The organism is Micromonospora sediminimaris, from assembly GCF_016863575.1.
In the GTDB taxonomy this organism is placed as follows: Bacteria; Actinomycetota; Actinomycetes; order Mycobacteriales; family Micromonosporaceae; genus Micromonospora; species Micromonospora sediminimaris.
Window position 1 is genome coordinate 57672 of the sequence record NZ_BOPD01000017.1, and the last position, 97683, is coordinate 155354.

Annotated in this window: 87 protein-coding genes, 1 tRNA gene and 3 pseudogenes (1 of these 91 cut by a window edge); 29 read left to right on the plus strand and 62 right to left on the minus strand. The window is 71.4% G+C overall.

Annotated features, from left to right (window positions below; all coding sequences use genetic code 11):
• The 3 genes in view from Vse01_RS14935 to Vse01_RS14945 are tightly spaced (each overlapping or abutting the next) and all read left to right on the plus strand, a layout consistent with a single transcriptional unit that may run on beyond the window.
• Positions 1 to 37, plus strand: the final stretch of a protein-coding gene (locus Vse01_RS14935) for a hypothetical protein (protein ID WP_093401667.1). Its footprint begins 218 nt before the window's first position; the window shows 37 of its 255 coding nt (coding positions 219–255); the start codon falls outside the window, past its left edge; its stop codon occupies positions 35 to 37.
• Entirely contained in the window at positions 34 to 279 is a 246-nt protein-coding gene (locus Vse01_RS14940; protein ID WP_093401668.1) for a DivIVA domain-containing protein, read from the plus strand. The genes Vse01_RS14935 and Vse01_RS14940 overlap by 4 nt, the downstream gene beginning before the upstream one ends.
• Positions 276 to 536, plus strand: a complete 261-nt coding sequence (locus Vse01_RS14945) for a hypothetical protein (protein WP_093401669.1) — start codon at positions 276 to 278, stop codon at positions 534 to 536. The genes Vse01_RS14940 and Vse01_RS14945 overlap by 4 nt, the downstream gene beginning before the upstream one ends.
• On the opposite strand, the gene Vse01_RS14950 is transcribed toward Vse01_RS14945, so the two are convergent.
• From Vse01_RS14950 to Vse01_RS14960, 3 genes are all read right to left on the minus strand, one after another.
• Positions 527 to 769 carry a type II toxin-antitoxin system RelE family toxin gene (locus tag Vse01_RS14950; RefSeq protein WP_093401670.1) on the minus strand — a complete coding sequence of 81 codons (243 nt, stop codon included), beginning with the start codon at positions 767 to 769 and terminating at the stop codon, positions 527 to 529. The two genes, Vse01_RS14945 and Vse01_RS14950, sit on opposite strands and share 10 nt — an antisense overlap.
• Positions 766 to 1065, minus strand: a complete 300-nt coding sequence (locus Vse01_RS14955) for a type II toxin-antitoxin system Phd/YefM family antitoxin (protein WP_102661059.1) — start codon at positions 1063 to 1065, stop codon at positions 766 to 768. The genes Vse01_RS14950 and Vse01_RS14955 overlap by 4 nt, the downstream gene beginning before the upstream one ends.
• A 132-nt stretch (positions 1066 to 1197) precedes the next feature.
• Complete coding sequence (locus tag Vse01_RS14960) at positions 1198 to 2958, minus strand: hypothetical protein (protein ID WP_139233071.1); 1761 nt, start codon at positions 2956 to 2958, stop codon at positions 1198 to 1200.
• 136 nt (positions 2959 to 3094) lie between these two features.
• On the opposite strand from Vse01_RS14960, the pseudogene Vse01_RS29365 reads away from it, so the two are divergent.
• Positions 3095 to 3344 (plus strand): annotated as a pseudogene (locus Vse01_RS29365) (transposase family protein); the annotation flags it as partial.
• Between the two features lie 221 nt (positions 3345 to 3565).
• Here the strand turns inward: Vse01_RS29365 and Vse01_RS14965 are convergent.
• Together Vse01_RS14965 and Vse01_RS14970 are read right to left on the minus strand one after the other, a co-directional pair.
• Entirely contained in the window at positions 3566 to 3967 is a 402-nt protein-coding gene (locus Vse01_RS14965) for an Imm10 family immunity protein (protein ID WP_170863282.1), read from the minus strand.
• Positions 3964 to 11754, minus strand: coding sequence for a ricin-type beta-trefoil lectin domain protein (locus tag Vse01_RS14970; protein WP_093401673.1), 7791 nt, complete (start codon positions 11752 to 11754; stop codon positions 3964 to 3966). The genes Vse01_RS14965 and Vse01_RS14970 overlap by 4 nt, the downstream gene beginning before the upstream one ends.
• A 448-nt stretch (positions 11755 to 12202) precedes the next feature.
• Here Vse01_RS14970 and Vse01_RS14975 point away from each other — a divergent pair, with 448 nt between their 5' ends.
• From Vse01_RS14975 to Vse01_RS14985, 3 genes are all read left to right on the plus strand, one after another.
• Complete coding sequence (locus tag Vse01_RS14975) at positions 12203 to 15391, plus strand: DNRLRE domain-containing protein (RefSeq protein WP_093401674.1); 3189 nt, start codon at positions 12203 to 12205, stop codon at positions 15389 to 15391.
• Positions 15392 to 15568: 177 nt separating this feature from the next.
• Entirely contained in the window at positions 15569 to 16408 is an 840-nt protein-coding gene (locus Vse01_RS14980) for a YhjD/YihY/BrkB family envelope integrity protein (protein WP_093401675.1), read from the plus strand.
• Between the two features lie 141 nt (positions 16409 to 16549).
• The gene (locus Vse01_RS14985; protein WP_093401676.1) at positions 16550 to 18148 is read left to right on the plus strand and encodes a phytoene desaturase family protein; all 1599 of its coding nucleotides are present in this window, start codon (positions 16550 to 16552) and stop codon (positions 18146 to 18148) included.
• Positions 18149 to 18193: 45 nt separating this feature from the next.
• On the opposite strand, the gene Vse01_RS14990 is transcribed toward Vse01_RS14985, so the two are convergent.
• Entirely contained in the window at positions 18194 to 19777 is a 1584-nt protein-coding gene (locus Vse01_RS14990; RefSeq protein ID WP_093401677.1) for a Rieske 2Fe-2S domain-containing protein, read from the minus strand.
• A gap of 190 nt (positions 19778 to 19967) precedes the next feature.
• Between Vse01_RS14990 and Vse01_RS14995 the strand changes: the two genes are divergently transcribed.
• Positions 19968 to 20189 (plus strand): DUF2631 domain-containing protein, encoded by a 222-nt coding sequence (locus tag Vse01_RS14995; RefSeq protein ID WP_093401678.1) that lies wholly within the window; start codon positions 19968 to 19970, stop codon positions 20187 to 20189.
• Positions 20190 to 20337: 148 nt separating this feature from the next.
• On the opposite strand, the gene Vse01_RS15000 is transcribed toward Vse01_RS14995, so the two are convergent.
• From Vse01_RS15000 to Vse01_RS15035, 8 genes and pseudogenes are all read right to left on the minus strand, one after another.
• Positions 20338 to 21447: a DivIVA domain-containing protein gene (locus tag Vse01_RS15000; protein WP_093401679.1), complete on the minus strand. Its 1110-nt coding sequence runs from the start codon at positions 21445 to 21447 to the stop codon at positions 20338 to 20340.
• A 31-nt stretch (positions 21448 to 21478) separates the two neighbouring features.
• The gene (gene rlmN / locus Vse01_RS15005) at positions 21479 to 22630 is read right to left on the minus strand and encodes a dual-specificity RNA methyltransferase RlmN (protein ID WP_093401680.1); all 1152 of its coding nucleotides are present in this window, start codon (positions 22628 to 22630) and stop codon (positions 21479 to 21481) included.
• Positions 22631 to 22734: 104 nt separating this feature from the next.
• On the minus strand, positions 22735 to 24021 hold the full coding sequence (locus Vse01_RS15010) for a phosphatidate cytidylyltransferase (RefSeq protein WP_170863283.1): 1287 nt from the start codon (positions 24019 to 24021) through the stop codon (positions 22735 to 22737).
• A gap of 280 nt (positions 24022 to 24301) precedes the next feature.
• Positions 24302 to 24859 (minus strand): ribosome recycling factor, encoded by a 558-nt coding sequence (gene frr, locus Vse01_RS15015; RefSeq protein ID WP_093402027.1) that lies wholly within the window; start codon positions 24857 to 24859, stop codon positions 24302 to 24304.
• Between the two features lie 80 nt (positions 24860 to 24939).
• Positions 24940 to 25707 carry a UMP kinase gene (gene pyrH, locus Vse01_RS15020; RefSeq protein WP_093401681.1) on the minus strand — a complete coding sequence of 256 codons (768 nt, stop codon included), beginning with the start codon at positions 25705 to 25707 and terminating at the stop codon, positions 24940 to 24942.
• 155 nt (positions 25708 to 25862) lie between these two features.
• Positions 25863 to 26690: a translation elongation factor Ts gene (gene tsf / locus Vse01_RS15025; RefSeq protein WP_093401682.1), complete on the minus strand. Its 828-nt coding sequence runs from the start codon at positions 26688 to 26690 to the stop codon at positions 25863 to 25865.
• Positions 26691 to 26823: 133 nt separating this feature from the next.
• Positions 26824 to 27711 carry a 30S ribosomal protein S2 gene (rpsB, locus tag Vse01_RS15030; protein WP_093401683.1) on the minus strand — a complete coding sequence of 296 codons (888 nt, stop codon included), beginning with the start codon at positions 27709 to 27711 and terminating at the stop codon, positions 26824 to 26826.
• Positions 27712 to 27938: 227 nt separating this feature from the next.
• A pseudogene (locus tag Vse01_RS15035) lies at positions 27939 to 28908 on the minus strand (hypothetical protein).
• Positions 28909 to 29050: 142 nt separating this feature from the next.
• On the opposite strand from Vse01_RS15035, the gene Vse01_RS15040 reads away from it, so the two are divergent.
• The 5 genes from Vse01_RS15040 (at position 29051) to Vse01_RS15060 (ending at position 34639) form a co-directional block, all read left to right on the plus strand.
• Positions 29051 to 29413 carry a YraN family protein gene (locus Vse01_RS15040; protein WP_093401684.1) on the plus strand — a complete coding sequence of 121 codons (363 nt, stop codon included), beginning with the start codon at positions 29051 to 29053 and terminating at the stop codon, positions 29411 to 29413.
• A 76-nt stretch (positions 29414 to 29489) separates the two neighbouring features.
• Positions 29490 to 31007, plus strand: coding sequence for a YifB family Mg chelatase-like AAA ATPase (locus Vse01_RS15045; protein WP_093401685.1), 1518 nt, complete (start codon positions 29490 to 29492; stop codon positions 31005 to 31007).
• The gene (locus tag Vse01_RS15050; RefSeq protein ID WP_093401686.1) at positions 31004 to 32242 is read left to right on the plus strand and encodes a DNA-processing protein DprA; all 1239 of its coding nucleotides are present in this window, start codon (positions 31004 to 31006) and stop codon (positions 32240 to 32242) included. Before Vse01_RS15045 ends, Vse01_RS15050 begins: the two co-directional genes overlap by 4 nt.
• Positions 32243 to 32353: 111 nt before the next feature.
• Entirely contained in the window at positions 32354 to 33385 is a 1032-nt protein-coding gene (locus Vse01_RS15055) for a tyrosine recombinase XerC (RefSeq protein WP_093402028.1), read from the plus strand.
• A 72-nt stretch (positions 33386 to 33457) separates the two neighbouring features.
• Positions 33458 to 34639 carry an aminotransferase class V-fold PLP-dependent enzyme gene (locus tag Vse01_RS15060; protein WP_093401687.1) on the plus strand — a complete coding sequence of 394 codons (1182 nt, stop codon included), beginning with the start codon at positions 33458 to 33460 and terminating at the stop codon, positions 34637 to 34639.
• Here the strand turns inward: Vse01_RS15060 and Vse01_RS15065 are convergent.
• The 21 genes and pseudogenes from Vse01_RS15065 to ftsY all read right to left on the minus strand — a co-directional run bounded on the left by Vse01_RS15065 (position 34527) and on the right by ftsY (position 53919).
• Positions 34527 to 35225: a peptidoglycan DD-metalloendopeptidase family protein gene (locus Vse01_RS15065; RefSeq protein WP_093401688.1), complete on the minus strand. Its 699-nt coding sequence runs from the start codon at positions 35223 to 35225 to the stop codon at positions 34527 to 34529. The genes Vse01_RS15060 and Vse01_RS15065 overlap by 113 nt on opposite strands.
• A 214-nt stretch (positions 35226 to 35439) precedes the next feature.
• Positions 35440 to 35763: a DUF2469 domain-containing protein gene (locus tag Vse01_RS15070; protein WP_007075222.1), complete on the minus strand. Its 324-nt coding sequence runs from the start codon at positions 35761 to 35763 to the stop codon at positions 35440 to 35442.
• A complete protein-coding gene (locus Vse01_RS15075; protein ID WP_093401689.1) occupies positions 35760 to 36572 on the minus strand; it encodes a ribonuclease HII in 813 nt (270 codons plus the stop codon). The genes Vse01_RS15070 and Vse01_RS15075 overlap by 4 nt, the downstream gene beginning before the upstream one ends.
• Complete coding sequence (locus Vse01_RS15080) at positions 36566 to 37054, minus strand: NUDIX hydrolase (protein WP_093402029.1); 489 nt, start codon at positions 37052 to 37054, stop codon at positions 36566 to 36568. The genes Vse01_RS15075 and Vse01_RS15080 overlap by 7 nt, the downstream gene beginning before the upstream one ends.
• A gap of 90 nt (positions 37055 to 37144) precedes the next feature.
• A complete protein-coding gene (lepB, locus tag Vse01_RS15085) occupies positions 37145 to 37780 on the minus strand; it encodes a signal peptidase I (RefSeq protein WP_093401690.1) in 636 nt (211 codons plus the stop codon).
• A 9-nt stretch (positions 37781 to 37789) separates the two neighbouring features.
• Positions 37790 to 38658: pseudogene (gene lepB / locus Vse01_RS15090) on the minus strand (signal peptidase I).
• Between the two features lie 185 nt (positions 38659 to 38843).
• Complete coding sequence (gene rplS, locus Vse01_RS15095; protein ID WP_093401691.1) at positions 38844 to 39200, minus strand: 50S ribosomal protein L19; 357 nt, start codon at positions 39198 to 39200, stop codon at positions 38844 to 38846.
• Between the two features lie 145 nt (positions 39201 to 39345).
• The gene (gene trmD, locus Vse01_RS15100) at positions 39346 to 40119 is read right to left on the minus strand and encodes a tRNA (guanosine(37)-N1)-methyltransferase TrmD (protein WP_093401692.1); all 774 of its coding nucleotides are present in this window, start codon (positions 40117 to 40119) and stop codon (positions 39346 to 39348) included.
• 15 nt (positions 40120 to 40134) lie between these two features.
• Positions 40135 to 40689, minus strand: a complete 555-nt coding sequence (gene rimM, locus Vse01_RS15105; RefSeq protein ID WP_170863307.1) for a ribosome maturation factor RimM — start codon at positions 40687 to 40689, stop codon at positions 40135 to 40137.
• Positions 40690 to 40691: 2 nt separating this feature from the next.
• Positions 40692 to 40925: an RNA-binding protein gene (locus Vse01_RS15110; RefSeq protein WP_013732101.1), complete on the minus strand. Its 234-nt coding sequence runs from the start codon at positions 40923 to 40925 to the stop codon at positions 40692 to 40694.
• Position 40926: 1 nt separating this feature from the next.
• Positions 40927 to 41388 (minus strand): 30S ribosomal protein S16, encoded by a 462-nt coding sequence (rpsP, locus tag Vse01_RS15115; protein ID WP_093401694.1) that lies wholly within the window; start codon positions 41386 to 41388, stop codon positions 40927 to 40929.
• Between the two features lie 249 nt (positions 41389 to 41637).
• Positions 41638 to 42285 (minus strand): ribonuclease FAU-1 family protein, encoded by a 648-nt coding sequence (locus Vse01_RS15120; protein ID WP_093401695.1) that lies wholly within the window; start codon positions 42283 to 42285, stop codon positions 41638 to 41640.
• A 143-nt stretch (positions 42286 to 42428) separates the two neighbouring features.
• On the minus strand, positions 42429 to 43835 hold the full coding sequence (gene proS / locus Vse01_RS15125) for a proline--tRNA ligase (protein WP_093401696.1): 1407 nt from the start codon (positions 43833 to 43835) through the stop codon (positions 42429 to 42431).
• A gap of 165 nt (positions 43836 to 44000) precedes the next feature.
• Complete coding sequence (locus Vse01_RS15130) at positions 44001 to 45080, minus strand: amidohydrolase family protein (protein WP_093401697.1); 1080 nt, start codon at positions 45078 to 45080, stop codon at positions 44001 to 44003.
• Between the two features lie 18 nt (positions 45081 to 45098).
• Positions 45099 to 45686: a Uma2 family endonuclease gene (locus tag Vse01_RS15135; protein ID WP_093401698.1), complete on the minus strand. Its 588-nt coding sequence runs from the start codon at positions 45684 to 45686 to the stop codon at positions 45099 to 45101.
• Positions 45687 to 45752: 66 nt separating this feature from the next.
• The gene (gene ffh / locus Vse01_RS15140; RefSeq protein ID WP_093401699.1) at positions 45753 to 47312 is read right to left on the minus strand and encodes a signal recognition particle protein; all 1560 of its coding nucleotides are present in this window, start codon (positions 47310 to 47312) and stop codon (positions 45753 to 45755) included.
• A 217-nt stretch (positions 47313 to 47529) separates the two neighbouring features.
• Positions 47530 to 49911 carry a [protein-PII] uridylyltransferase gene (locus Vse01_RS15145; RefSeq protein WP_093401700.1) on the minus strand — a complete coding sequence of 794 codons (2382 nt, stop codon included), beginning with the start codon at positions 49909 to 49911 and terminating at the stop codon, positions 47530 to 47532.
• Positions 49912 to 49922: 11 nt separating this feature from the next.
• Complete coding sequence (locus tag Vse01_RS15150) at positions 49923 to 50261, minus strand: P-II family nitrogen regulator (protein WP_166458079.1); 339 nt, start codon at positions 50259 to 50261, stop codon at positions 49923 to 49925.
• A 25-nt stretch (positions 50262 to 50286) separates the two neighbouring features.
• Positions 50287 to 51552 carry an ammonium transporter gene (locus Vse01_RS15155; RefSeq protein ID WP_232511052.1) on the minus strand — a complete coding sequence of 422 codons (1266 nt, stop codon included), beginning with the start codon at positions 51550 to 51552 and terminating at the stop codon, positions 50287 to 50289.
• Between the two features lie 312 nt (positions 51553 to 51864).
• Positions 51865 to 52728, minus strand: coding sequence for an aminoglycoside phosphotransferase family protein (locus Vse01_RS15160; protein ID WP_170863284.1), 864 nt, complete (start codon positions 52726 to 52728; stop codon positions 51865 to 51867).
• Positions 52729 to 52734: 6 nt separating this feature from the next.
• Positions 52735 to 53919, minus strand: coding sequence for a signal recognition particle-docking protein FtsY (gene ftsY / locus Vse01_RS15165; protein ID WP_093401704.1), 1185 nt, complete (start codon positions 53917 to 53919; stop codon positions 52735 to 52737).
• Positions 53920 to 54105: 186 nt separating this feature from the next.
• On the opposite strand from ftsY, the gene Vse01_RS15170 reads away from it, so the two are divergent.
• Together Vse01_RS15170 and Vse01_RS15175 are read left to right on the plus strand one after the other, a co-directional pair.
• Complete coding sequence (locus Vse01_RS15170) at positions 54106 to 55815, plus strand: alkaline phosphatase D family protein (RefSeq protein ID WP_093401705.1); 1710 nt, start codon at positions 54106 to 54108, stop codon at positions 55813 to 55815.
• A 52-nt stretch (positions 55816 to 55867) separates the two neighbouring features.
• Entirely contained in the window at positions 55868 to 56389 is a 522-nt protein-coding gene (locus Vse01_RS15175) for a DinB family protein (RefSeq protein WP_093401706.1), read from the plus strand.
• 106 nt (positions 56390 to 56495) lie between these two features.
• Here the strand turns inward: Vse01_RS15175 and Vse01_RS15180 are convergent, their stop codons facing one another.
• From Vse01_RS15180 to Vse01_RS15190, 3 genes are all read right to left on the minus strand, one after another.
• Positions 56496 to 57116 carry an HAD family hydrolase gene (locus tag Vse01_RS15180; protein ID WP_093401707.1) on the minus strand — a complete coding sequence of 207 codons (621 nt, stop codon included), beginning with the start codon at positions 57114 to 57116 and terminating at the stop codon, positions 56496 to 56498.
• Complete coding sequence (gene smc, locus Vse01_RS15185) at positions 57116 to 60730, minus strand: chromosome segregation protein SMC (RefSeq protein WP_093401708.1); 3615 nt, start codon at positions 60728 to 60730, stop codon at positions 57116 to 57118. The genes Vse01_RS15180 and smc overlap by 1 nt, the downstream gene beginning before the upstream one ends.
• Positions 60731 to 61031: 301 nt before the next feature.
• On the minus strand, positions 61032 to 61226 hold the full coding sequence (locus Vse01_RS15190; protein WP_093401709.1) for a hypothetical protein: 195 nt from the start codon (positions 61224 to 61226) through the stop codon (positions 61032 to 61034).
• A 371-nt stretch (positions 61227 to 61597) separates the two neighbouring features.
• Here Vse01_RS15190 and Vse01_RS15195 point away from each other — a divergent pair, with 371 nt between their 5' ends.
• Entirely contained in the window at positions 61598 to 62962 is a 1365-nt protein-coding gene (locus Vse01_RS15195; protein ID WP_093401710.1) for a CAP domain-containing protein, read from the plus strand.
• A 108-nt stretch (positions 62963 to 63070) separates the two neighbouring features.
• Positions 63071 to 63913, plus strand: a complete 843-nt coding sequence (locus Vse01_RS15200; protein ID WP_093401711.1) for an endo alpha-1,4 polygalactosaminidase — start codon at positions 63071 to 63073, stop codon at positions 63911 to 63913.
• Between the two features lie 34 nt (positions 63914 to 63947).
• Here the strand turns inward: Vse01_RS15200 and mutM are convergent, their stop codons facing one another.
• The 8 genes from mutM to rsmD all read right to left on the minus strand — a co-directional run bounded on the left by mutM (position 63948) and on the right by rsmD (position 69423).
• Positions 63948 to 64805, minus strand: coding sequence for a bifunctional DNA-formamidopyrimidine glycosylase/DNA-(apurinic or apyrimidinic site) lyase (gene mutM, locus Vse01_RS15205; protein WP_093401712.1), 858 nt, complete (start codon positions 64803 to 64805; stop codon positions 63948 to 63950).
• A complete protein-coding gene (gene rnc, locus Vse01_RS15210; protein ID WP_232511031.1) occupies positions 64798 to 65658 on the minus strand; it encodes a ribonuclease III in 861 nt (286 codons plus the stop codon). The genes mutM and rnc overlap by 8 nt, the downstream gene beginning before the upstream one ends.
• The gene (locus Vse01_RS15215) at positions 65655 to 66617 is read right to left on the minus strand and encodes a phosphate acyltransferase PlsX (protein ID WP_232511053.1); all 963 of its coding nucleotides are present in this window, start codon (positions 66615 to 66617) and stop codon (positions 65655 to 65657) included. Before Vse01_RS15215 ends, rnc begins: the two co-directional genes overlap by 4 nt.
• Positions 66618 to 66737: 120 nt before the next feature.
• The gene (gene rpmF, locus Vse01_RS15220; protein WP_091435485.1) at positions 66738 to 66911 is read right to left on the minus strand and encodes a 50S ribosomal protein L32; all 174 of its coding nucleotides are present in this window, start codon (positions 66909 to 66911) and stop codon (positions 66738 to 66740) included.
• Between the two features lie 5 nt (positions 66912 to 66916).
• Positions 66917 to 67480 (minus strand): YceD family protein, encoded by a 564-nt coding sequence (locus Vse01_RS15225; RefSeq protein ID WP_093401714.1) that lies wholly within the window; start codon positions 67478 to 67480, stop codon positions 66917 to 66919.
• A 170-nt stretch (positions 67481 to 67650) separates the two neighbouring features.
• A complete protein-coding gene (locus tag Vse01_RS15230) occupies positions 67651 to 68148 on the minus strand; it encodes an SPFH domain-containing protein (protein ID WP_093401715.1) in 498 nt (165 codons plus the stop codon).
• A 229-nt stretch (positions 68149 to 68377) separates the two neighbouring features.
• On the minus strand, positions 68378 to 68863 hold the full coding sequence (coaD, locus tag Vse01_RS15235) for a pantetheine-phosphate adenylyltransferase (RefSeq protein ID WP_093401716.1): 486 nt from the start codon (positions 68861 to 68863) through the stop codon (positions 68378 to 68380).
• Entirely contained in the window at positions 68860 to 69423 is a 564-nt protein-coding gene (gene rsmD / locus Vse01_RS15240) for a 16S rRNA (guanine(966)-N(2))-methyltransferase RsmD (protein ID WP_093401717.1), read from the minus strand. The genes coaD and rsmD overlap by 4 nt, the downstream gene beginning before the upstream one ends.
• Positions 69424 to 69762: 339 nt before the next feature.
• Here rsmD and Vse01_RS15245 point away from each other — a divergent pair, with 339 nt between their 5' ends.
• Complete coding sequence (locus Vse01_RS15245) at positions 69763 to 71268, plus strand: cell wall anchor protein (protein WP_093401718.1); 1506 nt, start codon at positions 69763 to 69765, stop codon at positions 71266 to 71268.
• A 117-nt stretch (positions 71269 to 71385) separates the two neighbouring features.
• Here the strand turns inward: Vse01_RS15245 and recG are convergent, their stop codons facing one another.
• Entirely contained in the window at positions 71386 to 73590 is a 2205-nt protein-coding gene (gene recG, locus Vse01_RS15250; protein WP_093401719.1) for an ATP-dependent DNA helicase RecG, read from the minus strand.
• Complete coding sequence (fakA, locus tag Vse01_RS15255) at positions 73587 to 75188, minus strand: DAK2 domain-containing protein (protein WP_093401720.1); 1602 nt, start codon at positions 75186 to 75188, stop codon at positions 73587 to 73589. Before fakA ends, recG begins: the two co-directional genes overlap by 4 nt.
• A 217-nt stretch (positions 75189 to 75405) precedes the next feature.
• Here fakA and rpmB point away from each other — a divergent pair, with 217 nt between their 5' ends.
• Positions 75406 to 75597 carry a 50S ribosomal protein L28 gene (gene rpmB, locus Vse01_RS15260; RefSeq protein ID WP_093401721.1) on the plus strand — a complete coding sequence of 64 codons (192 nt, stop codon included), beginning with the start codon at positions 75406 to 75408 and terminating at the stop codon, positions 75595 to 75597.
• A gap of 107 nt (positions 75598 to 75704) precedes the next feature.
• Here the strand turns inward: rpmB and Vse01_RS15265 are convergent, their stop codons facing one another.
• Positions 75705 to 76166, minus strand: coding sequence for a GNAT family N-acetyltransferase (locus tag Vse01_RS15265; protein WP_093401722.1), 462 nt, complete (start codon positions 76164 to 76166; stop codon positions 75705 to 75707).
• A gap of 49 nt (positions 76167 to 76215) precedes the next feature.
• Positions 76216 to 77154: a thiamine-phosphate kinase gene (locus tag Vse01_RS15270; RefSeq protein WP_093401723.1), complete on the minus strand. Its 939-nt coding sequence runs from the start codon at positions 77152 to 77154 to the stop codon at positions 76216 to 76218.
• 144 nt (positions 77155 to 77298) lie between these two features.
• Here Vse01_RS15270 and Vse01_RS15275 point away from each other — a divergent pair, with 144 nt between their 5' ends.
• Both Vse01_RS15275 and Vse01_RS15280 read left to right on the plus strand, forming a co-directional pair.
• The gene (locus Vse01_RS15275) at positions 77299 to 77532 is read left to right on the plus strand and encodes an Lrp/AsnC ligand binding domain-containing protein (RefSeq protein ID WP_093401724.1); all 234 of its coding nucleotides are present in this window, start codon (positions 77299 to 77301) and stop codon (positions 77530 to 77532) included.
• Positions 77533 to 78153 carry a DUF3515 family protein gene (locus tag Vse01_RS15280; protein ID WP_093401725.1) on the plus strand — a complete coding sequence of 207 codons (621 nt, stop codon included), beginning with the start codon at positions 77533 to 77535 and terminating at the stop codon, positions 78151 to 78153.
• A 28-nt stretch (positions 78154 to 78181) separates the two neighbouring features.
• Here the strand turns inward: Vse01_RS15280 and Vse01_RS15285 are convergent, their stop codons facing one another.
• Positions 78182 to 79288: a D-alanine--D-alanine ligase family protein gene (locus Vse01_RS15285; RefSeq protein WP_093401726.1), complete on the minus strand. Its 1107-nt coding sequence runs from the start codon at positions 79286 to 79288 to the stop codon at positions 78182 to 78184.
• Between the two features lie 149 nt (positions 79289 to 79437).
• On the minus strand, positions 79438 to 79674 hold the full coding sequence (locus Vse01_RS15290) for a hypothetical protein (RefSeq protein WP_093401727.1): 237 nt from the start codon (positions 79672 to 79674) through the stop codon (positions 79438 to 79440).
• Positions 79675 to 79949: 275 nt separating this feature from the next.
• On the opposite strand from Vse01_RS15290, the gene Vse01_RS15295 reads away from it, so the two are divergent.
• Positions 79950 to 80795, plus strand: a complete 846-nt coding sequence (locus Vse01_RS15295) for a helix-turn-helix domain-containing protein (protein ID WP_093401728.1) — start codon at positions 79950 to 79952, stop codon at positions 80793 to 80795.
• A gap of 4 nt (positions 80796 to 80799) precedes the next feature.
• Positions 80800 to 81000, plus strand: a complete 201-nt coding sequence (locus tag Vse01_RS15300) for a DUF397 domain-containing protein (protein ID WP_093401729.1) — start codon at positions 80800 to 80802, stop codon at positions 80998 to 81000.
• Positions 81001 to 81074: 74 nt separating this feature from the next.
• Here Vse01_RS15300 and Vse01_RS15305 read toward each other — a convergent pair whose 3' ends face one another.
• The 5 genes from Vse01_RS15305 to Vse01_RS15325 form a co-directional block, all read right to left on the minus strand.
• Entirely contained in the window at positions 81075 to 82121 is a 1047-nt protein-coding gene (locus Vse01_RS15305) for an ROK family protein (RefSeq protein WP_232511032.1), read from the minus strand.
• Between the two features lie 37 nt (positions 82122 to 82158).
• Positions 82159 to 82980 (minus strand): putative protein N(5)-glutamine methyltransferase, encoded by an 822-nt coding sequence (locus tag Vse01_RS15310; protein WP_093401730.1) that lies wholly within the window; start codon positions 82978 to 82980, stop codon positions 82159 to 82161.
• Positions 82980 to 84125, minus strand: a complete 1146-nt coding sequence (locus Vse01_RS15315; protein WP_093402031.1) for a cystathionine gamma-lyase — start codon at positions 84123 to 84125, stop codon at positions 82980 to 82982. The genes Vse01_RS15310 and Vse01_RS15315 overlap by 1 nt, the downstream gene beginning before the upstream one ends.
• An 8-nt stretch (positions 84126 to 84133) precedes the next feature.
• Positions 84134 to 85132: an NAD(P)H-dependent glycerol-3-phosphate dehydrogenase gene (locus Vse01_RS15320; protein ID WP_093401731.1), complete on the minus strand. Its 999-nt coding sequence runs from the start codon at positions 85130 to 85132 to the stop codon at positions 84134 to 84136.
• A 76-nt stretch (positions 85133 to 85208) separates the two neighbouring features.
• Entirely contained in the window at positions 85209 to 85946 is a 738-nt protein-coding gene (locus Vse01_RS15325; RefSeq protein WP_093401732.1) for a lysophospholipid acyltransferase family protein, read from the minus strand.
• A gap of 129 nt (positions 85947 to 86075) precedes the next feature.
• Here Vse01_RS15325 and cofC point away from each other — a divergent pair, with 129 nt between their 5' ends.
• From cofC to Vse01_RS15350, 5 genes are read left to right on the plus strand one after another with little or no spacing between them, the layout of a single operon-like run.
• Positions 86076 to 86717 carry a 2-phospho-L-lactate guanylyltransferase gene (cofC, locus tag Vse01_RS15330; RefSeq protein WP_093401733.1) on the plus strand — a complete coding sequence of 214 codons (642 nt, stop codon included), beginning with the start codon at positions 86076 to 86078 and terminating at the stop codon, positions 86715 to 86717.
• Between the two features lie 49 nt (positions 86718 to 86766).
• Positions 86767 to 86964, plus strand: coding sequence for a cold-shock protein (locus Vse01_RS15335; RefSeq protein WP_093401734.1), 198 nt, complete (start codon positions 86767 to 86769; stop codon positions 86962 to 86964).
• Between the two features lie 53 nt (positions 86965 to 87017).
• Positions 87018 to 89312: an RNA degradosome polyphosphate kinase gene (locus Vse01_RS15340; protein WP_093401735.1), complete on the plus strand. Its 2295-nt coding sequence runs from the start codon at positions 87018 to 87020 to the stop codon at positions 89310 to 89312.
• A gap of 23 nt (positions 89313 to 89335) precedes the next feature.
• The gene (locus tag Vse01_RS15345) at positions 89336 to 90868 is read left to right on the plus strand and encodes a CYTH and CHAD domain-containing protein (RefSeq protein WP_093401736.1); all 1533 of its coding nucleotides are present in this window, start codon (positions 89336 to 89338) and stop codon (positions 90866 to 90868) included.
• Positions 90856 to 91734, plus strand: a complete 879-nt coding sequence (locus Vse01_RS15350; RefSeq protein WP_093401737.1) for an NUDIX hydrolase — start codon at positions 90856 to 90858, stop codon at positions 91732 to 91734. The genes Vse01_RS15345 and Vse01_RS15350 overlap by 13 nt, the downstream gene beginning before the upstream one ends.
• 13 nt (positions 91735 to 91747) lie before the next feature.
• Here Vse01_RS15350 and Vse01_RS15355 read toward each other — a convergent pair whose 3' ends face one another.
• The 4 genes from Vse01_RS15355 to leuC form a co-directional block, all read right to left on the minus strand.
• The gene (locus Vse01_RS15355; RefSeq protein ID WP_093401738.1) at positions 91748 to 93718 is read right to left on the minus strand and encodes an endonuclease/exonuclease/phosphatase family protein; all 1971 of its coding nucleotides are present in this window, start codon (positions 93716 to 93718) and stop codon (positions 91748 to 91750) included.
• Positions 93719 to 93869: 151 nt separating this feature from the next.
• Positions 93870 to 94475: an HU family DNA-binding protein gene (locus Vse01_RS15360; protein ID WP_093401739.1), complete on the minus strand. Its 606-nt coding sequence runs from the start codon at positions 94473 to 94475 to the stop codon at positions 93870 to 93872.
• A 173-nt stretch (positions 94476 to 94648) separates the two neighbouring features.
• Complete coding sequence (gene leuD / locus Vse01_RS15365) at positions 94649 to 95236, minus strand: 3-isopropylmalate dehydratase small subunit (protein WP_093401740.1); 588 nt, start codon at positions 95234 to 95236, stop codon at positions 94649 to 94651.
• A gap of 12 nt (positions 95237 to 95248) precedes the next feature.
• Positions 95249 to 96694 carry a 3-isopropylmalate dehydratase large subunit gene (gene leuC, locus Vse01_RS15370; protein WP_093401741.1) on the minus strand — a complete coding sequence of 482 codons (1446 nt, stop codon included), beginning with the start codon at positions 96692 to 96694 and terminating at the stop codon, positions 95249 to 95251.
• Positions 96695 to 96743: 49 nt separating this feature from the next.
• Between leuC and Vse01_RS15375 the strand changes: the two genes are divergently transcribed.
• On the plus strand, positions 96744 to 97430 hold the full coding sequence (locus tag Vse01_RS15375; RefSeq protein ID WP_013284529.1) for an IclR family transcriptional regulator: 687 nt from the start codon (positions 96744 to 96746) through the stop codon (positions 97428 to 97430).
• Between the two features lie 126 nt (positions 97431 to 97556).
• On the opposite strand, the gene Vse01_RS15380 is transcribed toward Vse01_RS15375, so the two are convergent.
• A tRNA-Glu gene (locus Vse01_RS15380) sits at positions 97557 to 97632 on the minus strand.
• Between the last annotated feature and the right edge of the window lie 51 nt (positions 97633 to 97683).

Genomic DNA, 97683 nt, shown 5'->3' on the forward strand with positions numbered 1-97683 from the left:
GACGATGCTCGCCGAGCAGGAAGCCGCCCGCGCATGATCTACGTGTCCGGGGAGCGCCCACTCCCCCAGCACGCCCGCGCCGCCACCTTCGACACCCGCTGGCGCGGCCTCGATCCGGACCAGGTGTACGCCTACCTCAACCGGCTCGCCGACGAACTGGAACGCCTGCACCGCGCGCTGACCACCTCCAACACCGAAGCCGAACGCATCCGTCAGGCGCTGCGCCAATGGCAGTCCCGCCAGGCCGCCCACCGCCACCACAGTCGCGGCTCCCGATGAGTCCGCCCCGGTGGGTCATCCACCTACCCACCACCCTGACCAGGCTCGACGAGGCGACCGCGCTCGCCGTGGCCCTCCGAGACTCCCTCGGCCACCTGACGGTCATCGACTTCGGCGAAACCACCCTCAGCGAAGAAGACCACCAAAGCCTGCGTACCCGAGTCTGGTGCGACACCCCACTCGACGGCCCCGGGCGCTGCCCCCGCCCCAACGGCCACCCGGGCACCTGCGCGCCAGCTCCGACGGCCTACGAGTAAACGTCCTTGCGATGCCCGACATCGTGGATGGTCAGTTCGTCGTCGTCGAGCCGGTAGAGGACCCGGTAGTCACCGACGCGCAGACGACGCCCAGATCCGTCGCGCATCTCGGTCGAGTTCTGCGGCGCAGGATCGGCGACCAAGCCGAGGATCGCACTCAGGACGGTCAAGAAAACGTTGCGAGGTTGCTTGTGCAGCCAGACCAGCACGTCCCGGTCGATCTGGATCTTCACGCCGCCGCACCGCCGGCCCGGTCAGCCAGCAGCGCCTCCACCTCTCGAGGATCGACCCCTAGCGACTCCAGAGCCGCCGACAGCGGCACGAACTGACCCTCGGCACGGGAACGGGCGATCACCGCCGAGTCCCGGCGGTCCCGGAACGCCTCGATCTCCTCCCACTCGTCGATGCCGATCAGGACAGCCACGGGCCGCTCGTACTTGGTGATGATCACCGGCTCACCGGTGCGCTCGATCCCCTCCAGCACCCGACCCACGCCATCGCGAAACTCCCGCAGCGTAATCCTCGCCATGTACCGCACTGTACCACGCGGTACCATTCCGACGACCCCCACATGCCCCGCCGCCACCTTCGACACCCGCTGGCGACGCTGCCCCGCCCCCGGCGACCACCCGGGCACTTGCGGCCGTTGCGCACCACCCGATCAGGCGGTGCGCGGCGCGTCATTGGTCTCCGGCCACGGTGGGTCGGGTGGTGTCCACGGCGGTGTGCCTGCCGATGAGGAGCCTCGCCTCGGCACCCGGCGTACGGCGTAGCGGATGGCCCACGGGATGCCGACAACCATCACGACCACCGCGACGATCGGCACGACGGCCACCGCCGCACGTTGCGGAGGCCAACCGGTAAGCAGACGCAGCAGCAACGGCAGTGGCACCATCGCCCCAGCGAGGATGCCCGCGACGCAGATCCGGCCGGTCAGGGCCGGCAACGGCTCCGTGACGTTGGCGACGAGCACGGCGATGCCCGCCGGCACCGCCGTCATCCCCACGATCAGCGCCACCACGAGGACCGATCCCACTGCGTCGTCCGAGGTCACGCCACGCAATGCGTAGGGGACGTACAGGGCGAGCGCCAGGAGACCGAGTGCGCCACCAACGGCGGCAAGTGGAATCACGAACCAGCCGTGCCGCCACGCCAGCAACGTGGCGCAGCCGGCAAGCGCCACCAGGCTTCCCACCGCAACCGACAGCGGTACGGCGACCCGCAAGCCGACGGTGACGGTCGCCTCGGCGACACCCGGGACCGGTGTCGCAGGTTGCTCGTACCGGAAGCCGTCACCGGCAACTGTGCCGAACCCGATGCGCTCCCAGTGGCCGGCAGCGTCCCGTCGGGCAAAGCCGTCCCGACCGTTTGCCACCAGCACGACCACCCCACCGTCAGACTGATCGCGCACCAGCAACGCGCGGGACGACAGGTACTCGTCGGCATCACGCAAACCAGGTATTACCGTCGCCAGTCGCTGCCGGGCATCCTCGTCAATCTGCCAGGCGACGCGCCAGCTGGCCCCACCGTCCCGGCTCTCCTGCACCGCCAGGCGGCGCGGCACGATCCGGAAACAGTGCCCCGGATCCCGCGCCGAACAGTCCTCTCCCGACGCGACCGGCGGCGGCTGCTTCGAGAACAGCTCGTAGCCGCCCTCCGGCAGCTCCGAGAACGTCGGTCCGTCCTCCGCGCCGATCCACCACGTGTAGGGCTTCCGGGCATCGTGATAGGCGTTTCCGATGCCGACCACAGCGACGCCCTGCCACTCGTACAAGGCGACAGCGTCGTCGTACTGGGGAGCGGAGGTGGCCGCGACGCCCAGCCCGGCGATCGGCAACACCACCAGCACCGACACCATCCGCAGCCAGCGCGCCAGGGTCGGGCGGGCCGCCGCCGAACGCCACGTCCACCAGGCCAGGCCCAGCGCCGGCAACGCCAGCAGGTCCGTGCCGTCGGCCAGGATCACCGACGGTCCGTTCACCATGCTCCACACCGCGGACGCCGTGGCCGCCCCCTCCGGAGTGGCCTTCACCGCCGTGAATCCCACCCCAACGATGAAAAACGAGACGGCCGCCAGCAGGTCGGCAGGCGCGACGCCCGGCCCAGGACCAGGACCAGGACCAGGACCAGGACCAGGCCGAGCAACCCTGCCCGTACGCCGCAACACTGGCAGTCGACCGCACCCGGCCAGCAGCAGCACCAGTACGACGGCCAGCAGCGGTGGTGCCATCACCAGCCCAGCGGCGTCGCTGAGCTTTCCCGTCAGCCAGCCGGGATAGGCCGCCTTGAGCACGTGGTCGTTGAGGATCAGCAGCGCGGTGGCCGCCACCGTCACCGGATGAACCAGCCAGGTCAGGAAGCTGTCGATCAACCCGCCGCCCGAGCGACCCACACCTGGTCTGTGCTGCTGCGGCGTGTCCATGCTTCCCCCGTGATGCTGCGAGAACCTGCGCCCTTCACGGTCGACCCTGCGGATAACACTCCAGCCGCGCCCAAGCCTCAAACCCGCATCCATGTCAATCGTTCTAACTTGATCTTTAACCTTTGGCGGCTGGTGGGCCGACGGCGCCTGCCGCGGCAACCCCGACGTGATCATCCCCTACCGCAAACCCGCCGACGGCAGTGAACTACCCACTGGAAGAAAGACCTGAACAGACAACATCGCACACCGTCCGAGCGCAGGTCGAACACGCCCTGGCCAGCATGAAGAACTTCAAGATTTTCCGCGATTAACGCCGGGCCGCCCGCACATTGACCGACACCACATCCGGCATCGCCCACCTTCACAACATCATCCTCACCGGATGACACCCAGCACCCGTTACCCGGCAACGCCTCCACCGGTTACGAGACGTCCTTTAGCCCTGGCGGATTTGACCCTGGTAGTCGCACCGGAGAATCTAAAGGCAAGGATAATCCGGTGGCACATCAGGGACCAGTTTCACCTCTATAGGGTCCACCTTCCGAACACGCAATGCGACACCCGTCTAAGATGGCACCGCTGACAAGTCGCAGCTACGCATCAGAATTCAGAACCCGGTGAACGACGGCACTGAACTACTCCTCCCCCAGCTCAGCACTCGCCTGAGAGCATGCTTTATCGCCGCAAGCTGGTCCGCACCGACCGCCAGAACGATCTCAACCCGCTCACTCGTTCTCAAAAGGTCGGCATCGTCCGGCGCGAACGTGAGGATTAGCACATTTTCGTCGAACTCTGCCGCCCGCACTGGACCGTAGACAGTAGCGCCATTTTGGGTCGCCACACAGTAAGAGTCGAGCCCCATGTCGACCTCATCCTGGTCAACTTCATGCAGAGCGCACTGAAAGGAGAATCCAATGCCGGAAGGATCACCACCTTCCGCCATCCAGACATCTAGGAAGTCATCCTCCTCGTTCTCCTCGACACCTGCATCCCGGGCGGTAAATCTCACGACTTGCCCCTCCTGAACCAGACTCCTGACCCCTTAGGCCCGTCCCACATATAAGCAACGGAGGCACCTACCTCGTTCACGATCCTGTTCATAGCTCCACGGCATCGGTTGCAAGGAGGCAGTTGCCCCTCGATGACGATTAAATCACCTGGGGCTGCGCGCTTGAGACCAGCATAAGGGTCGTTGGGGATGCTGACTCGGCCGGCAGAGGCTCCGGACATCCGCGCCACCCGGTTCTCCGTATGCGTTGCCGCTTGTGTGTTGTAACCCCCGCCCAGCGCCGACTCTTCCGGAGTCGCCCTCCCGCTCCACACCGAGTATTCATCGAGAATCTCGCCGTCCGAGCCGTGCCGGGTCACGTCTGCGGTGTGACCCGGGGCGTTGTCACCACAGTTGTGGACAAGGACCGGCTGGTTACCGGCGGCTACATGGTACGTGTGGGTGTTAGCGACGGTGAGGTTGTGGACCGTGGCGCGGGGGACGCTCCAGCGCTCGATGGCGGTGATCTGAACGTACGTGCCGGCGCTGGTTTGTAGCCACTGCCCCGGCTGGAGGTCGGTGGCGTCGATCCACTCACCCAGCTCTGGTACCCAGAACGGGTGGCCGTCGGTGGCGGTGACCTCGGCGGTTTCACTGCCCTGGTCGTCTTCGGGATCAATGGTGACCTTCACCAGATGCTTGATACCGTCGCCGGTGATCGTGGCGGTGACGGTATCCACCTCGGTACGACCGGTCTCCGGATCGGTGACTACCACCTTATCGCCAGGCTCGACATCCTCAATTGCCTTGGTTGAGCCGTCGGCCATCAGAACCCGCGTACCCGGGATGAAGCTGTTGCGAATGGGGCAGGATTCACCGTTCGACGAACTGGCATCACTGCCGCTGGAGCCGCCGTTGCTGCGGTTGGAGGCACCCGACGAGCCGCCCGGCTTCGAGTCGCCCTTGCCGCTGCCTCCGCCGCCGCCCTTGCCGCCGGCGCCGCCGGAGGCTGCCGACGAGCCCTTCGGGTTGGACTTGGCCTGAGCTTCCTTCTGCGGGCCGTTACCCGTCTTCTTCGCCGACTGGGTCGCCTTGTTGCTTGTCGAGTTGACCTTGTCGGCGGCCTTCTTCTTTGCTGCCTGGGCGGCCTTCTTGGCCCGTTCGATGGCGAGCTTCTTCGCCTGCAACGCGGCGGCCTCGGCAGCTCGTGCCGCCGCCAGCACCGCCTCGGCGGCCCGTTTCGCCGCCTGCCATGCCTGGATCGCGTTGATCGTACGGTTGACCGCCCGGATCACCGCTGGGATCTTGGCGACCTTGGTCCAGGGGATCGCGTTGAGGATGAGGCTGCCGCACGCCCACATGTCACCGCCGAAGCAGTTCAGGGCGTCGTTGATGCCGATGAACTCCTTGAGGATGTACCACGCCGAATCCAGGATGACCGAAATCAGCGAGCGGCCCATGTTGGCCTGCGCCTGAGCGATCATCGCCGACGACAGACCTGCACCGGCCAGCGCCGCCGCCGTCTCCGACGCGGTCAACGCCACCGACAGGCCCGACGGGTCGGAGTGGGTGACCGGGTTGTTGTGGGCGTACGTGAAGCCGTTGTTCTGCACCGGGTCGGTCAGGTCCAGCACCGGGTCCGCGGAGAGGAACCGACCCACCTCCGGGTCGTACAGCCGGGCACCCAACGGCACGAAGCCGGAGGTGTCGTCGCGGACCGCACCGAGGAAGCCCCGGTTGGTCTGCAGATTGGCCGGCGTGTCGGCGATCCGCTGGTTGCCGAACGGATCCTGCTTACGGATCCGGATCTGCATCCCGTCGGCGAGGGCCACCTCGGCGGACGGGCTGCCCTGATGGTCGCTGGCGACGGCCACCAGGTTGGATCCGGTGCTGGTGCCGTAGGCGTACCGCGTCACCATCCCGCCTGGCGTGGCGTAGCTCCGCTGGGTGTTGAGCAGCATCCCGCCGCTCTGCACGGAAACCTGGGCCTCGCCGAGGTCGAGGGTGGCCTGCTGACCCTGGATCTTCAGCAGGCGGGTGCCGCCCGGCCCGTAGATGTGCCGCGTCTCGTCCTGTGCCTCCCACAGCTGCTCGGGAGCACCACCGGCGCAGGCCGCGAGCACGATCGGCGTTGAGTCGGCGATGGCTGCGTCCTGCACCGCCAGGCACAGGCCGGAGGCGGGATGCTTCAACTGCCCCGTCGAAAGCCGCTCCAGCTGCTGCGCCGCCGTGCCGTCACACCGTTGCAGGCGCAGCGCCGACCCGGCGGTGGTGCCGGCCGGCTGGGCGCACCAGGAGTCGAATATCGACAGGGTGCCCAGGTTGGCGTTGGTCTGCTCCGGTGCCGGGACGAAGGCCCACTTCTGCGCGATTGTCGCGTTGCACGTGTACAGCTGGATGGGTCGGTTCGGCTCGGCCAGGCTGGAACTCAGGTCTATGCACTTGCTCGCCAGACCCATGTACGAAGTGCGGCCCTTGGTGCCGGAGCCGGTGATCCGCTCGACCTGGCCGTCGTACGTCCAGGACAGCTCCTGCTGGTCCCCGTTGCGGGTGGAGGTGACCGACTTCGTCTCGCCGGTCAGCTCGTACAGCCGCTTCGCCTCGGAGACGATGGCCGCGCCCTGCGGCGTGGTGTAGGTCTTGGTGACGGCGTCGAGGGTGCGCGGCTGGTCACCCTCCTCGGTGCCGTAGCCGTACCCGTAGGTGGTCTCGATCGGGCCGGTGGAGGTGCGGCCGGTCAGGTCCCGCTCGACCAGCTTGGTGCGGTTGCCGAGCAGGTCGTACTCGTACTCCTGCCAGTAGCCGGTGCCGTCGACACCCGCCGCCGCGTTCGGGGCCGTCGCGGTGCCCGGACCGGCGCTGCACGACGCCTGGTCCTGCGATGTCCAGGCGTTGCGGAGCTGGCCGAGCGGGTCGTAGGTGAAGCACTGCCGCTCGGCGATGGTGGTGGCGTGTTCCCGGATCGAGGTGACGTTGCCGGCGTCGTCGTAGCCGTAGGAACGGTTCGAGACGAGATGGTTGCCGGTGACCTCGCGGAACACCTGCTGCCGGGTGAGGGCGCCGCTGGCGTCGTCGTACGAGGCCATGGTCCACACCCGGTACGGGTGCGCGCCCAGGGTGGAGCGCAGCACCTGCCCGTACGGCGAGTAGACCGTCTCGGAGCCGTACCAGTCCTTGCCGGACACCGACAGCGGCAGGCCGTCCCTGGTGTACCGGACCAGCAGCTTCTCGCTGGGCAGCGAGCCGACCGCCGGCAGCGTCGCCGACTCGGTCAGACCGGTGTCGGTGTACGTGTAGTCGTAGCGGTACTCCTGGTTCAGACCCCAGGTGCTGGCGATCGACTCCGGCAGCGTCAGCGTGGTCGAGGTCGGCTGGTAGTCCTCGGTGTAGCCGCCGACCGACTGGGTGTACGGCAGGCCGTCGGTGTACCGGGTCGACGTCGCCGGCAGACCCTTGCCGCCGGCCACCGTGTCATAGGTGTACTCGGCCAGCAGTTCACCGCCGCTGCCACCGAGCCGCTGCTGGGTGGGGCGGGACAGTTCGTCGTACCCGTTCCACACCGTGATGCCACGGGCGTTGGTGGTGGTCAGCGGCCGGTCCCGGTGGTCGTACGTCATGGTGGTGGCGCCGGTGTCCGGGTCGGTGGTCCGGGTCAGCCGGCCGCGCTGGTCGTACGTCCAGGTCCACGGGACCGGGTTCGCCGAGTGGGTGGCCTCGGCGAGCTGCCCGCGCGCGTCGTACTCGTAGCGCATCGAGGTGAAGTCGGTGCGGGCGGCGTCGCGGAAGGTGTCGACCCGCGTGGTGCGGCCGAGGCCGTCGGTGTGGAGGCGGTACGAGGCCGCGCCCGCCGGGTTGATGACTGTGGAGTGGTCGAGGCCGTAGCTGTACCGGGTGGCGCGGCTCGGGTACTCCGTGCCGTTGAGCAGTGGCAGTTCCTCGACCACCCGGCCGAGGCCGTCGTAGGTGTAGCGGGTGGCGTTGGGCACCACCGTGTCCGACTCGGGCGTGAAGAGCCGGCCGATCGGCGAGCCCTCGGCGAAGTAGGCGTTGTTGGTCTGCCAGACCTCGCCGGCCGAGTTGTAGAGCGTGTCGGTGATCAGCCGTCCGCCACCGGTCGCCTCCACCTGGGACTGCCGTTCCCGGCCGAGTCCGTCGTAGATGGTGACCGAGGTCTGGATCCGGTCCTCGTGGCCCCGGGCGAAGGTGGTGACGTACGGCGGCTTGCGGATGCTCTCGCCGGGGTTCTCCGGGTCGGGCACGATCGCCGGGAGGGCGTACTCGGCACGGAAGTCGGGCACCAGGGCCGGTGACGGGGTACGCCCCGCGCCCCACGCCTTGACGAGGCGGCCGAGGGCGTCGTACTCGGCGTGGCTGACCTGGTTGTTCGGGTCGGTGGTCTTCAGGGTGACCGCGCGGCCCGGATCCAGTTCCCGGGTCTGCTTGTGCCCGAGGGAGTTCTCCTCGCTCACCGCGTACGCCTGGCCGCTGGCCGGGGTGTAGGTGATCCGGGAGACCTTGTTGTCCGGGTCGGTTCGGGTCAGCACCCGGCCGATGGCGTCGAAGGTGGTGGTGCCGTCGTTCTGGAAGCCGGAGCCGTCCGCCTTCAGCGACCAGGTCTGGGTGGCCAGGCCCCGGGTGTTGCTCGGCAGGGCGGCACCGTAGGCGGCGCCGTCGTAGCCGACCCGGCCGGCGGAGGAGAGCGTCGTCAGGTCGTCGAAGTCGGCGGCGGCACAGGTCGTCGGGCTGCTGCGGATCTGCCTGGTGAGGCCGATGAGGTTCTTGTCGGTGCGGTGCGTGTACTCGACGAACGTGCAGGATTCGTCACCGGACTTGCCGGTGTCACCGAGTGACTCGATCCGCTCCGGCAGGCCGTGGGTGCTCTCGTAGGTGGTCTTGGTTTCCACCGTGCGCAGCGTTCGGGTGTCGTCGCCGGTGCCGGAGGACCGGGACACCGCCTTCTGCCGCGTGTCGGTGACCCGCCACGCCTTCAACGGGTCGAGCCCGTCGTCGCGGTCGCGGGAGGCGAGTTCGGTCGCCGTGGGGTAGGTGACGCTGCGGGTGAGCCAGTTGGCGTCCGGGTCGCTGGCCTTGGCGTACGTCAACTCCTCGGCGACCCGGCCGGCGAACGGCTCCCGGTCCTTGGCGATCTCCTCGCCGGTGCCCACGTTGTCCTTGACGGACACGCTGTCGCCCATGCCCCGGAAGTAGCGGGTGACCGACTTGGTCTGCTCGCTGCCCAGCTCCGCGATAGGCGGCCCGGTGAGGACGGTGACCTGCTCGAAGCCGGCGAACTGGGAGTAGGTGCGGCGGGACTTCTTGCTGAACTCCGGCTCGGCGAGCCGCCAGCCGGCGTTGTCGTACGCGTACGTGGTGAGGGTGGAGGAGGCGGCGCCGTCGATGGCGGGCAGTTCCTCGACGGACTCCACCACGTACTTGTGGAACCAGTCGATGACGTCGTCCTTGGCCGGATCCGGGTGCCAGAAGTTCGGGAAGCAGAGCCGGGTGTTGGACTTCAGCTCGGCGGTGTCGTCCTTGCCGGGCAGGCCGGAGCCGGTGGCGCAGGAGCCGGTGGGTTGCTTGTAGGTGACGACGGTCTCGCCGCCATACTCGTTGATCACACGCGCGATGCGCAGCCGGGAGAAGCTGGGGCGGTTGTCGTTGCGCACCCGGTTGGGCATGTCCTCCGGGTTGTGGGCGAACCGCACCGGGTTGAGCGCGACCTTGTCGCCGTCGACGCCGTACCCGGTCCGCTGGATCGACTCCAGCCAGAGCGCGGTGTTGGGGCCGGTCAGCAGGGTCGGGAAGGACTGGGTGAGCTGGTACTCGTCGACCTTCTGCAAACTGGTGGAGCCGCTGCGCCGCTGCGCAAAAGTGGTGATCTTGTCGAGGCGCTTGCGGGTGAAGAACGACGGTGAGGCGTTCCAGCACTTCCGGCCCGAGATGCAGTTCAGGTCGGCCGGGGTGTCGTACCAGATGCGGTAGTCGTGCGGGATCTGGCTGTTGAAGTTCGACTCGGAGCAGGTCTGGGAGCCCTCGGCGAAGCAGCGCTCCGCCACATCGAAGCTGACCCGGGCCAGCGGCGCGGCGCCGTAGACGTTGTTGCTGCGCTGCCCGTAGTCGATGCGGGTCAGGTAGCCGCCACGGTCGTACTTCACCGGGGACTTGAAGTTGAAGTTCCGCGCGTAGCGGTTCTCCTCCTTGGCCCACCACAGGCTCATCACGTTGCCGTGGATGTCCTCAACGTAGTCCAGCGACCACCGCCACGCCTGTGTGCAGGCCGAGTCGGCCCAGTCGCCGGCCTGGTAGCAGTCCTCACCGGAGTGGTTGCCGTAGACCGGTGCGGTAAGCACCGAGTTGGTGACCGGCTGACCCGCGGTCCAGCCGGGCAGCCGGTGCCGGCCGAAGTGGTAGCGGGTGCCGTCCCTGGTGGTGACCACCCAGTACTCACCGTCGGCGTCGCCGTTGTCCAGGCCGGTGTCCTTGAGCAGCTGCACCTTTGACCCGTCGCCGTTGGCGGTGGTCCAGGTCCCGGTGCTGTCGTCCCGAACCAGCTCGGTGGTCATCCCGCCGAGGGAGAGGGTGGCGTTCTTCGACCCCCAGCAGAGGTCAGCGGTCCGGTGTTCGCTGTTGTTCGAGCCGGGCTTCTTGGAGTCCTGCCGACAGTTGACGTAGGTGCGGGTGATCGCGCCGGCCGCGTAGTCCCAGCCGTCGCCGATCCAGGAGGCCTGGTTGTTGGTGGCCGAGGTACGCCCGTCCACCGACTGCGACGAGTACGACAGCGCCACCTTCGGCATCAGGCCGCCGGCCGTCTCGGGCACCTGCACCTGGTACGAGTAGGTGAACGCGCCCGAGGAGGAACCCGCCGCCCAGGATCCGGAGAACAGCAGCGGGGTTGCGGTGAAGTCGCCGGCAGCCGACGCGCCGGTGTCGAGCACGCCGACGACGTTGGCGTCCGCCGCGCTGGACTGGGCCCCGAACGCGGATCGGCCGGCGACCGCGCCGTCGGTCCCGACCAGCGACCCGACCGGCACGCTGCCGGTGACGATCCGGCGGTCGCCGGCCCCCTCGTCGACGCCCGCGATCGCGGCGCTGCGGGCCGACGCCCCGGCGACCGGGAGGATCTCCACCTCACTGGAGACGACCTGGCCGGTGACACCGGCCGGTTCGGTGGACTGGACGCCCGCGCCACCGTCGGCGCAGTCGCCGCCGTCCGGGTCGTCGAAGACGCAGTCCGGCAGCAGGACGACGCCGAACCGGTCGGCGGCCTGTGGGCCGTAGAAGTCGGCGAAGGGCGTGTAGTCGACGCTGAGGGCGACCTCGGCCGTGGGGTCCGCGGTGGCCGGCGGGGTGATCTTCATGATCAGGCCGGCGACCCCGACGTCGTGCGAGGCCTCGGGGGCGGCCAGATCCACCGCCCAGGTGCCGGCGAGGGCGGCAGGGTCACCGCCTTCCGGTACGCCGAGGGCGACCGGCAGGTCGTCGACCGGCAACGCCTCACCTGCGGCGACCCCGGTCAGGTCCACCGTGCCGCTGTCCTCGTCCCAGGCGTCCACCGCGGACGGCTCGTACGGGTCGAGTGGCTCCGGCTCGTCGGTGAGCAGGTCGGTCACGGCCTGCTCGTTGGGCGCGATCTGCTCCACCTCCGGGATCTCCGGAAGTTCGATCGCGCCACGGCTCATGCCCGGGCCGGGAACGGCGAAAGCCGGGGCGGGCAGGGCCGTGACCGTCATGGTCATGGACAGCGCCAGGATGAACGCCGTACGGGCGGGACGCCCCCGCCGCCGGGCCAGCAAACCGGTACCAGGCATGCGCGTCGACTCCCACCCAGGCGTGAAGACGAAAAGGAGGTTCGCGGGAAGAACCGCGAGGGACACGTGCCGGATCGGCACGTGCGTGAGCACTCTCCGTCAGGGCAGGTCAGAGCTCAAGGTTGCATAGAGTGATCTTCGATGTATGGATGTGATCCACGCCACACCACTATTGCCGCGTAAGACCGCAGGCCAGGGAGATCTTGGCCAAGAAGCTAATTCGACTATGTCCGACAAGCGACGTCGGCAAACCCACTCACACAAGATCGAATTCTGGCGTACCGGTCAATGATCAGAAAGTGAACATCACGAATCGGTAACGTTGACGGGATAGACGAGATGCCCTGGTGACGTGCGATCGTGTGCCCGCGTTTCTGCCCCTCGGCCCGGCTGACGGGGCGGGTTTCGCGTTCCTTCCTGTCCGCCCGGCCCACGGGAGTAGACCGCCGTGACAGCGCCTCGCCTGCTCAGCCCGTTCATGCGTACGCGCACCCGGCTGATCTGCACCATGGGTCTCCTGCTGGTCGCCGTCATCGCGGCATCCCTGCCGTGGTGGCCGGGAATCGACCGAGGCGACAGTCGGCCGGAGGTCGTCACCGAGGCCGCCCCGGCGTCGAAGCCGCCGCGCGACGAGGCGACCGCGATGGCCGAGGCGCTCCGCACGGGTACCGAGGTGCTCGTCGAGACCGCCACCACGGCCACGTCGCTCACCTGGGCGTTGCCGGCCGGGCAGTGGCGCACCACCACCCACGCCGTCCCCCAGCGGGCCAAGGACGCCACCGGGCAGTGGGCGCCGATCGACCTCACCTTGACCCACGATGCCGACGCACCGGACGGCCTCGGCGTCCGCCCGGTCAACCCGCCCACCCCGGTGCGGTTCTTCGGCGGTGCGACGCGACCCGACGCCACGCCGTCCACGAGCCCTCCCGCCCAGTCGATGCGCCTGGTCGCCCGCACCGAAGTGGACACACCCCTCGCCCAGGTCGAAATCGGCGGTCACACCGTCACCTACCTGTGGCCCGGTGAGCTGCCGGAGCCGGTGCTCGACGGCCCGCGCCTGCTCTATCCCGAGGTCCGGCCCGGCGTCGATCTGCTGGTGGTCGCCCGCGACGAGGGCGGATTCGGGCAGCTGCTGATCGTCAAGAACCGGGACAGCGCCACCATCGAGGCGGTCCGGTCCCTCACCTACGGCCTGCGATCCCCGACGGCGACCTTCCGCCACGACCAGGAGACCGGCGGCGTGCAGATTCTCGACGCCGCGAGCCAGGTCGAGATCGGCTCGATGCCCACCCCGTTCGCCTGGGACTCCGCCGGCCAGGACCCGGCGTCGCCCCAGCCGGCCCTACGCACCGCCGTCGCCACCACCGCCGACGTGCTGAACCTCTCCGGGCTGAACGGGGTCGAGGCGGGCGCCCGGCACGCTCCGATGCCCACCAGCCTCGACGGCGACGGCAGCGGTGACGTACGACTGCGCCTGGACGTCGCCGCCACCGGCCTGCTCACCGACGCGGACGCGATGTTTCCACTCTTCCTCGACCCGACGTTGCGCAGCGGCACGCTGGCCTGGGCGACGGTCTACAAGCAGCACCCGAGCACCAACACCTGGAACGGCACCAACTTCAACTCCGGCAGCACCGACGCCCGGGTCGGCTACGAGGAGCGGACTCCGCTGACCGCCCGCTCCTTCTGGCGGATGGGCTTCAAGAGCAGCATGAAGGGTGCGACGGTCAGCTCGGCCACGTTCAAGGTGTTCAACAACCACTCCTGGAACTGCACCGCGCGCCAGATGGAGGTGTGGCGCACCGGCTCGATCTCCTCCGCCACCACCTGGAAGAAGCAGCCGAGCTGGGTCGAGGTGCAGCAGAAGAAGTCGTTCGCCTTCGGCTACGGAAGCAGCTGCGCCGACGACTACGTCAGCTTCGACGTGAAGAAGATCGCCCAGAACGGCGCCGACGGCGGTTGGTCGAACGTGACCCTCGGCATGCAGGCGACGAGCGAAGGCGACACGCTGACCTGGCGCAGGTTCAAGGTCAGCAGCACCGAGCTGACGGTTGTCTACAACACTCCGCCGAAGGAACCGACGGGCGGCAAGAGCACGCCCGGCGGCACCTGCGTACCCGGCCCCGGCGGCGGTGTCACGGTCGCCAGGACCAATCTGACGCTGTACGCCAAGGCCACCGACCCGGACAACAACCTGAAGGCGCTCCGCTTCCGCTTCTGGAAGACCGGCTCGACCGTCCCGTCGGGCACCCTGGTCACCGCTCGCAGCGATGGCAGCGCGGAGCTCCTGGTGCCGTCCAGCAGCCTGGAGGACAAGACCACCTACTCCTGGGACGTACGCGCCGAGGACGAGTCAAATGCCTCGTCGAGCTACTTCCCGCCCGGCACCGAACCCTGCCGACTGACCATCGACGCCTCGGCGCCCCCTGCCCCCACCGTGACGAGTGAGGTGTTCCCGGAGGCCACCCCCGACGGCGCAACCTGGGCAAGCGTGTCGTTCGGCGGAACCGGTTCGATCACCTTCAGTGCCACGGGCGCGACCCGGTTCACCTACGCCTTCGAGGCCATCAACACCCAGTCCGTGGATGCCGTCAACGGCACCGCCACGGTGCCGGACCTCGCACCACGGCACGCCGGTCCCACGACCCTGCACGTGTACGCCTACGACGCGGTCGGTAACCGCAGCGCCAGGACGGACTACGCCATCTACGTGCCGCCGCGCGCCGCCGGTGACGGCCCCGGCGACACCGGCGGCGACGGCATACCCGACCTGATCCTCGTTGACAACGAGGGCAAGCTGCGCACGTACGCGGGCGACCGCGAGCCCGAAGGGACCGGACCCAACAACGGCGAGTTGTACGGCTGGTTGTACTCCTCGTACGACAGCGCCGGCACGCTGAACCCGCCCGGCCACTGGTGGAACCCGACCACCGGCCAGGCCGCTCTGATCACCAAGCACTCCGATGCGTACCCGGGTGACGGCATCACCGACCTGTTCGCCCGTACCCCCGACGGCGGTTTCTGGCTCTATCCCGGTGACGGGTACGGCAGCTTCAACGTGGACCACCGGCTCCGCGTCATGCTCCCGGCCAACGCGCCGAACCCGTCGACCTGGACCCAGATCAAGGCGGTCGGCGACATCACCGGCGACAAACGGCCCGACCTGGCGCTACGCTCCGGCCCGGAGTTCTGGGTGCTGTCCGGGTACACCGGGGCCGCGTTCCAGGAAGCGACCCTGATGAACCACGACGCCTGGGCACGCCGCGACGTCGTCAACATCATCGACATCGACATCGACGGAACGCCCGACCTGCTCTGGCGCAACCTGGACAACGGCAACATGTACGTCCGGCACGGTCTGCCCGGTGGGGTGTCCGGCAGCGTCAGCCTCGACTCGCTGAAGCTGGCCAACAACTCCCGCGACGGTGACGTTCGTTACGGCAATTCGTGGACCGAGGCGGCCATCGGCGTCGTCATCAGCATTCCCGACGTCAACCGCGACGGGGTGCCCGACATGTGGGTCCGGTACGAGTCGAACGGCAACATGCACATCTACCACCCGTCGAAGACCGACACAGGGCAATCGAAGAAGGTCGTCCTCTCCGCCGACTGGCGACTGTACCGGGCATTCGGCTGACCGAACCGAACGGCGACGGGCCTGAGCAGCCGCATCCCTGCCAGGCCCGTCGCCGGGCGCCTTCTCACTACCTCACGACCCGGTCCACCGAACAGACCCGACCGCTGATCCGTCGGCCGGGTGCGACCCGCGCAACGGGGACGGTTGCCAGCGGGGATGACGGGGAAATGAAGCGCGATGGGCGGTGCGTGGGAGCGGACGAAGCGGATCACCAGGGGTGCGTTCCGCCCGGTCCGTGGCCGGGATCTGTCGCTGCACGCCGCCGCGATCACGTTCTACGGTGCGATCGCCGTGGTGCCGGTGGCCCTGCTGGCGATCTGGCTCACCTCGCTGCTGGCGGGGGCGTCCCAGGTTCGGCGGCTCACCGGGTACGCCGTGGAGGCCCTGCCGGACGCGATCGGTGCGCCGCACGCGGTGGCCGCGTTGGTCGAGGCGGGGGTCGGCCTGACGCCGTGGCTGGCGCTGGCCGCGCTGCTGCCGGCGTCGCTGTACGGCGAAGGGCTGCGCCGGGCGTTCGTCTCGGTCGCCGCGCCCCGCTCCGACGAACACCTGGTCGGCTGGCGGGGCCGGCTGTTGCTGCTGCCGCTGCTGGCGCCGGCCCCGGCGCTGCTGCTGTCGATCCTGCTGGCCCTGCCGACCACCACCGGGCTGGTCCGGCGCGGCGGTTGGGCCGGCGCGCTCGGGGTGGTGCTGTCGTTCCTGGCCGTGTGGCTGGTGCTCACGCCGGTGCTGATGTGGGTGTTCCGGGTGGTCGGCCCAGCCTCGCCGGACTGGCTCTCCACGCTGGGGATGGGCTCGTTCACCGCGGCGAACCTGTCCGGCTTCCTGCACGGTTTCGTGCTCTTCGCCTCGTTGCCACTGGACCTGGGCGTGCCCTTCGGCGGGCTGGACGAGGTGGGTTCCGCAGTGGCGATCCTGCTCTGGCTCTACCTGTTCCACGTGATCGTGCTGGCCGGCTACTCCGCCACCCTGGCCCTCTCCGCCTGGCGCACCCGCCGCCAACCCGCTCAATCATGACCCGCCCCACCCCCACCCCCGCCCCTGACCCCACGATCTTGCACTTTTGGTCGGCGATATGTCGCTTTGACACCTCTTGCCCGGGCAGAAAGTGCAAGATCGCGGGGGTGGGTGTGGGGTGGCAAGGGTTAGGGTGCGGGGATGAGGGGTGGTGAGGTGCCGGGGCGGGCTGACGTGGTGATCGTCGGGTCTGGGCACAACGGGTTGGTGTCGGCGATCCTGCTGGCCCGGACCGGGTTGGACGTGCTGGTGCTGGAGGCCGCCGAGGTGATCGGCGGGGCGACCCGCACCGAGAATCCGTTCCCCAAGGTGCCGGGGCTGCGTCACTCCACCGGGTCGTACCTGCTCGGGCTGATGCCGCCGGAGCTGCTGGCCGCGCTCGACGTCCGCATCCCGGTGCTGCGCCGCGACCCGCACTACTTCCTGCCCACCCCCGGCGGAGTCGGCTCGCCCTACCTGCTCTTCGGCACCGACACGGAGGCCACCCGGGCACAGCTCGCCGAATTCTTCTCCCCCGCCGACGCCGCCGCCGACGAGGCGTTGCAGGGCGAGCTGGCCGCGTTACGCGAGGACCTCGCCCCGGCCTGGCTGGCCGAGCCACTCAGCGTCGAGGAGACCGCCGAACGCCACGTCCGTCCCGCGCTGCGCCAGGTCTTCATCGACCTGGTACGCGGCTCCGTCGCCGACTACCTGGCCCGCTTCGACTTCCGCTCCGAGCTGCTGGTCAGCATGTACGCGGTCACCGACGGCCTGTCCGGGCTCAACGCCGGCCCCGACGACCCCGGCACCGGGCACAACTTCCTGGTGCACAACATGTGCCGGCTGCCCGGTTCGGGCGGCACCTGGATGATCGCCGAAGGCGGCATGGGCACCGTCTCGCGGATCTTCGCCGACGCGGCCCGGGCTTCCGGCGCCCGGATCGTCACCGGCGCCCCGGTCGCCGCGATCACCCTCGACGGAGGTGCCGCCCGGGGCGTGGTGCTCGCCGACGGCCGCCAGGTCGACGCCGAGGTGGTGCTCGGCGCCTGCGACCCGTACCGGCTGATGGAGCTGCTGCCCGACGGCGCGCTGCCGACCACGCTCAGCGGACGGATGGCGGCGGTCCAGCGCACCGGCAGCACCCTCAAGCTGAACCTGGCGCTGCGTGACCTGCCCCGCTTCTCCTGCCTGCCCGAGGACGCGCCGAGCCCGTTCGGCTCCACCATCCACCTGCTGCCCGGCTCGGCGACACTGGCCGGCGGCACCGGCGAGTCACCGATGGCGGCGCTGCGCGCCATGTGGGCGGACGTGCGGGCCGGCCGACTGCCGCAGGAGCCGACCATCGAGTGGTACCTGCACACCACCGTCGACCCGTCGCTGGCCGACCCGGCCGGGCACCACTCGTCGGCACTGTTCGTGCAGTCGGTGCCGTACGAGTTGGCCGGCACCACCTGGGACGCGGAGCTGCCCGGCTACGTCGACCGGCTGGTCGGGATCTGCGAGCGGTACGCCCCCGGCACCGGCGACCTGATCGCCGACGCGGTGCCGCTGCCGCCACCCGGCATCGAGGCGCACTTCGGCATCACCGGCGGGCACATCCACCACGTCGACAACACCGTCTCGTTCGCCGACCGGATGCCCTACGCCACCGGCGTGGACGGGGTGTACGCGGGCAGCGCCGGCTGTCACCCCGCCGGCAGCGTCATCGGTGCCGCCGGCCACAACGCCGCCCAGCGCATCCTCGCCGACCTCGGCCGGTAGGCGACGCGTCGGCGTCCCCGGGCGGGGACGCCGAGGCGGACGGGCTCAGCTCGCCGGTGGGGCGGCCTCCGCGACCGCGACCTCCTCGCCGACCCGGTGGGCGCGGACCTTATGACCGACGCTGGTCAGGCAGCGCCCGCTGGGCAGGTCGAACCGCCAACCGTGCAGCTGACAGGTGAGCTGGTCGCCGTCGACGATGCCGAACCGGCTCAGGTCCGCCTTCAGGTGGGGGCAACGGCGCTGCACCACCCAGTCGCCGATGGTGATGTCCTCGGCGTCCACCGCCCGCTCGTGCTCGTCGTACCAGCCCTCGGCGTACTGGAGTCGCTCGGTGGAGAGGCACTTGAAGAAGGCGTACACGAACTCGTTGTACTGCCCGATCCGGGCGGCGGAGAAGCGGCAGGACAGGAAGAGCGAGTTGACCCAGTCCACCTCGCCGATGTGCAGCAGGTGCTCCACAAGCGCCCGCTCGGTACGGAACCGGTAACGCACCTTCTCGTCGGCGTACGGCCGCACCTGCTTGCCGGGGAAGTCGACCACGATCGACTCGATGCTCTCGCCGTCGTAGCCGACCAGGTCGAAGCGGACCGGACCGCCGACCCCCTTGGCCAGGTAGATCGACTCGTCGAGCAGCGGTTCGATGCGCCGCTTCAGCTCCTTGAGCACGTCCACCTCGGGGTGCCGCCAGGACGCCTTCTCCGCCTCGATGATGGGCCGCTTACGCTCCCGCATCTCCTCCAGGTGGGCGACCTTGTTGGCGAAGAACTCCTCCACCGGCATCGGGTGGGTGGTCGTGGCCCCGGTGGTGGTGACCTCGGTGACGCTGCCCGGCAGCAGCACGATGCCGTTGGTGCCGCCGACCTTGGCGTACTCGGACAGGAAGACCGACTGGTCGGGGAAGATGTTCCCCTCGTCGCCGAAGATGTCGTTGAACTGCCACAGCTCGTCGTCGAGGAAACACGGCGGGCCGGCGATCGGGAAGACGTGATCGGCCTTGAGGTCGTCGATGTAACGCCAGGTACGGTCGAACTGCCGATCGCGCTTCTGCTTGCCGAAGGCGGTCTTCGCCGCGTTCGGCAGCTCGTAGACCATCGGATACCAGATCGCGCCGGAGAACTGGAGCAGGTGCGCGTGCACGTGGCCCAGCTCGGCGAAGGTGCTCAGGTCGGTCGGGCGGGCGTCGTTCTGGTTGAGCAGCCGGACGCCGTCGTACTCCACCCAGAGCGAGGAGTCACCGATCGGACCGTCGGTCGGGCTGGTCAGCGCCTGGATCATGACCTTGAGGCCGCCGTCCAGCTCGACGACCTCCTCGTTGCGGGTCTTCAGGAAGTTCGTGAAGCCCAGCTCGCGGAACTCGTCCTCCATCTCGGAGGTGGGGAACTCGGGCAGCAGCACGGTCGCCTTCTTCGACACGTACCGCTTGAGGTGCGCCGCGTCGAAGTGGTCCCGGTGCAGGTGGGAGACGTACAGATAGTCGACGTCACCGAGGGTCTCCCAGTCGAGCTGCGAGTTGTCGGGGAACGGGAACCAGGAGGCGAAGTAGGCCGGATTGACCCACGGGTCGCACAGGATGCTGCCCGCGGGCGTGTCGATCCGCATGCTGGCGTGCCCCGTACCGGTCACTCGCACCGCAGTTCCCCCTCAAAAAGACAATCAAGGTGTACGCCCCAGAACGCTACCGGAGGCAGTCTGGTCCCCGCCCCGCGACGCCGGTAGTGCCATTCCATCCACCGGAGCGGGGCCCATCGGCCCTGGCCGGAAACCGTCGCGGGGGACGTGCCAGACTAGCCGGAGATCCGTTCGCGAGGAAGGACCGACAGTGGCAGGCAGCGAGCCGGTAACGTCGCCAGACCAGCACAAGCCCGGGCACCGTAAGGCCGGGCGGATCGGCGCGGTGCTCACCGCGTTCGCGCTGCTGGCCATGCTCTGCGGCAACCACGAGGGCAGGGTCGAGAACCTCTGGCTGATCGGCCTGGCCGCGCTGCTGCTGCTCATCGTGATCGGTGACGTGGTGCTGCGCCGCAACGGCCTGCGCTCCTGACGATCTGTTCAGCCGCAACGGCCCGCGCTGCTGAGCGACCGGGCCCGGCGCGACGACTTGGCGGCCGACCGCCGCACCCATCTGGGCGAGCAAGCGCGAGGGCCCGCTCTCCGGTTTCCGGAGGCGGGCCCTCGCGCATCGCTGTCGGTCAGCGGCCGAAGAGGATGTCCTGCACGTTCTTCAGCGCGGCGTCGACCTCGGCCTCGAAGTAGCCGCCCTGCACCAGCCCGAAGCGGAGCGTGTCCAGGTCCTTCGGGTTCACCGGCATCTGGTTGCGCCCGGCCATCCCGCCGAGCAGCGACTCGAAGAACCGGTCCACCTGGTCCGGGTCGTACCCGCTGCCGAAGCGACGGACCTGGAAGCTACGTCGAATCTGGTCCACCCGGTAGAGGTCACTGCCGGGTGGGCCGGCCATCGGAGGCCCACCCATTGCGGGACCGGCCATCGCGGGCGGGCCGCCCATCGCCGGAGGGCCACCCATCGGAGGCCCGCCGAGCGCCTGCTGCGGCAGGCCGGGCGGTCCCGCCGGGCCACGCCGGGGGTCCCGGTCCGGCAGCCTGATCTCGGCGGTCATGTCCGTACGGCCGTGCCGACCCGCCTCGAACCCGTCGAAGCGCTGGTCGTCCGGCGGACCGTAGCCGCCGGGACCGTCCGGCGGACCGTAGCCACCCGGCGCGTCCGGCGGACCGTAACCGCCGGGGCCGGCAGGCAGTCCACGCGGCGGGGGCCCACCGTGACCCATGCCGCCGGGAGGCCCCATCGGCGCGCCCGGCCCCATCGGCGCGGCAGCGCCGCGCGGGCCGTCGTAACCACCCCGGGGAGCGTTGTCGTACCCACCGGCGAAAGCGCCCGTCGGCTCGTCGTAGCGGCCATAGGGCGGGCCGGCCTGCGCCGGCATCGTCCGGGGCGGCATCGGCGGCTGCGGCACCGGGGACATGCCGCGGTCCTCGCGCATGCCGGGGCCCATCCGCTCCATCGGGCCCATCCGGCCATCGCCGCGACCGGACACGCCGCCGCGCTCCTCCAGCTCCGCCAACTGCCGTTCGACCCGGTCGAGGTGCAGGTCGACCTGCCACTCGTCATAGCCGTTGAAGCGAACCCGGAAGACGACGTCGTGGACCTCCTGCGAGGCCACCGGCGCTCCGACCGGCTGCCCGGCGAGTGTCGCCTCGACCCGGTCCAGGAAGGCGTCCACCTCGTCAACCTTGTATCCCCGGCGGAGCGCCTTACGCCGGAAACGCTGACCCTGACTCGCCACTATGTCTCCTGGTCTCGTTCGCCACGCCCGGTCACGCCGTCATCTCCCCGGCCGGGTCGGTGCCACTGTCCTCCGCGGCGGCCAGCTGCCCACACGCTCCGTCGATCTCGCGACCCCTGGTGTCCCGCACCGTGGTGGACACCCCGGCGTCGCGCAACCGCCGGACGAACTCCCGCTCGACCGGCTTCGGGCTGGCGTCCCAGCGGCTGCCCGGAGTCGGGTTGAGCGGGATCAGGTTCACGTGGGCCAACTTGCCGGCCAGCAGCCGGCCGAGCAGGTCAGCTCGCCACGGCTGGTCGTTCACGTCCTTGATCATCGCGTACTCGATCGACACACGACGGCCCGTGCGGGCCGCGTAGGCCCAGGCGGCGTCCAGCACCTCGCACACCTTCCAGCGCTGGTTGACCGGCACGAGTTCGTCGCGCAGCTCATCATCGGGGGCATGCAGCGACAACGCAAGAGTCACGGAGAGGTCTTCGCTGGCCAGTCGGTGGATGGCCGGCACCAGCCCAACCGTGGAAACGGTGATGTGCCGCTGTGACAGGCCGAGCCCCTCGGGCGGCGGCGCGACCAGGCGGCGGATCGCGGCGATCACCCGGTTGTAGTTCGCCAGCGGCTCCCCCATGCCCATGAAGACCACGTGCGACAGCCTCGGCGGTGACCCCGCGACCTTGCCGGAGGCGGCCACGCCCGCCAGGTAGACCGCCTGGTCGACGATCTCGGCGGTGGAGAGGTTGCGGGTCAGGCCGGCCTGACCGGTCGCGCAGAACGGGCACGCCATGCCGCACCCGGCCTGGCTGGAGATGCAGACGGTGACCCGGTCCGGGTAGCCCATCAGCACGCTCTCCACCAGCGAGCCGTCGTGCAACCGCCACAACGCCTTGCGGGTCGCGCCGTCGTCGCAGGCCAGCTCGCGGACCGGGGTGAGCAGCCGGGGCAGCAGCTGGTCGGCGAGGCGGTCGCGGGACGACGCCGGCAGATCGGTCATCTGCGCGGGGTCGCGGACCAGCCGGCCGAAATAGTGGGTGGAGACCTGCCGGGCCCGGAACGCCGACTCGCCCAGCTTCGTGACCAGGTCCTTCCGGCCGTCGAGGTCGAGGTCGGCGAGGTGTTGCGGTGGCATCGCCGCCCGACGCGCGCCAGGCGCGTCCGGGTCGACCGGCATCAGGGGAAGACTCGTCATAGCACGTCCAGTCTGGCACGCCCGGCTCGGAACGCACTCCTGCGGAGGTGCCGGATCCGCTCCCGCCTCGTCCGTGCCCCGGTCCCGCCGGCGTGGGCCATGCCTCAGTTCACCGCCGGAACGAAGACCACGAGCAGCAGGTACGCCGTCGGCACCGCGAACAGCACGGAGTCGAGCCGGTCCATCAGGCCGCCGTGACCGGGCAGCAGGTTGCTCATGTCCTTCACGCCGAGATCCCGTTTGATCATCGACTCGGCGAGGTCACCGAGGACCGCGGCGCCGGAGACCGCCATCCCGAACACGGCACCCCACCAGGGCGCCACGTCGAACAGCAGCCAGAGCAGTACGGCGCTGCCCAACGCCGCCGCGCCGACCGAGCCGGCAAAGCCCTCCCAGGACTTCTTCGGGCTGATCGTCGGGGCCATCGGCCGCTTGCCGAAGTTGGCGCCGGCCGCGTACCCACCGGTGTCGGAGAGCACCACCGCGACCAACGTCACCAGCACCCGCAGGGCACCGTCACCGGGAGACGACGCGAGCAGGGCGGCAAAACCGCCGAGGAACGGTACGTACACCGAGATCAGGGTCGCGGCGGTCATGTCCCGCCGGAGGTTGGCCGTACCGTCGCCGAGCCGCCAGACCAGGGTGCCCGCCACGGTGACCAGGAGGCCGAGCAGGAGCGCGTCCAGCCCGGCGAACCAGGCCAGGGTGACGGTGAGCACCCCACCGGCGACCAGCGGCACCAGCGGTACCTCGGCGCCGCCACGACGCACCGCGCGGGACATCTCCCAGATGCCGACGCCGAACGCTGCGGCGAGCACCAGCAGGAACGCCGGGGTGTAGAGGAACAGGGGCAGCAGGACCGCCGCGCCCAGGCCCACGCCGACCGAGATGGCCGCCGGCAGGTTCCGCCCGGCTCGGCTCGCGCCCGGCTGGGTGGCCGGTCGGCCGGCACCGGCCCGACGGCGGCCCCGGTGGCGCCGACCCGGGGCGTCCGGCCCGTCGGGCTCTGCTGTCCCGGGGCCTGCGTCCTCGGACGGCACTGCCGCGAGTTGGGTGGTGGGCGCGTCGTCATGGTCCCGCACCGGCGTCAGCTGGGTGGTGGGCGCCTCGTCATGGTCCCGACCGGCACCCACCCGCACCGGCGCGATCTGCGCGGTGGGCGCGTCGCCGTGGTCGAGGTCGTGGACTCCGTTGCGCCCGTGCGGTGGCTGGTCCCAGCTGGTGGGTCCGCGCCCGTTGCGGCCTTCCTGGGCCGGCCGGTCGCCGACGTACCGGCCGCGGCCCCACGGACCGGGTTCCACGTCCGGGTCCGGCCAGGGCAGCGCGGTGGGTCGGTCCGGGCGATCCCAGTCACGGGCGTCGGCGCCGCCGTAGGGGTCGAGGTGGGACATCACGCACCAGGGGGAAGCGGTACGAGATCCACCACTTGACGCACAGCCACTACCATCCCCTACCCGCGCGAGGCGCTCCGTCTGATGTGCCGGCCTGTCGGCTGGCCGATCCCCACCGTTCACCGTCGGGTCACCGGGAATCGTGCCGAGCCTACTGCACCCGTCCGCCCGGCAGGACGTACCGGTATCCGCTCCCACCTCCTTGATCATGAAGTTGTCACCACGCCACGCCGGTGGCGGGGACAACAACTTCATGATCAAGGAGGTGGTGACCTCGGCGTCAGACTTCCAGGAGTTCGGACTCCTTGTGCTTGACCAACTCGTCGACGTGCGACACGTAGCGCTGGGTCAGGTCGTCCAGTTCCTTCTCCGCGCGACGGCCCTCGTCCTCGCCGACCTCGCCGTCCTTGACGAGCCGGTCCAGCTCTTCCTTGCCCTTGCGGCGGATGTTGCGGATGGCGACCTTCGCCTCCTCACCCTTGTGCCGGGCCACCTTGATCATGTCGCGACGGCGTTCCTCGGTCATCTGCGGGAGCAGGATGCGCAGCTGGTTGCCCTCGTTGTTCGGGTTGACCCCGAGGTCCGAGTCGCGGATCGCCTTCTCCATCGCGTTGATCTGCGAGTTGTCGTACGGCTTGATGATGGCCATGCGCGGCTCGGGCACGGCCACCGACGCCATCTGCGTCAGCGGGGTCGGGCTGCCGTAGTAGTCGATGATGACCTTGGAGAACATGGCTGGAGTCGCGCGACCGGTGCGGATGGCGCCGAACTCCTCCTTGGCGTGCTCGACCGCACGCTCCATCTTCTCCTCGGCCTCGAGGAGGGTGTCGTCGATCACCGGTCTCCTCGCCTCCTTCTTGTGCTCGTCGTGGGCTTGTCGGGTCACCGGGACCGCCGAAATCGCCGTCGGCGGTCGGCTCAGGTGGTGATCAGCGTGCCGATCTTGTCGCCACCCACGGCCCGGACGATCGTGTCGTCGCCCTGCGCGCCGAAGACCAGCATCGGCAGGCCGTTCTCCATGCAGAGGCTGAAGGCGGCCGCGTCGGCGACCCGGAGGTTGCGACGCAGCACCTCGGAGAAGGTGATCGAGTCGAACTTGCTGGCGGTCGGATCGATCCGGGGATCGGCCGTGTAGACGCCGTCCACGCCGTTCTTGCTCATCAGCACGACGTCCGCGTGGATCTCCAGCGCGCGCTGGGCGGCCACCGTGTCGGTGGAGAAGTACGGCATGCCCGCGCCGGCGCCGAAGATGACCACGCGGCCCTTCTCCAGGTGCCGGATCGCCCGCAGCGGGATGTACGGCTCGGCCACCTGGGCCATCGTGATGGCGCTCTGCACCCGGGTCTCGATGCCCTCCTTCTCCAGGAAGTCCTGGAGGGCCAGGCAGTTCATCACCGTGCCGAGCATGCCCATGTAGTCCGCCCGGGCGCGGTCCATGCCCCGCTTCTGCAACTCCGCGCCACGGAAGAAATTGCCGCCGCCGACCACCACGGAGACCTGCACACCGCGGCGTACCACGGTGGCGATCTGCCGGGCGATGGCCTGCACCACGTCCGGGTCGACGCCGATGGCGCCACCACCGAACACCTCGCCGGACAGCTTCAACACCACCCGCCGGGCCCGGCCGGGCGGTGGTGCCGTCGGATCGTCCGCCGCCAACGTCCGGTCACTCACAACCTGCGTCATCCGCCCGTCCTTCCCCCACTGGCGCGCTCGGGTGCGCGTACCTGCCGCTGCCGACCTTATGGGACGAGGAGGCCGCGGTGTGTGTCGCGTACACCGGCGGCCTCCTCGTCTCGTCGTTGCTCCCAGCCCACGGGCGCGGTGCGCCCCGAGCCGGCTCAGGCCTGGCCGACCTCGAACCGCACGAAGCCGGTGACCTCGATGCCGGCCTCGGCCAGCACCTGCTTCACCGTCTTCTTGTTGTCGGTCACCGAGGACTGCTCCAGCAGGACGAAGTCCTTGAAGAAGGAGTTGACCCGGCCCTCGACGATCTTCGGCAGCGCGGCCTCGGGCTTGTTCTCCTCGCGGGCGGTCTGCTCGGCGATACGCCGCTCGGACTCGACGACCTCGGCCGGCACCTCGTCACGGGTGAGGTACTGCGGCCGCATCGCGGCGATCTGCATCGCCGCGCCACGCGCGTCGGCGTCGCCCGCCTCGTCGGCCTTGCCGGTGTACTGCACCAGCACGCCCACCGCCGGCGGCAGGTCCTGCGCCTTACGGTGCAGGTAGACCGCGACCGTGCCGTCGAGCTTGGCGAAACGGTTGAGCACCAGCTTCTCGCCGATCTTGGCGGACTGCTCCTGCACCAGGTCGGCGACGGTACGGCCGTCGATCTCGGTGGCGAGCAGCTGCTCGGCGTTGCTGACACCGGCGCGCTCGCCGTGCTCGACCAGCTGCTGCGCCAGCGCGATGAAGCTGTCGTTCTTGGCGACGAAGTCGGTCTCGCAGTTGAGTTCGAGCAGCGCCTTGCCGGAGTGCGCGACCAGACCGTTCGCGGCGGTCCGGCCGGCCCGCTTGCCGACGTCCTTGGCGCCCTTGACGCGCAGGATCTCGACGGCCTTGTCGAAGTCGCCCTCGGCCTCGGTCAGGGCCTTCTTGCTGTCCATCATGCCGGCGCCGGTCAGGTCGCGGAGCTTCTTGACGTCCGCGGCGGTGATCTGGGACATGGCTCTCTCTTCGGTGTTGAGACTGCGTGGAATGGTCTGAGGTGACGATTACCCGGTTCCGAGAGGTTCGTGCCCGGTCTACCCGCCGCCGGTCACCGTCGGTGGAACGGACGGTGACCGGACGGCGGTACGGTCACTGGCCGGAGACGGCGGCCGGCTGCTCGGCCGCGGGCTGCTCGGCGGCGGGCTGCTCGGCGGCCGGCTGCTCAGCGGCCGGCTGCTGCTCGTCGGCCTTCTTCGGCTCCTCGAGCAGCTCGCGCTCCCACTCGGCGAGCGGCTCGTCGGTGGCGACACCCGCCTCCGGCTTCTCGTCGCCGCCCCGGCGACGACCGGAGCGGGCGATCAGGCCATCGGCCACGGCGGCGGCGACGACCTTGGTCAGCAGCTCGGCCGAGCGGATCGCGTCGTCGTTACCCGGAATCGGGAAGTCGACCTCGTCCGGGTCGCAGTTGGTGTCGAGCACGGCGATCACCGGGATGCCCAGCTTGCGGGCCTCGTCGACGGCGATGTGCTCCTTCTTGGTGTCGACCACCCAGACCGCGGCCGGGAGCTTCTGCATGTCCCGCAGACCGCCCAGGGTGCGGGTCAGCTTGATCTTCTCGCGGGAGAGCTGCAGGGTCTCCTTCTTGGTGTAGCCGGCGGCGGTGCCGCTGAGGTCGCCGAGGGCCTCCAGCTCCTTCATCCGCTGCAGCCGCTTGTACACCGTCTGGAAGTTGGTCAGCATCCCGCCGAGCCAGCGGTGGTTGACGTACGGCTGGCCGACGCGGGTCGCCTGCTCGGCGATCGCCTCCTGCGCCTGCTTCTTCGTGCCGACGAAGAGGATGCTGCCGCCCTCGGCCACCGTGTTGCGCACGAAGTCGTACGCCTTCTCGATGTAGTCGAGGGTCTGGCGCAGGTCGATGATGTAGATGCCGTTACGCTCGGTGAAGATGAAGCGCTTCATCTTCGGGTTCCAGCGCCGGGTCTGGTGCCCGAAGTGAACACCACTTTCCAGCAGCTGACGCATGGTCACGACGGCCATGATTCGTACTCCTAGCGGTCCCTGGTTGTCTCGCCCGGCCGGCGGCCGGGCGTCCTGGTGCCCGGTCGTCGACCATGGTGGGCCCGACCGGGTCGGGACCAGGGAGGCCGCCGCCGCACGACGATTCGTGAGGAGGGCACGCGAGGTCGACCGCACGAGGCGGTCGCCGGTTGACCAGTGTACGCGCCCTCCCGACCGTGCCACGCCCGGGTGCGGCGAGACTCCGCTCAACCGGCGGCGATCGCGGCAACCAGGAAGAGCGCCAGCCCGACCGTCAGGTACGCGGTCGGCGGTCGCAACCATCCGCGCGCACCGTCACTCAGCGACAACCCGGTCGTCCGTAGCCCGTAGAGACCGGCCGCGAAGATCGGCAACCCGCAGACCAGGAAGGTGCCCGCCAACACGTCCCCGGCAGCAACCGGGTCGGCGGTCGCGCCGTGCAGCAGTACCCGCAGCGCAGGCAGCTCGAAGATCACGACCAGCACGGCGAAGAGCACCGCGAGCACCGGACGCCGCGTCCGGTATACGCCGTCCCCGGCCGGCACCCCTGGCTGGACGCCGCCCGTCGGGTGGCCGGGGGCCGGGTGGCCCGTCATCGGGTGACCGGGGGCCGGGTGACCGGCCGTCTGGTGACCGGTCACGGCGTCGGCGGAGCCGGGCGGGGCCTCACCCACCGGCGGTTCCGTCCGGGGTGCCACCGACGGCACCGGCCCGGTCGGCTGCTCCAACGGGTTGGTCACCTCGGACCCGCGTTTGGCCTCGACGATCGGGTATCCGGCCAGCGCGGCGCGGGTCGGATCGGTCGACACCGGCGCCCCGCCGCTGGTGGGGCCCACCTCGCGGGCCGCGCGCCAGCCGGAGCGATCGACCGGCAACTCGCCGGAGACGTCCGGTTCGGCCGGTTCCGCCCGGCGGGAACGCGACGCCCGGTAGCGCTCGGTCTCCGCCGCGACATCCCCGAGCGGATCTGTCAGGGCACCGCGTCGCGGAGAGCCGTACCGGTCGTCATCGTCGCCGCGTTGCTCGGGCACCGCACGCGGCTCGTCGCCGGGGTAGTACCCCTCTCCCACCGGACGCCACTGCGGGTCGGCGTAGCCACCCTCACGATCGCCCGGATACCAGCGCGACTCCTGGTCGTCGAAACTGCGTCGTCCGTCCACGCCCGGCACCGTATGCGACCGGCGGTTCGCGCGCCATCCGACCCCGCACCTGACCAGCGACAAAGGCCGCTATAGCACATCTAGGACATGATCGTCCGTTCGTCCACAACACCCTCGGCTGTCCACAGGCCAGCAGGGCGGGGGCGCCGCGAGATCCCGTACGGGAGCAGGGTGCGCTCATGACCAAGCGGAACCAGGCGATCGGCGAGTACGGGGAACGCTGCGCCGTACGTCACCTGATCGAAGCGGGACTGCGCCCGGTTGCCCGCAACTGGCGCTGCCGCGCCGGAGAGATCGACATCATCGCCTGGGATGGGCCGGTGCTCGCCTTCTGCGAGGTGAAGACCCGGCGCACCGCGACCTTCGGCAGCCCTGCCGAGGCGGTGGTGCCCCGCAAGGCCCGCCGGCTACGGGGGCTCGCCGCCGCCTGGCTCGCCGCCACCGGCACCACCGCAGACGAGGTCCGTTTCGACGTCATCTCGGTGCTGCTGCCCCGCATCGGCCGGGCACACGTCGAGCACGTCAAGGACGCCTTCCAATGAGGGAGCGCAGCGAGCGAATCATCCGGCTCAGCGCGTTGGAGCCTCATCGGGACGCCGAGCGAAGCGAGGTGGTCCGATGAGCTACGCCCGGGTGCTCTGCGTCGGTCTGGTCGGGGTGACCGGGCAGTTGGTGGAGGTGGAGGTGGATCTCGCCGCCGGCCTGCCGGGGGTGGTGATCTCCGGGCTACCCGACACCGCCCTGCACGAGGCGCGCGACCGGGTTCGGGCCGCTGTGGTCAACTCCGGCCAGCGGTGGCCGAACCGCCGGATCACTCTCAACCTGCTGCCGGCCACCCTGCCCAAATTCGGTTCGGCCTTCGACCTGGCGATCGCGGTGGCGCTGCTCGGGGGCTCCGGCGAGCTTCCCCTGTTGCCGCTGGACGGTGTGGCGGTCCTCGGCGAGTTGGGCTTGGACGGCACCGTACGGCCGGTCCGGGGCGTACTGCCGATGGTCGCCGCGGCGGCGAAGGCCGGCGTACAACGGGTGATCGTCCCGGCCGGCAACACCGCCGAGGCGGCGGTCGTCCCCGGGCTGCTGGTACGCGGCGTGGACACCCTGCACCGGCTGGTCGCCTTCGTCCGCGACGGCACGCCGCTGATCGAGCCGCCGGTCGACGCTCCGCCGCCGTCCGCACCCGGTCCCGACCTGGCCGAGGTCGCCGGGCAGGGTCTGGGCCGCCGCGCTCTGGAGGTCGCCGCCGCAGGTGGCCACCACCTGGCACTGATCGGGCCTCCGGGAGCGGGCAAGACGATGCTCGCCGAGCGGCTGCCGTCGATCCTGCCGGAACTGGACGACGAGGCTGCGCTGGAGGTCACCGCTGTGCATTCGATCGCCGGTCTGTTGCCGGCAGGTGGCAGGTTGATCCGGCGCCCACCGTTCCAGGCACCTCATCACACCGCGACCGTCCCCTCGATCGTCGGGGGCGGGTCAGGGCTCGCCCGGCCCGGTGCGATCTCGCTCGCCCACCGCGGGGTGCTGCTCATGGACGAGGCGCCCGAGTTCAGCAAGGCGGCGCTGGAGGCGCTACGTCAGCCGTTGGAGCACGGCCGGGTGCTGCTGGCCCGCAGCCGGGGCAGCGCCGAGTACCCGGCCCGCGCCCAACTGGTCATCGCGGCCAACCCCTGCCCGTGTGCGAACCCGGCCGGCGACGACCGATGCGAATGTCCCCCGCTGGCCCGCCGTCGTTACCTCGGCCGGCTCTCCGGTCCGCTGCTCGACCGGATCGATCTCCAGGTGCGGCTACCACCGATGCGCGCCGCCGAGCTGATGGAGACGACCAGTCACGAGTCATCAGCGGTGGTCGCCCGGCGGGTGGCTGCGGCACGGGCGGCGGCGGCCGAGCGCTGGGCACCGCTGGGTCGACGGCTCAACGCCGAGATACCCGGTCCGGAGCTGCGTCGAGCGCCGTGGCGACTGCCCGGTCGGGTCACCGTCGAGCTGCGGTCCCGGCTCGACTCCGGGTCGCTCTCCGCCCGCGGCTTCGACCGGGTCGTCCGACTCGCCTGGACGATCGCCGACCTGGACGGGCGGGCACGGCCGGACGCGGGGGACGTCGGTGAGGCCATCGCACTCAGGACGGGAGAGGGCATATGAGCACCCAGGAGGAGTTGGCCCTGGCGCGGGTGGCGTTGACCTGGCTGGCCGAGCCGGGTACGCGGTCGGTGCACGGGCTGGTCGACGAGTTCGGGCCGGTGGGCGCGCTGGATCTGCTGCTGGACGGCGGAGCACCGCAGCAGGCGCTACGCGAGTCCGTGGCGGCGCGCAGCCGTGCAGGTGATGCCAGGGTGGTCGCCGCCGAGGCGTTGCACCGCGCCGACCGGCTCGGTGTCCGGGTCGTCATCCCCGGCGACGACGAGTGGCCCGGGACGGTGGAGCAGCTGCGCACGCTTTGCCTGACCGACGCCCGTCGCCGGGTGGACGTCGAGACCGCGCCGCCGCTCTGCTTCTGGGTACGCGGCTCGTGGCCGCTGGCCGAGGCACTGGACCGGTCCGTGGCGGTGGTGGGTTCCCGAGCCGCCACGGCGTACGGCACCCACATCGCCACGGATCTGGGCTACGGCCTGGCCGACCGGGACTGGACCGTCGTTTCCGGCGGCGCGTTCGGCATCGACGCCGCCGCGCACCGTGGGGCGCTGCACGCCGGCGGTCTCACCGTCGCGGTGCTCGCCTGCGGTGTGGACCGCGCCTATCCGATGGGCAACGCGGCGCTGTTCGACCGGATCGCCGACACCGGCCTGCTGGTCAGCGAGTGGCCGCCGGGTGCGGAGCCGCTGCGCCCCCGCTTCCTCATCCGCAACCGGGTGATCGCGGCGGGCACCCGGGGCACCGTGCTGGTCGAGGCGGCGGCCCGCAGTGGCGCGACGCAGACCACCCGGCGGGCCATCGCCCTGGGTCGGCGGGCGATGGTGGTGCCGGGCCCGGTCACCTCGGCGATGTCGGTGGGCGCTCACGAGTTGCTTCGGGAGCACCCGGAGGCACGGCTGGTGACCGGCCTCGCCCACGTGCTGGAGGAGGTGGGTCGGATCGGCGAGCTGGCCCCGGTGCCGCGTGGGCCCGAACGCCCCACCGATCTGCTCGACGACGACGCCCGGTCGATCGTGGAGGCGATGCCACGACGCGGCCGTATCGGTGTGGACGCTCTCGCCGCGCGGGCTGGCCTTGCGGTCCGCACGGTGTTGCGCAAACTGCCGCTGTTGGAGGAGTTGGCCCTGGTGGTGCGCCGGGAAGACGGCTACGCCATGGTCACGCCCAGCCGGCGGTCCACCCGGCCCGGACCGGCCGCGTCACCGGGCGGTCCGATGGGCGGTGACGCCCCACTTCCTGCATGATCACGTCCGGTCGAACGCGCCGTCTGTTCGCCGTCCGAGCGTCCCGATCGTAGGGTGGTTCCCGTGGGCAGCATCGGCGGGCAGGGGCGGGCCGCCAGCAGCACCCGGGCGATGCACGACGCGCTGCCGGCGCCGCTGCGGGACGCGGTGGACGAGTTCGCTGGGCATCTGGCGTCGGTTCGCAACCGCTCGGCACACACCGTGCGGGCGTACGTCGCCGATCTGGTGTCGCTGTTGGATCATGCTGGACGGATGGGCTGCACCGAGGTGGCCGAGCTGAGCCTCGACGCGGTACGCAGCTGGCTGGCCCGGCAACGCACGACCGGCGCCGCCCGTACCTCGCTGGCTCGCAGGGCCGCTGCGGCCCGGACCTTCAGCGCCTGGGCTCACCGGGCCGGGCTGCTGGCCACCGACGTCGCCGCCACGCTGGCCAGTCCTCGACCGCGCCAGGCGCTACCCACGGTGCTTCGTCCCGAGCAGGCGGCCCTGCTCGTCGAGAAACCCGCCCGCGAGCCGGCCACACCGCCACCCGGCGGGCCGACATCCGACGGCCCGACACCCGGTGGGCCCGCTCCGGGCACCGGTCCGGCGACCGCCGAAGGCTCACCCGTGACAGGTGCGTCCGACACCACCGGGGCGGCGGTACGACTGCGCGACCGGATGCTGCTCGAACTGCTCTACGGCACCGGGGTACGGGTCAGCGAGGTGTGCGGGATCGACACGGCCGACGTCGACCAGCATCGGCGGGTCGTCCGGGTAGACGGTAAGGGCGGCCGGGAGCGGACGGTGCCGTACGGGCTGCCGGCGCAACGGGCCCTCGACGACTGGCTCCGGTACGGGCGGCCGGCGCTGGCGGTCCCCGATTCCGGTGATGCGCTGTTGCTCGGTGCCCGCGGTGGCCGACTGCATCCGACCACGGCCCGCCGGATCGTCGCCGGCTACGCCGAGGCGGCGGGCCTGCCCCGGACCAGCCCGCACGCGCTGCGCCACTCCGCCGCCACCCACCTGCTCGAAGGCGGGGCGGACCTCCGGGCGGTACAGGAACTGCTGGGACATTCCTCGCTGGCCAGTACCCAGATCTACACCCATGTCTCGGTGGAACGACTCCGGGCCGCCTACCGTCAGGCCCACCCGCGCGCGTGACACCCGCCGCGCACGAAGGACCGCCCGAGCGCGGCGGCCCACGTGAGGGCACCAGGCGACTATGATCATCGGGTGAGCGTCCCGCCGCCACCCGAGCCGATCACGGGCGCCCGTCTGCTCTTCTCGCTCGACCCGGCGGTCAGTCATCTCAACCACGGCTCGTTCGGGGCTGTCCCGATCGTGGCGCAGCGGGCCCAGCAACGGCTGCGTGACGAGATGGAGGCCGACCCGCTGCGCTTCTTCACGCAGGGCCTGGTCGACCGGATCGCGCACACTCGCCGGCATCTGGCCGGGTTCCTCGGCGCCGACCCCGACGGCACCGCCCTGACCACGAACGCCACCACCGGTGCCGCCGTGGTGCTTCAGTCCCTCGGCCTGCGGCCTGGTGACGAGGTGCTCACCACCGACCACGGCTACGGTGCCGTCGACCACTCCATCCGCCGGGAATGCCGCCGCACCGGGGCGACGCACCGGGTCCTGCGGGTGCCGCTGACCGCCACCGACGAAGAGGTGGTGCAGATCGTGCGGGACGGGTTGCGTCCGGGCCGCACCCGCCTGCTTGTGGTCGACCAGCTCACCTCGGCCACGGCCCGGCTGTTCCCGGTCGCCGCGATCGTCGGGGTCGCCGGGGAGCAGGGCGTGCCGGTGCTTGTCGACGCCGCGCACGCTCCGGGCATGCTGCCGGCATCGGTGAGCAGCATCGGCGCCGACTTCTGGGCGGGCAACCTGCACAAGTGGGGGTACGCCCCACGCGGCACCGCCGTACTCGTGGTGGCAGCCCGTTGGCGGGACCGGATCGAACCGCTGGTGGTCTCCTGGGAGCAGGACTCGGGGTTCCCGGCCCGCCTGGAGTGGCAGGCCACCTCGGACTACACGTCCTGGTTGAGCGCACCGGCGGGTCTCTACACGCTGCGCAGTCTCGGCGTCGACCGGGTACGCGCGCACAACGCCGGACTGGCCGCGTACGGGCAACGGGTGGTGGGGGATGCGCTCGGCGTGCCACCGGCCGACCTGCCCGACCCCGGCGGACCGACGGTGGCCATGCGGCTCATTCCGTTGCAGGCGGGCCTCGCCACGACCCTGGACGCTGCCCGGGCGTTGCAGACCCGGATCGCCGAGCGGCTCGCCACCCAGGTCGCGGTCACGACCTGGAACGGACGCGGCTGGCTGCGGCTGTGCGGCCAGGTCTACAACGCCCCCGAGGAGTACGAGCGACTGGCGGTCGGGTTGCCCGGTCTGCTCGCCCAGCGGTGAGCGGACGCACCCGGGCGACGACGGGGTCACCGACGGGCAGCAGTCGGACTCGACCGAGGCCGAGCAGAGCCAGCGGGTCGAGGTAGTCGTCTCCCTGGCGCAGTCCCCAGTGCAGGCACGCGGCGGCGGGACAACCGGCGTGGCCGGGCAGCAGCGTGCCCAAAGGCGCCCCGGTCGGCACGACCGTGCCCACCGGAACGGCGGGTTGGACCGGTTCGTAGGTGGTCCGTAGACCGTCGGCGTGGCCGACGGTGACCACCGGCCGGTTGACGACCATGCCGGCGAACAGGACCGTGCCGGCACCGGCCGCCCGGATCGTGGCGGCGGCCGGGGCGAGCAGGTCAACTCCCCGATGACCTGCCAGCCACGGCCGCGGCGGCGGGTCGAACCGGCGAACCGGCCGTGGTACGCCGTCGACCGGCCACCGGAACGGCCTGGTGTCGGCGATGCCCGGTGCGGCATCCGCCCGGGGCACGGCAGGCGAGAACGATCTCTCGCTCGGCACGGCCACGCCGCCCGCCGATCCGGACGGTGTCAGCAGCAGAAGCGTCGTGAGGCCACCAAGTATCGGCATCCGTGGTCGCATACCGTCGAGCCTGGCGGGGTCCTTCGACCTTCGCCGCCCCGGACGGTCCACTTGTGGATGACCAGACGACCTGTGGACAGTCCACGCACGAGCTGATGATCTGCTATGAGCGGCTGTCGGACACTGACCACCGGTAGGTGCACAGTGGACGGGGGACGGGACGATCGCGGCGGGTGGGGGTCCGCCGTCACCGCCCCTCAGGTGGTACGCGGGCTCAGCCGCCGAAGCCGGAGTCGGCGGGCAGGGAGATGTCCGGCTTCTCCAACTCCTCGACGTTCACGTCCTTGAACGTCATCACCCGAACATTCTTCACGAATCGCGCAGGGCGGTACATGTCCCAGACCCAGGCGTCGTGCATCTCGACCTCGAAGTAGACCTCGCCGTCGGAGTTGCGGACGTGCAGGTCCACCTGGTTGGCCAGGTAGAACCGGCGCTCCGTCTCCACCACGTAGGAGAACTGACGGACGATGTCGCGGTACTCCCGGTAGAGCTGGAGCTCCATCTCGGTCTCGTACTTCTCGAGATCTTCCGCGCTCATCGCACTCCGCCTTCCATGACCACATCTTCCCCCACCGGCGCCGGACGCCGAGGCTGCTCGCCCAACGCCACGCCGACGGTACCCCCTGCCGTGCCCGAGTGCTCCATCGGCTCTTCCCGGCTTGCGCCCAACGGTCGCCGGGAGCGGGGTGGCCGGTCGCCGAGCCCGGAGACGGCGGCCACGTTCACGTACGAGAAACGGTGCTCCGGGCACGGCCCGCGCTCGCGCAGCGCGGCGGTGTGCTCGGCGGTGATGTACCCCTTGTGCTCGGCGAACCCGTAGCCGGGATGCTCGGCGTCCAGATCGACCATGATCCTGTCCCGGGTGACCTTCGCCAGCACGCTCGCCGCCGCCACACACGCGGCCACCCGGTCGCCCTTCCACACCGCGAGCCCGGGCACGCCCAGGCCGTCGACGCCGAACCCGTCGGTCAGCACGTACTCCGGCCGGACCGCGAGCGAGGCCAACGACCGGCGCATCGCGGCCAGATTGCACACGTGCAGCCCCCGGGCGTCGACCTCGTCGGCCGGGATGACCACCACCGCGTACGCCAGGGCGCGCTCGACGACCTCGTCATGGATCCGTTCCCGGCTGGCCGGGGTCAGCAGCTTGGAATCGGCCAGCCCGTCGATCTCGCCCCGCCGACCCTCCGGCAACACCACGGCGGCGGCGACCAGCGGCCCCGCGCAGGCGCCGCGGCCGGCCTCGTCGGCACCGGCGACGTACCGGAAGCCGCGCCGTTGCAGGGCCCGCTCCAACGCGTAGAGCCCGGCCTCCCGGCGTACCACGGTGCGTGGTGGAGTCAGCATGCTTGTCCCTCGATGCCAGCCGTCGTGCCGGCCAGCGCGCGGCCGAGCACCTCTGCAAGGTCAAGTGGGTAGCAGCGCTCCGCGGTGCAACGCAACTCCTCCGCCGACCACCACCGGTGGCCGACGACGCTGCCCCGCTCCACCTCGCTGAACCCCGCCGTGTCGACCTCGTGCGCCGTCACCCGCACCAGGAAGAACTGCTGCTCCTGCCGGTACCAGACGCCACCGAAGGAGAACTCGGTGACGTCGGCGTGCACCGGCTGGCCGACGTCGGTCACGGTCAGCCGCAGCCCGGTCTCCTCGGCCAACTCGCGGACCGCGCCCTCGGCGTACGTCTCCCCCGGATCCAGTCCCCCACCGGGGGTGAACCACCACCGGCCGTGTTCCGGGCGGGCGGGATCGAAACCTCGGAACAGCAGCAACCGACCGTCCGCGTCGACAAGCAGGACGCGAGCGGCACACCTCGGGGTGTAGACGGTCACCGCACCAGACTGCCAGACTCCTGCGACGCCGCCCACGCCCCGGCGCAACCGGCGCTGCCCGTCGTCGACGGCGCAGCGGACCGGCCCTGGTCAGGACTCCGGAATGGCGTCGAACTCGTCCGGCACGGTCAGGATCCGGGCCCGGTCGAACGGCCAGAAGATGGTGAACGCCCGTCCCACCACGTCGTCCTCGGAAATGGTCGCCGACTGGATGTTCTGCCCCGACTGCTGGTAGTGCTCCAGCGAGTCCCCGGAGGCGGACCGGTGGTCACCCATGACCCAGAGCCGACCCTCGGGCACCTGCACGTCGAACTCCTGGTCCGCCGGCTTGTCCCGCTGACCGTCGACCGAGAAGATGTACGGCTCGTCCAGCGGTGTGCCGTTGATCAGTAGGCGGTCCTGGTCGTCGCAACAGACCACCCGGTCGCCGCCGACGCCGATCACCCGCTTGATGAAGTCCTCTCCCGCCGGATTGCCACTCCATTCCAGCGGCGCCTTGAAGACGATCACCTCGCCGCGATGCGGCGAACGGGTGTGGTAGACGAGCTTGTTGACCAGCACCCGATCGTCGATTTGGAGAGTGTTCTCCATGGACGGCGACGGGATGAAGAAGGTCTGCAGTACGAAGGCGCGTACCAGTACCGCGACCAGGATCGCCACCCCGAGGAGGATGGGCAGTTCCTTCCAGAAGGAGTGGCGCGGCTTGTCGGTCTGCTCGTCAATCACGGAAGGAGCCTACGTTGCCCGATCGAGCGCCACCGTCCGGAACGCGCGAGAACGGATAGTGTGGCCGCAATCGGGAGGAGCAGGACGACACCTCCGTCGGGGTCGGGGCGTACCGGGGCCGCCCCACCCGCCGTGGGGGGTGGAGCGACGGTGGCGAAGGTTTCGGGGATCGGCAGCGAATTCCACCGGTCGGACGGCCAGACCACCGCGAACGCCCGTCCGACCACGTTGTCGATCGGTACGGTGCCCTGGCACCGGGCGTCCAGCGAGACCTGCCGGTGGTCGCCGAGGACGAACATCTGACCGGGCGGGACGACGATCTCCTCGAACCGCCGGGAGCGGCACTCCTGTGGATTCGGCGGGACATCCAGTGGCGAGTCCCGCAGCACGTACGCCGACTCGTCCAGCGGAGTGCCGTTGACCAGCACCCGCCCCTGGTCGTCACAGCAGCTCACCCGGTCCCCGGGCAGCGCGATCACGCGCTTGATGAAGTCCTTCTCGCCCGGACGGCCGACGCCGATCAGATCACCGATGGTGCGGCCGAGCTTGTCGGCGAAGGTGGTGGGCGGCTGCGCGTCCACCTGCGGAACCCACTGGTCGGTGCCCCGGAAGACCACCACCTCGCCCCGCTGCGGGTTCCGGACGTTGTAGACGACCTTGTTGACCACCACCCGGTCACCGACGAGCAGGGTGTCTTCCATCGACCCGGAGGGGATGAAGAACGCCTGGAGGAGGAAGGTACGGATCAGCACCGCCAGGCAGAAGGCGACGATGAGCAGCAGCGGCAACTCCTGCCAGAGCGGCATCTGCCGTTTACTGCGTCGGGTGCGCCGACGCCACGGATCGGCCGCACCGCTGTCGTCAAGCGCCTGTACCACGCTCACTCCCCGGTCCGCAGAAACAACTACCGCCCGGGAACCTCGTCGAGGCTCCCCGGGCGGTAGTGGAGGTCACCCGCCACACAGGAGGCGGGTCACCGCCGCGCTGCGCCCGTACGACCAGGGTAGTGCGACCTGGGCGGTACAGCATATGCGCAGCTCGGGCGGCGTGGCGTAGCGCGACGTCAGCTCGGCTGCTTCTCGCGCAGCTCCTTGATCTTGGCCTTCTTGCCCCGCAGCTCACGCAGGTAGTAGAGCTTGGCCCGGCGGACGTCACCGCGAACCACGACCTCGATCCGGTCGATCGCCGGGCTGTTGATCGGGTACGTCCGCTCGACGCCGACGCCGAAGCTGAGCTTGCGGACGGTGAAGGTCTCGCGCAGCCCAGCGCCCTGGCGACGGATGACGACGCCCTGGAAGATCTGGACCCGGGACCGGGCTCCCTCAACCACCCGGGCGTGCACCTTGACGGTGTCACCGGCACGGAAGTCGGGCAGGTCGGTGCGCTTCGACTGGGCGTCAAGGGCGTCCAGGATGTTCATCGCTGCGTCCTCGTGAGGCTCACGGCGCACCGTCACTCGGCGCGCGGATGGGTGATACTGATCCCCGGGTGGTGGTCGGTGCGGACCGACCCCGGTCGGAGATCCTCGCAGCCGCCCACGGGCGCAGACGACTGCGGCAACCCCCCTACTTTGCCACATCCGGTCCGGGCACCTGAAATCCGGCCCGGTCCAACGCCGCCACGTCCCGTTTGTCCAGGCTCTGCGGATCCAGCCCGGTGAGCATGTCCGGCCGGCGGCGGCCGGTGCGGGCCAGCGCCTCATCGCGACGCCAACGGGCGATCCGGCCGTGGTCGCCGGAGCGGAGCACCTCCGGCACCGGCAGTCCGCGCCAGGTCGCCGGCTTCGTGTACATCGGCGCCTCCAGCAGCCCGTGCGCGTGGGATTCCTCGGCCAGCGAACCGGCGTTGCCGAGCACCCCCGGCAGCAGCCGGGCCACCGCCTCCAGGATCACCAGCACCGCCACCTCGCCGCCGAAGAGCACGTAGTCACCGAGGCTCACCTCGGTGACCGGCATCCGCGTCGCCGCGTGGTCGAGGACCCGCTGGTCGATGCCCTCGTACCGGCCGCAGGCGAACAGCAGGTGCGGCTCGTCGGCCAGCTCGTGGGCCATCGCATGGGTGAAGGGCACGCCGGCCGGCGACGGCACCAACAGCCGCGGCGGGGTCAGCTCCGCTGGCGCCAGGGCGTCCAACGCCTCGCCCCACGGCTCCGGCCGCATCACCATGCCGGGTCCGCCGCCGTACGGGGTGTCGTCGACGGTGCGATGCACGTCGTGGGTCCAACCCCGCAGATCGTGTACGGCCAGCCGCAGGGTGCCGTTGGCCCGCGCCTTACCGATCAGCGACAGGTCCAGCGGGGCGAAGTACTCCGGGAAGATCGACACGATGTCGACGCGCATCAGGGGCTCCGCCAGCTAGAGATCGAGCAGGCCGCCGGGTGGGTCCACCACGACTCGGCCACCGGCGAGATCGACCTCGGGGACGATCGCCTTGACGAAGGGGATCAACGCCGTGTGCCCCTCGGGGCGCCGCAGCACCAGCAGATCGGAGGCGGGGGCGTGGTCGATCCGGGCAACCTCACCCAGTCGCTCGCCGGTCGGCGTGACCACCGCCAGCCCGACCAACTGATGATCGTGGAACTCCTCCGGATCCTCGGGCGGGGCGACCTCAGCGCTGTCCACCGCGAGCAGGGTGCCCCGCAGCGCCTCGGCGACGTCGCGGTCCAGCACCCCTTCGAAGGCGACAAGCAGCCGCTCCTGGTGCCGACGCGCGGACTCGACTGTCAACGTGTCGGGCGTCCGGAACAGCACACCGGGAGCGTCCGGTGCGGGTTGGGCGGCTTTCACCCCCGGCACGGTGCTCAACACCATGCCGGGGGCGAAGCGCGTCTCGGGCTCGTCGGTACGCACCTCCACGGTGACCTCACCGCGGATCCCGTGCGGCTTACCGATCCTGCCGACGATGAGCAGCATCAGTACGAGTCGACGATGTCGACGCGTACGCCGCGCCCACCGATGGAGCCGATCACCTGGCGCAGCGCCTTGGCGGTCCGGCCGGACCGCCCGATCACGGTGCCCAGGTCCTCGGGATGCACCCGGACCTCCAGCCGCTTCCCTCGACGGGAATCGACCATCCGGACGCGGACGTCGTCGGGGTGGTCGACGATGCCCTTGACCAGGTGCTCCAGCGCCGGCCGCAGCGCCATGTCAGGCCTGCTCGCCGGAGTCCGCGGCGGGCTGCTCCTCGGCCTTCGGGGCCTCCTCGGCCTTCGGCGCCTCGGCGGCCTTGGCGGCCTTCTTCGCGGGCTTGGCGGGGGTGTCGGCCACGCCTGCGGCAGCCTTCGCCTCGGCCTCGTAGGCCGCCTTGCGGTCGGCCCGCTCGGCAGCGACCTTCAGCGGCGGCGGGGCGGGCAGGCCCTTGAACTTCTGCCAGTCACCGGTCAGCTCCAGCAGCCGCTGCACCGCCTCGCTGGGCTGGGCGCCGACGGAGAGCCAGTACTGGACCCGCTCCGACTTGACCTCGATGACCGAAGGGTCTTCCTTCGGCTGGTAGATGCCGACGAACTCGATCGCCCGGCCGTCGCGCTTGGTGCGTGAGTCGGCGATGACGATGCGGTACTGCGGGTTGCGGATCTTGCCCATCCGCAGGAGCCGGATCTTTACGGCCACGGTTGTTTCGCTCCTGTTGCGATCTCACCGACCCGGTACGGGTGGTGTGCACGGGTGAGCGCCAACCGGCACAGTGGGGTTGGGCCGGAGACTGCTCGGGTGGACTGACGACGTGCCCGGGTTAGAGGGCGCCGGACACGCGCCGGATACCAGCCAGCCATTCTGCCAGATCCCCACCGGAACGCTCACACCGCACCTGCCAGGGTCACCCGAGGCGGGGCTCACGTGACGAAGAACACATGAATCTGGTCAGCGCGCCGGCGGGCGATTCCAGCCTTCGGGCAGGCGATCGGGGGCCGTCCAGTGCGCCGGCGGGGTGAAGTCGCACCAGGTGCCGTCGAACGGGAAGACGCCCGCCTCGGCCAGCGCGATCACCCGTTTACCCTCGGCCCGCACCGCCGCCTCGTCGGTCACCCAGTAGTGCTCCGGGAAGGCCAGCCGCTCGACGAACTCGTCCTCGTCCTTCCACTCCCAGCTGCGGTCGGGACGGACCCACACGTCGAGGTCCTGGTCGACGATGTCCACGCCGGCCAGCCCGCCGTCGTCCCAGCGGACGCCCGATTCCTCCAGGTTGACGTACCAGCCGGCGAAGCGGCCCCGCACGTCGCGGAACCACCAGACGGAATGGGCCGCACCGGTCGGCAGGAACTTCAACAAGGGTGGACCGTTCCAGCGGCCCTGCGCCAGCCGGTAGGTCGGGGTCAACCACTCCCGGAAGGGCACCGCCCGCATGCCCAGCCCGGCCTCGTTGACCTCGCCGGCCACCGGCGTGCCCTCGGCCACCCAGAGCAGCAGCCCCCGCTCGTCGTCGCTGACCACCCGCGCCGGCCGGACCCAGCCGATCCGCCCCCGCCGCACGTTGCGGTGCACGACCAACCGCCCCGGCTCCAACCTCACGCCCCCGACCCTACCCTCGCCCTCCCGCCCCCTCCCCACCCGAACCGTTGATCATGAATTTGGCGGCAGCTCGCCAACCTCATGATCAACCGAAGCGGGCCGGAGGCGGGGCGACGGCGGGGCCGCGGGGGCCGGGGGTGGGGTCAGTAGGCGCGGGCGAGGATGGTGATGAGGTCGGGCTCGTCCTCGGTGTCGGGGACGGTGCCGTCGGCACGGACCAAACAGCGGACGGTGACGCCCTGGGCGTTGGCCTTCGCCTCGCCGTCGACGCCGACCGCCGACCACGGGACGCGGGCCCAACCGGTGGTTGCCGCCTCCAGCGCCTCGTCCAGCGTCGCCACGTCGACCGTGCGCGACTCACGGAAGGCGAGCGCCTGGTCGTGCAGCGCCCGCTGGTCGGCGTCGAGGGCGGCGAGCACCGCACCGACCACGTCCGCCACCGGCGTGGGTGCCTTCGAGCCGTCGGTACGGCGGACCACCACAGCGTTGCCGGCGGCCAGGTCGCGGGGACCGACCTCGACGCGTACCGGATAGCCGCGCAGCTCGGCGTCGACGGCCCGGCGGCCGAACGGGGTGTCGGTGCGGTCGTCGAGCGCGACCCGGACATCGGCGTCCCGCAGCGCGTCGCGCAGCTTGGCCGCCGCCTCGGTGACTCCGTCACCGTCCTTGACCACCATGACGTACGCCTGGGTCGGCGCCAGCCGCGGCGGCACCCGCAGCCCGTTGTCGTCGCCGTGGCACATGATCAGGCCGCCGAGCATCCGGGTCGAGGTGCCCCAGGAGGTCGTCCAGGCGTGTTCCCGGCCACCTTCGGCCGAGGAGTAGCTGATGTCGAAGGCCTTGGCGAAGTTCTGACCCAGCTCGTGACTGGTGCCGAGTTGGAGCGCCTTGCCGTCGCCCATCATGCCTTCGCAAGTGTAGGTGGCGGTTGCCCCGGCGAAACGCTCGCGGGCGGTCTTGAGCCCGACCACCACGGGGATGCCGAGCACGCTCACCATCAGGTCCTCGTACGCCTCATGCAGGATCTTGCGGGCGTAGGCGCGCGCGTCCTCCCGGGTGGCGTGCGCGGTGTGCCCCTCCTGCCAGAGGAACTCGCTGGTCCGCAGGAACACCCGGGGACGCAGCTCCCAACGGACCACGTTGGCCCACTGGTTGAGCAGCAGCGGCAGGTCACGGTAGGAGTCGATCCACTTGGCCATGAACTCGCCGATGACCGTCTCGCTGGTGGGTCGCACCACGACCGGTTCGGCGAGCTGCTTGCCACCACCGTGGGTGACCACAGCCAGCTCCGGTGAGAAGCCCTCGACGTGCTCGGCCTCGCGCTTGAGGTAGCTCTCCGGGATGAACAGCGGGAAGTAGGCGTTCTCCGCGCCGGCCGCCTTGATCCGGTCGTCCATCTCGGCCTGCATCCGCTCCCAGATGGCATAGCCGGCCGGTCGGATCACCATGGTCCCTCGCACCGGCCCGTTGTCGGCCAGCTTCGCCTTGGCGATCAGATCCTGGTACCAGCGAGGAAAGTCCTCAGCCCGGGGAGTAAGCACGCGCGCCATGACCGCACATCCTATGCGCCCGCCCCCCGCCACCCACGCCCAACCCACCCCACCGCCGAGCCCACACCTTCGCGTTGATCAAGAAGTTTGCGTCGGATTCGGCGCTGCGGTAGACGCAAACTTCTTGATCAACGCGGGGTGTGGGCCGGGGGCCCGGGGGCGGGGTCAGGGGAGGGGGTGGCCGCGGAGGATGAGGCGGGTGGGGGTGTGGAGGGTGGTGAGGTCCTGCCGGGGGTCTTCGGGGTAGATGGCGAGGTCGGCCAGGCCGCCTTCGACGAGGCCGGGAAGTCCGAGCCAGGCGCGGGCCCCCCAGGAGGCGGCGGCGAGAACGTCCAGGGTGGATATTCCGGCCTGCTCGTGCAGCAGGAGCATCTCCTCGACGGCGAGGCCGTGGTCGATGCCGCCACCGGCGTCGGTGCCGACATAGATCGGCACACCCGCCTCGTACGCGGACCGCACCACCTGCGGGAAGCGGTCGCGCAGGGCGAGCATGTGCTCGGCGTACCCGGGGAACTTCGCCCGGGCCTGGTCGGCGATGTGGCCGAAGGTACGAATGTTGATCATCGTGGGGATCAGCGCGGTGCCCTGCCGGGCCATCAGGTCGATCAGGTCGAGGCTGAGCCCGGTGCCGTGCTCGACCGAGTCCACCCCGGCCCGCACCATGATCTCCACCGCGGACTCGCTGAAGGTGTGCACGGCGGCGCGTACCCCGGCGGCGTGCGCGGCGGCCACGGCGGCGGTCATCGTGTCGGCGTCCCAGGCCGGTGCCAGGTCACCGACGCCCCGGTCGATCCAGTCGCCGACCAGCTTCACCCAGCCGTTGCCGGCGGCGGCCTGCTCCGCCACGGTCGCGGCCACCTCGGCGGCGCCGACCTCCACGCCGATGTCGCGCAGGTATCGCTTGGGCGGCGCCACGTGCCGGCCGGCCCGGATCAGCCGGGGCAGGTCGGGTTCGTCGTCCAGTTCCGGGTACGGGAAGGGCGATCCCGCGTCCCGGAGGGCGAGGGCGCCGGCGTCCCGGTCGATCCGCGCCAGCGCACGCGCCTGGTCCAGCGAGGTGATCGGTGCGCCGCCCCGGGCGATGCCGATGTGGCAGTGCGCGTCCACCAGGCCGGGCAGGATGAAGCCGCGGTCGGCGACCGTCTCCGCGCCGGGCACCGGGTCGAAGGTGACCCGGTCGCCGACCAGCCACAGATCCCGGACCTCGTCGTCGGGCAGGAGCACACCGCGCACATGCAGAGCCATGCGCACAGTCCTACCCGATCACTGCCCGTCGCGCGCCAGAAGCCCGGCTCGCCGCACGGTGAGCGCGGGCAGGTCGACCGACACCTTCCACGGTCGCTCGGTCACGAAGAGGTCCTCGGTGTGCGTGGTGACCTCGTAGTCTCCGGATGCGCTGAGGGCGTACTCGGTCAAGGTCATCTTCTCGTGCAGCGGGTCGACCACCCAGTACGACCGGACCCCCGCGTGGGCGTAGACCTTGGCCTTGTCGTACAGGTCACGGAAGGTCGAGGTGGGCGAGATGACCTCGACGGCGAGCAGCGCGTCCTCGACCGGGACGGGCGATCGGTTGGCGTGCTCGCGGCGGATGGCGACCACGTCGGGTCGGGGTTCGTTGCGCCTGTCGATCCGCATCGACAGGTCGATGCTGACCAGGTAGTCGGGTGGGCAGTTGTCCTCGAGCGCGAGTAGTAGCCGGACACAGAGGTCCTGATGCAGGGCGGTCGGCGACGGCACGATCAACCTTCCGTTGACCAGTTCGTACGGAAGGTCCTCCGGCAGCTCGCCGAGGTCGTCGACCGTCCACTCCGAGCGCTCGGGTGGGATGGGCAGCATGGGGGCCACGGTCATGACTCCTCCTTCCAGGGGCGGCATCACCCTAAGCGCCGACGACGCCACCCACCGTCACCGACACGCTCAGCGCGGCGGCTTGCCGTCCTTGCCGAACTTGTTGAAGTCGATCTTCGGCAGCTTGAAGCCGGGCGGCAGGCCCTGACCGGCGGCCAGGTCGTCGGGGCTCATTCCCGGTGGCAACTGCGGCATCCCGCCCGGGAAGCCACCCTGCACGCCCCGGGTGCCGGCACCACTGCGCGGCCGGTTGCCGCCCTTGGTGCCCTTGCGCTTGTTCTTCGGCGACTTGGTCGCCTTGCGCCGCCCGGCTCCGGGCAGGCCCATCATGCCGCCCATCTGCTTCATCATCTTCTGCGCGTCGGTGAAGCGGTTGAGCAGCTGGTTGACGTCCATCACGGTCACGCCGGAGCCGTTGGCGATCCGGGCCCGGCGGGAGCCGTTGATGATCTTCGGGTTGGTGCGCTCGGCCGGGGTCATCGACCGGATGATCGCGGTGATCCGATCGAAGTGCTTGTCGTCCAGCTCGGCGAGCTGGTCCTTGACCTGCCCCATGCCCGGCATCATGGCCAGCACGTTGGCGATCGGCCCCATCCGGCGTACCGCGATGAGCTGGTCGAGGAAGTCCTCCAGGGTGAACTGCTCGCCGCCCATCAGCTTGGCGGTCATCTTCTCCTTCTGATCGGTGTCGAAGGCCGCCTCGGCCTGCTCGATCAGAGTGAGAACGTCGCCCATGCCGAGAATCCGGCTGGCCATCCGGTCGGGGTGGAAGACATCGAAGTCCTCCAGTTTCTCGCCGGTGGAAGCGAAGAGGATCGGCTGCCCGGTCACCTCACGGACCGACAGCGCGGCACCACCACGGGCGTCGCCGTCGAGCTTGGAGAGGACCACGCCGGTGATGCCGACGCCGTCCCGGAACGCCTCGGCCGTCCGCACCGCGTCCTGACCGACCATCGCGTCGATGACGAAGACGACCTCGTCGGGGTTGACCGCGTCGCGGATGTCGGCGGCCTGCTGCATCATCTCCGCGTCGATGCCGAGCCGGCCGGCGGTGTCGACGATGACGACGTCCCGGGCGGCCCGGCGGGCGTGCTGGATGGAGGCCTTGGCCACCTGCACCGGGTCGCCGACGCCGTTGCCGGGCTCCGGGGCGTACACCTCGACACCGGCGCGGCCACCGAGCACCTGGAGCTGCCCGACGGCGTTGGGACGTTGCAGGTCGGCGGCGACCAGCAGCGGCTGATGCCCCTGGGCCTTGAGCCAGCGGGCCAGCTTGCCGGCGAGCGTGGTCTTACCGGAGCCCTGAAGACCGGCGAGCATGATCACGGTGGGCGGCTGCTTGGCGAACTGGAGCCGTCGCCCCTCGCCGCCCAGCACGGCGATCAGTTCCTCGTTGACGATCTTGATGATCTGCTGGGCCGGGTTGAGCGCCTGCGAGACCTCGGCGCTGCGCGCCCGCTCCTTGACGTTCGCGATGAAGCCCTTGACCACCGGCAGCGCGACGTCCGCCTCCAGCAGCGCGAGGCGGATCTCGCGCGCGGTGGCGTCGATGTCGGCGTCGGTGAGACGTCCCTTGCCGCGGAGCTTGGTGAAGATCCCGGAGAGGCGGTCACTCAAGGTGTCAAACACGCGAACATCCCGTTTGTCAGTGTTCCGATGAGCACGAGCGAGGCCGGGTGAGCTGTCCGACCACCGCTAGGGTAGCCCGCCACCCACACCCCCGCTCCCGCCCGCCCAGCCCCCGCGAGCGCCCGGGCGCCACGATCTGTGGCAGTTGCGGTATCCGACACGCCGGTCAGTTGACACCTTTACTGCCACAGATCCGGCGCGGGAGCCAGGCAGGCCGCTACACGGCGGCGAGGACGGCGGCCTCCAGGCGGGCCCGTTCCTCCTGGGAGGGCCAGCCACCGACCAGGTAGAAGGCGTCGACCACGTCGCCGCCGAGGGTGGCGATCCGGGCCGCCCGGACCTGAGCGCCGGCCGCGTCGAGCGCGCTTGTCACCCGGTAGAGCAGGCCAGCGGCGTCGGCGGCACGCAGTTCCAGCAGTACCGCGTCGGTGGCGGCGTCCCGGTGCCAGACCACCCGCGGTTGGGCCCCGGCCCCCCGTGCGGCCAGGGCCCGACCGCGTAGCCGCTGGGTCACCGACACGTCACCGCGCACCGCGCGGCGCAGGTCGGCGCTCAGCGCCACCGGATCCGGGGCCAGTCCGTAGCGTGGCTGCACCCGGCACTGCACCAGGGCCCGTCCGTCCACCGTCGAGGCGTCGGCGGCGAGCACTTCCAGCCGGTGCAGGGCCAGGCAACCGGCCACCGTCGCGAGCAGGCCCCGACGATCGGCCGCGGCCACCGCCACCCGGTCCCCGGTCAGGTGTACGACCGGCAGTGGCCCGGCCACCAGCGCCGGGTCCGGTGCCGGCGGGGCGGGTACGTCGCCCGTGTCGAGGGTGGTGCGGACCCGGGCGACCAGCTCGGCGATCAACCGGCCCTTCCAGTCCGACCAGGCGGCCGGGCCGGTGGCGGCGGCGTCGGCGCGCACCAGCGCGTACAGCAGGTCGAGGGTGGTGACATCGCCTACCGACTCGGCCACCCGGGCGATGGTGACCGGGTCGGACAGGTCCCGCCGGGTGGCCACCTCGGGCAGCACCAGGTGCAGCCGGACCAGCGTGCCGATCAGCGTCGCCTCGGTGGCCGGTAGGCCGATCCGGGTTGCGATCCCCTCGGCGATCGGCGCGCCCACCACGCTGTGGTCACCGGGGAGCCCCTTGCCGACGTCGTGCAGGAGCGCGCCGAGCAGGAGCAGGTCGGGGCGATCCACGTCGCGGGTGTGCCGACTGGCCTCGGCGGCCGTCTGCACCAGGTGCCGGTCCAGGGTGAACCGGTGCACCGGGTTGTGCTGGGGCAGGCTGCGCAGCCGGGTCCACTCCGGCAACCATCCGTCGATCAGCCCGTACCGGTCGCAGGTCTCCCAGGCCGGGATCATGCCGGCGCCCGCACCGAGCAGCGTGGTCAGGGCGGCGCGGGCCTCGGCCGGCCAGGGCGTCGGCAGCGGCGGGCAGTACGCGGCCAGCCACTCACAGGTGGCCCGGGCGATCGGCAGCCCGGTGGTCGCCGCGGCGGCGGCCACCCGCAGCGACAGGCTGGCGTCGGGGCGGGCGCCGATGGCGGTGCGGGCCAGCACCAGTTCGCCGTCGTGCTCGACCACGTCCCGGGCGACCGGGCGGCGCAGCGGCCTGCCGTCGGCGCCCCGACGGCGACCGGAACGCAACCGGTCGGCGGCGCGGAAGGCGTCGTCCAGGGCGTGGCTGATGGTCCGGGCGTCACCGGCGACCCGACGCAGCAGGGTGTCACCGTCGCCATCCTCGGGACGCGGCGCGGGGCCGGACCGCTGGTCCGGTGACGCGCCGGCCGGCTGCGGCGGCACCCCGCCCGGCGGAACGCCCTCGGCTACGCCGGACGGTGTCCGACGCAAGCCGAGCAGGGCGGCCACCCCGTCGCGCTCCTGGGCGAGCAGCCGGTCGACGCGCCGGCCGACCTGCTGGTGCAACGCGTCCCGGGTGTCCAGCAGCCGCAGGTGTGCGGCGTGCACGGCGGGTCGTAGCGCGTCGGTGATCCCGGCGGTGGCGATGGCCCGCAGGATGCCGACGTCACGCAACCCTCCGGCCGCCTCCTTCAGGTCGCCCTCCAGCAGGTGGGCCAGTTCGCCGTGGGCCTGCCAGCGGGCGGCGGTGCTCTCCCGCAGGGGCGCGAGTTGGCGGACCGCGGTGCGCCGCCAGTGGTCGGTGGCGCTGCGCACCAGCGTGTCGGCGAGGTCCGGATCACCGGCGACGAGCCGGGCGTCGAGCAGCCCGAGGGCCACCTTGACGTCGTCCTGGGCGACCGACAGCGCCTCGGCGACGGTCCGGACCGAGTGGTCCAGCCGCAGCCCGGCGTCCCAGATCGGATACCAGAGGGCGGCGGCCAGTTCGTCGATGCCGGGCACTCCGGCGTGCACCAGCACCAGGTCGAGGTCGCCGTAGGGAGCGCACTGCCGCCGGCCAAGGCCGCCGACCGCGAGCAGCGCGACGCCCGGCCGGTCCGGCAGCAGCCGGGCCAGCCAGGCGTCGTACGCGTCGGCCCGGGCCCGACGCGCCGTCGCGCCGACCCCGGCCGGTACGCCGACGACCTCGTTGACCAGGAGGTCAGCGCTACCGGGGGGTTCCGAGGCTGTCCTACTGGTCAACGAGGTCATCGATCATCGCCCTACAGTGCGTCCAGGCCGCGCTCGCCGGTGCGGACCCGGACGACCTCCTCGACGGCGGTCACCCAGACCTTGCCGTCACCGATCTTGCCCGTCCGGGCGGCCGACACGACGGCGTCGACGATCTTCTCGACGTCGATCTCGTCGGTGAGCACCTCCACCCGGATCTTGGGCAGGAACTCGACGGTGTACTCGGCGCCCCGGTAGACCTCGGTGTGGCCCTTCTGCCGCCCGTAGCCCTGGACCTCGCTCACCGTCAGACCGGCCACGCCCAGCGTGTGCAGGGCCTCCTTGACGGCGTCCAACTGGTGCGGCTTGATGACCGCGGTCACCAGCTTCATGTCCAACCCCTCCATTCCCGAAACGTTAGCCGGCGACCTTTTCGCTTACCGGTTCGGTGGGCTCGGTCTTCGACGACGCCGCCGAGGTGCCGATGCCCGCGGCGGCGAACGCGCCACCGCCACCACCCGTGGAGCTGAACTCGTACGCGCTCTCCGCGTGCTCGGCGTTGTCGATGCCCTCGACCTCGGCGTCGGCGCTGGCGCGGAAGCCGATGGTCTTGTCGATCACGAAGCCGATGAGGTACGCGACCACGAACGAGTACGCCAGCACGGCCACCGAACCGAGGGCCTGCTTGCCCAGCAGCGTGATCCCACCGCCGTAGAGCAGACCGTCGTTGCCCTCACCGGCCAGCACCTCCATCGCCAGGAAGCCGATGAGCAGCGAACCGATGATGCCGCCGACCATGTGCACGGCGACCACGTCGAGCGAGTCGTCGTACTTGAGGCGGTACTTGAGGCCGACGGCCAGCGCGCAGACGACACCGGCGATGACGCCGAGCGCGATGGCGCCGAGCGGCTCCAGGAAGGCGCAGGCCGGGGTGATGGCGACCAGGCCGGCGATGGCGCCGGACGCCGCACCGAGGGTGGTCGGCTTGCCGTCGCGGAGCTTCTCCACCAGCAGCCAGCCCATCACCGCGGCGGCGGTGGCGACCTGAGTGTTGATGAAGGCGACCGCGGCGGTGCCGTTGGCGGCCAGCGCCGACCCGGCGTTGAAGCCGAACCAGCCGAACCACAGCAGGCCGGCACCGAGCAGCACCATCGGCAGGTTGTGCGGCTTGAAACTGTCCTTCGGCCAGCCCACCCGGCGACCGAGCACCAGCGCCAGGGCGAGCGCCGCGGCACCGGCGTTGATGTGCACCGCGGTGCCGCCGGCGAAGTCGAGCACACCCAGCTCGAAGATCCAGCCACCGCCCCACACCCAGTGCGCCACCGGGAAGTAGACCAGGGTGGCCCACAGGCCGGCGAAGAGCAGCCACGGGCCGAACCGGGCCCGGTCGGCGATCGCGCCGCTGATCAGCGCGACGGTGATCACGGCGAACATCAACTGGAAACCGGCGAACAGCAGGTCGGGGATGCCACCCTCGGTCCCGCTCTCCAGCATGCCGCGCAGACCGGCGGCGGAAAGATCACCAGTGATCCCGCCGACGTCCTCACCGAACGCGATGCTGTAGCCGTAGAACACCCACAGCAGGCTGACCAGGCCGATCGCCCCGAAGCTCATCATCATCATGTTGAGCACGGACTTGGACCGGGTCATGCCCCCGTAGAACAGCGCCAGGCCGGGCGTCATGAGCAACACCAGCGCGGCTGAAGTCAAAATCCAGGCGGTGGCACCAGAATCTAGCTCCGGCACGCTGCCTCCTCTCGGGTTGTTTTCTCCCTCCCTCCCGGCACCGCGCAGCATCGCCCGTACGCCGGTTGCGCGGAAGCCTGGTAGTCCGCTGTTTCACCAAGGGTCCCCGGCTGGTTTCCGAACCGTGACGGCTTGTTTCGGACGTGTGAAGAAAGACGCACACCTCAGCGCTTCGACGGGGGTGGATCGGCCATTTGGTGCCGGTCTATCCCCCCGACGGCCCAGAGACCGCCGGGAGACCCGCAGATCTCAGCGCAGGGCGTGCTCGAGGGCGTGTCGCTCGTAGTCGAGCAACCGCAGATCCCGCATCGGCCGGCGTAGGTGGCCCTTGTGCACGATCCGGACGAAGGCCGGCTCCCCCGCGGCGGCCATCCGACGGATGCCCTCGACGTGGTCGACGATCCGCTTGCGGATGGTCCGGATCAGCCGGTGCCGGTCGCGCGGAATCAGCCCGTACGCGTCGGCGAAGAGCCGCAACCGACGCGGCCGGTCCGGGCGCTTCCAGCCGAGGGTGATGGAGTCCCGGTCGGAGAAGATCGGCACCCAGGTCCACGCGGCGTACGCCACGTCGTAGATCCGGGCACCGGGCGAGGCGAGATCGAAGTCGATCAGCCCGAGGGTGCCGTCCGGCCGCCAGATCACGTTGTGCGGTGCCGCGTCGTGGTGGCAGATGACCTCGGTGTCCGGCGGCGGTGGGCCGAACGAGCGCCACACCGCCTGCGGCGGCGGCACGAAACCGTACTGGGCGTCGTGGAACATCCGCAGCATGGTGGCGACGGTGACCAGCGCCTCGTCGGTGACCCAGTGCGGGGCCAGCGGGTACTCCCCGCACTCCCCCTCCAGGTACGACAGCACCTCCCGGTTGCGCTCGTCCATGCCGAGGGCACGAGGGGCACCGGTGAATCCGACGTACTCCAGGTGACGCAGCAGGGCGTGCACCGACGGGGTCCACGGCCCGGCGTTGCGCCGCACCGTGTCACCGACCCGCACCACGGTGCTCACGTTCCCGCCGTGCAGCGGGATCTCCTGCGAGGTCACGTACGGTCTCCCGAGGCGCTGCGACGGGTGGCTCGGGTCGCGCCAGCCCGCGTACGCGCGATCGTCTCTGGTCACCCGAGGTTACGCGGTCTGACCGGAGGACTCGGTACCCAGCAACGCGTCGACGAACTGCGCCGGATCGAAGGGTGCCAGGTCGTCCGGGCCCTCGCCGAGGCCGACCAGCTTCACCGGGATGCCGAGCTTGCGCTGCACGGCGATGACGATGCCGCCCTTGGCGGTGCCGTCGAGCTTGGTCAGCACCACCCCGGTGACGTTCACCACCTCGGTGAAGACCCGCGCCTGCTCCAGCCCGTTCTGACCGGTGGTGGCGTCGAGCACCAGCAGTGTCTCGTCGATCGGGCCGTGCTTCTCCACCACCCGCTTGACCTTGCCCAGCTCGTCCATCAGGCCGATCTTGTTCTGCAACCGGCCGGCGGTGTCGACGAGGACCGTGTCCACGCCCGTCTCGATGCCGCGCTTGACGGCGTCGAAGGCGACGCTGGCCGGGTCGGCGCCCTCGGGGCCACGGACGGTCTCGGCCCCGACCCGCCCGGCCCAGGTCTGCAACTGGTCGGCGGCAGCGGCCCGGAAGGTGTCGGCGGCGCCGAGCAGCACGCTGCGACCGTCGGCGATGAGCACCCGGGCGATCTTGCCGCAGGTGGTGGTCTTGCCCGCGCCGTTGACCCCGACCACGAGCAGCACCGCCGGCACGCCCTCCTTCGGAGCGGTGTGCAGCGACCGGTCCAGCCCCGGGTCGAGCGCGTTGACCAGCTCGGCGGCGAGCAGGGACCGCAGCTCGGCCACCGACCGGGTACCCAGCACCCGGGTACGCTCCCGCAGCCGGTCGACGATCTCCCGGGTGGCGTCGACGCCCACGTCGGCGGTGATCAGGCTGTCCTCGATCTCCTCCCAGACGTCCTCGTCGAGCCGGTCCCGGCTGAGCAGGCCGAGCAGGCCCTTGCCGAACACGTTCTGCGATCGCGACAGCCGGGAGCGCAGCCGCACCAGCCGGCCGGCGGTCGGCTCGGGCACCTCGACGGTCGGTGCCGGTGCCTCGACCGGCGGCTCGACCAGGACACCTGTGGACAGATCGGCCTCCGGTGCCTGCACCGGCGGGCCGGCGAGGTCCTCCTCCGCCCGGGTGTCGACCTCCGTACGCGGCAACGGCGGCTGCGGCCGTCGACGCAGCCGCGGCACGACCAGCCCGATGCCGCCGAGTATCAGCAGACCGAGCAGGGCGAGAGCGATGAGGAGGTAATCCGTCATGCCGGAATCCTGTCAGATGCCGGCGATCACGTCTCAGCCACCGCTCCCGCCGGGCGCGGCGGTTCCCGGCCGCCCGACCGCTCGCGGTGTCCGCCCAGGAAGCGGCGGTAGTCTCGGCCACAGTTGGCAGTGGTGCGCCGCCGGCCGGGTAGTAAAGGATGAAGTTCTCTCGTCTGGAGGTCCCGTATGCCCGCCGAGCTGCTCATCGGCCCCCTGCTGCGCCGGGTCGTCGGCACTCGGGCCACGGTCTGGGTGGAGACCACGACACCGACTGTGGTCACCGTCCGCACGGCGCGCGGCGCCACCGGCACCGCCCCCACCTTCAGCGCGTACGACCACCATTACGCCCTGGTGGTGGTCGACGGGCTCACCCCGGACAGCACGACGGCGTACGAGGTGCTGATCGACGACGAGGTGGTCTGGCCGCAGCCGGAGAGTCGTTTCCCGCCCAGCGTCATCCGTACCCGGGCCACCGACGACCGGGACCAGCCGGTCCGGCTGCTCTTCGGCTCCTGTCGGGAGACCACCCAGCACGCGACCACCCGCAAGTTGCCACCGGACGCGCTCGACGCGTACGCCCGGCGGGTGATGGCCGACCCGGACCCGGCGGCCCTGCCCGACCTGCTGCTGCTGCTCGGCGACCAGGTCTACGCCGACGAGACCTCGCCGACCGTGAAGCGCCTGCTGCGCCGCCGCCGGCGACGTCCGGAGGGTGCCCCGAAGGACCAGGTGGTCAGCTTCGACGAGTACACCAAGCTCTACCTGGAGTCGTGGCGCGACCCGGAGATCCGCTGGCTCCTCTCCACCCTGCCGACCGTGATGATCTTCGACGACCACGAGATCATCGACGACTGGAACACCTCGGCCTCCTGGCGCGCCGAGATGCGCGAACAGCCGTGGTGGGCCGAGCGGATCACCAGCGGGCTGGCCTCCTACTGGGTGTACCAGCACCTGGGCAACCTCTCCCCGGACGAGATCGCCGCGGACCCGGTCTTCGCCAAGGTGAGCGCGGCGGAGGACGCCACCGGGGTGCTGCGCGAGTTCGGCGCGCGGGTGGACACCGAGGCCGACCTGGCCCACGACACCGAGCGCTGGCGGGCGGTGCAGTACCAGTGGAGCTACGCGCTCGACCTGGGACGCACCCGGCTGGTGATGCTCGACAACCGGTGCAGCCGGGTGCTGCAACCCGGTCGGCGGGCGATGCTGCCGCCCGGGGAGTGGTCGTGGTTCCTCGACCGCGCCCACGGTGGCTACGACCACCTCGTGGTCGGCTCCTCGCTGCCCTGGCTGCTGCCGCCCGGCATCCACCACGTCGAGACGTGGAACGAGAAGCTGGCGGACTCGCCCCGGCCATGGGTCGCCGGCCTGGGCGAACGGCTGCGCCGCGCGCTGGATCTGGAGCACTGGGCAGCGTTCCGTCGCTCGTTCGACGCGCTGGCGGAGCTGTTCGCCCGCATCGGCGCCGGCGCACCCGGTACACCCGACGACCGCAAGGGCGCCGGGCCGGCGTACCCGCCACCGGCGTCGATAAGCGTGCTCTCCGGCGATGTGCACCACTCGTACGTGGCCAGAGTCAGGTTCGCCGACCCTGGTGTACGCACACCGGTGCATCAGCTCACCTGCTCGCCGATCCACAACCAGGTGCCGGCCGGGATGCGCCCGCTGATGCGGCTCGGGTGGGCGCGGGGCCCGGCCGGGGCGGCCCGTGCCCTGGCCCGCACGGCCGGGGTTCGCCGCGCGCTGGTCAAGTGGCGCAAGCTGGCGGGGCCCTACTTCGGCAACGCGGTGGCGACACTCACCCACGCCGGACGCGGGGCCGAGGTGGTCATCGAGGGCACCACCGGTGACGGTCACCTGCGGGAGGTCGCCCGGCACCGGCTCGCCGACGGTCGCTGAAGGAGCCGAAAAGCTGTCGTCGGTTGTCAGACATTCGGGCCACAATCCCCGGATGACATGGACAGCACCGGCGGTCGACCGGACCCCTGAGCCCTACGTCGGCGACGAGCGCACCATGCTGGAGGGCTGGCTGGATTATCACCGGCAGACCCTGCTGCTCAAGTGCGCGGGCCTCACCGCCGAGCAGCTGCGCACCGCCAGCGTCGAGCCGTCCGGCCTCACCCTGCTCGGGCTGGTCCGGCATCTGGCCGAGGTGGAGGCGTGGCGGTTCCGGGAGAACTTCGCCGGTGAGCCGGTGGACTACCCCTACTACACGCCCGACGATCCGGACGCCGATCACGACGTCAGCGCCGCCGACGCCGAGGCGGACTTCGCCACCTTCCACCGGGAGGTGGCGCTGGCCCGCGCCGCCGTCGTCGGTCGGTCGCTCGACGAGACGTTCACCGAGGTGGGCCCGAAACGACGCACGTTCAACCTGCGCTGGGTCTACGTCCACATGATCGAGGAGTACGCCCGACACAACGGGCACGCCGACCTGATCCGGGAACGCATCGACGGCGTCGTCGGCGAGTGAGGGAGAGCCTGGCTGGTCGGCACCGGTTGCGGCACGTCGCGGTCACCCGTCGGCGGGACACCGCGACTTGCCGCGACCCGGGGTGCGGAAGGTGGTCGGCGCCGGCTCAGCCGGCCAGGACGGCGCGCAGGTAGCGCAGGTCGGCCGGCCCGTTCCAGCGGTACGCCGACAGCCCGGCGGCCCGGGCCCCGCTGATCGCCCGGTCCTCGTCGTCGACGAAGAGCACCCGGGCCGGCGGCGTGTCCAGCGCCGCACAGGCGGCCTGGAAGTACTCGGGTGCCGGTTTGTGCACCCCGATGGCCGAGGAGTTGACCACCACGTCCAACTCGTCGGTGAGCCCCAACGCAGCCAGGTCGGCGTCGAGCAGGTCGGTGGCGTTGGTGCCGAGCCCGACCCGGATGCCGGCGGCCCTCGCCTCGCGGACGAACGTGAGCACCTCCGGGTCGACCTCACCGCGATAGCGCTGCCACTGCGCCACCGCCGCACGCGCCCGCTCGGCGTCACCCACGGACGGCGTGAGCGCGTCGGCCACGCTTGTCATCCAGTCGGCGTGGCTGACCTGGCCGGTGAGCACCGGTTGCAGCCGCCCCCACTGCATGGCGATCTCGCCGAGCACACCGGCGGAGAGGCCGTACTCCCGCTCCACGCCGGCGGCGACCGCCGGATCCCAGCGCCGCAGCACACCGTCGAAATCCACCAGGAGCGCCGTCGCGCGTTCCCGAGCCACTACCCGTTCTCCTCGCCGCGGCCCTGCCGCTCGTCATCCCCGTCGGCCCGGTTGAGCCGTTGACTGATCACCTGGGTCACCCCGCCGCGCATGGTCACACCGTAGAGCGCGTCAGCGATCTCCATCGTCCGCTTCTGGTGCGTGATGACGATCAGCTGGCTCTTCTCCCGCAGTTGCGCCAGCAGGGTGATCAGCCGGCCCAGGTTCACGTCGTCGAGGGCCGCCTCCACCTCGTCCATGATGTAGAACGGGCTCGGCCGGGCGCGGAAGATCGCCACCAGCATCGCCACGGCGGTCAGCGACCGCTCACCGCCGGAGAGCAGCGACAGCCGTTTGATCTTCTTGCCCGGCGGGCGGGCCTCGACCTCGACACCAGTGGTCAGCAGGTCGTCCGGGTCGGTGAGGATCAGCCGGCCCTCACCACCGGGGAACAGCACGGTGAAGACCTGCTCGAACTCTCGGGCGGTGTCGGCGAAGGCGCTGGCGAAGACCTCCAGAATCCGCTCGTCGACATCCTTGACCACGGTGAGCAGGTCCCGCCGGGTCGCCTTGAGATCCTCCAACTGCTCGGAGAGGAATTTGTACCGCTCCTCCAGCGCCGCGAACTCCTCCAGGGCGAGCGGGTTGACCTTGCCCAGCAGGGCGAGTTCCCGTTCGGCCTTGGCGGCCCGCTTCTCCTGCACCGGGCGTTCGTAGCGGACCGGCTCGGGCACCGGCAGACCGTCCCGTTCGGCGGCGGCCACCTCCGCCTCGGTGGGCGGCACCAGCTGACTCGGGCCGTACTCGGCGACCAGGGTTTCGACGGTCAGGCCGAAGTCCTCGGCAGCCTTGGCCTCCAATTGCTCGATGCGCAACCGCTGCTCGGCGCGGGCGACCTCGTCCCGGTGCACCTGACTGGTGAGCCGTTCCAGTTCCGCACCGAACCGTTTCGCGGCGGCCCGCACCTCCTGCAGCTCCGCCTCGCGGGTGGCCCGTTCCCGCGCCACCGCGTCGCGGTGCTCCTCGGCCTGCGCGATGCTGCTGGTCAGCTGGGTCAACGCCGTCCGCGCGCCACCGGCCACCGCACGGGCGATGGCGGCGCCCCGGGTCCGCGCCGCGCGCCGGGCCGCCGCCCGTTCCCGGGCCGCCCGCTCGGCACCCGCCTGCCGACGCAGCGAGTCGGCCCGCCCGGCGATCGAGGCGACCCGCTCCTCGGCGGTACGCACCGCGAGCCGGACCTCCATCTCGTTCTGCCGGGCCTGCGGCACCATGGCGGCGAACTGGTCGCGTTCCTCGGTGGAGGGTTCCGCGTCGATCGGGGTGGCCTCGGCCAACCGCAGCCGCTCCTCCAGCTCGGCCAGGGTGGTCAGGTCCCGTTCCCGGGCCGCCTCGGCACGGGACCGGGACTCGCCGAGGCGGTCGGTCTCCGCCTTTGCCGACCGAGCGGCGGCACCCAACTCGGCGAGCCGGCGTGCCGCGGCGTTGCGGTGGCTCTCCGCCTCCCGCTTGGCCGCTGCGGCGTGCTGCACCGCCTCCTTGACCTTGGCCACCTCGGCACGCGCCTCGACCAGCTGCTCCCGCAGGTCGGCGCTGGTCCGCTCGGCGGCCAACCGATTGGCCCGGGCTTCCTCGACGGCCGCCTGCACCTCGATGTAACTCGGTGCCTTGGCCGACCCGCCGGCCGCCGCGTACGCGCCCACCACGTCACCCTCCCGGGTGACCGCTCGCAGCTCAGGATGTGCGCTGACCACCTCGGCGGCGGCGGACAGGTCCGCCACCAGCACCACGTCCCGCAGCGCCCGGTACACCGCAGGCCGGATCTGCGCGTCGCAGTCGACCAGGTCGGGTGCCCACTGGGCACCGTCGGGCAGTTTCGGACGCAATGCGTCGGCCGAGCCGGTCATTCCCGGCCCGGCGGGGCTGCCGACGAGCAGTCCGGCCCGCCCGGCGTCCGAGATCTTCAGCAGCCGCATCGCCTCGACGGCCTCGTCCACGCCGGTCACCGCGACCGCGTCGGCCAGCCCGCCGAGCGCCGCGGCGAGCGCCGCCTCGTGGCCCGGAGCCACCGTGAGCAGGCCGGCGAGGCCGCCCAGCAGGCCGGGTACCTGGTCGGCACGGGCCAGCAGGGCCCCAGCGCCGTCCTTGCGACGCAGGCCCAGAGCGAGCGCCTCCTCCCGGGCCTTCCAGGTGGCGGCGTCCTTCTCCGCCGCCCGTTCCGCGTCCGACAGGGACCGGACCGTGGCCTGTGCCTGTTCCTGGGCGGCGACGGCCTCGGCGTGCCGGGCGTCCAGGTCGGCGTTGTCCCGGTCCGCCTCGGTGGACTGCTCGGCGACCGCGTCCAGCTCCGCCTGGGCCCGCTCGGCGCGCGCCATCGCGTCGGTGTGCGCGGCGGCGAGCCGCTCGATCTCCTCCCCGGCGCTTGTGGTCCGCGCCCGGGCGGAGTTCACCTGCCCGGTCAGCCGGGCCAGGCCCTCCCGCCGGTCGGCGATCGCCTTCGCGGCGGCGACCAGTTCCCGCTCGGCGGCGGCGAGCTGCCGCTCCAGCTCCTGGCGGTGCTCGACCGCCTCGGCGAGCCGGACCTGGTCGTCGGTGAGCGCCGCGCGCAGTTCCTCCTCCTGTTCGCGGACCCGTTCGGCCTCGGCCTCCAGTTGTTCCGGGTCGCGGCCCGGGCGCTCGTCGTCCGGCGTGGCGGTCAGGTGCCGCAGCCGTTCGACGGCGAGCTGCTCGATCGAGCGGAACCGCTCCTGCAACGCCGAGAGCTTGTACCAGGTGTCCTGGGCGGCGGCCAGCAGCGGGGCATCGGAGGCCAGCGCCTCCTCCAACTCGCCGAGGCGGGACTGCACCTCGGCGTGCTCCGCCTCGACCTGCTCGCGGCGCTGCCGAAGCGCGGTCTCGTCCGCGATCTCCTTGTCCAGGGTGGTCCGCAGGGTGGCGAGGTCGTCGGCGAGCAGCCGCAGTCGGGCGTCGCGCAGGTTGGCCTGGATCACCGCGGCCCGGCGGGCCACCTCGGCCTGCCGTCCGAGGGGTTTGAGCTGTCGGCGCAGCTCGACGGTGAGGTCGGTGAGCCGGTTGAGGTTGGTCTGCATCGCGTCGAGCTTGCGCAGCGCCTTTTCCTTGCGCTTGCGGTGCTTGAGGACGCCGGCCGCCTCCTCGATGAACGCCCGCCGGTCTTCCGGCTTGGCGTGCAGCATCCCGTCGAGCCGCCCCTGCCCGACGATGATGTGCATCTCCCGGCCGATGCCGGAGTCCGACAGCAGTTCCTGAATGTCGAGCAGTCGACACGAGTCGCCGTTGATCTCGTATTCGCTCTCGCCGGAGCGGAACATCCGGCGGGTGATGGAGACCTCGGTGTACTCGATCGGCAGCGCACCGTCGGTGTTGTCGATGGTGAGGGTCACCTCGGCTCGGCCCAGCGGGGCGCGCCCGGCGGTGCCGGCGAAGATGACGTCTTCCATCTTTCCGCCGCGCAACGCCTTGGCGCCCTGCTCGCCGAGCACCCAGGCGATGGCGTCGACGACGTTTGACTTGCCGGAGCCGTTCGGGCCCACCACGCAGGTGATCCCCGGCTCCAGCTTGAGCGTCGTCGCGGAGGCGAAAGACTTGAAGCCCTTCACCGTCAGGCTCTTGAGATGCACCTTCTCGACTCTCGTCCGGTGGCCGCCGTACCGTCGCCCGGCTGCGCGGACCCTGGTAAACCCGCAGACTAACCCGGGACCGGGTGGCGCACCCGACGCGACCCACCTGCCGGCCGCCGGACACCGACCGGACCACACGTCGCACCGAACGGCCGATGCGATCGGCTACGCACAAAGCTGCGCGCCGGCACATCGTGTCGGCGCGCTCGGTGCGGTGGTGCTATTCAGTTGTGGCGACCGGTTGGGTCCAGTCGCTCGTGCGGCGACCGGTGGGTCCAGTCGCTCGTGCGGACCAGGTAGGTCAGGTCAGCGCGGGCTCGGCCAGACGAAGCAGATCGTCTGCCTCCGCCGCAGCCGCCGCGAGCCGATCGTTCTCGGCACGCAGTCGCGTGACCTCGAACTCCAGTGACTGAACCCTGGCACGCAGTCGGGTGACCTCGTCGAGCAGGCGCCGGTCGGGCGCCGCACCTACGTGGCCGTAGAGGGCCTTCGCCATTTTTACTCCTTGATGTGCGCTGCCGGAGAGGCCGGCCAACGCGCGCCCCTGTGAACGCGACTACCATTCCCACAATTTCTGGGCATGGCCGGGCGCGACTGGCGACATCACCATATTGAGCCGACAGCCCCTGCTTCGTCAAGTTCACGCAGGCCGTAGATCATCTCGGCGTCGGCCACACCCGTCTCGGGGGACTGCCACGAGGCGCGGACACGCTCTGTCCGGACGCCCCGACTCTACGCTCCGGAATCGCTGAATACCTCACCCGGACGTACAGGCTCCTCTTAACTCTTCCTTAGCCAGATTGCTGCTGCTCAGACACAACACGTAGCGTCACCCCGGCCCGTAACTGACCCGTGGAGGCGACAGGCGTGCACGGCTGGAATGATCCGATCGACCCGGAGCACACCCCGCGGCGAGCCGAACCACCGACCGACGACCCGGCCTGGTTGACCGACCGGCCGGCGCCACGGTCGTCCTACCTGTTCGGCGACGATCCGGAGGACCCGTCCGACGGGTGGTACCGCGACCAGCCGACCGAGCAGTGGCGGTCCGACGCCACGCAGTCCTACCAGGCGACGGAGACGTACCAGCCGGCGGAGCAGCCGTACCCGGCGACGGGGCAGCACTGGTACGACACCTCGGGCTCGTTCCACCACGACACCTCGGGCTCGTTCCACCCGGAGACCGGCTCGTTCCACCAGGGGCCCGGGCGGCACCACCGCGACGACGACCGCACCGCCGTCCATGCCGCCGATTGGCCCACGCACCACGCGTCGCCGCAGGACAGCTCGTACGCCTACGATGATCGGCTCGATCGGTACACCGATCAGGCAGTCGGGTACTCCGACCGGAGCAGTGCGTACGCCGAGCCGGTCGTCGTTCCCCACTACGGGCCGCAGACCGGGCACCGGGAGGTGGCCGGGGTCGACGAGCCGGCGCTCGAACCGACCGCCCCGGCCCGTCGGTCCCGCCGGCTGCCGCGCCCCCTGGTGATGGGCGGCGCCGCCGCAGCCGCCACCCTCGTGGTGAGCATCGGCGTCGCGGCCCTCGCGCTGCCCGGTGACGACACCCCCACCAACTCCACGGCCGGCGAGGCACCGGTCGCCAGCGCGCCCGCCGTGCCGGAAGAGGATCAGGAACTGGCGCTGGACCTGCCCGAGAGCCAGAGCCCGAGCGCCACTCCCAGCCCCAGCGTCTCCCCCAGCGCCGCGACGGCGTCGCCGTCACCGAGTCGGACGACCCGGCCCAAGCCCGCGCCCTCGCGCAGCACGGCCCCCTCCCGGCTCAGCGCCGAACGCCAGGGCAGCCCGAGCCGGGCGGCCTCCGCCGCTCCGTCCTCCTCCGGCGACGTCGCCTCGGAGGCGGCCGAGGTGGTCGCGCTTGTCAACGCCGAGCGGGCGAAGGCCGGCTGCGGCGCCCTGAGCATCGACGACAAGCTGATGACCGCGGCCCAGCGGCACAGCCAGGACCAGGCCGACCACAAGAACATGTCGCACACCGGCAGTGACGGTAGCGATCCCGGCGACCGGATCGATCGGGTCGACTACGCCTGGCGCACGTACGGCGAAAACGTCGCCTGGAACCAGCGGACTCCGGCGGCCGTCATGGACGCCTGGATGAACAGCGACGGACACCGTGCCAACATCCTCAACTGCGCCTTCACCGAGATCGGCGTCGGTGTGGCGAGCAGCAACGGCCCGTACTGGACGCAGGTGTTCGCCGCACCACGCTGAGCGCGAGTCCTTGTCGGGTCTGCGCTCGTTTGACCGGGTGGGTACGCCGAGACCCGGCGTACCGGCTCGGGCGGCCCGACGCCGCCCCCGCGACCTGCGGAGCTGGCGATGCGGTACGGCCTGGGCGGGCGACCGGCGCGGTGGATGCACCGCCGGGCGCTGCCGGCCGGTCTGACGTTCACGCTGCTGGTCACGGCTGCCGCCTGCCGGCCTGACCTCACCCCGCCCGGGGCGCCGACAAGTTGGCCGACCAGTTCGGCGCGGCACTGGCAGTGGCAGTGGCAGTTGGACGGCGTGCTCGATCCGGACGTCGAGGCGGACGTCTTCGTCCTCGACCCGGTCGGCACCACCGCCGCACAGACCGCCGAGCTGCGCTCCCGGGACCGTCGGCTGGTCTGCCAGGTGCACATCGGGTCGGTGCGTCCGACCGACCCCGACGCCAGCCGCTACCCGGCACGGGTACGCGGCGCGACGATCGCGCGCAGCGGGCGCGTCTGGTTGGACGTACGCCGGTGGGACGTCCTGCGGCCGGTGCTGGCCGACCGGTTCCGGCTCTGCCGTGGGAAGGGTTTCGGCGCGGTGGTGTTCGCCGACGCCGACGGCTACGACCACCGGTCCGGCTTCGCGCTGGAATTCGACGACCAGTTGACGTTCAACCGCCGGGTCGCCACGCTGGCCCGTTCGCTCGGCCTCTCCCCCGGCCTGCTCGGCGACCTGGCGCAGGTCGCCGCGCTCGCACCGGACTTCGACTTCGCCGTCAACGAGGAGTGCGTACGGCTTGGCCGGTGCGACAAGCTGTTGCCCTTCGTCGACGCCGGCAAGCCGGTGTTCCACGTCGAGTACACCGGCGACACCACCGACTTCTGCGTGACGAGCGTCGGCTACGGCTTCGCCTCGATCCGCAAGAACCGCACCCTGGACGCCTGGCGCCTGCCCTGCCCGTCACCCTGACGCGATCGCGGAGCATCCGGCCGGGGTGGTGGTGTCAGGGGCGGGGCTTGATTCGGGGGCGCGGCTGGCAGCGAGGGCAGCTGTAGGACGACCGGTTCATGAACGCCTCGCGGCGAATCGGTGCGCCACAGCGACGGCAGGGCTGCCCCTCCCGTCCGTACGCGTTCAACGACCTGTCGAAGTAGCCGCTCTCGCCGTTGACGTTGACGTAGAGGGCGTCGAAGCTGGTGCCACCCGCGGTGATCGCCTCGCCGAGGACGTCCCGTACGTGCGCGAGCAGCCGCTGGGCGGCCGGGCCGGTAAGCGCGTCGGTGGACCGGGTGCCGTGCAGCCCGGCCCGCCACAGCGCCTCGTCGGCGTAGATGTTGCCCACGCCGGAGATCAGGCTCTGGTCGAGCAGCGCCCGCTTCACCTCGGTACGCCGCCGACGCAGCGCGGCCACGAACTCCGCGTCGGAGAACTCCGGGTCCAGCGGGTCGCGGGCGATGTGGGCGATTTCCGCCGGCAGTGTGCCACCGCCCTCGCTGACCGAGAGCCCGCCGAACGTGCGCTGGTCGACGAAGCGCAGCTCGGGCCCGCCGTCGTCGAAGCGGAACCGGACCCGCAGATGCGTCTCGTCCGGCGCGTCCGTCGGTTGCAGCAGCAGTTGCCCGGACATCCCGAGGTGTCCGACGACGGCGTCCCCGCTGTCCAGCGGCAGCCAGAGATACTTTCCGCGTCGTCGGACGTCGAGCACCTTCCGGCCGGCCAGTACGTCCGCGAAGTGCGCTCCGCCGGGCGCATGGCGACGAACCGCCCGGGGGTGGCGCACCTCCACGGCGTGGATCCGGCGGCCGATGACCCAGCGGGACAGGCCCTGCCGGACGGTCTCCACCTCCGGCAGCTCAGGCATGGTGCGCCTGGGCTCCGACCTCGCCCACCACGTTCCGCTGGCCGTCCATCGCCACGTTCACCTGCTCGTTTGCCGACCCGTCGGCGGTCGTACCGGTCCGGCCATCGGCGGTCGCCCCATCCTGGCCGTCGGCGGTCGCCTCCGCCTGCTCGGTGAGGGTCCGCCACGCCGACTCCGCAGCCCGCTGCTCGGCCTCCTTCTTGCTCCGCCCGTCAGCACCGCCGTACCGGTTGCCGGCGACCACCACCCAGGCGGTGAAGGTTTTCAGGTGGTCGGGCCCGGTGCCCTCGATCCGGTATTCCGGAACGCCGAGGCCGAGCGCGGCGGTCAGTTCCTGAAGGCTGGTCTTCCAGTCGAGCGCGGCGCCCCGGCCGGCGGACTCGGCCATCAGCGGGTCGAACAGCCGGTGGATGACGATGGCGGCGGTGTCCAGGCCGTACTGGAGGTAGATCGCGCCGAGCAGCGCTTCGAGGGTGTCGGCGAGGATGCTGGCCTTGTCCCGACCCCCGGTGGTCTCCTCGCCCTTGCCGAGCAGCAGGTAGGGGCCGAGCCCGTCCGGGCCCAGGCCGCGTGCCACGTCGGCTAGCGCACGCATGTTGACCACGCTGGCCCGCAGCTTCGCCAGCTGGCCCTCGGGCAGGTCGGGGTGGTTCTGGAAGAGCGCGGTGGTGATCACCACACCCAGCACCGAGTCGCCGAGGAACTCCAGCCGCTCGTTGGTGGGCAGCCCGCCGTTCTCGTACGCGTACGAACGGTGGGTGAGCGCGCGTTCCAGCAACTCCGGATCCAGTGAGACGCCGAAGGCGGCCTCCAGGTGGCCGATTGCCGGCCGCCGACGCTTGTCGTTGCTCATGATGTGCGTACCTCGGTGTCGGTCGTGCGATCGGTGCGGTTCTCGGCGAGCAGCGCGGCGACCCGCTCGGTGGCGTCACGCCGCCAGAGACGGGCGGCCAGGGCGATGCCGGAGGCGATGTCATCGGCGCGGGCGGCGCCATGGCAGACGACGACGGTGCCGGCCACGCCGAGCAGCGCGGCCGCCCGGGGCGCGCCGCCACCGGGCGGGGTCCCGCCGGCCATCGCGTACGCGCCTTCGACGGCTTTGAGCAGCACGTTACCGGTGAAACCGTCGGTGACCACCACATCGGCCCGCGTGCCGAGGCAGACGTCGTACCCCTCGACGAGCCCGACGTAGCGGGCCTCGCCGGGCAGTGCCGCCGCGCTGAGCACGGGGTCGGTGAGCCGCCGGGCACGGTCACCCTTGCCGGCTTCGGTGCCCACGGAGAGCAGCCCCACCCGGGGCGCGGCGACGCCGTGGGCGACTGCGGCGTAGGCGGCACCGAGCGCGGCGTGCCGGGCGAGAGTCGCCGGGTTCGGTTCCAGTGAGCCGCCGACGTCGAGCAGGACGACGGTGCCGGAGACGGCGGGCAGCGCGGCAGCGAGGGCCGGGCGCCGCACATCGGGCCAGCGTCCGAGGCCGAGGGCGGCGGCGGTGACGGTTGCGCCGGTGGAGCCGGCGGAGACCACCGCGTCGGCGTACCCGGCACGAACCGCCGCCACGGCCGCTCGGACGGTGGTCTCGGCGCGTGCCGCGCTGGGGTCGTCGGCCATCTCGACGACGGAGTGTGTCGGGCGGACCGTGATCCGGTCCCGTTGTGCCGGGTCCAGGGCGTCGATCAGCGCGCCGGCGGCCCTGGTCGGCCCGACGAGAAGCAGGTGCAGGTCCGGGTCGTCGCACACCGCCCGCAGAGCGCCGTCCACCACGACGGCGGGAGCCTCGTCCCCGCCGAGGAGGTCAACGGCGATCCGTGCGATGCCCGACTCCGTCTCGACGCCGACCGGCCTGGACCGGCCGGCGTCGGCCGGAGTTGCGGGCGATCGCCGGGGGGTGTGCGTCACCCGACCTGTGGTCGGAGACGTCACGCGCCGTCCGGGTCAGACCTCAAGGACCTGGCGGCCGTTGTAGGTGCCGCAGACCGAGCAGGCGGCGTGCGGCAGCTTCGCGGACTTGCACTGCGGGCAGGCGACGGTCGCGACCGCCGCGGCCTTCCAGTTCGCCCGGCGGGACCGGGTGTTGCTGCGCGACATCTTGCGCTTGGGGACGGCCACGGTTCTTACTCCTCTGTACGGGTCAGTTGCGACAGGCCCGCCCAACGCGGGTCGATCTGCTGGTGGCTGTGATCGGCCGGCAGATCGTCCCAGTGCACCCCGCATTCGGGGCACAGACCTGGGCAGTCCTGGCGGCAGAGCGGATTGTTCGGCAGCGCGAGCACCACCGCGTCCCGCAACGCCGGTTCCAGGTCGATCAGGTCTCCCTGCATTCGACCCACTTCGTCCTCTTCGGTGGTGGCGTCCGTGGTGCTGTTCTCGTACGCGTACAGCTCCTGGATCGTCACCGTCACCGAGTCGTTGATCTCGCGCAGGCAGCGACTGCACTCGCCCTGGATCGGACCGCTGACGGTCCCCGAGACGAGCACACCCTCGGACACCGACTCCATCCGCAGATCGAGGTCGAGGCCCGCGCCCTCCGGCACGCCGATCAACTCCACGCCGAGGTCCGACGGTGCCGGGACCACCCGTTCGACGGTACGCAGAGCACCAGGTCGACGCGGCAGCTCCCTCGTGTCGAGGACCAGCGGCGACCTGGGGTCGAGTGAAGTGGGTGAGTTCTTGGGCATAGTCAGACTCCGGCCGGTGAGAGGCCGACAAACGAGGTTACCTGGACGGACGCTCCAGCGTCGAATCGGGGGTGACCGGCCGTCCCGGCACCGGGAGCAGCGGATGATCCCGGCACTGGCGGACAGTCCGGCCGGCAGCGGACGATCCGTTCGACGACCCCGTGTGGTGGTCAGAAGGGCAGCGGACGCTCCGCCTCGTCGCCGGCGAAGGTGCCGATCTCCCGCAGCGCATGCATCTTGTCCCGGCCGCGCTCTATCGAGGCCAGCGCCCGGGTGAGGAACTGCTCGAAGTTGGCCAAGGCGGTGTCGACGTAGTCGTCGACCTCCTCGCGCAGCCGCTGCGCCTCCGCCCGTGCTTCGGCGATGATCCGGGCGCCCTCGTGCTCGGCGGAGACGGTGATCTCGTTCACCGAGACCAGGCGGGCGTGTTCCGCCTCACCCTCGCTGATGATGCGGTCGGCCTCCCGCTTGCCGGCCTCCATGATCTTGTCACGCTCCTCCAGCAGGGCGGCGGCGCGGCGCAGGTCGGCAGGGAGTTCGGCGCGCAGTTCGTCGAGGGCCGCGACCATCTCACCCCGGTCGACCATGCAGTTGTTGCGCGACATCGGCACGGAGCGCGCCTGCTCCACGATGGTGATCAGTTCGTCGATGCGGTCGAGCGGGTCCACCGGTACCTCACTCCTGTCGTTCGTCGGGCCGACCTACATCATGCGGGCTGCGGCCGGTTTCCCGCTTCACCCATGATGTCGTCCCGCACCAACCCCGCACCGCCCTCTCCCCGGGCGTGTCGCCCCACCCCGCCTCGCGATCTTGCACTTTCCGTCCCCGCAAACCACATCGAAAGCGACAGAAGGGCGACCGGAACTGCAAGATCGCGTATGCGAGGGCGGCTCGTGGTCAGGCTGGTGGGGGGACCAGGCGGGCTTTGAGGGCGTCGCGGACCACGTCCGGGACGTGGGGCGTGACGTCGCCGCCCCACTTGGCCACGTCCTTGACCAGGCTGGACGAGAGGAAGGAGTAGAGCGGGTTGGTCGGCATGAACAGCGTCTCGACCCCGGCCAGGCCGATGTTCATCTGGGCCATCTGCAACTCGTAGTCGAAGTCGCTGACCGCCCGCAGACCCTTGATGAGCACGGTCGCCCGCTGCGCCCGGCAGAAGTCCACCAGCAGGCCCCGGAAGGATTCCACCCGCACATTGCCGTAGGAGGCGGTCACCTCCCGGAGCATGTCGATGCGCTCCTCCACGGTGAACAGGCCACTCTTCGACTGGTTTACCAGTACGCCGACGATCACCTCGTCGAACAGCCGGCTGGCCCGGCCGACGATGTCGAGGTGACCGTTGGTGACCGGGTCGAACGATCCGGGACACACCGCACGTCTCATGATCGGCGACCGTACCAAAGGGTGGTCTCGCCGTACCGGCGACTGCGCTGGCCAGTGATGCCTTCCACCCACTCGACCGGTCCGCCACGGCTGGACCGCTCCACCACCACCAATGCCTCCGGCGTCAGCCAACCCCCGTCCACCAGAGCGGCGAGCATCGCGCGGATGCCATCGTCCGGCAGGGCGTACGGCGGATCGGCGAAGACGACGTCGTACGGGTCACCCTCCGCACCGGCGGCCAGCACGGTGGCGACCTTGCCGGTGACCAGTCGGGCCGACGTGCCGACCCGCAGCGCCGCCAGGTTCTCCCGGATCACCCTGGCCGCACGCGGGTCGGACTCGACCAGCAGCGCGTGCGCGGCGCCCCGGGACAGCGCCTCCAGGCCGACGGCGCCCGAGCCGGCGTAGAGGTCGGCGAAGCGGATCCCGTCGAGGTCCACCTCGGCTTCGACCGCGCTGAACAACGCCTCGCGTACCCGGTCGGAGGTGGGTCGGGTGCCGGCACCCGACGGGGCGGCGATCCGCCGGCCACCCAGACTGCCCGCGACGATGCGGGTCATCGCTCGCTCCTGCTCACCTTCCTGACGCTACGCGACAGCGGACCAGCCTCGGGTCGACGGAGCCGCATCGCGACGGCGTGCCGGTCCAGACGGGACAGCGGAGCGTGCCGCCTCCGAATGATCACTATGAGTATATCAATAATCTCGAATTGACAACATCTCACTTAAGCTTCCCTGAGGGCTGTTTCGTTTCTCGCGATCTCGCTAGGGTCTGCCCGGTGCCGGCGCATTGCCGCCGGTAATCGGCAAGGGAGGCACCCTCTCAGGCGCGGCACGTGCCGCCAGCGCCGTCCGTCCCGCCCGCGCCGACCCAGACGCATCTTCACCCCGGGAGTACGCGTGATCCGACCCAAGCTGTCGCTGCGGCGGCCGCTGGCTGTCCTGGCAGCCGCCCTCATCGGCCTGACCGGAGCAGCGGCGGTGGCCACCCCCGCCAGCGCTCACCACACCACCATCACCGCCACCGCCGTCTGCGACCAGCTCAGTGGTGAGCGGGTGATCACGTGGAAGGTGGAGAACAGCGAACGTAACAAGGACGCCACGATCACGAAGGTCACGGCCAACCCCAACACCGACGTGACCGTGCAGGTGCGCGCCGACGAGAGCCGGCCGCTGCACAGCGTCGTCATTCCCAAGAACTCCTTCGTGGAGGCTGTCCAGCGGGTGCCGGGCGACACCACCCGCGCCACCCTGCGGGTGGATGCGGTCTGGCAGAAGAACAACGCCCGCGCGAGCAACGAGGGCAGCATCAACCTCGACCGCGACGGGGCGTGCACCCCGGCGCCGAAGTGCGTCGACGCCAGCGAGGCTAAGTACAGCCACACCTTCGACGGCCCGAAGGGCACCGCGACCGTCAAGCTGGCGGGTGACCTGCCGCTGTGCGGTGACGAGAAGCAGTACTTCACCCTGGTGTCGTACTTCGCGCCGCGCCCGCAGTTCGCCACCCCGCAGTACGTCTACGGCGAGCCGGACAGCGACTTCCTCGGTGCCGGCCAGACCGAGATCGAGCTGAACGTCGGTGTCCCGGACTGCCACACCCAGGTCGACCTGATCTGGGGCGGGGTCGACGAGGTCATCGACCCGCTGGTCGAGGACGGCCCGCGCTACGGCTCCAAGAAGCTCGGCGAGAAGGGTGCTCCCGGCAACCGCTCCTCGGGCCCGCAGGGCTGGTACAACGGCGGCAGCAAGAACTGCACCACCCCGGCGTCCACCTTCTCCTCCGCCTGCGACGGCAGCGTCACCGTCTCGCTGAGCAACGACGGTTCGATCTCCAAGTACCCGGTCGAGTTCGAGGTCCGGGCCGAGAACGGCTGGTCCAAGACCGTCACCGTCGCGCCGGGCGAGGCCGACAACGAGACCGTGGTGCCCGCCGAGAACGCCGGCAAGATCGAGGTGCTGGTCGACGGCAAGGTCATCGAGAACGGCACCTACTCCTGGGAGCGTCCCGAGGACTGCCCGCTGCCGACGGTGACCACCGACGCGGACTGCGAGACCTTCGGGCTGACCGCGTCGAACCCGGAGGGTGGCATGCCGGTCAAGGTCGAGTTCACCTACGGCGACAAGACCGAGACCCGTACCGTCGCGCCGGGTTCGTCGGAGAAGGTCACCTTCCCGGCCGGTGACGAGGAGGCGGCGCTGGTCGTCCTGCCGGAGCTGGGCCTGGAGCTTGAGGTCGTCTACGCCCCCGAGGGCTGCGGCGGCGGTGGCGGCGGCGACGAGGAGCCGGGCCTGCCGGTGACCGGCGCTGCGGCCGGCGGCATCGCCGCAGGCGCGATCGCCCTGCTGGCGCTGGGCGCGGTCCTGTTCGTGATGGCACGGCGGCGGCGGATCCACTTCACCGCCTGAGCCGAGCTGAGCGTGCCCGCCCCGGTCACCCCGTTCCACGGGTGACCGGGGCGGTTCGCTGTCCCGGGCAGGTTCGCGGCGGTCGGCGCGCGGGGATCGGCGGGGCCAGCGGCTCGGTCAGCCCTTTTCGAGGTACTCGGCGCGGTCGGCGTCGACAAGCGCGGCCACCGAGGCGGCGAGCGCCGGATGCCGGGTCAGCTCCGGATCCTCCTCGACCAACGCGATGGCCTCCGCCCGCGCGTCCCGGATCAGGTCCGCGTCGCGCAGCAACGACAGCAGGCGCAGGTGCGAACGACGGCCGGACTGGGTGGCACCCAGGACGTCCCCCTCCCGCCGCTGTTCCAGGTCCAGCTCGGCGAGCTTGAAACCGTCCGTGGTGGAGGCGACCGCGTCCAGCCGCTCCCGTGCCCCGCTGCCCTCGGCCGCCTCGCTCACCAGCAGACAGAGCCCGGGCGCGCTGCCCCGGCCCACCCGGCCACGCAACTGGTGCAGTTGCGAGACGCCGAACCGGTCCGCGTCCAGCACCACCATCATCGTCGCGTTGGGTACGTCCACCCCCACCTCGACCACCGTGGTGGCCACCAGCACGTCCAGCTCACCGGCGGCGAAGGACCGCATCACCGCGTCCTTCTCGTCGGCCGGCAGCCGGCCGTGCAGGACCCCGATCCGCAGACCGTGCAACGGCCCGTCGGCCAGCAACGGCGCGACCTCGGTCACCGCCAGCGGTGGCCGCCGTTCCGAGTCGTCGACCGTCGGCGGCTCCTCCTCGGCCCCGGACGTCGAATCTCCGATCCGGGGGCAGACCACGTACGCCTGGTGACCGGCGGCCACCTCCTCACGCAGCCGACGCCAGGCACGGTCGAGAAAGGCCGGCTTCTCCGCGGCCGGTACGACGTGCGAGGCGATAGGTGAACGACCGCGCGGAAGTTGGGACAGCGTGGAGATCTCCAGGTCGCCGTAGACCGTCATGGCCACCGTACGAGGGATCGGGGTGGCGGTCATCACCAGTACGTGCGGCGGCTGATCCGCCTTGGCCCGCAACGCGTCCCGCTGCTCGACGCCGAACCGGTGCTGCTCGTCGACCACGACCAGACCGAGATCGGCGAAGTCGACCCCCTCGTAGAGCAGGGCGTGGGTGCCGAGCACGATGCCGGCCGCGCCGCTGGCGACCTCGGCCAGCGCCCGACGCCGGGCCGCCGCGCCCAGCGAGCCGGTGACCAGTTCCACCCGGGTGGCGTGCTCGGCGGCACCCAGCTCGCCGGCCTGGGCGAGCGGGCCGAGCAGGTCGAGCATGCCCCGGTGATGCTGGGCGGCGAGCACCTCGGTCGGGGCCAGCAGCGCGGCCTGCCCGCCCGCGTCGACCACCTGGAGCATCGCCCGCAGCGCCACCACTGTCTTGCCGGAGCCGACCTCGCCCTGCAACAGGCGGTGCATCGGATGACCGGTGGCGAGGTCGGCGGCGATCTCCACGCCGACGTCACGTTGGCCGGCGGTCAGCTCGTACGGCAGCCGGGCGTCGAACGCGTCGAGCAGACCGCCCGACCGCCCGGGCCGGGGACGCGCGGGGGACGCGGCGGCGTCCCGCTTGCGCCGGACCAGGGTCACCTGCACGGCGAACGCCTCGTCCCACTTCAGCCGCCGACGGGCCCGGTACAGCTCCTCCCGGCTGGACGGCCGATGGATCTCCCGGAGGGCGGTGCCCAGACCGACCAGGTTCCGGCTGGCCCGTACCGTCGCCGGCAACGGATCCTCCGGCGGGGCCACCGTGTCCAGCACCACCCGTACGCAGCGGGCGATCACCCAGGTGGGCACCGCCGCAGCGGCCGGGTAGACCGGAATGAGCGCACCGGCGAACTCCTCGATCTGCTCGCTGGCCGCCGCCTCGGTGTCGGTCTGCTCCCCCAGCAGGACGTACTCCGGCCCGTTGAGCTGCCGCCGGCCGCGGAACTCGGTGACCTTTCCGGCGAACAGTCCCCACCGGCCGGGCCGCAGCTCGCGTTCGCGCCACGCCTGGTTGCCGAAGAAGGTGAGGGTGAGGCTGCCGCCGGAGCCGTCGCCGACGGTCACCTCCAGCAGATTGCCCCGCCGCTGCCGCATCGGGCGTACGGCGGTGCGCTGCACCTGGGCCAGCACGGTGACCTGCTCGCCGACGTCCAACGCGCGGATGTCGGTGTGCTCGCCACGCTCGTCGTAGCGGCGGGGGAAGTGGTAGATGAGATCACCCGCGGTGTGCAGGTCGAGATGGCCGGCCAGCGCCTTGGCGGTCTTCTCCCCGACCAGCTTCTTCAGCGGCGTGTCCAGGTCGGACGGATCGGCGGTCATTCGACACCGACCAGCAGGGGATGGTGTGGTTGCCCGCCCGGATACACCTGCACCTCCACGAACGGCCAGCGCGCCGTGAGGTGCGCGCGCACCGCCTCGACCAGCCCGTCGGGCGCGTCGGCCCCGACGAGCAGGGTGACCAGCTCGCCGCCACCGCCGAGCATCCGGTCGACAAGCGCGACGGAGGTGTCCACCAGGTCGGCGCCGATCAGATTCACCTCGCCCTCGACCAGGGCGAGCACGTCACCGGCGCGGCACGGGCCGGCGACGGTGAGCGCCTCGCGGCCGGCCCGGCACACCTCGGCGTACCGGCAGGCGCCGGCGGCCTCGGCCATCGCGATCACGTCGTCGGCGAAGCGGCGCTGCGGATCGCGCACGGCGAGCGCCGCCAGCGCCTGCACCGGTGACCGGGTCGGCACCACCGCCACCTCCACCCCCAGCCGGTGCGCCTCCTCGGTGACCTGGTTGGCCACCGCCTGCGCGTCCGGGTCGTTGGGCAGCACCACCACCCGGGCCGCGCCGGTGGCGCGTACCGCGTCGAGCAGTTCACCGGTCGAAGGGTTGCCGGGCACCACCACCGCGCCCTCGGCGGCGAGCAGCTCGGCGATCCCGGCGCCGGCGGCCACCACCACGGCGGCCCGCCCGTCGGGCAACCGGGACGGTACGGGCTCCGGATGGTCGACGAAGCGGGTCACCGCGATCTGGTGCGGGCGGCCGGCCACCACACCCGCCTCGATCGCCGCGCCGACGTCGTTGACGTGCACGTGGACCTGCCAGGTGCCCTGGTCGCCGACGACCACCAGGGAATCGCCGATGGTGAGCAGGGTCTCCCGCATCCGCTCCACCGCGGCGGGCTCGGCGTCGAGCAGGAACTGCACCTCGTAGGCGTACTCGGCCGAGCCGGTCTCCCGGGCGACGGTGACCGGCGGGCGCACCAGCGGAGGACTGGGCGCCGGCCGCACCGGGTTCTCCCCCGTGACCACCTCGACGAGGGCGTCGAGCAGCAGGCACAGCCCCTGCCCACCGGCGTCGACCACCCCAGCCCGGTCCAGCGCCGGCAACTGCTCGGGGGTGCGGGCCAGCGCGCCGGCCGCGGCGTTTGCCGCGGCCCGGGCCACCACGCGCAGCTCGTCGCTGCCAGCCTGCTCGGCCGCGTCGGCGGCGGCCGAGACGACGGAGAGCAGAGTGCCCTCGACCGGGCGGGACACCGCCGTGTACGCCGCGTCGGTGGCCTCCCGCAGAGCTGCGGCCAGCTCCCGGCCCCGCACCTGCGGGACGGCGGCCAGAGTGTCGGCGAGACCCCGCAGGATCTGCGACAGGATCACCCCGGAGTTGCCCCGCGCGCCGAGCAGGGCACCCCGGGCCATCAGGCGCAACGCGTGCCCGTGGGCGGTCGACATGCCGTCGGCGTGGGTGTCGAGATCCATCGCCAGCGCCTGCTGCGCGGAGGTGAGGGTGAGCACCAGGTTGGTGCCGGTGTCACCGTCGGGCACCGGGTAGACGTTCAGCTCGTCGATCTCACCCTGGTGCCGCTTGAGCGCGGCGAGGCCGCTGGCGCACCAGCGGCGCACGGCGGCGGCGTCGAGGGTGTCCAGCACGGTGGCAGCCTACTGGCGTACGCTGACACTCGCCCGACACCGGGCGGGTCCGGTCCGGATCAGGTTCGCGGGCGCGCTGCCGTCCGCATCGCCTGCTGCGCCGTCGCGGTGGCCGAGCCCGGTTGGGCAGGCGACTTCCGCATCGGGTACCCTGGCCAGGTTGCCCGGGCTGCGCCTGGTGCCGACCTCATGAACGTTTCAATCCCAGGAGTATCCCGTGGCTAGCGTGTGTGACGTCTGTGGCAAGGGGCCGGGCTTCGGCCACAACGTGTCCCACTCGCACCGGCGGACCAACCGCCGCTGGAACCCGAACATCCAGTCGGTGCGCACCCCGGCCGGTGGCGGCACGACCAAGAAGCTGAAGGTCTGCACGTCCTGCATCAAGGCCGGCAAGGTCGCCCGCGCCTGACGCGGTAGCACCCGGACATCACGACTGTCAAAACCGGCGGGCCCCAGCGGGCACGCCGGTTTTGACGTGTCCGCAGGCCGGTGTCGGGTGCGCGGCGAGCGGGATACTCAGAGCGTGCGACCGAACGACAGGCAGCCGGGCTCGTCGGCGTAAAAGCCGAAGTTGGGGATCCGCTCGTAGCCGGCCGCCTTGTACAACGCGATCGCCTCGGGCTGCCGGTCACCGCACTCCAGGATGATCCGTCGGCGCCCGTGCTCACGGGCCGAGCGTTCGATGGCCGCCAGCACAGTGCGGGCCACGCCCCGCCCCCGGGCCTCCGGCGCGGTGTACATCCGCTTCACCTCGGCGGTCTCCTCGCCGTGGCTGCGCCAGCCGCCGCAGCCCACCGGCTGTCCGTCGATCCGGGCGACCAGGAACGCCCCGGCCGGCGGCACGAACTCGCGCGCGTCGACCGGGGTCTCGTCGCCGCTGCCGCCGTACCGGGCGCTCAGGTCAGCCAGGGTCGCGGTGATCAACCGCTGGGCCTCCGGCGAGTCGAACGGCACCGTGTGGATCTCGATTTCGTGCACCCGTGCAGGGTACGACGCGGCTGGCAGCGCCCTGCGGGGTGGCCTGCGGTCAGCGAAAATGGTCCCATCCGGCCGGCCCGTCGAACGGTCGGCCGTCCACCGTCACACCGGAGCCCACGGCTACCCGGCCGATCGCCCGCCAGCCCGGGGGCAGGGCCGTCGCCGGGGGAAAGGTAGCGGCGAGCGCATGGTCGTCGCCACCGGCCAACAGCCAGGCGTACGGGTCGACGCCGAGCGCCTGCGCGGCGTCACGCATCTGCGGCGGCACCTCGAAGGCGTCCCGGGCGATGTCGATGGCCACCCCGCTGGCCTTCGCCATGTGCCTGAGGTCGGCGAGCAGCCCGTCCGAGACGTCGATCATGGCGGTGGCGCCGAGCCGGGCGGCCTGCGGCCCGGCCGGGTAGGGCACCTCCGGTCGCCGGTACGCCTCGACCAGCAGCCGGGGCGTCCGGAAGCCACGGGAGAGCACGGTGAACCCGGCCGCCGCGTACCCGGTGCGACCGGCCAGGGCGAGCAGGTCACCGGGTCGGGCACCGGCCCGGGTCACCGGGGACCGACCGCCCAGGTTGCCGAGCGCGGTGACCGCGATGGTAAGCGTGGGGCTGGCCGACATGTCCCCGCCCACCACACTGGCCCCGACACCGGCCGCCTCGGCACCGAGCCCGTCGGCAAGTTGCTCCAGCCAGCCGGTGTCGACGTCCTCCGGTACGCAGAGCGCCACCAGCAGGGCGGTCGGCTCCGCGCCCATGGCCGCCACGTCGGCGAGGTTCGCCGCCGCCGCCCGGCGGCCGATGTCGTGCGGACCGGCCCAGTCCCGGCGGAAGTGCCGCCCCTCGACCAGCACGTCGGTGGTGGCGACCACCCGGGCGTCCGGCGCGGCGACCACTGCGGCGTCGTCACCGGGGCCGAGCAGCACCGTCGGGCCGTACGACAGCCGGGCCGTGACCCGGTCGATCAGCCCGAACTCGCCGACACCCGCGACACTCACGACGACACCGCCCTGAACCTGATGGTTCGCTCGCTGCGCTCGCTCACTGCTTCTCCTTGGCCACCGATCGGGGTCTGCCCTGGTCCGTAAGGTACTTTCTCCCTTCGGGCCGCCTGGCAGGCGGCGACGGAGGGAGGTCGAGTCGTGGTACAGGCGTACATCCTCATCCAGACAGAGGTCGGCCGGGCACGTGACGTGGCCGGTCTCATCGCTGATCTCGCCGGCGTGGTCCGCGTCGACGCGGTCACCGGGCCGTACGACGTGGTCGTGCTCACCCAGGCGAACACCGTCGACGAGCTCGGAAAACTGATTGTCAGCAAGGTGCAGATGGTGCCTGGCATCACCCGCACCCTCACGTGTTCGGTGGTGCGCCTGTAAGTGGACGAGCACGCTGAATCCCCCGTCGCCCAGGCTGACCGCCCGGGCGCTGAGGCACCCGACCGCACCAACCGCAGCGCGGCGCTGATCGCCACGGCGGTGGCGGTGCCGGTGGCCCTGCTGGTGGGTGCGCTCGCGCTGGGCAACCTCTCGCCGGAGGAACCGGCCGCCGCGCCGCAGCCGTCGGCGACCACGCCCGCTCCGGTCTCCACGGCGCCGGTCGAGATGGCCGCCCCTCAGCTTGGCGAGCGCCCGACCGTCGTCTGCCGCGCCCTGCTGTCCCAGCTGCCCGACTCGATCCGCGACCTGCCGCAGCGCCCGGTGAGCGCCGGGCCGGAGCAGAATGCCGCGTACGGCGACCCGGCGCTCACCGTGGCCTGCGGTGGCGATGAGCCGGAGGTGAAGCCCGACGACCACCTCTACCTGGTCAACTCGGTCTGCTGGTACGCGGTGGAGGGGCCCGACGTGACGGAGCTGACCACCGTCGACCGGGAGACCGCGGTGACCCTGCGGGTGCCGCACTTCTACGGCGAGGCGTTGCAGTGGGCCTCCCCGGTCTCCGCCACAATCGTCGAGTCGATCCGGTCGTCCGGCACGGCACCGTCCGGCTGCACCTCCTGACGCAGCGGATCAGAGCCGGGGCGGAGGCTCAGTGCTGCCCCGGCCCCCTGGTCAACGCGGTGCGGATGAGCCGGTCGACAAGCTTCGGGTACTCCAGGCCGGCCGCCGCCCACATCCGGGGGAACATCGACGTCGGCGTGAAGCCGGGCATCGTGTTGATCTCGTTGAGGTAGACGTCGAGGTCGGGCGTGACGAAGAAGTCGACGCGGGCCAGGCCGGCGCAGTCGAGCGCGGTGAAGGCGCGTACGGCGTAGTCGCGCACCTGCCGGGTGACCCGCTCCGGCAGGTCGGCCGGGATGTCGTACTCGCAGGCGGACTCCGCGTCGATGTACTTGGCCTCGAAGTCGTAGAAGTCGTAGTCGCCGACCACCCGGACCTCGGCCAGCACGGACGCCTCCGGCGCGCCGCCGGCCTCGCCCTCCAGCACGCCGCACTCGATCTCCCGGCCGACGATGGCGCCCTCGACCAGGACCTTGCTGTCGATCTCCCGGGCGGTGGCGAGGGCCGTGTCCAGGTCGGCCCAGTCGTTGACCTTGGTGATGCCGAAGGACGAGCCGGCCCGGGAGGGCTTGACGAAGACCGGCAGGCCCAGCCGCTGCTTGTCCGCCTCGCTAAGCGTGGTTCCGCTGCGCAGCACCGCGTACGGGCCGACCGGAATGCCCTCGGCGGCGCAGAGCTTCTTGGTGAACTCCTTGTCCATCGCGGCGGCCGAGGCGAAGACCTTCGCCCCGACGTACGGGATGCCGGCCATCTCCAGCATGCCCTGGATGGTGCCGTCCTCACCGTAGGCGCCGTGCAGCACGGGGAAGACCACGTCCACGTCGGCGAGCGCCCGGGGCCCTTCGGTCGGGTCGAGCACGAGCAGCCCGCCGCCGGTGGGGTCGGTGCGCAGCACGATGTCCGTGCCGGACTCCGCGGTGATCTCCGGCAGCCGACGGGCGCTGATCGCCAACTGACCGGGGTCGCCGTTGGTGAGCACCCACTGGCCAGCCCGGGTGATACCGACCGGCACCACCTCGAACTCGTCCGGATCCAGCGCGCCGAGCACGCTGCCGGCGCTGACGCACGAGATGCCGTGTTCCGGGCTGCGGCCGCCGAAGACGATCGCCACGCGGGTCTTGCCTGGGGTGGTCACTGTGATCACCTTTCCGGGACGCACTGCTGGCGCTCTCCCGGATGACCTTACTGTGCGTGGCGGATGGGGGTAGCCGATACCCTGCGGGAACGCGAAACGGCCGCAAACGGTCAACAAGCCATATACGGAACGTGATCGGGCGATCGAGGTCAGCCGGCCAGCTCACGCTCGCCGTACGCGTGCCGGCGTCCGATGGCGAGCACCTTGACCCGCTGCCGGCCGGCCCGCACCATGCCGAGCGCCATGAAGGCGCCGGCGATCCGATCGGCGGCCTCGCGACTGTTCGCGCCGACCACCTGGCGGCGACGCTCCGGGGCCAGCCGCTCGTTACGACCATCCACCTCGTACGGACGGACGTCGGTCAGCACCACCAGGAAACGTGTCATCGCCGGCCGTCCCGGCGCTCGCCGAAAACCCGCTGACCAGTCTGCACGTCGATTCCCTTCCGGTAGCCGACCTCCTGGCGTGGCACGCGGCGGTCGGGTACGGGGGAAAACCCGACCGCCGCGCGCCTCATCCCCTCCGGTCGCTCACCACCACCGTCGCCACGACAACCGGCGGTGAGGACGCGCTAACAGATTGACAGCTCCATGGGCATGAATGCAACTCTCACTGGCGTTCTCTCATGTACAGCTTCCCAAATACGTGCGACCATCTATACATGGCTCCGAAGACCGCACGTGCCCGTCGATTGGGCATCGCCCTGCGCCACCATCGGGAGGCCGCCGGCCTCACCCTGGAGACCGCGGCCGACGAGATCAACAGCACCCGCAGCACGCTCTCCCGCTACGAGAACGCGCAGACCCTGGTCAACCCAGCCACCGTGCGCGCGCTGCTCACCCTCTACGGAGTCGGCGCGGACGAGGTCGCGGCCGCCGTCCAGCTCGCCAAGGACGCGCGCAAGCCCGGCTGGTGGGTGTCCTATTCGTACCTGCTCGACCGGCGCACCATCGACTTCATCGCGCTGGAGGCCGAGGCCGTCGCCATCGCGAATTTCGAGCCGTCGGTGGTGCCCGGGCTGTTGCAGACCGCCGACTACATCCGCGGCGTGATGCGGGGCGGGCCACACACCCTCAGCGACAACGACGTCGAGGAGCGGGTGCGCATGCGGCTGGACCGGCAACAGCGGATCTTCGAGGAGGACCCGCCGATCTTCGACGCGATTCTCGACGAGGCCGCGCTGCTTCGTCCGGTGGGTGACGACTCCGCGCAACAGGGTCAGCTGAGCCACCTGCTCAAGATGAGCGAGCTACCGAACATCACCGTCCAGGTGATCCCGCTGGTCGCCGGCTACCACCGGGGCACCCGGGGCTCCCTGCACATCCTCGAATTCGCCGACCCGGAGGACCCGATCATCGCCTCCGTGGAGACGGTCGCCGGGCAGATGATCCTCGACCGTCCCGGCGACCTGCGTACCTGCACCAAGATCATGGAGCACCTGCGCACCGTCGCGCTCAGCCCGACGGACAGCCGCGAGGCAATCTTCAAACTCCTGAAGGGACGGTAATGCGATGACACCGACGACCAACGCCGCGGCGGCCGTGACGGGCTGGCGCAAGAGCAGCCACAGCGGTGACGAGGGCGCCTGCGTCGAGATGGCGGTCGTCCCCGGCACTGTCGCCGTACGCGACTCCAAGGACCCGCACGGCCCGCTGCTGATCTTCCGGCCGTCGGCGTGGACCGCCTTCGCCCAGGCTCCGCCGACCCGCTGAGCCACGGAGGGACCGCACCCCAGAGCCGCTGACCGGGCCGGTAAGGGCACCGCCGGCCCGGTCAGCCCCTCCGCCTAGTCGCCGACCAGCGGTGGCGGCGACGGCAGCGCACGGACCGCCTCCAGCGCCGCCAGCGCCACGCCCCGCGCGCCAGCCATGTCACGGTCCGGCACCAGCGCGAAGGTGGCCAGGGCGGCCTGCTCCGCCCGGAGCAGGGTGTGCTCGCGCACGGCGGCCAGGAACCAGTCGCGGAACGCCGCGTCCGTCTCCACCACCCCACCACCGACGAAGTACGCGTGCGGATCGGTGAAGTTCGACGCGATGGTGAACAGCGCGGCGAGCGCCCTCGCCTGCTGGGCGAAGACTTCCCGGGCCAGTTCGTCGCCCCGCTCGCCGTAGCCGCGTACCAGCTTCGCCGCGCGCTCCGGTGACTCGCCGATCAGCGGATGCCCCGGAAAGCGGGTCAACCAGTACGGCAACAGGTTGTGCTCGATCGCGGTCAACGACACGACGCTCTCGACGTCACCGGCGAAGCCGCAGGCGCAGATCGGCACCGGTTGGCCCGGCGCCAACACGGTATTCATCGGAATATGCACATGCCCCAACTCGCCGGCCATTCCCGCCGCGCCGGAGATCACCCGGCCGTGCTCGACCAGGCCGCCACCGAGTCCGGTGCCGACGATCGCCGACACTGACGAGCGCCGCATCGCGTCGGCCCCGAAGTGGACGTGATGGGCGTAGAGCGCAGCGGCGTTGCCGTCGTTGTGGTAGACCACCGGTAGCCCGAGCCGACGTTCGAGGGCGCCCCGCACGTCATAGCCGCGCCAGGCCGGCTGGGAGAAGTTCGTGGAGCCCTTCGACGAGATGACGCCGCTGGCACTGGCCGGACCGGGCGTGTCCAGACCGACCGCACCGACCTGTTCGCGGGGCACCCCGGTGAGGGCCAGCACGCCGTCGAAGGCGTCCGCCATCGCCGCCACCGCCGCCTCCGGGCCCTCCTGCACCCGGCTCGGCGTCTCCACCAGGCGGTCGACCAGGAATCGTCCGTCGAGCGTGAGCACGGTGGCGTTGTTGGTCGTGCCACCGTTGTCGATCCCGACGACCACCGTTGCGCTGTCCACCCGAGTTCCGCCTCCCGCCGTCACACCTGACGTGAGGCTAGTTCTCGTACCGCCCGCCCGCCACGTCGTCCGGGTATCGACCCAGCATCGCGATGGCGTCGGAGGCTTCGTCGCGTACCACCGACGGTGCCAGTCCGACCTCGGTCAGCACCGCCCGGAACCGGTCGACCTGCCCCTGGCCGACCTCCACCACCAGGTGCCCGCCGGGCGCGAGCCAGTCCGGCGCGGCAGCGGCCAGCCGGCGCAGCACGGCCAGCCCGTCGGGCCCACCGTCGAGCGCCGCGGCGGATTCGTACCGGCGCGCCTCCGGGGGCAGCAGCGCCATCGCCGCCGTCGGCACGTACGGGGCGTTGGCCACCACCAGGTCGAGGCGACCGCGCCAGGCCACCGGTAATGGATCGAAGAGGTCACCGACGAAGACCGGCGCACCCACGGCGGCCAGGTTCCGCCGCGCGCAGGCCACCGCCGCCGGATCCACGTCGACCGCAGCCAGCAGCCGGGGCGCGGCGAGCCGACGCGCCAGCACCCGGCTGATCGCACCGGAGCCACAACACAGCTCCACCACGCTCGCGGCCGGTCCGGTCACCCGGGCCGCCGCCGAGACCAGCAGGGCGGTACGCGCCCGGGGCACGAAGACGCCCGGGTCGACGTCGATCCGCTCACCGCAGAACTCCGCCCAGCCCAACAGGTACTCCAGCGGCTCACCGGCGACCCGCCGGTCGACCAGCCCCGCCAGCCTCTGCGGGCCGCCGCCCGCCGCCACCAGCAGGCGAGCCTCCTCCTCGGCCCACACGCAACCGGCCTGCCGCAACCGGGCGACCAGGGCTTCGTACGCGGCCGGGGAGACCGGTGCGCCCATCAGGCGGCCGCCTCCAGCGCGGCCGTGACATCGGCGACCAGGTCGGCGGTGTCCTCCACCCCGCAGGAGAGCCGGACGAAACCGGGCGCGGTGTCGTCGCCCCACTGTGCCCGCCGGTCCGCCGTGGTGTGCAGACCGCCAAAGGATGTCGCTGCGGCGACCAGCCGGGCCGCGCAGAGGAAGCGGGCGACCCGGTCGGCGCTGCCGAGATCGAAGGAGAGCACGCCCGGCATCCGGCGCAGTTGCCGCGTCGCCACCGGATACGCCGGGTCCTCCGGCAGGCCCGGCCAGCGCAGGCCGGAGACGTCGGCGCGGTCGGCCAGCAGCCGGGCCAGCGCCGCCGCGTTCGCCGTCTGCCGGGCCAGGCGCAGATCGAGGGTGGCCAACGAACGGTGGGCCAGCCAGGCGTCGAACGCGCCGGGCACCGAACCGGTCGCGGTACGCCAGGCGGTGACCGTCGACAGCAGCTCCGCCGACCGGGTGGCCACGTAGCCGAGCAACAGATCGGAGTGCCCGGTCAACGCCTTGGTGCCGGAGGCCACGACCACGTCGGCGCCGAGGTCCAGCGGTCGCTGCCCGAGCGGGGTGGCGGTGGTGTTGTCCACGGCCAGCAGGGCACCGGCGGCGTGCGCCCGCCCGGCCAGCGCCGGCAGGTCCACGACGTCGAGCCCCGGGTTGGCCGGCGTCTCCACCAGCACCAGCCGTACCCCGTCGAGGTCCGGGTACGGCCCGGCGGTCGGTGCGAACAGCACCCGTACGCCGTTGCCGGCGAGGGTGTCGGTGGCGAACGCGCGCACCGGGAAGTACCCGTCGGCGGGCAGCACCACCACGTCGCCGGCCCGCAGCACCGCCAGCAGCAGCCCGGTTATCGCCGCCTGCCCGCTGGCGAAGACCCGGCAGTCGCCGCCCTCAAGCTCACCGACCGCGGCCTCCAGCAGCCGCCGGGTCGGATTGTCCGGACGCCCGTACCCGTTCGGCGACGCCGCCGGCCCCTGCCAGGGGTCGAGATGGTACGGCGCGGCGAACACCGGCCCGGGCAGGAACGGCGCGCCGGGGGTGGGCTCGGGCAGGCCGGCGTGCACGCATCGGGTGCCGTCCCCCGTCGGCGGGTGGTCGTGCGACTGCGGGGCGTCACGCTCGCTCATGGTGCTGCTCACTCCGGCTTCGTGGTACGACTCATCAGGGCCTGGACCGCCAGTCGCGGGTCCACCCCCTCGTGGCAGACCAGCTCGACCTGCTCGGTGATCGGCATCTCCACCCCGTGCGCGCGGGCCAGATCCCGGATCGCCAGCGCGCTCTTGACCCCCTCGGCGGTCTGCCGGGTGGCCACCCGCGCCTCCTCCAGGCTGGCACCCCGACCGAGGTGCTCGCCGAAGGTGCGGTTGCGGGCCGACGGCGACGAGCAGGAGGCCACCAGATCACCCATCCCGGCGAGACCCGCGAAGGTGAGCGGATCCGCGCCGAGGGCCACCCCGAGCCGGGCGGTCTCGGCCAGCCCACGGGTGACGAGCATCGCCCGGGTGTTGTGCCCGAAGCCCATCGCGGTGGCGATGCCGTACGCCAGCGCGATCACGTTCTTGACCGCCCCGCCCAGCTCACAGCCGATCACGTCGTCGTTGGTGTACGGGCGGAAGTAGGGCGTGGTGATCGACCGCTGCACCAGGGTGGCCCGGTCGGAATCGGTGCAGGCGACCACGGTGGCAGCGGGTTGCTCCGCGGCGATCTCCGGTGCCAGGTTGGGGCCGGAGACCACCACCACCCGATCGGCCGCCACCTCGGCGGTCTCGACGATCACCTCGCTCATCCGCTTGGTGGTGCCGAGTTCGATGCCCTTCATCAGCGACACCAGGGTGGCCTCGGGGTGCAGGTGCTCCACCCACTCGGCGAGGTTGCCGCGCAGGGTCTGCGACGGCACCGCGAGCACCACCATCTCGGCGCCCTTGATCGCCTCGACGGGGTCGCCGGTTCCGGTGACCCGCTCCGGCAACACCACCCCGGGCAGGTACTCCGGATTACGCCGCTCCGCGCGGATCACGTCGGCGATCGACTGTCGCCGCGCCCAGAGCGTCACCTCCCGGCCGGCGTCGGCGAGGATCTTCGCGAACGCCGTACCCCACGATCCCGCCCCCAGCACCGCCACCTGCCCACTCACGCCGCCGCCTCCCTACGGTCGGCGCCGCCGTGAGGCACCACCACACAGCATCGATGATTCACTCGCTTACGCTCGCTCATGCCGCCGTCTCCGGGCGCTGGCGGTCGGGCTGCGGGCGGGTGGCGCGCTGCCACAGCGGCGGTGGTGTCCCGCCCCGGATGTCGGCGAGCATGTCCCGCAGGCGCAGCATGATCACGTCGGTCATCTCCTCCAGCACCTGGCGGCTCGGGGCGGCGCCGGCCCAGCGGCTCAGGTCGATCGGTGGCCCGGCGACCACGGTCACCGGGATCCGGGGGCGCAGGTTGATCCGGGCCCGGCGCGGATCGAAGATCCGTTCCGGCCCCCACATCGCCAGCGGCACCACCGGGGCGCCGGTGGCCAGCGCCAGCCGGGCCGCGCCGGTCTTGCCCTTCATCGGCCACAGGTCCGGCTCCCGGCTGGTGGTGCCCTCCGGGTAGATGATCACGGCTCCGCCCTCGTCGAGCGCCTTGACCAGGGCGTCCAGCGACTTCACCGCGTCGACCGAGCCCCGCTCGACCGGAATCTGCTTACACCGGTGCAGGATCCAGCCGATCACCGGCACCTTGAACACGCTCGCCTTGCCGAGGAACTGCGGCCACCGCCCGGCGTCGTAGACGAAGTGCGCGGAGACCAGCGGATCGGCGTGCGAGATGTGGTTCGGCACGATGATCACGGGACCGTCCTGGTCCAGGTGCTCCATGCCCCGCCAGGTACGCCGGGTCCAGACGGTCATCACCGGCTTCACCAGCACCACGGCGAACCATTGCCAGAATCCCAGCCTCCGCCGACCCACCGTGCCTCCTCGTGCCCGCCCCGACCCGCCCACCGGAGAAGCCCGGTGAGGTCCGCAGCCGAAATCATGCCTGCTCGCCCCGGGTACGGCCAGTGAGGGTACCGCCGCCCGGCTGGCAGGATGGCAGGTGTGACACAGCCCTGGACGGTGGTGGTGCCGGTCAAACGCCTGGCAGCCGCGAAGACCCGGCTGCGTGGCGGGCTGCCGGGCGTACCCCATCAGGATCTGGCCCTGGCGCTGGCCGCCGACACGCTGGCCGCGGTGCGGGCCTGCCCGGGGGTGGCCGAGATCGTGGTGGTCACCGACGACGCCCAAGTCGCCGGCACGGCCCGGTCCAGTGGTGCCCGGGTACTGCCGGACGTCGCGGACGCCGGGCTCAACGCCGCGTTCCGGCACGGCGTGGCGGAGGTCGCCGGCTGGGTGGCCGGGCTCACCGCCGATCTGCCCGCCCTGCGGCCGGCCGAGCTGGCGGCGGCGCTGCACGCAGCGCTGACCAGCCCGCCGGGGACACGTCGGTTCGTGGCCGACACGCCGGGCACCGGCACCGTGCTGCTGGCCGCCCCGCCGGGCGTACCCCTGGATCCGCGCTTCGGAGCCGGCTCGGCCGCCGCGCACGCGGCCAGCGGCGCCCGCCCGCTCACCGGCGACTGGCCGAGTCTGCGGCGCGACGTGGACACCGCCGACGACCTGGCCGCCGCGGCGCAGCTCGGGCTGGGTCCGCGCACCGCGGCGCTGACGGCCGGCTGTTTCACCGAATCCTTCTCGACCTGACGGCGCGGGCGTTCACGCACCGCGCCCCACGGTTCGGTACGGTGCTGGCATGCAGGGCACGGTGGCGACCTTCGACGCGGCGACCCGCAGCGGGCTGCTGCTGCTGGACGACGGCACCGAACTGCCCTTCCCGGCCCGGGCATTCGACGCCTCCGGGCTGCGCCTGCTCCGCCTCGGCCAGCGGGTCCGCGTGGAGACCGACGCCGCCGGCGACGTCGTACGCGTGACACTGCCGACGATGTCCTGACAACCCGCCGCAAGTTCATTTTGCGTTAACCGAGTTCGGGTGATTATGGGCGGGTGAGCACCCCTCGCGAACGCCACCCCAGCCCCGACGCCACCGACGACACCACCAGCCGCAACGGAAGTCGCCCCCGGGGGACCGACGGGCGGTTCCGGAGCACCCGCCCGGTCCCCGACGACGCCCCGGCCAACGACCCGGCGGCGGCCTCCGCCGGGCTGGAGGAGGTGCTGGACCCGGTCTCGGAACCGGGCCTGCCGCAGTCCGCCGACGACCCGACGCCGACCCATCCGCTGCCGGAGGACCGGTTCCTCAACCGGGAGCTGTCCTGGCTCGACTTCAACGCCCGGGTGCTCGACCTGGCCGAGGACCAGAACAACCCGCTGCTGGAACGGGCCAAGTTCCTGGCCATCTTCGCCAGCAACCTCGACGAGTTCTACATGGTGCGGGTGGCCGGGCTGAAACGCCGGCTCTCCGCCGGCCTACCGGTGCGGGGCGGCGACGGGCTGCCCCTGCGTACCCAACTGGCGCTGATCTCCGAGAAGGCCGCCGCGCTGGTGGCCCGGCAGGCCGCCTGTTACGTCGACGACCTGGTGCCCAGACTCGCCGCCGAGGACATCCGGGTGCTGCGCTGGTCCGACCTCGGCGATGCCGAGCGGGAACGGCTGCGCACCTACTTCCGGGAGAAGATCTTCCCGGTGCTCACGCCGCTGGCGGTCGACCCGGCCCACCCCTTCCCGTACATCTCGGGCCGGTCGCTCAACCTGGCTGTCGCGGTACGCGATCCGGACGGCGGGCCGGAGCTGTTCGCCCGGGTGAAGGTGCCCAACAACGTGCCCCGATTCGTCCGGGTCGACCGGGACCAGGCCGGGGTCCGGATGCTGCCGGTGGAAGACCTCATCTCGGTGCACCTCGGTCAGCTCTTCTCCGGCATGCAGGTGGTCGAGTGCCACCTGTTCCGGGTCACCCGCAACGCCGAGGTCGAGGTCGACGAGGACCGGGACGAGGACCTGCTCCAGGCGCTGGAGCGGGAACTGGCCCGCCGCCGGTTCGGCCCGCCGGTGCGACTGGAGGTGGCCGCCTCGATCTCCGACCACATGCTGGAACTGCTCGTCCGGGAACTGGACATGGACGCCCAGGACGTGCTGCGGGTCCGGGGCCTGCTGGATCTCTCCGCGCTGTGGCAGCTGTACGGCGAGGCCGACCGGCCCGACCTGAAGGACCCGCCGTTCGTCCCGGCCACCCATCCGCGGCTCGCCGAGGGTGAGGTGCCGCGCAGCGTCTTCGCCACCCTGCGCGACGGCGACGTGCTGGTACATCACCCGTACCACTCCTTCGCGACAAGCGTGCAACGCTTCATCGAGCAGGCCGCCGCCGACCCGAACGTGCTGGCCATCAAGCAGACGCTCTACCGCACCAGCGGCGACTCACCGATCGTGGACGCGCTTGTCGACGCCGCCGCCGCCGGCAAGCAGGTGGTGGTGCTCGTCGAGTTGAAGGCCCGCTTCGACGAGGTGGCGAACATCGGGTGGGCCCGCACCCTGGAACGGGCCGGCTGCCACGTGGTGTACGGCCTGGTCGGTCTGAAGACCCACTGCAAGACCGCCCTGGTGGTACGCCAGGAGGGCAACCAGATCCGCCGTTACTGCCACATCGGCACCGGCAACTACCACCCGAAGACCGCCCGGCTCTACGAGGACTTCGGCATGCTCACCGCCGACCCGGAGATCGGTGCCGACCTGACCGACCTGTTCAACGTGCTCACCGGGTACAGCCGGCAGACCGCGTACCGGCGGCTGCTGGTGGCACCGCAGGGCATTCGCAGCGGCCTGATCGAGCGGATCGAACGGGAGATCAACCACGTCCGGCTGGGCATGCCGGGGCTCGTCCAGTTCAAGGTCAACTCGCTCGTTGACGAGGAGATCACCGACGCGCTGTACCGGGCCTCCCAGGCCGGTGTGCACGTCGACCTGATCATCCGTGGCATGTGCACGTTGCGACCGGGGGTACCCGGGCTGTCGGAGAACATCCGGGTGCGCTCGATCCTCGGCCGCTTCCTGGAACACTCGCGGGTCTTCCGCTTCGGCAACAACGGCGACGCGGAGTTCTGGATCGGCTCCGCCGACCTGATGCACCGCAACCTGGATCGGCGGGTCGAGGCACTGGTCCAGGTCACCGACCCGGTGGCCCGGGCCGAGCTGGACCATGTGCTCGGTGCCGCGATGAGCCCGGACGTGGACGCGTTCGAGCTGGCCGGCGACGGCACCTGGAGCCGCCGGACGGGCCGGCCGGAGGCGCCCCTGAGCCACCTTCAGCACCTGCTGCTGCGTCGCGTCGGCAGCACGGCCGGCTGACCGGATCGGAATAGGCTGGGCAGATGGTCGAGGAGGAGCGGAAGTTCGCGGTGGAGACCGGGTGGCTGCTGCCCGACCTCTCCCCCGCCGTGCCGGCCTCGGGGAGCGTCCGGGCGCTGGCACCGGCGACCCTCGTCGCCACCTACCACGACACCGTGGATCTCCGGCTGGCCCGGGCGGGCGTCTCGCTGCGGTACCGCGAGGGTGACGAGGTGCCGTGGACGGTGAAGTTGCCCACCGGCAGCCCCGGCCTCCGCCACGAGATCTCCCGCCCGGGCGCCGCCGACGCGATGCCGGTGGAGCTGGTCGAACTGGTTACGGTGTACCACCGGGGCGCCGCGCTGACCCCGGCGGCGGTGGTGCGTACCGTCCGGCACGCTCAGGAGATCGTCGACGAGACGGGCCGGGTGCTGGTCGAGGTGGTCGACGACCAGGTCACCGTGCTGGACGCCGAGGGTGCCACCACAGGTGCCTTCCGCGAGGTGGAGGTCGAGCGCAAGGCCGGTGACACGGCACTGCTCGACCGGCTCAGCGAGCTGCTACGTGCTGCCGGTGCCCAGGGTGGCGACTTCACTCCCAAGCACGTACGCGCGCTCGGCCGGGCGGCCACCGCCGAACCGGACCTGGTGGCCCCGGACAAGCTGCCGCCCGATCCGAGCGCCGCGGCGGTGGTCACCGAGGCGGTACGCCGCGAGGTGGCCCGGCTGTTGGCGCACGATCCGCTGGTCCGGCTGCGTGCACCGGTCGGCGACGACGACACCGCGGTGCACCAGATGCGGGTGGCCTGCCGGCGGTTGCGCAGTGACCTGAAGACCTTCGGGCCGCTGGTCCGCCCCGCGTGGGCCCGGCCGCTGCGTACCGAGCTGAGGTGGCTGGCGGATGCCCTGGGGCCGGCCCGGGACGCGGAGGTGCTGCGGGAGCGGTTGCGTCGTACCGCCGCCGCCGACCCGGTCAGCCCGGTGGATCCGGCGGCGGTCGACCGGCTGGACGCCGTACTCGCCGGCTGGCAGGAGGAGGCGCTGACCGGGGTCGACGAGGCGCTGCGCTCGCCCCGGTACCTCGCCCTCGTCGACGCGCTGGTGCTGGCGGCCCGGTCGCCGCGACTCACGCCCCGGTCGGACGCACCGGCCCGGCGGGTGCTGCCTCGAATCGTGGCCCGTCCGTGGCGACGGCTGGCCGGCACGACGAAGAAGCCCGGCGGCGTCGCGATGTTGCATCCGACCGGGCCCGACGAGCAGTGGCACACCGTACGCAAACAGGGCAAGCAGGCCCGTTCGGCGGTGACGGCGGTGGCGCCGGTGCTCGGCGGCGACGCGGCGAAGCTGGCCCGGGCGCTGGCGAAGGTGCAGAACCTGCTCGGTGAGCACCAGGACGCAGCGGTGGCCGCCGAGACCTGGCGGGCGGTGGCCGAGGCTCGGCCCGCCGACCATCAGTTGGCGGTGGCCGCGGGCCGGCTGTTGGAACGCGAGCGGGCGGCCGTGCGGCGGGCGCGCGCCGACTTCCCGTACGCCTGGCGGCGAGCCAGCCGGCGACGCCGGACCCGGTGGCTGGCGTGACCGTGATCCGGGCGGCCGGCGGCGTGGTGTGGCGACCGGCGGGGGTCGACCGCGTCGAGGTGTGCCTGGTGCACCGGCCCCGGTACGGGGACTGGACGCTACCGAAGGGCAAGCTGGAACCGGGCGAGCATCCGTTGCTCGCCGCCGCCCGGGAGGTTGCCGAGGAGGCCGACGCGCAGGCCGCGCCGCAGCTACGGCTGCCATCGGTGCGGTACCGCAGCGAAGGCCGACTCAAGGTGGTCGACTACTGGTCGATGCGGGCGGTGGGCACCGGCGGATTTCAGCCGGACACCGAGGTCGACGAGGTCCGTTGGCTGGCTGTGGACGACGCGATGACCCTGGTGAGTTATCCGCACGACGTGGAGGTGCTGGCCGCGTTCGCGGCGCTGCCGCCGGTCACCGCGGCCCTGGTGCTGGTGCGGCACGGCCACGCCGGCAAGCGGCTGGCCTGGCCGGGCCCGGACACCGGGCGGCCGCTGGACGCCCGTGGCTGGTCCGAGGCGCAGGCGTTGGCACCGCTGATCGGGCTGGTCCGCCCGGCACGGCTGCTCTCCGCGTCGCCTCGCCGGTGCGTGCAGACTCTCGACCCGGCCGCCGCGTTGCTGGATCTGCCGATCGAGGTCTGCGGCGACCTGGACGAGCCGAGCGCCGGCCAGCAGCCCGACGAGTGCGTGCTGGCCGCCGCCGCACGCCTGGCGGCGCTGGCCGCCGCCGGGGAACCGGCGGCGGTATGCAGTCAGGGCAAGGTGATTCCGGGCGCTCTGGAGCGCTTGGCCGGACGGTGCGGTGACTGGATTACCGGCAAGGGCGGCGGTTGGCTGCTCGCCTTCACCGGTGACCGTCTCGTCGGCGCCGACCGCCTCTGACCTGCTGCCTCTCTCAGCGGTCGGGCAGGGTGAGGGTGACGGCGACCGGCAGGTGGTCGCTGGCGGTGCCCGGCACCGCTGCCGCGTCGGCTGCGGTCAGGTCGGGTGAGACGAAGACGTGGTCGATCTGCTCGTGCGGATCGTCCGCCGGGCTGGTCGGCAGCGGGCGGGCGGCGGCGAGCGCGTCGACCAGGCCGGCGCTGGTGAAGGCGGTGAAAGCCGGATCGCCCGGCTCGGTGTTGAGGTCACCGGCGACCACCAGCGGCGCGCCGTCGGCGTACCCGGTGGCGAAGTCCGCGACGGCACGGGCTTGGACCACCGGGTCCGCACCGGGCGGCGGTTGCAGGTGGGTGCTCACCACGGCCAGGCGTACGCCGGCACTGAGGTCGACGGTGACGCCGAGCGCCTGCGCCCCGGTGGGCGCGCCCACCGCCGGCAGCGGACGGGTACGCGCCCGTTGCACCGGCCAACGACTGAGCACCGCGTCCCCCCACAGCGGGTCGGCGGCGGGCGCGAAGACGTAGGGCATCCCCAGCCGGGCGGCGAGCAGGCCCAGCGTGTCGTGGCCACCGTTGAGCAGCCAACCCCGGTCGACCTCGCTGAGCACCACCACGTCGGCGCGACCGACCGCCCGGTCCAGGGCGGTGAGGTCGAGGCGGCCGTCGAGGCCGAAGCCCATCCGGATGTTGTACGCCACCAGCCGCACCCGCTCCGGCGGCCCGCCCCGGTTGCTGGCCACCAGCCACGGCCCGTGCAGCCAGGCGGCGGCGAGGGCGACGACGGCGGCCAGCACCGCGAGCCGCCGCCGGGGAAGCCCTGGCGCGGGTTCCACCGGCGATGGCCGATGCCCGCCGGACGCGGTCACGCCGCGCATCGCGACCACCCCGGTCAGGGCGGCCACCACGGCCGGCACCCACTCGTTGGGATAGCCGAGGTCGTAGGCGGCGTAGTACACAAGCGCGGCGACGGCGAAGACGAGCATCCCGCCCACCACCGCGTACGCCGGGCCCGTGCCGGTCCGGACGGCCCGCTGCGACGACGGTCCGCCAGCGGCCAGGCCGAGGCAGCCGCCCAGCCCCGCCGCGCTGACCAGGATGGCGAAGGTGAGCAGCGTCGGCGGGCCGTAGCCGAACAGCAGAGCCCCGGCGAGCAGCAGCACCGGTGGCACCGCCCGCCACCGTGGGCGCACCGGAGTCAGCGCACCGAGCAGGAACAGTGGTGCCGCGACACCCAGCGGCGCCAACGCGAACGGCGGCGGCGCGGCGGTGCCGGCCTCGCCGTACCAGTAGGACATGGCGCTGATCGCGACCGCGGGTGACAGCGCCACCATGCCGCCGAGCAGCAGCGCCGGCCCGACGAGCAGCCAGGCCCGGCGGTTCGGCGGGGCATGGTCGTCGACCGGCGGGCCGGCACCGTCGACCGGCAGCGTGGCACTGCGGCTGCGGCCGAGCGCGCGCAGTGTGGCGCTGCGGCCGCGGCCGAGCGCCGTCTCGGTGGCCAGCAGCGCGGCCACCACCGCCACGCTGGCCACCCACGCCGGCCATCGCTCCCACCACACCAGGTCGTACGTGCCGAGCAGGGCGTGGCCCAGCGCGCTCGCGGTCAGCCCCAGCACCAGCCCGGGTAGCGGGTGCGCGACCCGGGCGGCGGTGGCGGCCAGCCAGACCAGACCGGCGAACAGACCGGCGCTGGCCAGCCACAGTTGGGCCCGGCCACCCGGCGCGGCGGTGAGGGCGAGCCGGGCGGCACCGAGCACCAGCGCCGCAGTCACACCGACGGTGGCCGGGCCGACCCGCGCGACGAGGGCCGGCGCGGCGAGCGCCAGCACGAACCAGCCGACGGCGAACGCCCCGAGCAGCTCGGCCGGGGTCGAGGCGGCCTGACCGAAGATGGTGATGACCGAGGGCAGGAAGACCCGCAGCACGTCGGTCAGGACGACGATTCCCAGGGCCAGGGCGGCGGTGCCGAGACGACGCTGACTCAACGCGGTTCTCTTTCCGGCGAGGGGTGGTGCGGCGATTCTGCTGGCCGGGTCCCGGGCCGGTCAACGGTTCCCCACCGTGGCGGTGGACGGTCGGGGTGGACATGGCGAGGGCGCCCACCGTGTCGGCGGGCGCCCTCGTCGTACGACCGGCTCAGCGCCGGGTCGCAGCCTTCCTGGCCGGCGCCTTCTTCGCCGGTGCCTTCTTGGCCGCCGCGGTCTTGCGGGCCGCCGTCGCCTTGGTCGCCGCGGCGGTCTTCTTCGCCGGGGCGGCCTTCTTGGTGGCAGCCTTCTTCGCCGGAGCGGCCTTCGCGGTCGTCTTGGTCGCGGTGGTCTTCTTGGCCGCCGCGGTCTTGCTCGCCGTGGTCTTCTTGGCGGCGGTGCTCTTCGCCGCGGTCGTCTTCTTCGCCGCGGTCGCCTTGGCACCGGTGGCCTTGGCGGTGGCTCCGGCGGTCTTCTTCGCCGCAGCCGTGGCCTTCGGCACCTTGCCGCTGGCCACCATCTCCTTGAACCCGGCGCCGGGGCGGAACGTCGGCACCGAGGTCTTCTTGACCTTCACTGCCTCCCCCGTACGCGGGTTGCGGGCTGTTCGCGCGCCCCGTACACGCTTCTCGAACGCTCCGAAACCGGTGATCGCCACCTTCTCGCCCTTGGTGACCGCCGCCTGGACCTCAGCGAGGACCGCGTCGAGCGCGGCCGTCGCCGTTTTCCGGTCCCCCAGGCGAACGGCGAGCGCCTCGATGAGCTCGGCCTTGTTCACGACTTCCTCCTGATTGTGCAACTGACTCGACGCGAGCCATTCTGCGCGCACGGTATGCCCTGTGCTGGCGGGACACAAACATTCGGCGGAAAAAAGCCCTTGTGTCGTAACGGATTCGCCCCCACCGGTGGCACCGGTGGGGGCGAAATCGGCTACGGATCGGGGCGTTCGGGCTACGCGACCCGGGGCAGGAAGGCCGGTCGGTCGGCCTCGAAGGCGCTGATCCGGTCCTCGTGGCGGAGGGTGAGTCCAATGTCGTCCAAGCCCTCCATCAGCCGCCACCGGCTGAAGTCGTCGAGCGGGAACGACCAGGTAGCGGTGTCGACCCGCACCTCGCGAGCGGTCAGGTCGACGACCACCGGGGTGGTGGGATTCTCCTCGACCAGGCTCCAGATTTCTTCGACGGCTTTCAATTCCAGCTCTACCGGAAGCAGCCCTTCCTTCAGGGCGTTGCCGCGGAAGATGTCACCGAAGCGCGGCGAGATCACCACTCGGAAGCCGTAGTCACGCAACGCCCACACGGCGTGCTCCCGCGATGACCCGGTGCCGAACTCGGGACCGGCCACCAGAATCGACGCTCCCGAATAAGCTTGATCGTTGAGCACGAATGCCGGATCCTCGCGCCACGCGCTGAACAGCCCGTCGGCGAATCCGGTCCGGGTCACCCGCTTGAGGTACACGGCGGGGATGATCTGGTCAGTGTCCACGTCGGACCGCCGCAGCGGCAGGGCGGTGCCGGTGTGCACGGTGAACTTGTCCATGTCGCAGCCCTTCTACAGGTCGGCGGGAGCGGCCAGCCGGCCGACGACGGCGGTGGCGGCGGCCACCGGCGGGCTGACCAGGTGGGTACGCCCACCCCGGCCCTGGCGGCCCTCGAAGTTCCGGTTGGAGGTCGAGGCGGCGCGCTGCCCCGGCGAGAGCGTGTCCGGGTTCATGCCCAGACACATGGAGCAGCCGGCGAAGCGCCATTCGGCACCGGCGTCGGTGAAGACCTTGTCCAGCCCCTCCGCCTCGGCGGCCTCCCGCACCGCGGCCGAGCCGGGTACCACGAGCATGCGTACCCCGTCAGCCACCCGGTGGCCGCGCAGCACGTCGGCGGCGGCGCGGAGATCCTCCAGGCGCCCGTTGGTGCACGAACCGACGAAGACCACGTCGACGGGGAGGTCCCGCAGCGCGGTGCCGGGGCGCAGGTCCATGTACGCCAGGGCGCGACGGGCGGCGGCCCGCTCCGGCTCGGTGACGAACTCCTCCGGATCCGGTACGACCGCGCCCAGCGGTGCGCCCTGCCCGGGGTTGGTGCCCCAGGTGACGAACGGCGTGATCTCGGCGGCGTCCAGCGTCACCTCCGAGTCGAAGGTCGCGCCCTCGTCGGTGGGCAGCGTCCGCCAGTACTCCAGCGCCGCGTCCCAGTCTGCGCCGCTGGGTGCGTTGGGGCGCCCCTTCAGGTACGCGAAGGTGGTCTCGTCCGGCGCGATCATGCCGGCCTTGGCGCCCCACTCGATGGACATGTTGGCGATCGTCATCCGCCCTTCCATGGACAGGGCCCGGATCGCCTCGCCCCGGTACTCCACGATGTGCCCGCGCCCGCCGCCGGTGCCGACCTTGGCGATCAGGGCGAGCACCAGGTCCTTGGCGGTGACCCCGGGGCCGAGCTGACCGTCGACGGTGACCGCCATCGTCTTCGGTCGGGCCTGCGGCAGCGTCTGGGTGGCCAGCACGTGCTCGACCTCGCTGGTGCCGATGCCGAACGCCAGGGCACCGAACGCGCCGTGCGTGGCAGTGTGCGAGTCACCGCAGACGATTGTCATGCCGGGCTGGGTGAGGCCGAGCTGCGGACCGATGACGTGCACGATGCCCTGGTTGGCGTCGCCGAGCGGGTGCAGCCGTACGCCGAACTCGGCGCAGTTGCGCCGCAGCGTCTCGATCTGGGTGCGGGAGGTGGGGTCGGCGATGGTGAGCAGGTCGCCACGGCGCTGCTGGAATGAGGGATCGGCGTACCCGGTCGGGGTGTTGTGATCCTCGGTGGCCAGCGTGAGGTCGGTACGCCGCACCCGGCGGCCGGCCATGCGCAGGCCGTCGAACGCCTGCGGGCTGGTCACCTCGTGCAGCAGGTGCAGGTCGATGAAGAGCAGATCGGGCTCACCATCGGCGGACCGGACGACGTGTGCGTCCCAGACCTTCTCGGCCAGGGTCCTCGGCTCAGGAGTGACTCCCACCATCTGGACATCCTAAATTCTGGGAGGTAAGTTTCGGCTTGTGGGACACAGTATGAGCGGTGTCGGCGTTCTCGACAAGGCGGTGGTCATCCTGGCCGCCTGTGTCGACGGCGCCAGCCTGGCCGAACTCGTTGAACGCACCAAGCTGCCCCGAGCCACCGCGCACCGGCTGGCCCAGGCGCTGGAGATCCACCGGATGCTGGTCCGGGACACACAGGGTCGCTGGCGTCCCGGTCCACGCCTGGGAGAGCTGGCCAACGCGGCGCCGGATGTGCTGCTGACCGCGGCCGAGCCGTTGCTGGCCGCGCTGCGGGACGCCACCGGCGAGAGCGCCCAGCTCTACCTGCGCCGGGCGGACGAGCGGATCTGCGTGGCCGCAGCTGAGCGGGCCAGTGGGCTGCGCGACACGGTGCCGGTCGGCTCGGTGCTGCCGATGACCGCCGGATCGGCGGCGCAGATCCTGCTCGCCTGGGAGCCGCCCGAGGCGGTGATGCCGCTGCTGCCCCGGTCGAAGTTCACCGGCCGTACCCTCGCCGAGGTACGCCGCCGAGGCTGGGCGCAGAGCGTCGCCGAACGCGAGGCAGGTGTGGCGAGCGTCTCGGCCCCGATCCGCGACCGCACCGGCCGGGTGATCGCCGCCATCTCCATCTCCGGCCCCATCGAGCGCCTAGGCCGCCGCCCCGGCGAACGCCACGCGATGGCCGTCGTCCGAGCCGGCCAACGCCTCTCCGGCCTCTGACCCCGTCGACCCCGTCGACCCCGTTGACCCTGTCGATCCCGTTGATCAAGAAGTTTTGGTCGCCGCCACGCGGAGTCCAGGGCGCAAACTTCTTGGTCAACTCCGCAAGGCGGGTGGGTGGGTGGGTGGTAGCCCCGACCGGATTCGAACCGGCGCTACCGCCTTGAGAGGGCGGCGTCCTGGGCCGCTAGACGACGGGGCCAGGGACTTTCCTGATTCACCAGCCCTGGTGGGCGGTGCGGCAGTAGTCTAG

Excerpts from the sequence above, each read along its gene's own strand:
- Vse01_RS14940 (WP_093401668.1), top strand. The coding sequence starts at position 34 with ATGATCTACGTGTCCGGGGAGCGCCCACTCCCCCAGCACGCCCGCGCC.
- Vse01_RS14945 (WP_093401669.1), top strand. The coding sequence starts at position 276 with ATGAGTCCGCCCCGGTGGGTCATCCACCTACCCACCACCCTGACCAGG.
- Vse01_RS14955 (WP_102661059.1), bottom strand. The coding sequence starts at position 1,065 with ATGGCGAGGATTACGCTGCGGGAGTTTCGCGATGGCGTGGGTCGGGTG.
- Vse01_RS14960 (WP_139233071.1), bottom strand. The coding sequence starts at position 2,958 with ATGGACACGCCGCAGCAGCACAGACCAGGTGTGGGTCGCTCGGGCGGC.
- Vse01_RS14970 (WP_093401673.1), bottom strand. The coding sequence starts at position 11,754 with ATGCCTGGTACCGGTTTGCTGGCCCGGCGGCGGGGGCGTCCCGCCCGT.
- Vse01_RS14980 (WP_093401675.1), top strand. The coding sequence starts at position 15,569 with ATGGGCGGTGCGTGGGAGCGGACGAAGCGGATCACCAGGGGTGCGTTC.
- Vse01_RS14985 (WP_093401676.1), top strand. The coding sequence starts at position 16,550 with ATGAGGGGTGGTGAGGTGCCGGGGCGGGCTGACGTGGTGATCGTCGGG.
- rlmN (WP_093401680.1), bottom strand. The coding sequence starts at position 22,630 with ATGACGAGTCTTCCCCTGATGCCGGTCGACCCGGACGCGCCTGGCGCG.
- Vse01_RS15010 (WP_170863283.1), bottom strand. The coding sequence starts at position 24,021 with ATGTCCCACCTCGACCCCTACGGCGGCGCCGACGCCCGTGACTGGGAT.
- pyrH (WP_093401681.1), bottom strand. The coding sequence starts at position 25,707 with ATGACGCAGGTTGTGAGTGACCGGACGTTGGCGGCGGACGATCCGACG.
- tsf (WP_093401682.1), bottom strand. The coding sequence starts at position 26,690 with ATGTCCCAGATCACCGCCGCGGACGTCAAGAAGCTCCGCGACCTGACC.
- rpsB (WP_093401683.1), bottom strand. The coding sequence starts at position 27,711 with ATGGCCGTCGTGACCATGCGTCAGCTGCTGGAAAGTGGTGTTCACTTC.
- Vse01_RS15040 (WP_093401684.1), top strand. The coding sequence starts at position 29,051 with ATGACCAAGCGGAACCAGGCGATCGGCGAGTACGGGGAACGCTGCGCC.
- Vse01_RS15045 (WP_093401685.1), top strand. The coding sequence starts at position 29,490 with ATGAGCTACGCCCGGGTGCTCTGCGTCGGTCTGGTCGGGGTGACCGGG.
- Vse01_RS15050 (WP_093401686.1), top strand. The coding sequence starts at position 31,004 with ATGAGCACCCAGGAGGAGTTGGCCCTGGCGCGGGTGGCGTTGACCTGG.
- Vse01_RS15055 (WP_093402028.1), top strand. The coding sequence starts at position 32,354 with ATGCACGACGCGCTGCCGGCGCCGCTGCGGGACGCGGTGGACGAGTTC.
- Vse01_RS15065 (WP_093401688.1), bottom strand. The coding sequence starts at position 35,225 with ATGCGACCACGGATGCCGATACTTGGTGGCCTCACGACGCTTCTGCTG.
- Vse01_RS15070 (WP_007075222.1), bottom strand. The coding sequence starts at position 35,763 with ATGAGCGCGGAAGATCTCGAGAAGTACGAGACCGAGATGGAGCTCCAG.
- Vse01_RS15075 (WP_093401689.1), bottom strand. The coding sequence starts at position 36,572 with ATGCTGACTCCACCACGCACCGTGGTACGCCGGGAGGCCGGGCTCTAC.
- rplS (WP_093401691.1), bottom strand. The coding sequence starts at position 39,200 with ATGAACATCCTGGACGCCCTTGACGCCCAGTCGAAGCGCACCGACCTG.
- trmD (WP_093401692.1), bottom strand. The coding sequence starts at position 40,119 with ATGCGCGTCGACATCGTGTCGATCTTCCCGGAGTACTTCGCCCCGCTG.
- Vse01_RS15110 (WP_013732101.1), bottom strand. The coding sequence starts at position 40,925 with ATGGCGCTGCGGCCGGCGCTGGAGCACCTGGTCAAGGGCATCGTCGAC.
- proS (WP_093401696.1), bottom strand. The coding sequence starts at position 43,835 with ATGGCGCGCGTGCTTACTCCCCGGGCTGAGGACTTTCCTCGCTGGTAC.
- Vse01_RS15130 (WP_093401697.1), bottom strand. The coding sequence starts at position 45,080 with ATGGCTCTGCATGTGCGCGGTGTGCTCCTGCCCGACGACGAGGTCCGG.
- Vse01_RS15135 (WP_093401698.1), bottom strand. The coding sequence starts at position 45,686 with ATGACCGTGGCCCCCATGCTGCCCATCCCACCCGAGCGCTCGGAGTGG.
- Vse01_RS15145 (WP_093401700.1), bottom strand. The coding sequence starts at position 49,911 with ATGACCTCGTTGACCAGTAGGACAGCCTCGGAACCCCCCGGTAGCGCT.
- Vse01_RS15150 (WP_166458079.1), bottom strand. The coding sequence starts at position 50,261 with ATGAAGCTGGTGACCGCGGTCATCAAGCCGCACCAGTTGGACGCCGTC.
- Vse01_RS15155 (WP_232511052.1), bottom strand. The coding sequence starts at position 51,552 with ATGACGCCCGGCCTGGCGCTGTTCTACGGGGGCATGACCCGGTCCAAG.
- ftsY (WP_093401704.1), bottom strand. The coding sequence starts at position 53,919 with ATGACGGATTACCTCCTCATCGCTCTCGCCCTGCTCGGTCTGCTGATA.
- Vse01_RS15170 (WP_093401705.1), top strand. The coding sequence starts at position 54,106 with ATGCCCGCCGAGCTGCTCATCGGCCCCCTGCTGCGCCGGGTCGTCGGC.
- Vse01_RS15175 (WP_093401706.1), top strand. The coding sequence starts at position 55,868 with ATGACATGGACAGCACCGGCGGTCGACCGGACCCCTGAGCCCTACGTC.
- Vse01_RS15190 (WP_093401709.1), bottom strand. The coding sequence starts at position 61,226 with ATGGCGAAGGCCCTCTACGGCCACGTAGGTGCGGCGCCCGACCGGCGC.
- Vse01_RS15200 (WP_093401711.1), top strand. The coding sequence starts at position 63,071 with ATGCGGTACGGCCTGGGCGGGCGACCGGCGCGGTGGATGCACCGCCGG.
- mutM (WP_093401712.1), bottom strand. The coding sequence starts at position 64,805 with ATGCCTGAGCTGCCGGAGGTGGAGACCGTCCGGCAGGGCCTGTCCCGC.
- rnc (WP_232511031.1), bottom strand. The coding sequence starts at position 65,658 with ATGAGCAACGACAAGCGTCGGCGGCCGGCAATCGGCCACCTGGAGGCC.
- Vse01_RS15225 (WP_093401714.1), bottom strand. The coding sequence starts at position 67,480 with ATGCCCAAGAACTCACCCACTTCACTCGACCCCAGGTCGCCGCTGGTC.
- coaD (WP_093401716.1), bottom strand. The coding sequence starts at position 68,863 with ATGAGACGTGCGGTGTGTCCCGGATCGTTCGACCCGGTCACCAACGGT.
- rsmD (WP_093401717.1), bottom strand. The coding sequence starts at position 69,423 with ATGACCCGCATCGTCGCGGGCAGTCTGGGTGGCCGGCGGATCGCCGCC.
- recG (WP_093401719.1), bottom strand. The coding sequence starts at position 73,590 with ATGACCGCCGATCCGTCCGACCTGGACACGCCGCTGAAGAAGCTGGTC.
- Vse01_RS15290 (WP_093401727.1), bottom strand. The coding sequence starts at position 79,674 with ATGACACGTTTCCTGGTGGTGCTGACCGACGTCCGTCCGTACGAGGTG.
- Vse01_RS15295 (WP_093401728.1), top strand. The coding sequence starts at position 79,950 with ATGGCTCCGAAGACCGCACGTGCCCGTCGATTGGGCATCGCCCTGCGC.
- Vse01_RS15300 (WP_093401729.1), top strand. The coding sequence starts at position 80,800 with ATGACACCGACGACCAACGCCGCGGCGGCCGTGACGGGCTGGCGCAAG.
- Vse01_RS15310 (WP_093401730.1), bottom strand. The coding sequence starts at position 82,980 with ATGGGCGCACCGGTCTCCCCGGCCGCGTACGAAGCCCTGGTCGCCCGG.
- Vse01_RS15315 (WP_093402031.1), bottom strand. The coding sequence starts at position 84,125 with ATGAGCGAGCGTGACGCCCCGCAGTCGCACGACCACCCGCCGACGGGG.
- Vse01_RS15335 (WP_093401734.1), top strand. The coding sequence starts at position 86,767 with ATGCAGGGCACGGTGGCGACCTTCGACGCGGCGACCCGCAGCGGGCTG.
- Vse01_RS15345 (WP_093401736.1), top strand. The coding sequence starts at position 89,336 with ATGGTCGAGGAGGAGCGGAAGTTCGCGGTGGAGACCGGGTGGCTGCTG.
- leuD (WP_093401740.1), bottom strand. The coding sequence starts at position 95,236 with ATGGACAAGTTCACCGTGCACACCGGCACCGCCCTGCCGCTGCGGCGG.
- leuC (WP_093401741.1), bottom strand. The coding sequence starts at position 96,694 with ATGGTGGGAGTCACTCCTGAGCCGAGGACCCTGGCCGAGAAGGTCTGG.
- Vse01_RS15375 (WP_013284529.1), top strand. The coding sequence starts at position 96,744 with ATGAGCGGTGTCGGCGTTCTCGACAAGGCGGTGGTCATCCTGGCCGCC.